Here is a 115,343-nt window from a genome sequence, read left to right as displayed (position 1 = left end):
CATCGTCGGTGGTCACTCGCATACCAAGCTGGAAAAACCGGTTGTCGTCGACGAGACGATCGTACCGGGTAAAGCAGAACCAACAATCATCGCGCAAGCGTATCAATATGGTGATTTCCTCGGAAATCTGGATTTGACATTTGACTACAAAGGGAAATTGACGGAGTACAACGGTTCGTTGATCGATGTGGCAAAAGCTGCGGAAGATACACGTGCTGCTGAAATCCTGAAGCCATATGCGGATCAAATCACTGAACTCAAAAACGAAGAAGTCGGCGCAAATATCGTCAACGAGCTCGGGAACCCACGTGGCGAAGTCAGTGTCCGAAACAGCGAAACGGCACTCGGGAACCTGATCACGGACGGTATGCTCAAAAAAGCAAAAGAGTATAACGCTGAAACGGTCATCGCGATGCAAAACGGTGGCGGGATCCGGGCTGCCATCAATGCCGGACCACTTACAGTCGGTGAAGTCTTGACGACGCTTCCGTTCGGAAATACGCTTGCGACAGTGAAATTGACAGGTCAGGAAATCAAGGACCTGCTTGAAATCAGCGTTGGTGTGGCACCGATCGAAAACGGCGGATTCCTCCACGTATCGGGCATGAAGTTTGAATATAGCAGTAAACTCGCCAAAGGAAACCGTGTCACGAAAATGGAAGTCAACAACGGCGGCACGTTTGAAACGATCGATCCTGCGAAAACATACGTCATTGCAACGAATGCCTTCACGGCAAAAGGCGGCGATGGTCTGACACCGTTTGAAGTGGCTTACAAAGCGGGCCGCGTGACGGATCTTGGTCTCTCGGACTGGGAAAACCTCCGCGACTTCACGAAGTCGCTTGGCGAAGTCAACTACAACATCGAAGGTCGTATCGTCGATACAAAAGTCGAAGCCAACTAATCAGCAAAAGGACGATTTCCCACTCAGGGAGATCGTCCTTTTTTTATAAAGTCTGTGTTTGATTTTGTTTCAGTAAGACGATGATATCCTCAAGCTCATACTCTTCTGCCATCATCAACGGTGTGTAGCCGTCGGCATTCTTCAGTGCCGGATTCGCCCCACGCTCGAGCAACAGTTTGACGGTTTCCTTGCCTTCGCCTTCGACCGCGTGATGAAGCGGCGTATACTCCTCATCATCCCGTTGGTTGATCGCTTCGCCGCGTTTTAAATACAGCTCAACAAGTTCCTTGTTGTTGCTGTAGACGGCAGTGATGAACGGACGTTCTCCGAACTCATTGACAGCGTCGACGTCACTTCCGGCCGCCAGCAAGTCTTTGAAGACGTCCGCGAGCCCTTCGCTCGACTTCCGGTACCCGAGATAATGCAGGGCTGTATCTCCGTCCGCATCGACGGCCTTCATGTCACTCTCCGGGATCAACTCGTTAATTTCGTCGAGCGTTCCTTTTTGAATCGCAGCCATCAGTTTTGATTCACCTAAATCTTGCTTCGTATCATCTTGCTGCACGACTGATTCCGTCCAGCCCGACCACTCTGGAATCTCAAGCTCCGTCGCGGTGAAGACAAGACCAGCAAGCAACAGACAACTCAGACTGACGAGCAGACCGCTTGTCACACGCGCCAATCGGGGCGCCGTCGTCTTCAGTCCGGCAACTGCCAAGCGCCGGTGAATGGATGGCTGATGACGGAATAATTCACTCATACTCGTCGCGAGTGACGGCGCTTGTTGTTTTTGTTCTATGTAGTGCATGACATCCAGTCGGCGCCATAGCGCCGAACCAACAATCGAGCGGACGAGGGCAGGAATTCGCTCCTCTTCAGTCAGTTGCGCGAGCGCAAACCGATCAGCCGTCTCTTCACAAGCGCGTAAGTAAGCCGCGCGCAAGAATGGGATCCAGCTCCCAAGCAATAACAGTAACCGCTTTTCTTCATGATTTTGTTTTAAGTGGACCAGTTCCCGCAGGATTTCAAACCGTGTCGTCTCATTTAACGGATAATCCGCCGGCAACACCAGCATATACTTTTGGAACAAACCAATCGTCCGTGGTCGTGTCATCTTCGGGTCCTGCGTCAACAGGATCTCTGGTGTTTTCCAAAATCCCATCCGTTCTGCATCACGACGAAGTTCCGCATAAACGAGTGGTTGTTGGGTCTCGCTTAGAAAAACACCTTCCGTCCGAATCGTCATCACCCGGACCCATTGGCGAATCCAAATCGCTCCAAGGAGGAGGATGGTCAGTCCGAGTAAGACGACACCAAGCGTTCCGAGCGCCAGTACTCCGACGATCAGACCACATCCTGTTACGAGTGTGCTCAGCAGGAGCAACCAGAAATAAAGCCGTTCTCGTTTGCCGACACGCAATGGAATCGGTTCTGTCTCATGGGTCATTCTTTCACCTCCATTTCATCGAGTTCTCGCTATCGTTTCATGTCTTATCATACCCGTAATCCCATAATCATTCCAAGGGAATTGTTGTTAAACGGTATGAAGTGTCTTGAAAGATATATCTTTAGTTTATAATCAAGTAACTATTTAAGTATGCCTAAAGACCTATTCTTCTTCAAACAGATTTAACCAAAAATCAAATTTTCCTGAAAAAGTTATAGAATTAGCACGGTTCTTTGTAACATTTGAAACATTAAGTCTATGATTCATCCGAACCATATCCCTTTTAGTAACAGGTGCGACAAAAGTCTTTAATTTAAATTGCCAATCTTTTAGAAATGCCATATACTAACTACTAGAATGAAGAATATGGGAGTGAACATCTTGGGGTTTTTAGGATTGTTTAATAAAGAATACACGGTACAGTATCAAGTAATCGAGCGTGACGAGGTTGTCGATACAGATCGATTGAACATCAAGGCAAGTGATCATACGGCAGCTCGTAAAAAAGCCGATACGATGCTCCGTAAACAATTTGGACGGACACAATACAAAATCGAATGGGTTCAACGTTTTTGATCGTCAAAATACCCGGTCGCCTCAATCCACTTGAGACGACCGGGTATTTTCGTGTTCAGCCCGATTGCTGATATTCTGATTTGACGATGCGATCCGCTTTGAGGAACAAGCGGATTCCGGTATACAGCAAGATGCCGAAGACGGCTCCACTTCCATCAATGATGACATCTCCGACCAGTGGTGTCCGTCCGCCGGTCAGTTGTTGATGAAATTCATCCAAGACACCGACCGTGATAGCCGTCGTCGTGGCAAAAAAAGCGGCTGGCACAGGACGATAACCACGCATGCGTAAGACATGGGCCAGGCTCGTCCCAAGAATGAAGAACAGGCCGGCATGCATCCCTTTCCGGATGAAGAACTCAAGGAACGCCGCTGGACCTAGCGCCGCGACACTGATCGGAACTTCATAATGAAACGAGACGAACGAAAAGGCATAGACCCACCCGAGTGGGATATGATTCGTCAGAAACGGAATCAGCGATTGTTGCTCATAACGCATCGAACTGAAGGCGAACAGTAAAAGTAAGATGGCTCCTGCTATGACGTAAGCAATGGGTAGACGACGCATCATCATCCCTCCTTCAATACTTGCCATCGTACCATGGATCATTCAACGAAACATACGGCAAAAGTCGTAGCCGGTATCAAAAAAGACCTTACTTCCAGGAATAGAAGTAAGGTCTGTGTGCTTAAGAGACGGACGTTTTCGGTTCACGCAGCAAATGCTTGATTTCGCCGAACGTCACAAACGTTTTATTTTTAGCATCATACAGCTTGTAGCGAAGCGACTTCAGACTCGAGAACAAGCCGATCGTCGTTGCTTTTTGAAGCGGTGGTGTCGCCGTATGCGCTTTTTCTAAATTGTAATTCGGAACACGCGGACTTAAGTGGTGCACGTGGTGGAAACCGATGTTTCCCGTCACCCACTGCAAGACTTTCGGCAATTCGTAATACGAGCTGCCTTCGATCGCAGCTTTGACGTAATCCCATTCGCTCTCATCCTCGAAGTACGAGTCCTCAAACGTATGCTGGACGTAGAACAACCAAATTCCGAGGACGCCTGCCGTGAACATCGTCGTTCCTTGAATGATCAGGAATGCCTGCCAACCGATGAAATAAATCATGATGCCGTACAGGACGATCAACGACGCATTGATGACATGCGTATTCATCCGTTCCTTCTTGCGGGCATCTTTCCGGTTGAAGCGGCTGACGACCAAAATCAACAAGAGTGGTCCAAGACCAAACATGACGAGCGGATTCCGGTACAGACGGTACTTCAGACGTGTCCATTTTGACGCTTCGACATATTCTTCAATCGTCATGACCCAGATGTCACCGACACCACGTTTGTCCAAGTTGCCGCTTGAGGCATGGTGGATCGAGTGCTCACGTTTCCACTTCTCATACGGGAACAAGGTCAGGATGCCTGTGATTGTTCCGACGATGGCGTTAGCTTTTTTGTTTTTAAAGAATGACCCGTGTGTACAGTCATGGAAGATGATGAACATCCGAACGACGAAACCGGCTGCGACGATCGCAAGCGGGACAGCGAGCCAAACGGAAATCTGCAAGGCTTGATAAGCCAGGAACCAGGCGACGAGAAACGGCAAGATCGTGTTGATCATCTGCCGGACACTGGATTTGACGTCTGCCTTCTCAAAAGGCGAAACGTGTTTGCGAAGCTGGGCGATTTTTTCTTTACTCATGTGTTGCTTCCTCCTCGAATTCGTACAGCGTTCACGACGCTACTATGAAATGAACTTGATATAAAACCTGTAAACGGCGTCCGTGACGGTGAATTCGTAACATCCACATGAAGATCGACCCGACCGATATAGTTAAACGCTTGAATATTTTTAATACCAGGTAATTATAGCACATCGAAAAAAGAATACAGTATTAAATTCTGATATCAGTAAAAATATTTACGGTCATCTGTTCGTAAAACTATTGAGTATCCAACAAACGAGAGTTTCAAGAGAATTATTCCACAAAAAAATCGCCTCTCGAGATCAGAGACGATCACTGCATCATTTTAGCTTCTTCAACGGCTTCACAGCCGGACCTTCGAGCACATTCCCCTCGTAATCGAAACGCGAGCCGTGACACAGACAATCCCATGACCGTTCTCCGTTGTTCCATTTGACGTCGCACCCCATATGCGTACACGTCGTCTTGACGAGATGGAGTTCACCGGCTGGATCGCGATATCCCCCGACCGTTTTCCCAGAATGACGGACGAGTCCCCCTTCATCGATTCCGAGGTCGTCTGCTGATTGACTGGCGCGGGTCACTTTACCCTTCAGTAACTCGATTGCGACATCCGCATTGTTCTTCGCAAATTGTTTCGCATCCTGTTTATGCAGTTTCGACCGGTTCGGGTCAAACAATCCGCGGAAGCGGTTCGGCGTTCCGGTCAATAAATCGGATAAAAGTAGCCCGGCCGCAATCCCGTTCGTCATCCCCCACTTGGCAAATCCGGTCGCGACTAGAATGTTCGGATCGTCACTCGTCATTTGACCGATGTACGGTACTTTATCCAGTGAAATCAGATCCTGCGCCGACCAGAACTGATCAATCTGCGGAACATCAAACTCACTCTCGGCGAAATGCGCCAACGCTTGATAGTTCGCTTTCGTATCCGTCTGATGACCGGACAGATGGTTCTCTCCACCGAATAGTCCAAGCCGCGTCCCGTCAGCCGTCTGCGTATGCCGGAGCGATCGGCTCGGTTTGTCGGCACTCATGAACATACCGTCTGGGAACTCTTCCAGAACACGTCCCGAAACGATGTAAGAGCGATGGACTTCGAGTTTCGAGAAATAGAGTCCTTTAAAATCGTTAAACGGAAAGTGAGTCGCGACGATGACTTTTTTCGCCTCGATCTGGTGACCGGATTCAAGCAACACGGTTGGTGTCCGTTTTGATTCGACAGACGTCGCCCGCGTCTGTTCGTACAGCTTCCCGCCGTGTTGCGTAAAGTACTCCGCGAGACCAAGTAAGTATTTGACGGGATGAAACTGAGCTTGATTGCGGATGACAAGGGCTTGTTCGACCGGATACGGTAACTTCCCTTTGACCTCATCCGTCGCGTCGCCGCCGTTGATTCCCAGCCGGCTGTAGGCATCTGCTTCTTTGATCAGTTGCTTGTGTTTCGCTCCACTCGACGCAACGTACAAGTACGCATCCTGTTCCTCAAGTTCACAGTCGATTGCAAGGCGTGTCGTCTGATCCCGCAGGAATCGAATCGCCTCTTCATTCGCTTCGTGATAGAGCCGTGCTTTTTCCTCGCCGAACGTCTGGATCAGTTCGTCGTAAATTAAGCCATGCTGCGACGAAACCTTCGCTGTCGTATAACCGGTCGTTCCGCTTGCAATCCGGTCAGCCTCGATCAATGTCACGTCATAACCCCGTTCAATCAGTTGAACCGCCGTAACGAGCCCGGCGATTCCGGCCCCGATGACGACAACGTCACTCGTCAGGTTTGTTTCCAGTTTCGGATAATTCGATGCTTCAATCGAAGTGCGCCAGTACGATGTTGGAAATCCGTCCAATTTCTTCATTTTCCCCGCCTCCGTAAATGTCAGTTTTTGCTTTCTAGCTAACAGTTACAGTTACCCTTGTTCTTTTGAAAACATACATGAATAATACATTTTAGTTGAATTCCAAAAGCCTTAGGCACTTTGTGTTTAATTAATGGAATACGACAATGTCGTGTAAAGATCGTAAGTATGCTCGTCAAACGTCCATTTTTCTTTTCCTTTTTTAACAGCTTTGAATACGGAAGGATACAGATATTTCATCTTTGAAGAACCTGATTGCAACGTCCGGTAACTAAACGGACTGGTATCCGTTCGGTCCGCCCGGACAATCGAAAAAGCATCTCCTACTCTTAACTTCACGTTTCAGGAAGTGGTAAACCGGGCTTTCCCTTTCGTTTGTGATAGCTTCAACCATTTTGTAACAGGACCAGCTAAATCACGATCATCTTGCCCTGTGCCCACCCGATGCTTCCATTTATTTTTTTCGTATCGATATGTGTCATGGACGATGCTTGCCGTCCCTAGATACAACTTTTTATTTTTGATTGTCACATTTCCAGCCGAATAGCTTTTATCAGGTTGCAAAAGTGTCCGAACCTGTTTACCATCCGTAGATCCAATGAGTTCTGGCGTGATGCTTGCACCACTCCCGTAAAACGGTCCGACAACGACTTGTTCTTTTTTAGTATCCACAAGTTTCCCTTACTTTATAGGCTCCTGCTAACCTAATTTTCTTTAAACACCCAAATTGTTTTCACTATCTTTTCAAGACTTCAACATTCGTTTTCTGCGTATCTCCTATTTCATTCTTCGTAATAAACTTAATCTTGCTCGTTCCTTTTTTAATTGGTGTTTTTAATTTAATTTGGAACGAACCGTCGGCTGCTGGTTTTACTACATACGTTATCTCGTTGACAATCCATTGAATAGCATCGCGGGTAGAACTTTTCCCTTGAATCGAGCGATCACCTACGTATATTTTTTTATGCTGTATTGTTGCAAACTCCGTATTCTGTACTTTAAAGGTTATCCATCCTGACGTTTGCTGATTTCGATTTGTCACCCGAACTTTGATTGCTGTAATTTGAGCTGACTGGTAACTGATACGTCCTTTTTTATCATATGGCACATTTAAAGATTTTACTGGACTGATCACCTTTTGTGCCATTAACTCATTCTTTGTATAGTACTGAATTTCAAGTTTAGTCAATCGATCGTCAGTTGTTAAATAAAGTCGTGTATCATAATCTGCAAGAATAGGTGAGCTAAGAGTCACATGAGGTGGTGTTGTATCTTTCAACTGAATACCAAAATAGTCCTGATCATTTTTGTCTTGACTCGTCAAAAAAGCTTCGAGTGTTTCTCCTGTGTAATCAATTCTTTCGATATGCTTGTTTTTTAATGTAGCTCTGAATATCCCTTTCTTATCTGCACGAACTGTTACATTCGAAAGACCTGTATGCAGATTAGATAAATAGAAAACAGGGATTGATAATGATACTTTTGCATTTGGAGTTGTTTCCCCTACAAGTGTCAACGCGTCACTTTGCATGTAATCGACGACAGGACGTTTTAATCCCCGAAATATCCCTTTGAGAACAAGTGGATAAGGATCATTGATTTCTCGGAAAAGTCTCAACGTATAACGATCACCGTCCTGCATTCCCTTCACTGATGTATAGGAACTCGACGTTACTCCATCCTTTCCTGTAAATGCTAAAGATTTTATCATGAATGTTCCGTCTATTTTTTCAATCAACAATTCTCCTTTCAACTGAACATCGCGTAGTGAATTGAAGATAAACCATTCTTTCTCACGTATTTTAAATGTTGGCTGTGGAATCTTACGATCATCCAAGACTTGAATATATTTGATGAACTGATAGCGACCATCTATCCCTTTTACGTATAGTTGATATCCAGATATATATGTCATGGGTAATGTCACATCAAAATGCCCTGCTTCATCTGAAAGAAAATCCATAGACAAGCCATTTCCATCAATTAGGCGAAATTCTCTTTTCCCGAAAGTTTTTCCACTCAATCGTGCATTTGTAGAAGCGAGCGGTTTATCTATGTTCCATAGAAATTCATCATTTTTGAATATGGTCTCTACGATCTCAGACCGAATCAGTTTTCCTGCACGATAAATGTCCAGTACATGCCTCGGATCATTAGTTATTGAAACACCACAACGAATAATGGCTTTATCTTGTACAGATGGACACTCATTTTGATCAAGTCGGACGTCGGCATCCGAATAAGTCTTAATCACAATTTCGTTTTTGAGTACGTCATAAGAAAAATAGCTAGGTACTGATTCATTTGCATTAAATGCTGGGATGCGAAACGTCTTTTGATTAAACAAAGGATCTCCAGATGTAGCCTGTACGGTCCATAACGTTTCCTCGTTTAACTCTTCTTCAGATAGCTGGACTTTCAGTTGAAATACTCCTTCTGCATCTGTATCAGCACTAGCTCGAACGCCTCCTTGTCCATCCAAAAGTTTCATTGTCGTAAATGGCCAGGCAACGCCGGATACAGTAGAACCTGAGAATTCAAATGATGATAGCTGAATTTTTGTACTTTGAGCAGCTTGACGTACAATAACTTTACTATTCAGTCCACCGCTAGATTGGCTAAAAAATTTGATTTCATTCGACTGATTTTTTGGAATCTGTAAAAAACCTGATCCTGAATATTTTTTATCTTCATAAGAAGCAAAAATAGTATTTTGATCCCAAGTTTGTAATATGAAGTGATTATTTTGAATTCCCAAGTATGTTGGAGGAATCACTCCATTACTTGATTTCTCTGAGTCTGATGCATATTGCCGAATTCTATTTTGTTCAAAACCTTTTGAATCTTTAATGAAAAGAACGATTTCCTGATCACCAATTTGTTGATTGAGTTCATAACTGAATTTTCCCGATGCATCACTTTTAATTGCGATGAGACGATGATTCACTTGAAGATTTGCTGTACTATTGGCCTTAATTACACCATGAATAATGTGGTCTTTCTTCTGAAATGGGCTTAATGAAAAAGTGCTAGTGGCTTCACCAACTAAACCGTGCGTCATGCATTGGATACAGATCAGAAACAGTACTAAAAAAGCGATTCGATAATTTTTTTTGATGATTTCCAATTAAGTTTCCTCCAGTACTTTTAGAATGTACATATTGTAAATGTAAGGTGGTTCTCGGATCTCAAATCATTGATATTTTTTTGAGACAGATACTAAATTTAATACATATAAAAAGATGATTTAGATGCACTGATCCAAATCATCTTTTTATTCATGCTTCATTTCACGGTAATGTTAACTTTCACATTCGCACTGTTCCCTGCTTTGTCTTTTACAGTGTATGTCAGTGTATAAACACCTTTACGTTTTGTATTGACGCTGCCAGTAACTTTGATTGATTTCGTCAATGAACCGTCGACATTATCTTTTGCGGTGACGCCTGTCATCGGATTGAAGGACGACTTATATTTAATCGTTTTCGACTTCGCTCCTGTAATGACCGGTTTGACGTTATCTTTAACCGTGATTTTACGAATCAAGGTCGTCGTGTTACCTGAACGGTCCGCGACTTTGTAAGTCAACGTGTACGTGCCGATTTTCTTCAGATTGACACTGCCCGACACTTGAATAGTCTTCGTTACGTCCCCGTCGATGTTATCTTTTGCCGTAATGCCTTTTTTCGGATCAAACGTACTGTTCAGATTGATCGACTGGTTATTCACACCTACCAGGACCGGTTTGATCGTATCTTTAACGGTTACACGGCGAATCATCTTCGCTTCGTTACCTGCCCGGTCTTTTACGCTGTACGTCAGACTGTAAAGACCTGGTTTCTTGCTGTCAACTGCCCCGGCAATCAGGATCGACTTTGTGAGGTCCCCGTCCGTCTCATCCGTTGCCGTAACATTGCGTTTTGTATCGAAGAGTGTTCCTGCCTCGATCGTGACATCCGTCGCACCTTGAAGAACAGGCAACGTCGCATCGGTCACTTTCATTTTCAGGACATCACTTTTATTTCCCGGGCTATCTGATGCTGTAAAGCTAAACTCTTCATTGGTTTTCGGTGCTGTAATCGTAAAGCTGAACTTACCGGTTGCATCTGCTGTTGCTTCCATTGTTTTAGTAGCATACGTCAGTTGCACTTTCGCTTTCGACTCAGTGATTCCTGTGATGAGAACCGAACGATTGGTGATCTGATTAACCTGAAGGGTCGGTGCCGTTTTATCGGCTACAAGCATCGAGACAGCTGGACTGATATTTCCTGCCACATCCGTACTGATGATGGTCAGCAGTGTTCCTGCTTGTTGCTTCGGAATAACAAGTGTAAATGCGTCGTCTTCATCCGCAGTTCCTTTCGCCAGTTCCGTGGTCCCTACTTTTACTGTAACCACAGATCTTCCTTCAGCAAATCCTTTAATAAGAGTCGACTGATCCGTTACTTCTTCTACGATTGGAGCAACAGGAGCTTTCCGGTCGAGCACTTTCGTCTCGACTTCCTGACTAATATTCCCTGCATGATCCATGCTTGTGACAATCAATACTGTATCTGCTCTTTGTTTACCGATGAAGACGGAATACATACCATCTTCTTCTGCTATCGCTTGTCCCAGTAATACCGATTCGTTTTTAACCGTGACCGTGCTGCCAGCTTCGGCTTTTCCTTGGACGATATCGAGAAGATTCGTCATCGGCTCGATGGTCGGTTGGACAGGCGCCGTTTTATCAATGACGAAAATGCTGAGTGGTGTACTCGTATTACCCGATTCATCCTGAACGATAAGTGAAAGTTCTGTTCCGGCCGTTTGCTTCAATACCGTCAACTTGAATTGACCCGTAGCATCTGCTGTCGTCCGCACCAGTTCTTCTTCATTCTTTCGAAGAATGACCTTCGCGTTTTTCTCAGTCATTCCCGTAACTATTGTCGAACGGTCTGATACTTCATCAACGTCCGGTTGAGCAGGTGCTGTCCGGTCTTTGACTATAACTTCCGTAATAGAACTGATGTTTCCGGACTCGTCCACAGCAGTAAATTCGAGTGTAGTATCCGCGTTTAGTTGCTCGATTTCCACACTAAATCTTCCGCCTTCACCAGTAACCGTGCGCCACTTTTCAGTTCTACCACTCATGATAATGACAGTAACATTCGCCTCAGTCTGACCAGTAATCATAATAGACCCGTCAGATATTTCGTCAACTTGTGGAGCTTCCGGTGCTGTTTTATCAATGACTGTAACTACTTTTCGTTCACTCTCATTATTTGAACCATCGATTGCCGTAAGAGTGAGACGTTCATTTGCGATTTGTTTTGCGATAACGAGATTAAAATTACCTTTCTCATCCGCTTCTCCTCGAGCGATTTCCTCCCCATTCTTCTCGATGAGAAGTGTAACTCCCGCTTCCGTTATTCCAGAAACAGTAGTCGATTGATCAGATACTTCGTTGACTGCTGTAATGACTGGGACAGTTCGATCAAGAACTTCAATCTTTACTATCTCGCTTACGTTTCCTGCCGCGTCAGTAGAAGATAAATTTAAGATAATACCCACTCTAGGTTTATCAAACAGCAGAGTAAAGTTACCTGAACGATCAGCGTAGCCCTCAGCAATGATTTGATTTGTATTATCTGTTAACTTAACAAAACTGTTTGGCTCTGTACGACCAGCCATATGAGTCGAATGGTCACTAATTTCTGTGAGGTCACCTAGAAAAGGAGCCGTTCGATCCAAAACTTCAATAAGTCTGCGCTCACTGCGGTTGTTCGAGTCATCTAGAGCCGTTAAATACAATAGTGTTCCCTTTACTTGTTGACTAATCGGGATAATAAATTTTCCAGACTCATTAACTCTTGTTTTGCCAATTAAAGAATTTGACGAGTTATACAACTCAATCGTCGCTCCAATCTCTGCATCTCCTCTAACTTCCATTGAATAGTCTCCTACTTCTTCAACGTTTGTAATAGTTGGTGCGGTTCGATCAAATACAACGGTCGCTACTTTATCTCCAATATTACCAGCTTGATCAGTAGCACGTAAGTAAACGAGCTGATTGGTTTTCAGACGGTTAATTGGAATACTGAAGTATCCATTTATGCCAGACTGACGTTTACCAAGAAGCATACCCGCAGCGTCAAAAATTTCGACGTTAATATACGGTTCTGTATATCCAGAGGCTTCAGTTGATTGATCGGTTATCTCGTTAATGCTTGAAATAACAGGTTTAATTGTATCTTTAACTGTAATACGGCGAAGCAGTTTGCTCTCATTTCCAGAACGATCTTTTACACTGTATATCAGACTGTAAACTCCAACTTTATTAGTGTTTACTGCTCCTGTAATTGCAATGGAATTTGTGACATCTCCATCTACCTTGTCCATTGCTGTAACATTCCGCTTCGGATCAAACGATTGTCCCGCTTCAATGGTGGTATCCGTAACCCCACTTAATACCGGTGCAGTAACGTCCTTCACTGTCACATAAGTACTTTCACTGCTGTTAGACCAATCATCTGCAGCCACCACCGAAATCACACTATTAGGGGCTAAAGGATTTATTGGGAATTTAAAATTGCCGTAGTCATCTGCTGTTATCTTTCCTAAACTATAATTTTGATTGTTTAATTGTAAAAAGAAACTAACAGTAGAACGTTCTTCCGCTGTACCGGTTATAAATGAACTCTTTTCCGTAATCTCATTCACTCTTGGCTTTTCAGGTGCTGTAACATCGATCGTCGGTGTATTAGAATCTGGTTCTGATAAATAAGGCTTAAATTCTATTACTGAACTCGCTCTCAAATCATCGTTTTTATCTAATATCATTTGTCCGATCGATGCCTCATCTACTGTTCCCCAGTAGTTATTAACAGCAGTCATTTTTGCATTGCTATATCCATTAGGCAATACTAATTTCTTTCCAAATCCTAAAAAAGAATTATATTCCACAATCGTTTCGGACGAATTGTAACTCGCCCAATTCTCTATTGCATGATCCAAAGAGTTATAAAAAACATTGTTTCGAATATAAACTTTTGTATTGCCAGACGTACCGACACTAATTTTACGAGAATTAATAAACACGTTTCGTTCGATATATACATTGCTTGTGGGATACCAAATGTACATATATCCTGATAAATTGATTACTCTAGAATCTTTTAAAATCAAGCTTCCATAACCCGCGCTAGCATCAGGTCCATACAAAGCTCCTGAAACGATATCTGTATATTCAAGATGAATTAAACATTTCTTAGAGTAATCCTGGTTAGCCGGCACGATATGCGTGTTGTTAATCTTTATTCTAGAATTTGAATCTCCTACTGCTTCTAAAATTCCTAAGTCATAGATTTTTCTATTGTTCCCATTAATCACTGTCCCGGGTTCAATCTTTAGAGTTATTCCATTTGCAATTTGAATATCCCCTACAAGGTTATAGGGTGCATTTTCTTTGGTCCAGACGGTATCTTCCCGAATAATTCCTGATACGTCTGTACTTGCTGAAGCGACAACACTCTTACCATCAAAATCTCCAACAAATAGATATAATACAAATAGTAAAAATAATATTTTTTTCATATTTCCCTCCTATTTTCTACAAATAATTATCTAGTATTTAAATTAATCCAATTAGATTCTAGGTGAACGACTCAATAAAGTTATTTTTAAGTTAGTTTCTCCTTTTCTTGAATGCATACTGATTTATTTTAAGGTATCTTTTATCTCATTTACCTATTTTAGTAAAAAAATATTATTTGTAAACTAAATACAAACAATATTGAATTGAAGAAAAAATACTCGCTTTCTACTTTATCGAAAATATGCATTTTTTATTTGTTTCGAACCTTTTTTGGGATACAAGAATCGCTTCACTACTAGGTCACTCCTGCTTATTTTCCCTAGGAAGTAATTTTGAGCGAACAAACGCTTTTTCTTTCCCACTTTCAGGCATAAACCAATCATAGGTATTTGAAAGAAGAGGATTTTTGGGGGTGAGAAAAAAGAGACCATCATATTGGAACAATTGGTCCCAGAAAATCATCTCGTTCGAAAAGTGGATTAGGTAATGAGTTTTGAATTCATCTATCCCTTTATTAGAGAAACTGTATTGTGAAAATAACCGAAGACCCAGAATCGATCCTATTTTATTAAGCAAGAGGGCACTTCTCCAATACTTATTCGGTATTCCATCGATGCGCCAAACTATCAAGGAGATTGAAACCTGCGTGGAAGCTCCTCAGCTTCCCATCAAGTCATATCTTGGTAAGTTGCTCTATTAGCTCCGAAACACGAAAGAATCTTACCTCTTTCCTTTACAGAAAGCTTCCCGTCTTAGACGATCCCATCCAAGCGTTACAAAAAGAAGATGCAGGTCCAGCCTGCATCTTCTTCTAGTTAAATTCGGTTATAGTTCACATATTCATTTTTTACCGTTGTACCGTTGTACTAATAGTTTGTGATTTATTACCGGCAGCATCTTTTGCATAAATCTCTACTTTTTCTTTATATCTCCATGATTGGATTTTTAGACGATAAACTCCTTTTGAATCAGCAATCGTTGTATAGACTTTTTTCTTATACGTTATTGAAACACGTGCATTTTTTTCCGTTTTACCCGTCACGTATTTAGAAGATGTAGTAACCTTTGAAACTGTTGGTACGTTTGGTGCAACATCATCTTTAATTTTTACTTGTGTAATGATTTTTTGACCAAATGGATTTTTCGAAACCATTGTAAGGAGTTGTCCGATACGTAAAGGACGGTTGGATTTTACTTTGAACTTTGGATTTTCATACAATATCACGCTGGTGAGATTCATTTTATCTTGATCTATGAATTCAATCTCGTGATAGGGTTGAGCGACACCTTGAATCATTCGATCTTTCGTAGCAGTAATGACGTTAGACACTTTCTTATTTTGGTAGACTGTCTTTATTGTTTTTTTGTAGTAAGACTTTGTCGTCTTATTAGAATTCTTTAACGTCAGTTCGACAGTAACCGGCATTTTTAATGCTTTAGGAAGTTTTAAAACAGAACGTGGATTTGAGCTAGTGGTCTGCAACTCTACTTTTTGACCATTGATTTTTAATTCATAGTTCTTAATTTTTAAACGCTTATCTTTGGTCACAAACCACATTTTATCTTTAGTCTCGTTTATTTGAATATCTTCAACGGGATATCCAATCGGTCGTTTATATATATACCCTTCATTTCCAGCCTCGCTCCTGACAATAAACATCACTTGATTGTCTCGAACTGTAATCGGATACTTTAATTTGATGATCGCTTTGCCTTTTGCGTCAGCCTTAGCAGTACTTGTTTCCTTATCAGATTTCATTTGGACAATGGTATTTGGATTAGTTGTCACCTCAACCGTTCGATCACCATAATATATTTCATTAGATGTTAGCGTAGGGATTTTGGTACTTAGTACTTTTACTTCCTTCCAATCAGATACTAATCCTGATGAATTAGTTGCACGAACTAAAATATGAGTAATTCCATCCTTTATGAACATTCTTTCTCCGCCATTCCCCGGCTCATCGTAAGAAATCGTTACATAGGCTGCCCCATAAGCTTCTTTTTCAGAAGTATTTACCAATGTCTGATTTTTATAATACTCAATCTCTATTTTTTGTAGACTATCGTTTGCTTTCATCCCAACATAATAATCCGTATTCTTTATGGGGCTCACAGTAAGATCTGCTGGTGATTCGTCGATGAACATCTGATTATAGCTATTTCTATCTAACGAATTTTTTCTAGAAATGGTTATTCTAACAGGAATAGACATGTCTATAATAGTGCCATCAGTTAGACCGGTACTTTTTAAGACTACTTTGCCTTCTGAGTTAGCTACGCCTTTGAAAGATAATTGATTTTTCCAACCACGACCGATGACCCATGCTTCCAATTCAACGGTACTATTAGGTTCTACTGTTCCAGTTAAAACTTTATCAGTTGACTCAAACGAATCAATTATTGCTTTTTTTACTGGATGAAGAAGTCCTTCAATTTTTACTTCTCTGTCATCTGTATTTGTAAAAATCCTTAGACTATAACGATCACCCTCTTGAATATTTTTAACAATCGCTGTAGAAGTTTCAGTGAATGAATAGGTATTATCAAATGTTATCTTTTCAATATCGATTTCACCGTTTGCATGTTCTAGCACAATTTCACCGTATAGTTTTGAAAAACCAGGCATATGATTTGTTAAAACAAGATCTTCGTTAATGATTTTCATATCCGGTTTAAGTAGTGGACGTGCATCTTCAATCATCCATGTCTTTAAGAAAACTAGCTTTTTGTTTGACGAAACAATCGATAGAGAGAGATTCCCTCTATATTTCCGCGGAAGATTAACAAAAAACTTTCCGTTTTCATTTGATTTGATTTCTAAGCCACCCCATCCGTACTCTAATTTAAATGTTCGATTCGGGAGCGTAGTTCCGGAGAACACTGGATGTTCTGATGTCACTGGTTGATCCAATTTAAGAGGAAATTCTTCTAAGCGTGCTTCCGATTCAACAAACGTAGAACCAACCACTTCTCCATTTAACCGAAAGGAAACATCCCGAACCGGTTCATTTTTCTCAGGAAGAGTACATGCAAAATACCCGGCGTTATCACTTATTGTGCATGTCACTCCATCAATTTGAACTTGCACATTCGGGAACGTAACTCCCACTAATGACCTATCTACATCCATAAACATATAAAACGGAGTTGCTTTAGAAGGCGTAAATGGCTCAATCGATTTCTGGCTGTTGATGGAAACTGGTAAACCTAAGCCTTCAACTGAAATTGTATTTTCTTGCTGAATCACTTCCACGGATGGTGACCAAGAAAATTCGAAGTTTCCATTCTGATCGGCCTCGATTGAAGTCATGTATTCCGCTCCATTACGAAACTCAAGAACAGCATATGGCCATGCATGACCTTTTAATAAATTTGTATGGTAATCATACGTCTCTATTTTAATTTCTGCGTTTGAGGTAGTAAGTAACGTTACAGTTTCTCCTTTTACTCCATCTTGACCTTTTGCATAAGCCTTGATTTGAGTTGTGTTTCCTCTAGGAATGAATATTTTATCTTGACCCGAATATACCTTCCCCTCATATGTTGCATAAATTACCGTACCAGGAGTAGTTGTTAGATAGAACTCATTATTCGCAGTCAGTCCAATAAATGTAACGGTATTTTTTGTCCGTACTTCTGGAGGTGCAGTCAGATCAATTGCTTGATACATGACTTCTTGACTGTCATATCCCCACTTATCTTTAAGATATAAAATAACGTTCGATTCACCAACTTTTTCAGACAGTTCTAATTTAAATTTCCCTTGATTATCTACCTTAATCAGATGAAATTCACCTTTAGCATACACATACAACTGTTCACCCGCTCTGGCATTCCCCTCAATTATTTTAGACTCCATTTTGAACGGAAGAATGGATGGGTGTTCTTCAGCATAACCAGTAGTCACATGAAGACACGTAGCAATGATCGTCAGTAAAAAAATAGCTAAAATTCTTTTCATTTAGTTGTTTTTCTCCTTTAATTTCAAATAAAAATCGGCTCATATTTACTATATGTGATTTTAATTATATTTCCTATATTTTTATAATAAATACCATTTCAAAATTTATGTATCTAATAAAAGTAATTTTTAAACATTTAATTGTTTTCATATTTTTAACTCGCTCTAATTCATCATGAATCCAACGCGACTATCTATCGTTTTTTTTATATGACCATAGACACGTAATACACTTTGCGCAATACTTGTTTCTTTTTAGAAAGATGCAAACAAATCGATTTCAAGTTCGATAATTTTTCGTATCGTATGAGAATCCATATTTATTAATCCCCTATCGCTTTTTACTAACAGAATACTAATTTTGAATACAAAAAAATTCTCTTCGGAAGTAAACAGCTGAAAAAACTGTTTACTTCCGAAGAGAATTTACCATTGCTATGCAGTTCACTATTCAATCAAGTGGAAATACGGTCTTCGCTTGTTCTACGAGACGCGTGATCTTCGGTTTATTCCGATCCAGAATCGCTTGTAATTCCACGTCCGGTTCGAGCAGTTTCAATTGATCGTTCACCATCAATTCATATCCGGTTTGCTTTTCTTGGATTCGTACACCGTATTCGTCATCTCCGAACAAGGTCGGCCAAATGATAAGCCAAATACCTGCTTCATCGTCCGAAACTGCTAAGTTTCCGACATACGATAAGTAATCAGGTGTTTTGACATTATACGATAGACCATCCTTCGTCATGGCATGAACACCTGTAACGTGTTCCGGAACTGCTGCTAAAAACGGTTTGTACTGAACCGTCGTCACCCCGTACCAGACAAGATTCAGCAGCAGGAAGCCGGCCACTAAACCGAGCGCAATGCGCCAACCTTTTTTCTTTCGATTCATACGAGTTCCACCAACCTGTTCCCCTGTTTTTTGATTGCTTCATCGTGCGTGACGAGAATGACGGTCTTGCCGCTTGCATTCAACTCCTGCAAAATCGTCATGACCCGTTCAGCGTTCGCTTGATCGAGTGAGCCGGTTGGTTCATCAGCGAGAATGATGTCACATTTCTTCAGCATCAGTCGGGCCAGTGCGACCCGCTGTTGTTCGCCCCCGGACAGCATGTAGACTTTTTTATCGATCTTCTCTTCAAGACCGACAGCTGACAAGACCTCTTCAATCGTTCGGCCAGCGCGGTAGCGTTTTTGGACGATCTCCAAATTTTGTCGGACTGTCTTATGGTCGACCAAGGCAAAGTTTTGAAACAGAAAGCCAATCTTCGTCCGGAAGTAGTCCAGTTGATTCCGTTTTTTCGTGATGTCCTGTCCATCGACAAGAATCTGCCCCGCATCAAGCGGTTCCAAGGCTCCCACCATGTTTAACAACGTCGTTTTCCCGCATCCGCTCGGTCCGGAAAAGATGACGAAATCGCCGGCCTCAATCTGTAACGACAAATTTTCAAACAAGCTTTTGCCTTCAAATGTTTTGGACACGCCTTGAATCTGAATCATACATTTCCCCCCTTTAGGATCCGTTGGATGTTTGCCCGTTCGATCTTACGAATCAGTCCGACTAACACTATGCCTTCGAGTACGACCAACAGACCACCTCCGCTCAGCAACCACAAGGGATGACCGATTGCAAAGACGTACGCTACAAGCGTCACGGTCACCGTGCTGAACGACGTGATGCCAAGTGTATAGAGGACCAAACGTCGATTTTTTTGCCAGATGCTGTAGCCGATGACTTTTTTGACGGATAACTCGAGCGCATTGACTTGGTACTCGAGTTTCAAGACAGTCACGATGATCAACAGTTCCAGACTGATGATCAGTGCGGCAAAAACCAAATTCATGTTCATTAACCGTTTGGCCGCTTCCCAGACACCGATGTACTTATCCCAAACATTCGTCCGGATGACCAGTTCATCCGTCATCGCCTGTTCCTCAACGAAACGATCAAACGTCGGTGAATCGACGTCGTACATGATGTCACTCAACAAAACAGAGGACATTTGGTTCAGTTTCATCCGGGTCTTCGCATCATCATTCAAGACGATCAGCATCGGTTCGTCGACGAGCAGGCTGCCGTTCACGAGGTTTTGATCAATCGCCGTCAGTTCGAGTGGTGTCGTATAGCGGATCGTCTCATACTGCTGTTCGATGAATGGGCTTAATCCAAACGACTGCAGGGTATGGTCGAGCTCTTCTTTACTTGGTGGTGTCGCTTGCTCCGGTGCAATGATCGTCAGCTTATTTGCGAAAACGTCTGTTGCTTCCGGAAGTTGCTCTGCAATCTCTTCGAACGCTTGCCGGTTCAAAACCAAGGCTGTCTGATCACGCGTCGAAAAGTTCGCCAGTGGTGTCACGAGTGTCCCTGAGAAATCAGTTTGATAGCGTCGGTACAGTTCGGTCTGAATCTGTTCCGACAGTGCGGGACTCTTCTCTTCCGAATACTTTGGAGAGGTGACCTTGTGACCGATATACGTATAGTCATAGGTCTGTTTCGTTTCAAAAAAGTCCCGTTGCTGATAAAGCGCGACGGCTTCCGTAATCACTGTGATACTGCTCGATAACATCAAGATCGTCAGCAACGCCGTGATGAACTTCAATCCATAGGTCATCGACAGAAGTGTCCGCGAACGATAACTGTTGGCAAACGCTTCTTTAATCTGCAAGCGACCGATCAGCAGATAGACGAGTCCATTACAGACCAGTAAGACAAGCACTAACAGCAACAGGAACGGCAAATAAGGGTCAAGCGGCGTGACCTGACGCAACAGACCGAAGCTGAGAGCGAAAACGCCAAGCACAATTACGGAATCGAAGGCGATCGACTTCCCAATCATCAACGACAACCGTTCTCCCATGGATAAACGAACCAACAGCTCCTTACGGTTCATCGATAGTTCATAAAATGTCATCAAGACGGTGATGATGACGACGAGCGACCAGATGCCGAGGATACGATTCCGCTCGGCCTGTTCGTTATAACCCAGTTGCGGGTGATTCCCCGCATATGTATCAATCAAGTCCATCTTAAATGCTTTTACGGCATCGGAAGATCCGATCCCGTAAAAGTTTGGTGTATAGGCAAGACGCGGATGCTCGCGTAAAGGTTTGAACGTGAAGGTGATGTCACCAAGGAAAACACTGTCGTATGTACCGCTTCGAATCTGCTGATTCGCAAGGCGTTTCTCGACACCTGCCGTGCCGTAGATCGTCTTTGTGTTCGAGAAACTGCCATTCGGCGTCTCTTCATAGGTAAAGACCTCCACCTGATTTCGCTCGGCTGCGGCATAGATATCAGCAATCATCTGTTTTTCCGACTTTTTCGGATTCTGGTACAGGGTCGTCGTATCAAACGGCTCAGCGAATCCTTCCAGTGTCAGCATCCGGCTTTCACCGATGATGAACAGACTCGTCGCGAGAATCAACGTCACCATCAACACTTTTAATTGCTTCACGTTCATTCCCCCACTTTTTCACTTACTTGATGTAATAATAAATCGTACTTCCTTTATGTGTTACTTCAATGCCAGCCCAATTGCCAGCTTTGTCGCTGTCTGAATGTGTGCCGTTCCCATTCACAACTTGTGCCGTATGCACACGTGTCATGTGCTTAGTGTGAGTGTAGTCTTCATTGATGAACAAGTCGTTGAAACCGTAGTTGATTGCCCAGTTTGTACCTGTTGAACTTTTTTCCCATGACTTTGTAAACGTTTGACCAGAACTTGAATAAGCGAATGCCGTTGAGTTAGAGGCGAGAAGACCTAGCGCAAGGGCTCCTGCTGCGATTGTTTTAAACTTGAACATGTTGAATGACCACCTTTTAATTAGAGTAGGTCATCGGCCGATCACCGGTGTGTTGTTAACACCCTTATAATAACGTAATATTTTGCCAATTCAATTTATCTGAATATTCACTCAAATAAAAAGTGGATTTTTATTGAAAAAGACCAATTCATTTTTAAAAAATCATGCAGTTTAATTACTTTCTTTATTATAGAATTTATTTTCGAATTCAAATCGGGTAGAAAGAGATAAATATTTAGAACGATTTCCCCTACGAATGACCTATTCCTAAAACAAAAAAATAATTTTCTTTCGAACACCGACTCGGATAAGTAGAGTTATCCTGAATTGAGTAGCGGAAACAGGCGGTTTTTCAAGTGATTTTTCGTGTTCAGTCGAAGAAATGACGGCAGTCGGCAATTGGAAAGTTTAGAAAACCGTTGGCATGATTCAAAAAAGATGATTTGAAGACGGAGGATAACTCTACTTATACTGAAACTACCGCGGAATACATAGATATGCATATCTCAGATTGGATTACTCATTAATGAATGAATCGTTAAAACAATGGATGCCTCTCGTCAACTCTCTTCTCTCCCGTCTCTCGATTCACCCGAATGAACAGGATGAATGCCGCCAAGCCGCACTACTCCGACTCTGGAAGTCAATCGAAGAAGGCAAGGTCATGACGGTCACCTTCGCCCGGATTCGTGCGAAAGGGGCGATGCTTGATTACTTGGCGACCCGCAACCGGACAATGGCCGGTGAAGTCGCCGTCGAAACGTTACCGGAACTCCCCCGCCAGCAGCAAGTTTCGTTCACCTACTTACTTGATCAACTGAAACAGGAACTATCGCGGAAAGAATTCGCTATCCTGCAAGCTCTTCTTCATGGCAATGAGGACACCCTCGGCTACTCTCCCGCCCGGCTCCGTTCCCTCAAATCAGAACTCAAACGAAAGGTTCAGGACATTCTCCTATGATGACGTTTTACTTGGAACGGTTACTGACAATCATCGAACAATCTCCGAGTTACAGTCCTCTGACGAAAAAAGCCTATCGCGCCGACGTCCGCCACTTCTGTACCAACGCCGAAACGATCGACATCCCTTCCATGCGTCGCTACATCACGTTGTTAAAACAAACCTACGCCCCGACAACTGTCTCCCGGCGAATCAACGCGCTTGCGACACTCTTCGACACACTCGTCACTGAACGGTCACTCGTCAAAAATCCCTTATCCCAGATCAAAAAGCCCCCCCGTCCAATCCCGAAACACCGGACCATTTTCAGCTACACCGATGCCCGACGTGTCATCGAATTGATAAAAGACGAAACGATCTATGCCTTCTACTTCCTGCTCTTACATACGGGTTTACGGTTTAATGAAGCCCGACAATTACGCCGGATTGATCTTGATCTGACCGAAGGCCAACTGTTTGTCCGTCACGGCAAAGGACAGAAAACACGCTATGTCCCACTCCATGATGAGCTGATTATGGTCCTAACACGCTACCTTGACGTTCAGCCAAACGACGAACTCTTATTTCAAAACGACACCGGACGTTTGCTGGATCCGAATCAAACCCGGAAACAACTTCGGCTCGCCAGTCAACAAATCCTCAAACGGATACTCCGCCCCCACGATTTACGAGTGACGTTCGCAACGACACTGTACCGGGAACATCGAGCGGATTTACTAACCGTCATGCGTCTACTTGGTCATAGTGACGCCAAGACGACGCAACAGTATATCCTGCCGTCGTCAGAAGTCGCCCGCTCTTCAATCAACCGCCTCACGCCGACAACGCATTGATGATGTGCTGAAGCTTCGTTTCTTGACTGAGGATGTAACCTTCTGTCGTTCGGGAGCTGCTGTGACCAAGTAACCGTTGAATCTCAAGTAGTTTGCAATTGCCGCTCTGATAGAGATACGTTGCAAACGACACACGTAAGTCATGCGGATGCAACGATCTTCCTAGTGCAGCGAGTGACTGTTTGCGTAACGTATCGCGAGCCTGCTGCTCATTAATTGCTTGACCACGAATGGAACGAAAAACAAGTCCTGTCGTCCGTCCCTCTAAAAATACTTGTAGCTTATGAGCGAGTCTTTCCCCAAGCGGAACAGTCCGTAAGCGTCGCCCTTTCCCGTGTCGTACAAGTAACGTTAATCCGTCAAACTGAATATCCTCGATCGACAACAAACGGGCCTCCATGAAGCGGAGGCCCGTTTGACTGATGAGTTCAAAGAAGAGACGATATGTTGGATGAGTGATTTGACGGATTGTTTGAATCGTTTCTTCAAGTGGATGATACTCACGTTGCTGGACGTGCTGGTGAACAATTGGACGGACTTGCTTCATGGGATTGGCTTTGAGACGTTTCGCCCGAACCAGTTCATTTCCGAGTGCCATCAACGCATGATATCGCCGCATCGCGGTTGCTGGTTTATACTGTTGAATCAACGAATCAAAATATGTTTGAAGCGACTTGACCGACCATTCCACACTAAACTTTTTCATTTGTCGGAGATCACTGCGATAAGCTTTAATAGTCTGTTTGCTGTAAATAAAATGCGTAAGAAGATAGCGCTCTAAATAGTCATAGTGAGTCATGAGAAGAGCCTCCTTATTAGAAATTATTAAAATTTTCCCGTTTCGAACTCTTCTTAACCGCAGAAAAATAATCTATAGAACTTAGGCCAACTTATTCCTACAGTAGATATTAAAAAAACAGTACCCTAAAAAATAATGATTTAGGGTACTGTTCTAAAAATCAGACATTGATTTCATCAATAGATAAAACTAGTTCTCTTTTTAATATTTCTACAATTTTTTGAGCTGAAGTTCCATCTCCGTAAGGGTTATTTGCCAAGGACATTTTTTGATGCTCCAAAGAATCAGATAACAACAAATCAGTTGCATCAAAAATATGTTCTTCACTAGTACCTACCAACTTCAAAGTACCAGCTTCGACTCCTTCCGGTCTTTCTGTAGTATCTCTTAGTACAAGAACCGGAACTCCTAAAGACGGAGCTTCTTCTTGCACACCACCAGAATCAGTTAAGATTAGGTATGATTTTGAGGCAAAGTTATGAAAATCAAATACCTCTAAAGGATCAATCAAATGAACTCTATTCAATCCAGACAACTCACTTTGGGCTAACTCTTGTACAATAGGATTCATATGTACAGGATAAACAAACTCTATATCTTCGTACTTTTCGTGTAATCTTTTTACTGCTCTGAAAATATTTCTCATAGGCTCGCCTAAATTCTCTCTCCGATGTGCAGTAAGAAGAATCAATCGATTTTCACGTCGAACTATAGAGCTCAATAAAGGATTATTATAGTCTTCAGAAACTGTTGATTTTAGAGCATCAATAGCAGTATTTCCGGTAATATAGACTGTTGATTTATCTTTACCTTCTTGAATTAAATAGTTTGCAGAAGTTTCGGTAGGAGCAAAGTGGAAATCAGTCATCACACCTGTTAATTGTCGATTCATCTCTTCTGGATACGGCGAATATTTATCATATGTTCTAAGACCAGCTTCTACATGCCCCACCTTAACCTGATTGTAAAAGGCTGCTAAAGAAGAAGCAAACGTTGTAGTAGTATCTCCGTGAACTAATACAATATCCGGTTTTACAGAAGAAATAACTTCATTCATCTTCTCTAAAACTAATGCCGTAATGCTTACAAGTGTTTGATTCTTAGTCATTATATCTAAATCAAAGTCAGGAATGATCTCAAAGTGATCTAGAACTTGGTCTAGCATTTGTCGATGTTGTGCTGTGACAACCACAATTGATTCAATTTCTTTATGTTTTTTTAGTTCTAAAACTAGTGGAGCCATTTTTATTGCCTCCGGTCTAGTTCCGAAAACGGTCATAATTTTAATCAAAAAATTTCCTCCTTATTGTTTACTAAGCTCTATACCAATCTATTAGTATTACTTAATTAGATGCAATTTTTTTAGAGATATTAAATAATTCATTTTCAAATACGTTTCCATAGTTATATAAAACACCTTCATCGCCATCATATTTTTCAGTAACGTTCACAGTATCAAAGATTTGTGGTGTTCTCATTAAGTTAAACAATTTTTCAAACTCTAGAACTTTAAACTCATTATGATTTGTTAATATTAAAATTAAATCAGAATCTTCGACAGAATCATAAATATCTAAAGTATTTGTTTCAAGTTTTTCTAAAGAAACGTGAGGGTCATGAATTGAGACATCAAACCCTTCGTCTTTTAGAAGATCAATTATTTCAAAAGCTGGACTTTCTCTTGTATCATCGACGTTGCCTTTATATGTGACTCCAAAAACAGTAATTTTCGGATCCTCGAGTCCTCTAATTATTTTTTTGACATTGTCAACTACATATTGAGGCATAGAATTGTTTATTTTACGAGCATTACTTATCAAAGAAGTGTTTTGAGGAGACTTTGCAATAATGAAATAAGGATCAACAGCTAAACAATGACCACCGACACCCGGACCAGGTGTATGAATATTAACACGAGGGTGCTTGTTAGCCATATTTATTACGTCTAGCACATTAATATTTAGATCATTACATACTTTAGATAATTCATTAGATAAAGCAATGTTTACATCTCTAAATGTATTTTCCATTAACTTAGACATTTCTGCAGTTTTTGAATCTGTCAAAATAATTTCGCCTTCTACAAATGTTTCATATAACTCCTTTGCTTTGAGCGAACACTTATCAGTAACGCCACCAAGAATTCTGTTATTTGTAACTAACTCTTTAAGTATCTGCCCTGGTAAAACCCTTTCTGGACAGTGAACGATATATATATCTTCCCCTACTTTATAACCTTCGTTTTCTAAAAGTGGTGTTATATAATCTTCCATCGTTCTCGGTTCAATAGTCGACTCTACGATTAATAGGTTTCCTTTTTGTAGATAAGGAATAACTTTTTTTGTTGCTTCTATAACATGTGTCAGATCACACGATTTGTGAATATCGTTATTATTTGGTGTTGGAACAGCTATTATAAAAGCATCTGCCTCTTCGGGTACTAGAGATGCTTTAAACCTTTTTTCTTGAACAACTTGTATAATCAATTCATTTAACCCTGGTTCTTCAATGTGTATATTTCCTTTATTAAGTTCGTTTACAATATCTAAGTTTATATCCACTCCAACCACGTCAAAGCCACTTTTAGCAAAAATCGCTGCTGTTGGTAGACCAATGTAGCCTAAGCCTATTACATTTACTTTTTTCTTCACAATTTTACCCCTTCTCTTTTCACAATTTTTAACATAAAGAATAATAATATTAGATAATTGATCATTGCTATTAAAGAGATAACCAACAATGCACTATCTACAGTTAGACTATGATTCCAAATATATAAGTAAGCCAAAGATTGAATTAATATGGAACATAGTTGGATGAAAAATTCTACTTTTTGTTGGCCTACAATTATGAATGACGTTGTTAATGAATCAACTATCAATTTCATAGAATACATAGGAATCATTAATTGAACAAATACTCCAGCTCTATACCAAGCAGTTCCAAATCCATAAGAAAAAAGTAAAGGACTTAGTAAGAAAATAACTGTCATTAAAGGAACAGTTATTAAGAACAAAAACAAGAGTGTTTTCAAAAAAATTTTTTTAAATTCTTTCGTTTTTTTATATTGATCTGACGCTTTTTCAAAATAAATTTTCGCTATATTTGCACTAATTAATGTAAATGGTAAACCTAGCATTCTGTTAGATAATCCATACCAACCTACAGTACTCGAATCGTACATAAAACCTAAAAATATAACTATACTTGCTTGCGATAACGTACTAAACAATGCTGACGGTGCATTATAAAACAGTTGTTCTTTTCCAAAAATAAAGTACTTATAAATTATTTTATTAGTAATTTTTATTTTATTAAGTCCATTTTGAAAATAAATTTTAGTTAGCTTCCTCAATCCTGCTAAAGAACTTATAACTTGAGAAAAAACAAAAGAAATTACTCCAATTTGTAAAACACCAAAGATAATTAAAGTAACATTTTGGAAAAGTGATTTGGTAATAGTAACGTTAGAAATCATACTGTATTTTTTATATTTGTTATTTAAAGAAGTGAAGATATTATTCAAACCATATAATATTAACAAAATAAATATACTTATTTGTAATAAAAACGTACTATTTAAAAAATTTGTTTGATCTATTTTTATGAAAAAAAGTGGGTATAAAATACCGATTATTAGACTTAGAATTAAAGTAAAAATAACTGAAATAATTATATTGGATTTTAACTCAATCGAATCTTTTGATGTAATTATTGACATTTCATATTTTCCACAAATAATTGGTCCAAAAATAGAAATTGCAGTTATGACAGATATATAGAATCCGAATTGATTCGGATTAAATAGTCTTGTGATAACTGGTGAAGTTATTACCATAATAATTTGTGCTATTATCGAACCAGTCATTAAAGAAGACATAGACCTAAGCGTATTAGATTTCAAAAAAAATATTTTGGTTTTTTTTACTAAATCATACATATTTTCTAACTTCATTCGCAAGATACTCGTTGTTTATAATCGGTGAAAAAGAACTCTTTTTTAAATAAACATTTTTTTGAAACTTTGAATATTCTTTAAAAATCAAATCAATACTTTCGTTGAAATTATTATTAGCAACTCCAACCTCATGTATTTCGCAAAATTCTTTAAGAGGAATATTTTCAGTGGTAATAATAGGCTTCCCCTCTTCTAAATACTCGTATATTTTCCCAGATGCACAGTATAAATTATTTAAGTCTTTCTGATGGTAATTAACTATTCCAACATCGCTTTTTTTTATCAAGAACCTTAATTCATCCATGGAAACTTTATCGATTAAATGGATATCCATACTTTTTTGTCCTTCATTTATTATTTTTTTTAACTTATTAATATCATCTTTTGGCCCACCTCCAACCAAAATTAACTTAACTGGTATTTTGACTTTATCAAAATCAATTATTAATTTATCCACCATACGTTGAAAAGAAGCTCCTCCAGTACTAATCACTGTTCTACTGTTCGCTTTAAAAATATCAAAATATTTTTTTTCATAATAATCAAATTTTTTCTCGTTTTTTGGTAAGTATCTTATATTCTCATAAGTAAATAAATTTACTTTCCCCTCAAAAAAATCATCCAATATTTTTTCTCTAAAATTATTTGCAACGATAACTAAATTTGCTTTTTTAGATATTTTTTCCTCTAAATAACACATAATCTTTCCGGCTTTATTTTTCACTTCTTTGGAAAAATAAAGTTCTCTTCTATCTTGAATAACCACTTTAGGTCGAAAAATCATAATTAAAATCATTGCTGGAATCGAACTTAAAAAATTATCTACAAATAAAACATCAATCTCCTTTCTATACTTAAAATAAATATATATAGAAAAAAATGTGAATTTAATATAGTTTATAGGTGATAAATACTTTTTATCACCTATAAATAAATATTTACTATTTTTATCATGATTCACTTTTTTTTCATCTCTAGTAATTCCAATTTCTATAGTCTTTCCTACCTTATTTAACGAATCTATTAATTCAATAGATCTTCCATCATTTTCGATAATACCAAAAGAAAGAAATAAAAATACATTCATTCTATTTTCATCCATTTTATTTCAACCCTTTCTTTTTACTGACAATACCTGTGAAGTAATTAAAACTAAACCAACAGTCGCCAAAGTCATAGTTATAAAACTTATTAATGGAATCGAACTTACAAACAGATTGGTAGACATCCGAATTAAAATATATCCAAGTAAATAAATCGACTCAAATGATTCTGATTTATAAAGATTTTTTTCTATAAATAAAGAAAACCAAACATTTATGATTGTAAATAATGGAGCAAATACAAATCCAAAATAAATCAAAGAGTATCCAATACTAGATATCACCTGCCCACTTGCCCTACTCTCTCCATAAATAAATGTATTGAAAATTTCAGAAGTTAAAGTGTATTCAGAAGATTTCAATAAAAAACTGATACCAAATGTAGACCTTCCAATATCAAAAATAAGATTATCAAAAGAAATTTGAACATTTCGTTTTAAGTCTAGTATTGCTGCTATATTTTCAGGACCAAAAAAATATATTTGTAATAATTTAGATATCTCATTAACACTATAATTTGAATTGTTTATGGCTTCTCCATAACTACCATAAATGAAAGCATATGAGAATTTATATATACTCATAAAAATTAATATAGTACCTCCAAAAAGAGATATGTATGTTATTATTTTTCTTCTTAATGTGGGGTAACTCAACACTAATATTAATGCACATAAAAATGACATATATACTTGATTTGACCTTCTTTCTCCAATAATAATTGCAATGTTTAAAAATGCAAAAAATACTGGAATGAGAAAGTTTATCTTTCTTATATCTTTCTTATATCTTTCTTTAAAGTAAGAAACAGATAGTAAAAAAGTTAAAAACAAACCAATTTGTATAAACTGTCTTATTAAAATAAAATTAGTATTTTCTTCATCACCATTTCTTACTCCAACTTGATCGATTTTAATATATAAAATATTTACCAAGTTTTGTGGAATTCCTACTGTTACTAAAAGTACAAAAGCAACCATAGAAATAAGTAAATAAATTAATCTATTTCCTTTAAGGGTTAATCTATTTAACTTTAAGCTATCGAAAGAATATTTTTTATAACTGGTTTTTTCAGTAATAAAAAATAAAAATATCGAAATTATTATTAATTCATAGCTCATTAAAATAATACTTATATTAATGTTAGCAGGCTCAGGATTTATATAAAGCATACCCGGGTCTGATTCAGAAAAACTAATAAACAATGGTAAAATAACACACCTTAAATACTCTGTTAAGATAACCCCAAATGTAGTAACTGGGTATTTTACTTTTTTTAGCATCGGATAATAAATGAATATACTTACCAACGAATAAAAAAGAGGTAAGATCCAAAGATTTTCATATCCAAAATATAATTTATTAGAACGCATCACTATTGTGAGAAAAGTCACTATAGGAAAAGAATAAAAAATTAGTTTGATCATTCGTTTAAGCACTTTTTCCCTCCACTTTTCAATTTATTTCTTTAAGAAATAATTCTAATTTATTCTCGAATTCTTCATTTTCCTTTTTTATAATCTCGAGGGATTTTTTACAATTTAAAGACATCTGTTTATGGTTCAACTCTATATACCACTTATAAAATTTATTCGGTAAATCAAAATTAATTTCGTTTACTATATATCCATTACCCATTTTTTCACTTTCATTCGCTATAAAAGTATTTGGGTAAACTAAAATAGGCAAACTTAAATGCAATGCATAATAAAACTTTATTGATATCGCTGTATCTAATGCAATATTATTATAACCATATAAATTATTGATAACATCAGCTTTGTTTAACAGCTCTCTAGTTTTCTTATGATCAAACCTTCCAATAAACTCAACATTTTTAATATTATGAAGAATTGCGTAGTCCTCTAATACTTCAGAGTTTTGACCAAAAAATTGAAGTATAAAACGTTGATCATTCTTAAAAGCCTCTAAAAGTTTTTTATCATTTTCAAAAAATCTGACATTACCTATAAAGCAAATTCTAATAGGTTTACTAGGTGTTCTTTTCTTGGTCGTCACCAAATCTCTACTCAATATATCCTCATTAAAGCTATGCATCATGACATATTTTTTACTTTTCGGCAGAAAACTTAAGAATCCTCGTGATGATATTGTAGTGAAAATAGAATTAGAAACTAACTTAGACATAAGAAAATAAATTATTTTGTTTTTTTCAAAGGCATAATCTCTTATATTCAATATATATTTTTTTCTCATTCTATTAAGTAATAAAGGAAACAATATTACGGCAGTAAAAGAATTCCATATCACTAAATAGTCATATTCATTTTCTTTTATTATTCTTTTTGAAAATCCATAAAAACCAATATATTTTTTTAATTTTTTATAAAAACTCCATTCTCTATCAATATAAATTTTATATTTATATTGATTAGTCTGACCTATATCTTCCTCTTCATCATATTTATCGATATTTATCAAATCAAAATTTATAGAGTTTTTTTGAAACAAACTAGTATATTTAGATATTAGTGTCATGTGTTTTACGTTAACAGTACTAACTACAGCAATTTTCATTAATATTTTCTCCAAATCTCTCTATTAATTATAGAAGTATAACTTTGAATTATTTTTACAACTTTAATTGAAACGTTACTATCTTGATAATTTAAAGGAATTAACTCAAGATCGATGTCCTTACTTGCCAACCGAGAGATTTTTATACTACTTTCTATAGTATTTTTTTCAAGTCCACTTATGACGATTGTTCCTTTATCTAAGACCTCGGGTCTTTCAGTAGATGTACGTATTAACACTCCTGGAAAATTTAAAATTGATGATTCTTCAGATAGAGTTCCACTATCCGAAAGGACACAATAAGAGTTTTTTTGCAATGCATTATAATCATTAAATCCAAATGGTTTCAATTTCATTATATTTTTGTGCAATTGTACGTTTTTTTCTTCAATTTTATTCCATGTTCTTGGATGAGCAGAGAATACTATTTTTTTGTTCAGTCTATCTGCAATATAGTTAATCGACTCAATTAATTCACTAAAATTCTTTTCTATGTCTATATTTTCTTCTCTATGAGCAGATAAAACGATATAATTATCTTTTTCTAATTTTAACTCACTCAAAATATTACTATTTTTAATCTTGTCTTTTTGAGCTTTTAGTACTTCATTCATAGGCGATCCTGTTACCATAATGTGATCTTTCCTAATACCTTCACTAATTAAGTTTCTTCTACTATGTTCTGTATAAGTCAAATTGATATCTGATGTATGATCTACAATCTTTCTGTTGATTTCTTCTGGAACATTTTGATCGTAACAACGATTACCAGCTTCCATATGAAATACAGGAATCTTTAAACGCTTAGCAGAAATTGCCGATAAGCAGCTGTTTGTATCACCTAAAATAAGAAGAGCATCTGGCTGCTCCTTAAGTAAAATTTCATATGATTTTTCAATGATGTTCCCCATTGTTTCACCTAAGTGGCTTCCTACAACATTCAAGAAATGGTCTGGTTGTCTCAATTCTAAATCTTCAAAGAAAACTTGGTTCAACGTGTAATCCCAATTCTGACCTGTATGTACTAGAATCTGTTCAAAAAATTCATCACATCTTTTAATTGTTGCAGATAAGCGAATAATCTCTGGACGTGTTCCAACAATAGTCATGACTTTTAATTTTTTCATTTTAAGACCTCACTCATATAAGTATCTGGTTTATGTGTATCAAACTGTTCATTTACCCAAAACAGTGTAATCATTTCACTCGTACCAATGTTTTCAATCGAGTGTGTATAACCAGGTGGTATATCCACAACTCGTGCTTCATTGCCTTCAATTTTATATTCGATTACTTCAGATTTCTCAATATGTCTAAATCGAATCATGGCCTCACCACTAATGACGATAAACTTTTCTACCTTCGTATGATGATAATGATTTCCTCGTGTAATACCTGGCTTTGTCTTTGAAACAAACATTTGTCCCATATAATCCGATTTAATCAACTCACTTAACCAGCCTCGATTATCTTCGTGTTTTGTTAAATCATATGAGAATGCATCCTCTTTTAAATAAGATAAATACGTCGTATATAGTTTTTTAACGAATAAATCTTGATAATTAGGCAACAGTAAAGATTCACGCATGCTTTTAAAACTTTGGATCAACGTTACTATTTCTCCGAGTGTTTTTTTATAGGTAACTGGTACTGTAGCATACGTGTTATTTCCACCGTTGTTATCAGATAATAAGTTAGTAACTATACTATCAACTACATCATCAATATAAGCTAAGTTCAGCTTAATGGAAGGGTCAGTAACGGTAATTTCTAAATCATTCGCAACATTGTAGCAAAATGTAGCAATTGCTGAGTTGTAATTAGGACGACTCCATTTACCGAAAAGGTTAGGTAAACGATAAATTGTAATACGTGATCCTGTCTGATCATGATATTTGAGTACTTCTTGCTCCGCTCCTAGTTTACTCTCTCCATAAGGATTGTTTAGCTCAGCCTGAGAAGAAGAAGATAGAAAAATATGCGGATGTTTATTCGACTGACTAGCAAAATGTATAAGTTTTGCCGTCAAATCTTGATTCCCACTTTTAAATTCATTTTCTGTTTTCGGACGATTTACTCCAGCTAAATGAACAATTTTATCTGCTTGTTTTACTAATACTTCTAATTCATTTTCTGAATTACTTCGTGAGTATTCTAATATTTCAAATCGTGAATCTTCTCTTAAATGTGCAATCAAGTTTCTCCCGACAAAACCTTTTGACCCTGTTACCAAAACTTTCATCGTACTTCCTCCTTACATCAATTCAATGATGCTATCTGATTCGACTTTTTCGCCTTTCCATTGAGCCAACTCATATTGAATATAAGGAAGGTCTAATAACATTTCTTTTACCTGCTCCACGTTTACCCGATTTGTATTATCAGAGTTATACTCCAAATGGTCACGAACTAATTCGTTACCTTCTGTAAAGAATTTTTCATAATTTAAATCACGTGTATCAGCCGGTATGCGATAATACTCACCATGATCTTCTGCCTTAACAAATTCTTCTTTAGTAAGTAACGTCTCATATGATTTTTCACCATGCCGTGGTCCGATGATTTTGAAATCACTTTTTGCATTGAACAGTTCTTTTAATGCAGTTGCTAATTCAAAGATTGTACATGCAGGAGCTTTTTGTACAAAAATATCTCCCTGCTTAGCGTTATTAAATGCGTATAATACTAAATCAACCGATTCTTCCAGCGACATCATATAACGTGTCATACTCGGATCTGTAATTGTTAAGTCTTTTCCTTCCTTCATCAAATTGACGAATAAAGGAATAACTGATCCGCGTGAAGCCATGACGTTTCCATAACGCGTTGAACAGAAAACTGTTTCATTTTCAGAAACATTTCGCGAAGCTGCAATCATGCACTTCTCAGCCATTGCTTTTGAAATCCCCATAGCATTAACTGGATATACTGCTTTGTCTGTACTCAACAAAACGACACGTTCAACATTGTGGTACTTTGCAGCACGAAATACATTGTCCGATCCCTGAACATTTGTTTTAATTGCTTCCATCGGATAAAACTCACATGAAGGAACCTGCTTTAATGCAGCCGCATGAAACACGTAGTTTACATCCTTCATTGCGTCAGCAATGCTGTTGTAGTCTCTAACATCACCAATGTAATATTTAACTTTGTCATTTTGAATCAAGTTACGCATATCATCTTGCTTTTTCTCATCTCGACTAAAAATGCGAATTTCTTTGATATCTGTGTCTATAAATCGTTTTAACACCTGATGTCCGAAAGAACCTGTTCCTCCGGTGATTAACAATATTTTATCTGAAAACATATTAACTCCTCCGATAATTTACTTTAGTAGATGATAAAACTCATCAGTAACTTTTTGACGTTCGTATCTTTCCAGAAAAACTTTTTTAACCTTATCTTCTATTGCCTTTAACTTAATGGTGTCTAAAGAGATGTCTTTTATAAATTCAATCACCTTACCAACTTCCATACTATCAGCTCTTATTCCAAGATTTTCATTTTCTACTAAATCACCAATTTCAGTTCCCTTTTCCATAATTGCAATGATAGGCTTACCCGCGGCCAAATATGAATAGGTTTTTGAAGGAACACCTAAGCCCTTTATTCTAGGTGACAAAGTTGATATGAACAAATCAGCTCCCGATAAAACATCTAAATAAGAGTCATCATATTGATAGTCTGAAATTATAATATTACTGGTACCGTTTTTAATAGCTTGTTCTAATTCCGGACGTTTGAACCCGTCACCCACAAAAATAAATCTAACGTTAGGTAAATCCTTCATAGATACTTTTGCAATTTCAACTATTGTTTCAATATCGTGAAATCTTCCAATGTTTCCTGTGTAGACAATATTTAAAGTGCTAATCAATTCTCTTTCTTTGTAAAATGCGTTATCTGTTTTCTCAAGGCTAAGTTCATACTTCTTAGACCAATTTGTGATAATTTTTATGCTCTGTTCCTCTACTCCTTTTTTCAAGAAGATATCTTTCATATCTTTACCTAAGACAATGAGCTTTTCCGTATTTTTGATTGCGAGTTGATTGATATTGTTCATCAATTTGTAAGGCATACTATCTTTTTTGATTGCCCCCACTTCAACAGCAATGTCAGGATAAACATCATGTACTAGATAATAATAAGGCTTATTTTTTATCAACTTATTGAGATATGCGATAAATGGAATTAATGGTGGATTTGAGACGACTAAAATAGAGTCATACTTATTAGAAAAAAGAAGTTTCACAAATAAATTAGCGGTAAAACTCATGTAGTTAATTATCCTACCTAGCTTACTATCTCTACTAAAGTTGCTAGAGTTAATGCGACTAATTTTAATTCCGTTAACTGTTTCTTTTTTAGATAATTTTAGACTTCCTTTATACGAATGATTCGAACAAATTACTTCAACCTCTAATCCATTATTAACAAGATCTTCTGCCAACTCAGTTAAAACTTTTGGCGTAGAACTTTTATCTGGATAAAAAAATTCAGATAGTATTAAGATTTTTTTCATTTTTTAGGCTCGTTTCCTATATACTCGTTTTTAAAGTTTATGTTTCTAAAGAAAGTTATTTTACTCGGTAAGTACTTTAGATTTTCTTCATATTCATAAGTATTAGATTGAATTAATGTATTCAATTGTCGATTAATTTTTAAGCTAAACGTCTTGTTCACTATATTTATTATTTTTAAAATCACCCTTAATGGAGTGACAGGTAATTTGACTATTATCATTCTTTTATTACTTTTTTTGAATTGTTGTGCAATTTCATTCATTGAAATTGTCTCTGCTCCAATGGTAAGAACTTCTTTTGTTGAGCTAATTGGTTCTTGCATAATATTTACTAACGATTCTGCAAAATCCTCATAATATATGACCGATTTTAAATTTTCTCCTTCTCCAATAATCGGAAAAAAATTAAAGCGAGTCAGCTTATAAAGTCTTCTGAAATTCCCTTTATCTTGTCCCCCGTATAAAGTTACTGGCCGAATAATTTGAATAGACATATTGGAACTTTTTTTAAAATCAATCAAAAATCTTTCGGCTTTAATCTTACTTGAAGCATAAGCATATTCAATTTTGCCTTCTTTTTCTGTAGTAAGATCGTCTACAGCGACAGAACTGATAAATATTCCTTTTTTAACTCCATATTTTTCTGCTTTTTCAAAAATTTTTTTCGTAGATTCGAAATTAATAGCATAAAAAGCTGTTGCTTCTTTTTCACTTTTACTATAAGTGTGCACTTTTGCAGCTAAATGAATCAAAGTGTCTACTCCATTTAATCCATGCTTCCACTCTTCAACTTTTTCTAGGTCGCCTTCGATGAATTGCAAATTATTGTGTTTTTCCTCGAGCATAAAAGATTCAGCATTTTTTTTTCTAATTAAAGCTGTTATGTTAAATTGTTTTGCGAGAAGTTTTTCAAGAAGTTTTTTACCTATCCAACCATTTGCTCCAGTTATGAAAACATTTTCTCTCATTGATTTTCCTCTTTAGTCACAGCAACTTCTTTTAAGTTCATATTTCCTGTGCCACCTTCAACAACTCCATCACTTTTCAAAACACTAAAAATTGTTGCAACGAAACATCGTGTATCCATTAAAATTCCCATTCGTTGAATATATTCTCCGTCAAGTTTCGCCTTGATCTCAATCGGTAATTCATCACGGCCATTGATTTGTGCCCAACCTGTTAAACCGGGTAATGTGTTATTGGCTTGATACTTATCACGTTCATCGATTAAATCGTATTGATTCCATAAAGCCGGACGTGGTCCCACAAATGCCATCTCACCTTTCAAAATGTTAAACAGTTGTGGTAATTCATCGAGGCTAGTTTTTCGCAAAATCTTTCCAACACGCGTAATGTATACATCTGGATCTGCTAACAAATGTGTTGGAGTATCATTTGGCGTTTCAATGTACATCGTTCGGAATTTTAAAATGTTAAAATGATTTTTATTTAGACCAATTCGTTTTTGCTTAAAAAATACTGGACCTCGTGATTCGATCTTAATTGCAGCCATGATCAAGATAAAAACAGGAATTAAAACTAAACAAGCAACAAGGGCAATCGAAAATCCGAGGGGACGTTTGATTTTTAAGTAATTCAAATTTCATTCCTCCTTTTTATATACGGTTTATCAAACTAAATTTTCTTCTCGCACAACCACATCGTTTGCAATATCGAGTAAGACCGCTCTTAATTGCAGCGGTGCATTCTTATGTCGATCAACTAAATTTAAAATGTTCATGACCGGTTCTTTTTGTCGCGTTCGACCAACAAAGATTTTGGGATAAATTGCTTCTGAATCCACTTCACCGTCTTTGAGTAATTCTTCATACATTTTTTCACCTGGGCGAATCCCCGAGAACACAATTGGCATTTCGTCTTCTGTAAACCCACTCAGTTCAATCATATTTTTTGCAAGATCTACGATTTTAACCGGTTCTCCCATATCAAGAACAAACACTTCTCCACCATCCGCTAAGATGCCGGCTTGAATGACTAAGCGACTTGCTTCTGGAATCGTCATAAAGAAACGTGTCATCTCTGGATGCGTCACAGTGACCGGTCCACCAGCTAAAATTTGTGATTTGAACAGTGGAATCACTGATCCACGACTACCCAGTACATTTCCGAAACGAACGACAGCAAACTTTGTTTTACTGCGACGCCCCAGTTCCTGAACGACCATTTCAGCAATTCGTTTTGTGGATCCCATGACGTTCGTTGGATTTACGGCTTTATCGGTTGAGATCATGACAAATCGTTCTGCTTGGAATAAATCAGCAACTTCAGCAACATTTTTTGTTCCGTAGACATTGTTTTTAACTGATTCGTATGGGTTTGCTTCCATTAAAGGTACGTGTTTATGTGCAGCTGCATGGAAAACAACTTGTGGTTTATGTGTTGCAAACACTTCTTCCAGTCGCGTTCGATCTTGAACGTCGGCAATGATCGGCACTAAATTAATAGGAAACTGAAGTCCACGTAATTCTCGTTCAATCAGGTAAATACTATTTTCACCATGCCCAAGTAACAAAAGGGTTGTTGGATTAAATTGAATAATTTGTCGGCAAATTTCTGATCCGATTGATCCGCCCGCTCCAGTGACAAGGACTGTTCGTCCCTCAATCTCTGATTTGATTCCAGAAATATCAAGTTCAACTGGCTCACGACCAAGCAAATCTTCAATTGAAACATCACGAATCGCACTGACAGAAACCTTACCGGTAATCAATTCTTCAATCATCGGTAACGTTTGGACATTTTTACAAAGCGTTTTCGCTTCCGTGATCAGTTCTACTCGTCGTTGTTGCTTTAATGACGGAATTGCAAGCACAATCGCTTCAATCCGGTGCTTTTCGATGACCGATTTTAAGTTCTCTGTTGTCCCAACCACTTCAATCCCTTGAATCATAAAATGCATATTTTTTGGATCATCGTCCAAAAAAGCAACAGGCTTTAACTCATGGAACGGAGATACATATAATTGACGGACTAAAGATCTTCCAGCTCGACCTGCTCCAATCACAAGAGTTCTTTTACGCGACTTGACCAATTTTCTTGGTAACGCGTATTTTCGCCAATGTTGTCCGATTCCAAGAAGGCGAAGGGCAACACGAATCGCTCCAAGTAGCAATAACGAAATACAAAAACTAAGAATCGTGATTCGTTCAAGCACTTGTCCGAACACAAATTTTTGATACACCATCAGTCCAAGCGAACTGACACCGAGTGATAAGGACAAGGTCAGGGCCTCCTGAATACTTGCGTACTTCCAATTGACACGGTACAGCTTCATTAAGAAAGCCAATGTGACGAACAACAAAGCAAAAACAGCAGCTGATTGCAGTAACAACTGACTATCAATTAGTTCAAACAATTCTTTGGGATATAAGAAAAAATAAGTAAATCCCATCGCAACACCTAAAGCTACAGCATCAATACAAGCTAACGTCAGGGTTCGATAATAATAGTAGAATTTCAAAAAGCAGTCTCCTTTCTGTTTATGATTGGTGAAAAGTATTTAGATAAGTGAAGATGCTTTTGCTCGTTCTGCCAGTAGTTCTTCCATCATCTTGGCTACATCGTCTCCAAGATCATCCCGTTTCAACGCAAACTCAAGTGTTGTTTGAATAAAACCTAATTTTTCACCGACATCATATCGCTTGCCTTTAAACTCATAAGCAAAGACTCGTTGCATTTCATTGAGTCGTGTAATCGCATCGGTCAATTGAATCTCACCGCCAGATCCGACTTCTTGTGTTTCTAAGTATTTAAAAATTTCTGGTGTCAATAAATAGCGACCTAAAATCGCCAAATTTGATGGCGCCGTTCCTGGTGCTGGTTTTTCAACAAATGATTTTACCTTATGTAAATTCTCTGAGATGCTTGTGCTTGGATCAACAATTCCGTAACGATGTGTATCTTTATCCGCAACCGGTTGTACACCGATAATCGAACTTTTCGTAATCTCATACTGTTCAATTAATTGCCGCGTACACGGCACTTCCGCTTGCACAATATCATCACCAAGCATAACGACAAACGGTTCGTTGCCGATAAAGGCTTTTGCTTGTAGAATTGCATCTCCAAGACCTTTCGGCTTTGATTGACGAATGAAATGGATGTTGATATTTGTCGTTGCTTCTACTAAATGCAACAGCTCGGATTTATTTTTTGCAATCAAGTTTGCTTCCAGTTCCGGTACGGAATCAAAATGATCCTCAATCGCGCGTTTTCCTTTGCCCGTTATAATTAAAATGTCTTCAATACCTGATTCAATGGCTTCTTCGATGATATATTGAATCGTCGGTTTGTCGACGATTGGTAACATTTCCTTTGGCATCGCTTTTGTTGCCGGTAAAAAACGTGTACCGAGACCTGCCGCTGGAATAACCGCCTTCTTTATACGAACCATGAAATCGACTCCCAGTTCTAAATTCAGATTTCCATAATATAATCAACTTGTCATTCTTTATGTAAATTACGATAACACACCCTATGGAACTTATTCCATAAAGTTTTCCATATTTTAATAATGTAAGCGTTAACATAGAAAAAAGAGAGTCGGAATTCACTCTCTTTACCTTTCCTTTACATTAAAAGCATTAGACCCATTGCCCTTTCCAGTTCTTTTCAACTGGATTCGGTGGATTAATCGCTACCAATTGATTCAGTAACACTGCTTCGTTATTTTCATAAATTTCATCGTATAACCAACCTTCGAGTTCCTGCTCCAGGAACTTCCGACATTCACTCCAGTAAAACGGACGTTTCTCCAAGTGATGCGCATCTGAAGCTACCAAATGCGCAAGACCATTTTCGAGTAAGGCCACAGCAAACCGTTGAACATCTTTACCGTACTTGCCGATTAAACTAGCACAAGTCACTTGACTGATTGCGCCATTCGAAATCAGATCAAACAGCAACGTTGGATTTTGAATGATGGCTTTGTTTTTTTCCGGATGGGCAATAACAGGGATGTAGCCGTCGGAAATCAATTCAGCAAATACTTGTCGTGCATAAGAAGGAATTCCGGTCGACGGGAATTCTACTAGCAGATAGCGTGAGTCAGCGAGTGACAAGGCAACACCCGTCTTCACCTCTTCAATCAACTCGCCCGTCAACCGAACTTCATGTCCCGGATAAACTGTGATTGGAATGTTACGTTGTTTTAGTAACACGTTTAACTCCGCAACAGTCAGTCGGACATCGACGTCTGTCGTTTCAAATTGTGGATGAAACAAATGCGGTGTCGCAATAATGCGTGTGAGCCCTTCATTTGCAGCCTGTTCTGCTAAGCGTAATGCCTGCTCAACACTTGCTGGACCATCGTCAACAAGTGGTAGTAAATGACAATGTAGATCAACCATGATGGCATCCCTCACTCATAGGAATAGTAGTATTGATACGCGGAATCATCTGTCAGTTCGCGACGGTTTAAGACGACACCAAGAATTTTCGCTTCAGCAAGTTCCAATTGTTCTTTTGCTTTCAGGACACGCTGGCGATCTGATGTTGTACAACCGACGACTAAAACGACACCATCTGTCAATTTCGAAGTAATCCGGCTGTCAGCAACTTGAAGTAACGGAGGAGCATCCAACACGATTACATCGTACTCGTCACGTAAGTGCAAAATCAATTTTGCCATTGCGTTTGACGACAACAGCTCCGCTGGGTTTGGTGGAATTGGACCGGCTGTCAAGATCGATAAGTTATCGACCTTCGTTGGCAAAATCGCTTTTTCAAGCTCGGCTTGACGTGTCAAAAGACTTGATAACCCAAGACCATTCGCGACTCGGAACGTATAGTGGACCGTCGGACGACGCATATCGGTATCGATGATTAAGACTTTTTTACCTTGCTGGGCATAAGCGACAGCTAAGTTCGAAGAAGTCGTTGATTTTCCTTCCCCTTGTGTTGCTGATGTCACGAGGATGACTTGAATTTCTTGGTCAACCGCCATGAATTCAATGTTCGTCCGAATTGTCCGGTATTGCTCCGCAACCGGCGATTTGGGTTGTGTGACGGTAATCAAGTTCCGTGCATCTTTGTTCATTTTGCTTTTCTTAGCCATACTGTTTAACCGCCTCTCGTTTTGACGCCTTTTTTGATGCATTAAAGACTTTACTGTCGATATCTGGGATACTGCCTAAAACCGGTAGATCTAAAATTTGTTGGACTTGTTCTTCTGTTCGAATCCGGCGATCAAGGACTTCACGTAAGAAGGACAGACCGACACCAAGTAAAAAGCCGACGACAGCTGCAATCGCTGTATTAAGTACAATATTTGGACTGACTGGTGCTGTTGGAATACCGGAAACTGATAAAACTTTGACGTTATCGACATTCATAAGCTCTGTGATATCTTCACTGAATACTTTAGCGACAGAGTTCGCGACGTTTGAAGCGAGCGCGGCATCCGTATTTTGGACCGAGACATTGATGACCTGTGAATTTTGTTCACTTTCAACTGTAATCATGTTGTTTAAGGCACTGATGCTGTCTGGTGCATTTTCAACTTCAGCTTGGACTTTTTCTAAAATGGCTGGACTTTTGATAATGACACGGTATGTATTGACAAGGGTGACGGACGATTGAACTTGTGCGGCATCAATCACATCGTTTTCCTGTTTCTTCGGTGTGACGAGAATTTGTGTGCCGGCCTGATAGGTCGGTTTAATTAAAAACGTACTGACAGCAAATGAGATGAGGGCTGCGACGATTGTCAGTGCGAGAATCCGCCAAAGCGATTTTCTCAAAATTGAAAATAATTCTTGTAAACTAATCGTTTCATTCATGGTTTAATTATTCTCCTTTATCTGTCTAATTCGATGAAATCTTCATCAACTAGACCTCAGTATAACAAAAAATTGGGAAATGGTTGATTAAATTTCAGGAAATAACATACGTTTTTTGAAATTTGTTGCGTATAATAAAGAATGACATGTTTCTTTTTACATGGATTTCCGGATATCGACATAGGAGGAAGATCTTCATGCATCGCTCGTTACAAGCACTCCAATACTATACATCGCACTCAGAAGAAGACATCCAACGACTCCACGAACGGATTCGTTCCAGTCTCGCTTCAACCGAATCTTTGACAGATACAATGATTCGCCTGACCGGACAAGAACCACTCGTTCCGTTCAAACAAGATACCGTCACGGCTGAGGAATGGACCGCCTTTTTAGCCGGTAAACATCATTCCCAACTCGCTGACTTTTACGGGACGCTCGTCGCCCGACCGATTCTAAAAGAAGACGGTCCGATTGTACAACGAGAAGAGGAAGAAATCGTGCCATCCTTATCGCGCACACATCGTGAGACGGAACCCCGTCGGCAAAAAGTCAAAGTCCGGACCGAACCTCGCGTCAAACGAAAGATTCCTTGGGGTTGGCTGGCATTACTGCTCCTCTGTTTCTTGTTGGGTGCCGCCGGTACTTACGTCTACTCCAACTATTTAGCACGTCCTGCTACAACGGAACCAAAATCAACAGTCGAGCAACCTGTGACAGTTGAAAAGTCGGAAGAGAAAACAAAAGAACCGGAAACAGATGCTAAAGCCGAAGCTAACGTGCTTTACGTCAAAACACGTAACACAAACATCTACAGTGACTCCGGTTTAACCGATACCCTATATGAAGCTGACTTCGGTGACGGATACCGGATTCTAGAAACAACCGATACTGTCAGTAAAATCGAATTGACAGACGAACTGACCGGCTACATCAAAACAGTGGATACGACAAAATCACTGAAAGAAGATGCAATCGCCGACGAATCGTTATTGACATGGGTCGGTGATAATCTCGATACGAGCTTCGTTACCGAGACGCTCATTGACCTTATCGGCAAATCTGCCGAAGATTTGAATAGTGCTTATGGTCCACCGGAACGGACGTTTTCCGACGAAGTAAACACCTATCTGTTTTACGGTAATCATTTCTTTACGCTCCAAAATGATAAAGTCATCGCGATCGACTGGTCGGAAACGGCGATCACGAATGCTGAACTAGCCACCCTTGCACCGCTTCAACTCGAAACGGACACAACGGGACTGGTTACAAGTAACTCTTACCGCCTGCAACGATTTGAAAAAGCCGGGACAAGTTTCAGCCGGGTGCGTTTGGCTGAGCAAAATTTATAACCTGATAAAACGCAAAGGGACAATCCGAAAAATGGATTGTCCCTTTTTGATTACTCGAGGCCTAACGAGTAACGTAATGCAGTTTTTGTTTGTGCCAGTGAATCTTCTGTCGGATTCCAGTAATAAATGCCATCCGCTTCTTTTCCACCTGTTCCTTCAAGCTTTAAATTCTTTTGATTTTGGAAAGCATCCATGTAGTCAAAGGCAAGTGTCCGCATCGGTTTAAACGATACATTGGTCTGTGCATTTTTACCGACGACATCCATGATTGCATTGAATTTACTGACCGAGACATCTGATGATAATTTGGCGACGACTTGTTCGATGACTTGGCGTTGGCGCATTTGACGACCAAAGTCACCGCGTGGATCTTCATAACGCATCCGGGTATATGCTAAGGCTTCGTCCCCGTTTAAGTTGATTTTTCCGACGGTGAACTGCTTTTCACCAACTTTAAAATCTAAATCGTTGTTGACGGTGACACCACCTACTGCATCGACGAGTGAGGTGAATCCTTCCATGTTGATTTCCGCATAGTAGTTGATTGGAATGTCGAGGAACTTCTCGACTGTTTTGATGGCCATCTCCGGTCCACCAAAAGAATAGGCATGGTTGATTTTATCATTTGTCCCGCGACCGACGATTTCGACTTTCGTATCTCGTGGAATGCTGATCAGACGACTTTCATTTTGCGTCGGGTTGAGTGTCATGATCATGATCGAGTCACTGCGTCCCCGCTCGCCCGGACGTTGATCGACTCCGAGTAACAAAACAGAGACTGGCTTTTGTTTTTCGACGACTGTGTCGCCCGTATTTTTGACCGGCGATTGAATTTTTTTAACGGTCTGGTCGACCTGATAATACGTATAGCCGATGAATCCACCGACTCCGATCACCAACACTAAAGCAATCGACAGTAAAATCTTTAACGGCGTCCACCGCTTTTTGACTTTCCTTCTTTTTTTGACACGTTCCACGTTTTCACGTTCCCTTCTATTAAACGTTGCTTATTTCCTATGTAACTTCATTAGTTCTCGTTACTATCGGTCGAATAAAAACGATCTTACAGTCGAGTATACTGAAAATCGACCGTGAATTGTCAAAAACGGGAAAAGATGAAAAAAAGAGTCTACCGGCTGGTAAACTCTTTTGCATCAAAATGAGTGTAGATAGTGTGTGTTTCGTTGAATTAAAGTAACGACTCCGTTGTCGAGACTTTTTCGTACATAAAGACTTCGTAGATTTTTTTCTTGAAGTTATAGTCCATGCTGACGAACATCCGTTTTTTCGGATCCGTCGTCTGGAAGACATATGACTTCATCATGATGGGATCAGCAAGACCGAGCTTGATGTCTGCTTTTGAAGCGACCGTTGAATAATCAGAATACCCCCAGTCCATCCATTCGCCAAGTCCCTTACCCGTCAAAACGGCATCGAGCTGTTTTTCTGTCATGCCTTCTGTCAACTTGGCACCTTTCGTCAGCTGCATCTTACTTTCCCGGACGCCGATTTTCGTCTTCGCCGTGATGCTGATCATTTTTGAAGTCAGACGGTAGACCGAATCCTTACTTTTTGTCGCGAATGACAGTTCCGTATAGGTCGGAGGAACTTTCGCTTTCGTGTCATAGAAGTCGTACGCCGCAAACTTTTGACCGTCTTCTTTATCCGCGAACTCTGGTTTTTTCTTCAACATCGTCGACCCGTCTTTTTTCGTTAACTGTGTTTTATAGCTTTTACCGTAGAGCACTTTGGCGACTTGCTCCATTGTCATCCCTGTTTTCAAGGCTTCGAATTGTGTCGTTGCTTGGATTTCTTCTTTGGTTGCCGCTTGTGCTGTTCCTGCGATTAATGTTGAACCGGCAAGAATTGCCGCAATTGTCAATTTACCAAATGTTGTTGTCATGTGTTTTCGCTCTTTTCTAAAAGGTATTGGTTGATTCGAAGTATCTGTTTAACGTAATAGTTGGACGGCACGATCAGCATCAAGTCGACCGTATCCGTACGACGTGTCATATCCCTTTTTCCCAAGGTCTTGTGCTGATTTCTTGAGAATGCTTTCGACCTCTGATGCTTTAATCGCCGGTTTTAAGCTATAGAGAAGACTCGCAACCCCAGCTACGTGCGGTGCTGCCATCGACGTCCCGCTCCAGAAAGCCGACTCACCGTCACTGAGATAACTTGGAATGTCTTGTCCTGGCGCAATCAGATCGAGTCCTTCGCCGTAGTTCGAGAAAGCCGATCGTTTGTCGAACCGGTTGGAGGAGCCGACCGATAAGGCATACTGCGATCGTGCCGGATACGACAATTTATTTGTCCCGTCGTTTCCGGATGCGACGACGACAAGAACACCTTGTTTTTTCGCATATGCGAGCGCGTCTTCAATCGCCCGTGACGAGAAGCCGCCGCCGATGCTCATGTTGATGACTTTGGCTTTGTTTTTCACCGCATGCATGATGCCTTTGGCGATGTTCGAGTTGGAACCGTAGTTGTCTTCGCTCAACACTTTGATCGGAATGATTGATGCTTTTGCATTGATCCCGGACATGCCGTACGTATTGTTGCTGTTCGCTGCAATGACACCAGCGACGTGCGAACCGTGTCCGTGATCATCGATCGCGAGTCGTTGCCGGTTGACGAAATCATAGCCAAGGTCCATCCGGACGCGTCCGGAAAAATCAGCATATGTCGAATTGATGCCGGTATCGATGACTGCGACAAGAACCGTCGATTGTTTTTTCGAAGCAATCCGCTTCTTCATCGCATCAAAGTTAATGTCGGCCCCTTTGACACCACCACGTTGGCCGGTATTATTCAGTGACCACTGGTACGACTTGAACACATCGCCACCGAGTCCCCGCATTTGACTGTCGAATTCGACATAGGCGACACCACGTGTTTGTTCAAGTTGGCGTTTGGCAGCAAGTGCCTGTATGACCGTCCGGTACGTGAATTTCTCAAGCTTCAGTCCGGCGTCAATCGTCTCCCGTTTGACGGCGTCCGTTTTCTCAGACAGCTGCATCGTCTGACTCGTCGTTCCCGTTACTTTGACGACAAGACTGCTTGCCTTCGCCGACGTGCTGGCTTTTGTCAGTTGTTCACGCATCGGCTCAAACCGTTCGAGTTTAAATGGAACGACAAATGCCGTATTTTTCTTCCCTTCGATTTCTATGTACTGACGCCCGCTCCAACTGAGTGGGAAGATCAACGATTGATCACTGACTTCCGCGTAACGTTCGTAGACCAGTTGTTTTTGATAGTCCGTTTGTGACTCATAGACTGTGACGGCTTCCGTCGCGTCCGCCGCAAACTTCAAGTGTGTCCCGCCCGTCAGATACGTTTTCGTATCAAAGTAGAACAATGCTTTCCCTTTACTGTCGAACGTCCCTTTGATGTATGCTTTTTTTGTTTTTGTATCCAGTACCGGCAACTTCTTGGCTCCCGTTCCTGCTGCTTCCGTCTGAACCGGGACCGTCGTTCCGAGCAAACCGAAAACCGTCAAACCGACTAACCACTTTTTCATTTCCCCACTCCTTTATCCGCCTTTTGTCCTATCCATCCAGTATACTGGAAAAAATTATGACAAACACCTATTTTTCGTCTTTTTATCGGTTTTTTTCCTCTGTTTTTGAAGCACTCCATTAAAAAAGGTGAATCCCATATTGATTGGATTCACCGTATCGCTTCACTTAATATAACTCGTTGCTCGATCGGCATTCAGTCGACCGTAACCGTACGTCGTATCATACCCTTTCGTCCCGAGATCCTTGGCGGATTTCTTAAGAAAACTTTCGACGTCCGACGCTTTAATCGTCGGTTTGAGACTGTACAGGACACTGGCGACAGCTGCAACATGCGGTGCTGCCATCGAAGTCCCGCTCGCGAAGGCAATTTCTCCGTCCGCCAAATAACTTGGAATCTCGACACCCGGTGCGACGAGATCGAGTCCCGTCCCGTAGTTCGAGAACGAAGCCCGTTTATCGGTCCGACCGGTCGCACCGACCGAGAAGACATACTTCGAACGTGCCGGATAAGCGACCGTCTTTTTGCCGGCATTACCGGACGCGGCGACAATCAAGACGTTTTTACTTTTCGCATAGGAAAGGGCTGACTCAACCGATTTCGATGACGTGTCGCCACCGAGACTAAGGTTGATGACCTTTGCGCCTTTTTTGACCGCATGATTGATCCCGCTGACGAGATCTGATGTATAACCGGCCCCACTTTCATCCAGGATCTTGATCGGGATGATGGATGCTTTCGCATTGATGCCCGTCATCCCATACGTGTTGTCACTGCCGGCTGCGATGACACCGGCGACATGTGAACCGTGACCATGATCATCCCAAGCTGTCTTCGAACGATTGACGAAATCATAACCGAGATCCATCCGGACCTTCCCGGCAAAGTCGGCGTAACTCGGATTAACACCGGAATCAATCACGGCAACGAGTGTCGTTGCTTGTTTCTTTTTCGCGATCCGTTTTTGCATCGCCGTCAGACTGATGTCAGCTCCTTTGACACCTTTTTTCTGACCCGTGTTGAGGAGCGACCATTGATGTTTCTTAAACGCATCGGCACCAAACGCTTTGATTGGTGTATCGTATTCAACATACGCCGTCGCACGTGATTGTTCGAGTTTTCGTTTTGCTTGTGCCGCTTCCGCCACCGATTGGTAGGTCAATTTTTCGAGGCGGAGTTCCGGTGCCAACGCTTGAACGCTCGTCGCCCCGAGACTGCTGCCCCGCACCATGCCAGCTTTCGTTTGAACGATCAGTGCCGTCATCGTTTTGGCTTGGACAGACGCACTGCGCGTCAGATCAATCGGTTCGTAGCGTGAAACGCTGAACGGAACGGAGTACGTATCCCCCGGATACCCTTCTAAAATCAGATACTGCCGTCCGCTCCAACTGAGCGGGAAATACATCGTTTCGTCATTGCGCTGAAAATAGCGGTTGTAGACACGTCCGACATCGGCATCGGCCTTACTCGTAAACATCGTCCCGTAGATATCCCAATCGAGATCAAACTCGAGATGCGTCCCGTCCGCGACAAAGTCTTTCGCATCCAGATACCAGATATCCAGTCCGTCCTCATCAAAACGTCCTTTCAGTGGTGCACCGACATAACTGCCATGGAACATCGGGAATGCTTTCGCTTGATTGACTTGCTGACGACTGACCGTTTTTTGCTGATCGACTGCTTCTCCGTTTAATCCAAATCCCATCAACACGCTCAGTGCCAGACCACCTGAAATGATTCGTTTCATCCCGCCACTCCTTTATTCTTCTTAGGTATATACTCCTATGTACCCGATAATATTGGAATAATGTGGAATATTGAAAATCATTTACCTGATTCGTTTATTTTAAAGCAAAACATCCATCACCAAAGCGGTGATGGATGTGAAGCTTACTTGACGATGACTTTAAAGGTTTTGACAACCTTGTAGTTTCCGACCGTCGTATACGTGACGCGAATGGATGTTGTTCCTTTGTTAATGGCTTTGACTTGACCTTTTGTCGAAACCGTCGCGACCTTTTTGTTGAGTGACGCGTAGCTGACAGACTTGATTTTATCTGTCGCGGCCGCGTAACCGATTGTCGTGACTTGACCCGGCTTCAATGTTTTTTGGGTTGCTTTGAGCGTGACGCTGTTGACTTTTGTTTCGATCGGCAATGTCGTCGTTAAGACGAAACCGTCTTTTAATGTGACCGTTGCGGTGACGGTTGTCTTCCCAGCCGCTTTACCAACAAGGCGTCCCGTTGTATCGACTGTTGCTTTTGATGAATCGGCTACTTGATAACGAATCGACGAGACAGCTGATGCGCTATTCGCGACTTTCGTTTTCAGGTTGATGCCTTTTCCTTGGTAGACACTTGCTTTTTCAATCGTTGCAGTTGGTGCTTTTGTTGTTTGTGGAACGAAGACACCAAGGTATCCGTTCACTTCTGCCGTTCTCATTCCTTTGACTGGAACTGTCAAGATACCGTTTTTATCAGTGACGAGTTTCGTCTTGCTGATGCCGCTTGCATCGACGAAAACTTGGTTCGTATGAAGTTTACCCATATCGACTTTGATTGTCGTGTTGAGTGCTGATTTTTTCCCGATGACTGTCGCTACACCCGTGTTGCGGTTTTTACCGAGACGAACGCTTGAGATCAAGTGATCTCCAGCAACTTTTGACGTGTTCGCTGTGTGAGACACGACTTTTTGAGCACCGTATGCGTACTGCTTGCGGACTTTCAACAAGTTCGTGATTTCCTCATAATATGGTGTTTGTTTCGCCATATACGAAGCATCGGTCTGATACAAGTCACCATAATAGACAGTCGGGACTGTGTCTTTGTTCGTCAGCAAGTAAGCATACTGCGAAACGACGTTATCGACCGAGTATTTTTTCTTCGTGCTTGCGAGTTCTGCATTGTAGATTTTAAGTGCTTGCTTCTCTGTTTCTTTATCGTACATTTTTTCGAACGATTTTGGTTCTTCGCCTGCTGCGTACTGGACGCCTGTTTTGATACCGTAAAGATCGAGCATGATTTGGTTGACGCGGTTTTTCTCTTGGTCATGGTTGTTGACGAATGACCAGTTCGCAGATACATCCGTCGAACCTGCTCCTGCACGGTTAACGGTTGAACCACTTGCGATGGCACTTAACGGACGTTTTGATGCTTCGTTTCCGAGTGCATTCCGCATCGTGAAGTAGAGCGGCGAATCCATGATGAGCTGCTCATCATTGTTTGCCTTCATGTATGATTTTTGCTCTGATTTGTAGCTCTCGATGTAGCTCAAGTGCTCTTTTTTACCAAAGTGCTCTTTAGCAACTTCTGCTTCAGCTTTTAAAATCGCTACATCGTAGTGTGACGCCGCATCGATCCGGAAACCGTCAAACTTGTATGTCTCAAGCATCCACTTCATCCAGTTCTTTTGCTCTTTGATGACTTCTGTGTTCGAGTTAGCCAAGTCTACGCCAAGCAAGAACTCATCATTGTTCGTCATCGTCTTGTTATAGGCTTGCAGTGGGTAACCCGTCTCGTCGACGAACAGGAACTGATCTTCGATGTCGATGCCTGAATTGTCATTTTGGTACGAACGCTCTTCCGATCCGTATCCGTAGACCGCTTGTGTCTTCATGTAGTCTTCCGTCAACTTGGCAATCGTTGTGTTATCTGCTGATGCAAGGAGTGCTTCTTTTGTCTCAAAACCGTTTTCTTTCATATAAGCGAGGTATCCCGGATCTTTCGCATATTGCGACAACATCGGTTTCCAGTTTTGCGGCGAGACTTCATACCAGCCGTCAGCTGCAAGGTACGTATCGACGACGTTCAAGCTTTGTGTTTTCGACGCTTCGATCAACCATTCCGGAAGGTAGTTTTTCTCATCGTTTGGTCCAAAGTAACGGTACGGTTTACCGTCTTTGTCCGTCATGACACGTCCTGTACCTTGACCTTGTAGTGACGTTCCGTTTAAGAAGGTTTTGTTCCACTCTTTGAGGTAACCGTATTTCGCTTGCCCCATTCCGCCACCTTTTGTATAGGCGAGGTAAGGTGTCGCGATTGTTTTCGTTGTTTGTCCACCTGTGTACGGATTTGCGAACGGCTCACCTGAGCTTGTCGCACGACGAACGAAGACGGCTTCACGCTGGTTTAAACCAAGCATTTGGTTCGGTACCAAATCCATCTGAACCTTGATGTTGTCGTCATGTAGCATGTCGACCATCATTTCGAGGTGACTGGCTTTTCCGTATTTCGTCGCCGTTGCTCCGCCTGGTCCTTGCGGGAACTCACCGAAATCATAACGATCAGCGATTGCATATCCTTCCATGTAACGTGCCATGTCAAACGAACGGTAAGCTGGTGGCATCCAGACGTCTGTCACACCCCATGAGTTCAACAAGTCCCCTTTTTTAGCGAGTGTCCGGTACATATTGCTGTCGTACGGTTGGTAGAGGCTGAAGCTTTGGAAGATAACGTGGTTATCCAGCTTTTCACCTGATGTATAGGCTGCTGCTTGTTTTGGTGCGACGCCAAGACTACTTGCTGCTACGAGAGTAGCCAGTAATCCCGCTGATACTTTTTTCGTGTTCTTCATTGGTATTATTCTCCTTTATTATCTGTATGTATTTGATTGTTTTTTCCTTTAATTACTAATCAATATCACATAATTTACCACCTTTCTTTTGTCATGACACCTGTAAATTTTTAAAAAAAGTCAATAGATTTGCTAAAATGCAATCGATTGCGCTAATCACAACAAAAAAACACCTTCCATCCATTTCTGGACAGAAGATGTTCGTAATGCTTAGTTCAATCCGAGAAGAACTGCTTTCTCGTAGCCGCCAGTCAAGACAGAGTTGTCATACGACTGAAGCTCTTTGTTAACCGTGATGACATTCGACAATGTTTTGAGCGTACCTGCTGGAACTTTGATCTTGACGATATCAAGTCCGTTCGAGAGGTTATCATCTGAGTCAGCAAGCGAGATGCTTGTGCCGACCGGCAAGTTTTTCCCGTTTAATGTGTACTGAGCTGTACTTGTTGCATCGTACATACCTGAGTACTGAACACCTTCCGAGAACTTGACGCGGATGACGTCTTTTTCGTCTTTTGCGTTAGCAGACACTTTTTCGATTTCGAACGGTGAAACAACTGGTTTAACAGGCGTTTTCATGATTTTGAAGTCATGTGTCGCTGTAGCAACCGTGTTACCGACATCATCTGAAAGTGATTTGACGACGACTTTCCACTCTTCGCCGTATCCTGCGTTGTCGACGAGGTTTTGCAGGCTTTGGTTGGCTGCGACACGGAAGTTCATGTCTGAACTGTTTGTGTAGCCAACAACTGAACCATCGATTGTGACGATTTTGCCGTCTTTGTCTTTACCGATGAACTCAACTGTTGTTTTCGGCGGCAAGACTGTACCGTCCGCGTTGATGAGTGGTGTATCCGCTTGATCAAGACCACGTAATTTAACCGGCTCGCTCATCATGACGTTGAAGTCGTTTGAGAGGAGGATACGGTCGATGGCATTGATTTCCGCACTCTTCAGATCTGGTGTGTTAAGCGGTGAACCAGAGTAATTGAGGTCGAGTGACAAGGCATCGTTTTTCTCGCCGTTCGCTTCTGCTTTGACAGAATCTTTCGCGAGCGTGATTTTGAACTTATCGTTGTAGTAGTTTTCTTTCGTGTTGACGGTATCGTAGATTTCCGTCCAGTCTTTCTTGAGCTCAACGAGAACTTCGCCTGTTTCTTCGTTGTAGTATGTGATTTCAGCGTACTGGCTGAAGTCTTCATACAACTTCGTGCCTGAGTTGTAACGCTCCAGTTTCATTTTCGAACCAAGGAGTGCTTGAACATCAGCAAGGCTGAGGTTTTTGAGTTGTTTGCTGAACATCACACGGAATTGTTCAGGCGACTCGACGACGACACCAGCTGTCGGTTTGACTGTATCTGCTGCAACTGTGAAGTCGAGGTTTTGTGTCGTTCCGATGTTCGACTCATCTGAAAGGGCCGCGAAGTCCATTGCATCCCAGATCTGAAGTGAGTGTTTACCTGGCGTGAAGTACCCTTTTTTCGGTCCTGGGTAAGCTTCTTCTGCTTTGACAGCTGCCATCATCTGTTCATCGTTCAATGTGATGATGACTGTATCGCGGCGGTCGACGCCCTCTTTGTTATCGAAGCCGAGATATTTCACGTCGAAGTATTTCTCGCCGAACTGACCGTCGATTTTGAATTTCGCATCAGCGATTGCTTCTGAGAACTTCACTTCGAGTTGGTTCAAGCCGACTGCTTTAACAGACGTGACTTCCGGTTGACGTGCATCCGTCAATTTGAAGCTCGCTTTTGATTTGACTTCTGTATCCGTGCTGCTTGTGATTTTCGCAAGGACTTTGACCGTCGCGTTGTCTTGGAGCGGTGTTTCTTTATCCAAGATGACTTCGAAGGCTTTTGGATTCGAAGGAACTGACTTGATGCCGATGACGCGTTTCATCCCGTCGAATTGCTCGATTTGGATGTTGTCATTTGCCAAGTAATCTTCTTCGTGAAGACTTGGTCTCATTTTATCAAGTCCGAATGACTTGAGTAACAACTCACGTGAAACGGCTTTGTCGAGGAAGATCGTCACACGATCCGCTTGGTTTGATTCAGCTGCAAGGACATTGATCATCTCAACCGGAGCCGGCGTGACCATGACTGTGCTGAACTTCACTTTTGCTTGTCCATCGATTTTACCGATCAAGTCTTTGTACTCACCGTTGACTGTCTCGATGATTTGCGCATCGATTGTCGCTTCGAGATCCGTGTTGCTGAACTCAGAAGTGAGGAGGACTGTCGCTTTACCGTCTTGGATTGTGACGCGTTCTTTCGCAAGCGAACCGAATGATGTCGATAATTTCAAGACGATATCGTCTGCTTTCATATCCACTTCACCAGTTGCTTTGTTTTTCAATTGGAATGTCACTTCCGTGTTGTCTGATCCGTTTGCAAGGATCGAAGACGCTTTTGGTGTGACTTCGAGCATCCAGATGTTTTCGACGCTTTGCGTCATGAAGCTGAGTGAACCGAGGTCTTTCGCGACGCCACCGATGAGGATGCCTTTCGCGTCGACCGTGTAATCTTTACCATACTCTAAGCCTTCGACTTCGAGGACAGCCGATTTCTTGTCAGCGCTGAGTGTTGCTGATTTGACTGTACCGCCTGCGATTTTGAAGTTGTCTGCAGTAACAGAATCAACGGCACGTGAGAACGATACTTCGACTTTGTCTTTGCCGAGTGCTTTTGCTGAAGCGAGAACTGTGTTTGCAACCGTGAAGTCCATCGCAGCTGATTTCACATCGCCGACTTTGACGACATAGCTGTGTGTGCCTTCCGGAATGCCACCTTGTGACGCCATGAATTTCCCTTTAGAAAGAGATCCTTTGACGACGATCGGTGCTTTCGTCATATCTTTACCTGGGTAGATCAAGAGTTCAGCCATCGCACCCACAGCTGGGTACATGACGTCTGCTTTAACAGAAAGTGTCTGATCATCGACGCTTCCCATGACGTTTGAGATCATTGCTGCTTTCACTTCATAGTTGATTGAACCTGTCACGACAGAGTTCGCACCTTTGTACGTGTAAGCAATTTTATATTTACCGGCTTTTGATGTGCTCGGTGTTTTGATGTTGAATTTGCTGATCGGGCGTTTCACGATGATGCCTGATTTGTAACGGATGCTGATCGTACTTGGAAGAACGACTTTGCCTCCGACTGGAACTGGTTCGAGGACTGGTTCGAGGATATCAACGACATAGTTCTGAAGTTCTACTTTGAGGACTGCTTTTTTCGAAGTGCCGGCAACTGTACCGTAAAGGACTTGGTACTTGTTGATGTACTTCGTTTCAAACTTCACGGAGCCGCTCCATTTAACAGAACGCATTTCGTATTTGCCGTTTGAAAGTTTGACTTTGACCTTTGTCGGCAATGTCAATTTCTTAACCGCATACTTTGAACCACCTGCGTGTTTCATCAAGATTGGTTCGATGTATTTAACAGAGACCTTTGCTGCCGCGTCAGCAGCAACCGGTGCGACGACAGATGCAGTAACTGCGAGTGCAGCTGCAGCAGCGTACAATTTGTTGGTTTTTTTCGAGTAAGCCATGTTTACAATTCCTCCTCTTGTCTTTCAAAACTAAAAGCAACAATCCCAACCAGATAACCTACACTTAAAGTAAAATATTTGTAAATATTTACTTTAACCCATGCAACAATCCTTCTGTCTTCTTCGGAGGAATACGTTCTGTTTCACGCGCCGATCCATCGCCTATTCAGTAGACGATCGTCAGTGATCCATTATGTATCCAGTTTGGGATGAACAGAAAGATGTTGTCGAAACCCTTGAATATGAAAGATTTCAGTATGTGGTAGGTTTGTACCAAATCACACTTCTAAAAAAGTGAATGACTCAGCTACAGGTTCAATATACAAAACCCGGAAACTAACGACAATAGGTTTTTTGTAAAAAATAGGTGAATAGTAGTAACTAGTAAAATATATTTACAGGCTGTATATGGAAATTAAAAATCTAACTGTCCTTTTTTAAGAAAACGCTTACATTTATATAGAATTTCAGATAAGTCAATATTTTTGTGAAATAAAATAAAGATAGACACTTGAACAAAAGTGACTGTCTTTTTGACTCATAACACCTTTTGATTGGCTTGTTCGATTGCTTCCAAAAAAGCATCCCGACGAAATCGATGGTCGGTGTCCGCTGTCACTTCAATCACTTCATCCAGTCGACGCAATTGGATCGGTAAGCCACGTCCAATCCATTCCAACTGTTGTTGTAAATGGTGTCTCGCCTGATCCAGCGTATGTCGTTCTGCTGCGACGAATTGCCGTAAGTACTGCAAGACATAACCGAGTCCGAATTCGATCGGAATCCGTAATTCGGCTCCTTTGTCCTTGATGCGAATCAGACCGGCGCCGTAATGAATCGCACGTTCCCATTCTTCACTCACCCGTCGATACCAGTTGCCGTTCGTCAAACAATGAATTTCCAGTGCGCCTTTTGGACCACTCGGCATGACGCTGAAATAATCGATTTTCATTTTGGGTCTCCTTTTCACCATTAAAAATAGGATGAATCCGTAGCGGACTCACCCTATATGACAGGTCAGAAGGTTTGATTGTTCGAAAATGTTTTATTCGGACGTCCAATCCCTTCGTATTGGACGTTTCCTGGCTCATTGACGTAAGCCCAACAGTTCCTGCCGTCGACCAGACGCGCCGACTTCATTTGTTTGACTAAAAGTTCTGGCGTGATCTGTTTGATTTCATCCCACTCCGTCATGATGACAGCAAGATCTGCTCCTGCAACTGCTTCTTCAATGGATTCCTTTTGATCAAGCAGTGTTTTTGCTGCCGGGTCGTATCCTGTAACGGTGACACCCATCTTCGTTAATCGCTCGGCGAGACGTAGTGCCGGCGCATCCCGTAAATCGTCTGTTCCCGGCTTGAACGCTAATCCCAACAAAGCAACATGAAGACCAGGACTTGGATTGATTTTGTCGAGGACATATTCCAGTTGTGCTTCGTTTGTCCGGTCAGCTGCTTCAATGACATGAAGATGTTCGCCTTGTTGTTGTGCCAGCGTCGTCAAGGCAGCGATATCTTTCGGGAAACAAGAGCCCCCATAACCTGCGCCCGCCTTCAAGAAGGCAGGACCGATCCGCGGATCAAGACCGATTCCGTGCGCTACATCTTCGACATCTGCTCCGACAATATCGGCTAATCGGGCAATCTCATTGATGAAACTGATTTTGACCGCCAAAAAGCTGTTGGCTGCATATTTTATCAGTTCTGCCGTCGTCGGATCCACATGAACGATTGGTGCATTCGTTTTGAACAAATCCGTCAACGTCTCGGCCAACTGTTGATCATGCGCCCCAATGATAACGCGATGGGGATTACGCATATCACGAATCGCTGTGCCTTCCCGTAAAAACTCCGGAACCATCGCAAAACGTAACGATGGATAGACCGTCTGTAACTTTTCCGTCGTTCCCGGTGGTACTGTCGATTTCATGACGACAGCAGCGTCCGGTTGAATCGAATGAATTAACTTGACCACTGCTTCGACGGCCGATAAATCACAACTCCCATCCGCCCGTTCTGGTGTTCCGACAGCTATCAGATAAAGATCAGATACCGGATACTCTGTCGTGAAGGTCAGACGACTTTGATTTTGTTGTAATGCTTCTTCGATTCCTTCTTCCGTAATTGGAGCAATTCCGTTCGACAGACGCTCCATTCGTTCTTTATTTAAGTCCACACAGATTACATCATGTTTCGCGTCGGCTAGTCCAATCGCGGTCACGAGTCCGACATAACCGGTTCCAATTACCGTCACTTGCATCTCATCACGTCCTTCGTCAGTTTCCCTGTCTTCACTATACGGGAGCGAAAGCGATTTGTGCATCGAAAAAGCTTTTCGAATACGCTATACTGGATACGGGAATGGGAGGAATGCTCGTGGCGATTATCATCTTTTGCCTCGTATGTCTCTTCGCATATCGTATCCGGAAGCTGCCTGAAGCGATTCGGACGATCTTACTTATCCTTGGGTTACTCAGTGGATGGTTCGCGCTGTTTGAGATCATCAGTTATTTAGAGGCCAACCCCTACCTGGCTGCCATCCCGATTACACTTGGACTTGGCTACTGGTATTGGTGGCGTAAGAAAAAACGGACGACCGATTCCACCTCATCCTAAGGTTGAGCGGTGTCCGCCTATCAATGAAACAAAACCAGTCCACTTGTGGAACTGGTTTTTTTGTCGTCACAAGACAGCCGGTGGTCCGAACTTGCCGTCGTGGTAATCCCGGTACGCCTGACGGATCTCGTCTTCCGTGTTCATGACAAACGGTCCGTAGGCAATCGTCTCTTCCCGGATCGGCTGTCCGGAATAGATCAAGATCTTCGTCCTGCTGACAGCCATCAGTTCCAGTCCACTGTCACCCGACGCCTGTTCGTCAAACGTCAGTGTCGCGGCCATCGTCTTCGCAAGCCGTGTCTTGTTTGCTCCGGCTTCGATCTCTCCCGCCAAGACATACATAAACGCATTATGGTTCGTCGGGAGGACGTGTGTATACGTCGCACCCGGTGCGAGTGCAATCTCACTCATCGTGATCGGAACCAGACTGTCGAGTGGTCCGGTCACCCCGGCAATATCACCGGAATAGACCCGGACCTGTCCCCCGTCGAACGGTACGACCGGCGCTTCTTCGAGCAGGACGTTTTGATACGACGTCGTCGTCTCCTTCAGACGTTTCGGGAGATTCAGCCACAGTTGCAGCGTATGGATCAGATCGTCATCAACCGCTTCTTCCGCGTGACGCGCCGCCCAACCGGCGTTCATGTACTGAACATCCCCTGCGTCGAGGATTGAATGTCCGCCGTGATTATCGATATGCTCCAGCCGTCCGTCAATCACGTAGGTAATCGTCTGGAAACCGCGGTGCGGATGATCGGAAAAGGTTCCGCGTTTGAACCAATCTTCCGCCATCAGAATGAACGGATCAAACTCGTCTTTTCGCTCCGGCGGCAGGACCCAGCCTTGCTGGACATGGGGGTAACCGTTTTGCTGATACGTCACTTGCCAGTGTTGTGCAACATCGCGTTGGAACATCTCTTCGACTCCTCTGCTTAATAAGATATCTTCATTGTCGCACAGTCCGTTTCGGAAGCAGAACTGGTTTGCTTGTTCAGGTTTTCTAAGGCAACTTTCTCTTCCCTGTCAAAAAAAACGACCCCGTACTATCTCGGGATCGTTCGTTTGGTACCGTCTGATTTAAAAACGGTTCGCTTTTTGTTCGAGAATGGCAATCTTTTCTTCGATCTCGAGCAACTTCAGTTCATGTTCGAGTTCAAGACGACGTTTTTTCCGCTTCAGCTGGCTCAGTTCTTCCGCAACCGATTCCGGTGATGCTTCCGGACGAGGTGGGGCCGTCTGATCCATCGACTGGCGGAGCGGATCAAACAAGTTCGACTTCGCGAACTTCGCTGCTTCCGGTCCAAACAAATCATTGATGATCGGCAACACTTTGTTCATCGCGTTCCCTGGAATCTGCGACTTTTCGTCGACGAGACGTTTTAACGCCAGTTCATCGACCAAGTACCCTTTACCATCCTGTTCGGCATGCAGTTCGCCTGTCCGAATCCAACGACGGACCGTTTCTTCCGAGACACGTAACAATTCACTGATCTGTTTTGTTGTTAACATCGTCATCCCTCTTTCCATTCATTTGATACCCTTACTATACACACGTGTGTGCGTGTGTGTCAATCGAGACACACATCAAAAAGCCCTCTGAACCGATTCGGTCCAAAGGGCTTCCCTGTTATCCAGCGCGTCGTAACAATAACCAAAGTCCGACTACAGCAAGACCTGCTCCAGTTGCTGCATATGGGAACGGTTTGTCTTCACCCGCTTGCGGGAGACGTTCGTTTGACGTCGTGTTCGTTGTTTGTTGATCCGCTACGTTCGTCGCCGGTGCTTCGACCGTCTTGACCGGTGTTTTCGTCGGTGTCGGTGTTGGCTTCGGTGCTACGACTGGTTTTGCTTTTGCGATTTCCGCGACGAGGAAATACCCCATCGTGTCTTCCGTCAATGTGATCGAATCCGTCGTTGCTTTGCGTTCGAACAGTTTCAAGAACTCATCGTACTCCGGGAATTCTTCTTCCTCTTCATCCGCCATGCCGACCGCCAATGCTTTGACACTGGCTTTCGTCATTTCAAATTCAAACGAATCCATCAAGTCGTCCAGTGAGATGTGGTGCATCGCTTCCACCGTGTATCCGGAAGCGACTTCTGTTTTGACTGTGTACGTACCAGGTGTTAATTCAATCATCAATGCGTCGTCTTTTCCGACTTTCTCCGTATAAACGTCGCTGCCTGTGATCGCATCCGTCACCGTATACGTCGCAGGAAGTGTTTGCTCCGAGTAACCTGGAATCTTGTCGGCGTTCGCATCAAAGAAGTTCGTGACGAGCAATAAGTTTGAAAAATCCAACTCTGCTTCTTCATCATAACCGTATAAACCGGCATCGATTTGTACATTCTCACCGGCTGTCAGTTTAACTTTCGCCATATCATCCTCATCAAGGTCAGAATCGATTGTCGGATCCGTTCCCTCGTGTTGCGGTGAAGTGGAGTAGTAGCCGATGTCCATGCCGTAGACGTCGATGTAGTATGTGCCCGGCTTCAGGTCCTTAAACGAATAAAGACCGTCTTTTGTATAGGCTTCGTCGACAACGTCATAGTCCGCGTTCAAGAGGTAGACCGGCACATCACTGATACGCGTTTCTTTCTCTTGACGGATTCCATCTTCGTTTTCATCATACCAGATCGTTCCGCTGATCGTTCCTGTCGTCGCGATCGGTTGTTCCGTCTCCGGTTTTGGTTCTTCTTTAACAGGTTCTTCTTTGACCGGCTCTTCTTCAACTGGTTCCTCAACAGGAGGATCTTCCTTGATTGGTTCTTCTGCTGGTGGTTCTTCCGTCACCGGCTCTTCTGGTGTCGGTTCTTCTTTGACTTCACGACCAAACTCAATCAAGACCGTTTTCGTTTGATCGGCCGAGACGATCTTGACGACTGGTGCCGTCTCTGCCGTGAACGTCACGATCGGTGTTTTCGCGATGTCGATCTCTTGTCCTGTCACGCCCTCTTCAAAAACCAATGCGGTTTCCGATTCGAGGTTGACGACTCCTTCACCCGTAAAGGTTAGTGTGTAAGGATTCGTTCCCGTTCCTTTGACGTCCCACGTCAGTGCTGTTTCCGCTTGTGCCGGTGTGATGACACCAAAAACAAGCAAACAAGCTAGTATGTACATTCCAATTTTTCGCATTATGTTTATTTTCGCCCCATTCTTTAAATATGTTCTACCTAAATTCTAAACAATACAGTAAAAATAAACCAGTCCTTTTTTCAAAGATCATTCGGAATCAGCCGACTTAAAATAAAAAAGAAGCATACGATAACCGGGAACGATTGGTTATCGTATGCTTCCTTTGCTTTTATCGCACGACTTCGAGCGGAATCTCAATGCCGCGTCCTGCACCCGCATCGATGATCAAGACCGGTAAGCGGTTTTCATCAAATACTTCTTTTTCGATGGTCGTATCGGACGTATACGTTCTGACTTCACCCATTTTTTTTGCTTCGAATGAAACAAATGGGAACGGAATCGACTGATTGGCGACATCCAGTCGGATATCGACTTGCTGGTCGTCGAGTCGGATATCGTTTGCCGTGCGAATCGTCAAACGCATTCGATCATTTTCCGTTGCTGAAATCTGAGCCGAGATGTTTTCTGTTTGTCCAGCACGTTTGACAGGATCGATGATGACCGTCGGGGAAGCGGTCTCCACCTCGTCAGCACGTTGACAACCAGGAACGACAAGCAGCGAAATCGCCAGTGGAATCAGCCAGCGCTTCATCACATCTTCACTTGATCGCGAAAGTGAGTTCAGCGGTACAGGCGACTTCCCCATCGACCGTTGCTGTGGCACGCCCTTTACCAATCGGTCCACGCAGTTTCGTCAGTTCGACTTCCAGCCGGAGCTGGTCACCGGGGACGACTTGACGCTTAAACCGGCAGTTTTCAATACCCGCGAAGAAAGCGAGTTTTCCTTGATTCTGTTCCATCTTAAGGACAGCAAAGGCACCGACTTGCGCTAATGCTTCGACGATCAAGACGCCGGGCATGACGTTGTAGTCTGGAAAATGACCATTGAAGAATTCTTCATTGGCCGTGACATTTTTGATTCCGACCGCCCGTTTACCTTCTTCGACTTCTAAAATCCGGTCGACGAGTAAAAAGGGATAACGGTGGGGAATCACTTCCTTGATTTGTTCAATCGTATACATATAAACAGCTCCAATCACTGGTTAGTTTAAGATTTCGTCCAAAAATCGGTGATGCGGGTCCATGTGTCGAGCTTAAGGACATCCATCGCTTCGCCACCACCAAGTGTCGCATACCCAACCATCGCACCGATGACTAACGCAACGACGACTAACAGAAGAACGATCAGTAAGCGAACGATAATCGGAACACGACGTGAGGAATACTCACGCATCTTTTGACGCTGTTTCGGTTCCTTGTCTTGTTGTCCCTGATTGTCTGCTTGTTGATGACGTTTGAGACGTTCACGTGTCGGTTGGTCTGTTCCTGCTTGATTTTGTACCATCTTGATCACCTTTCGTTGAGTCAGTCTAAGAACATCATAGCATATTAGTACCTGGTATTAAATAGTTTCGATTTAGCTACAAAACCGTTCTTTTTTTAAGTGTAACATGCACAAACGAGGAACTTGTAAAAAAAGTTCTGCATTTTATATATAAGGAAGAGAAGTGAATCCACCTGCTTTTTCAAAAAAACTTTTATCATTTTCCAATCCAAATAAAATCGAGGTGCGTATGCTGTTCAGAACGGTAAAACAAAAACTACCAAACACGTTTTAAATACCACCCAAATTTGAGAGGATGAGACAAAATGAAAAACACGAAAAAATTCGCAGCAACCGCAATGGCAGCAGCACTCGTATTACCAGGAACAGCAGCATTCGCTTCTGGTGGCGGAGATGAGATGAAACATGAGGACGGCGCGAAAAACGTCACGGTCAAAACAAAAGCCGCTGACCTTCGTGCAACACTTGATCAACTACTCTCTGAGCACTTCGTGCTTGCCGTCATGGACATGAAAAAACAATATGACGGATCAAAAGACGCAGAATATTACGAAGCGGCTCTCAAACAGAACGCACTTGACATGACACCAGCGATCGCATCGGTCTACGGTGAAGAAGGCGCGAAACAGTTCGAGAAAATCTTCGTCGACCATAACAAATACACAACAGATCTCGTCAAAGCCGTCAAAGCCGACGACCAAGACGGCATCAACGCTTCAAAAGCGGAAACGGAAGAGTTCGTCCAAGACCTCTCGAGCTTCCTTGATACAGCAACAGAAGGTAAACTGCCGAAGGCAGCAGCAGAAGAAGTTCTCCGTGCCCATGAAGCGGACGTCTATAAAACATTCCAACAATATGCAGCCGGTGACTACGAAGGATCGTACAACACGTTCCGCGAAGGATACAGCCGTATGTATGACATCTCGAAAGCACTCTCAGTCGCGATCACAACACAAATGCCTGAGAAGTTCGACAACACAAAAGCGGATACAAAAGCAGCTGACCTCCGGTCAACACTCAACAGTCTTGCAGCAGAGCACGTCGCACTGGCTAACATCAGCATGACAGCAGGCGTCGATCAAGCGAAAGACTACGATGCAGCAAACTGGGCAGAAGACATGCACACAGCTGACTTCAAAGCGGCAATGAAATCGGTTTACGGTCAAGCGGGCGCGGATCAGTTCGAGCAAGTTTGGACGAAAAACCACATCGAAGCCCAAGCAAACCTTGTCACAGCAGCAATCAATGACGATAAGAAATTGATGGGTGACGCACAAGAGATGCTCAAAATGTTCTCAAATGACTTCGGTGCGTTCCTTGGCGCAGCAACGGAAGAAAACCTTCCGACAAAAGCAGCTCAAGAAGCCGTATCTGGTCACGAGATGTACATTCAAGACACGTTCATGCAGTACACGGAAGGCGACTACAAAGGATCAGTTGATACGTTCCGTGAGTCTTACGCTTACATGTACGGCGTGGGAGCAAACCTTGGTGACGCAATCGTCAAACAATCGCCAGAGAAGTTCATGGACGGTACACCAGGCTCAATGCCAAACACAGGTAACGGCGGCATGAGCGACAACAACACAGCAGCAACGACTGGTGCGATCGCACTCTTCGGTCTCGCACTTGGTGCAGCCGGAATCGTCCTCGCTCGCAAACGTCAAAACGCATAAGAATTCGGGTATACTAAAAAGGATAGCGCCTCGGCACTATCCTTTTTCTGCGCAAGAGACTTTGTCTCGGAAAGGAGTGACGTGTCTTGAAAAAATGGTTATTGCCGGTCAGCATCCTCTTGATGCTCGTTTCAATCGGTACGTTAATTTTTCTATTGATCGGAAACACGAATGAACCACAATCGAACATCACGCAAGGCGACGCCAAAACTGAGTCTGCGGCATCTTCCGAGGCAAAGGAAGATCCACTCAAACCGTCCGAAATCTTCAAAAAAGAATTTAAGAGTCTTTCGACCAATGAAGTTGAACTCCCAAAAACGTTAGCCATCGATGAGCTTGATGTCAAAACGAACGTCGAGCAGGTCGGTTTGGATAAAGAAGGCGCCATGGCCACTCCGAAAAATGAACAGCAAGTCGGTTGGTATAAGTTTGGTCCCCGTCCAGGTGATGTCGGGAATGCCGTCATCGACGGTCATACCGATACAAAGACCGGTCCTGCCGTCTTTAACCGTCTCGATGAACTGAAAAAAGGCGATACGATCAAAATCAAGGACGAGTCCGGCCGGACACTTGTCTTCCGTGTCAAGAAGCTCGTCGAGTACGGGCACCTCGATGCGCCACTCGAAAAAATCTTCGGCGCATCGGATCAACGCAACTTGAACTTGATTACTTGCATCGGTGTCTATGATGAGAACGAAGGCACGTACGACAATCGTCTCGTCGTCTTCACGGAACTGGATGAAAAGGCTTCGGACCCTGTCAAAACACCTCCGAAACCAGCAACGAATGTCCGCGTTTCCGGCGGTTTCGTGAACTGGTACGCCTCAACAGATGAAGAAGTCGTCCAGTACAACATCTACCAAGAACAAAAAGGAAAACGGAAGAAGTTAGGTGCGACGGAATCCATCGAACGGAAAGCCTTCCCATTACCGGAAGACGCCAGCGGCCGCTTCATCATCACGGCTGTCAATAAAGCCGGTATCGAATCGGAAGAAGCGTTCAGTGCCGTTCAAAAATAAGATACAAGAAAAAAGATCTTGTGCCCTCACCGGCGCAAGATCTTTTTAGCTTTCTTGATTCAAGGCAATCCGGAGTTGTTTTTCACCGGACATCGTTTGATAAAACACACTTAACCGTCCATCCGTCACCCGAACTTGCGCCGATGGGATGAAGACGATGCCGATCCGTGATTCGCCCGGTTTGTAGGAACCGTTCAACGAGTTGAACTGATCCGCAATCGTGACGATTTTCCCTTCTGTCTCGTATTCCGCAATCTTCGGTAAAATCTGAATCTCGTCTGCGGATTGATTGGTGATTTTGACCGTGATTGCAAGCAGACGGTTCGGTTCCCCCATGATTTGCAACAGCTTTTCTTTTTGAACATTGATGACGAGCAATGGCGTTTGACGGGTCGTATCGCGATGTGCGACATCCAGCGTCTTCAACTGGAGCCCCGCCATCTCGTACGTCACCCCGATCCGGTCCTCCCGGTCAAATTGTTTCAACTGCCCTTCGTTCAGCCGAATGGTCGTCCGTGCTTTTTCAGGATTGCCTGACGTCTCTTCCTGCTCCCACCAACCGAGGAGCGGTACCATGAACTTCGCGACGATGACGATGACGAGAAGTGTTGCCATGACATAAAACAAAAATGTCTTCACACTCATCCTCTTTTCTAAGCCTCGATCTGTTCCTTCATCCAGCCTGCCGTCAACCCGTTCACTTCGGGTGACGACTTTTGACGCGCGAGGTGGTCACAGTACTGAATGGCAAGATACTCCGCTTGGAATTCCACGTAACGGGTGCCCGGAAGACTGTTCACTTCGTAAATATAGAGGTTACCGTCCGCCCCGATTCCGACATCGATCCCGAGTGCATCGAGCGGATAGGCATAAAACGACTCGAAATAAGCCGGGAATCGACGGGCAAAGTCGACAATTTTCCGCGTTACCTCATGATGCGTCTCCGGGTAGTTCTGTTGCATGAAAATGTCCATTCGGGTCGTCGAGAACGCGCCATGGCTCAAGTGACTGACCGATTCTTGGTTGTTGTTGCTGACAAAGGGAAAAAACTTCACGAGCTTCCATTTTCCGCCTGCTCCCTTGGCGACATGGATCCGCATGCAGTAGGAATGACCATGAATCGTCTGAGAAGCAATGAATGGTTGCACGATCATCGGATTCCGCTTTGTTTCTTCTTCGATACGGACAATCAGTTCTCCTTTTGTATAGTTCATATTCTCAAGTAAATGCAGAAAATCAAAGGAATCGTTTCCCCTTTGCTCCATCGTATAAATTCGTTGCCCCTGTTTGCCGTTTGCCGGTTTGAAGATGACGCGTCCATACCGCTCGAGTAACGGCAGCAAATCGGCACCTTTTCGAACGCGGTGCATCGGAATCAGATTATCCCGAAACGTCCCGTCTTGCGCCAAACGCTTCAGCACGACGTTCTTATTACCAATCCGGTGCGTCGTAAACGGAATCTCTTGCGCCAGCCACTTAAAGATTTGTTTCTGTTCTTCCGTCAGCGGCAGATGGTTGTAGATGACATCCGGAAACTCGACAAAACTTGGCTGCCACGCGTCATCCAAAAAATGTTGCGCCTGAATCATCCGACTGTCAAAATCGACATCTTGCGGGCGAAAGAAAAAGGTCTCGAACCCCATCGAGGCCGCGACGACACACGCAATCTTATCGCGGAACTGCGGTTTCTCATTCAAACGTAATATGCCGATCCGTGTCATGGCGCTTCCTCCTTCACTGGCTCGAGATAAATCAAGTACCGTTCTGTACTGTCGGTTACATTGTAAAAAGGATAACAGGTCGAGATGACAAGTGATTCTTTGCCGGTCGACTGCAAGACACGTGTATCGGTATCATCAACGATTTCACTCGAACGCATCACGTACCGGTACGAACCGTCTGCGAGAAACAGTTCGACTTCGTCACCTTCTTGCAACTGACTAATCTTCGAGAACGTCGTATCGTTGTGACCGGCGATGAATATCCGGTCCGCTTGTCCCGGGAAGGCCGTTTCCGGATGATGACCAACTCCTTTTGCCAGTGTCGCCTCATCCACTCCTTCCAGTAACGGTAGTTCCATCTCGAGTGAACGAATCGACAGAAAGCCGAGTGTCTCTCCGTTTGCAAACGTCATGTCCGGTTCCCGGTCATCTTTTCGAGCAATCGGTTCTTTTTCACCCGATTTGTCAGCTGTTTTCGTGGACTGCCCTTCCGCCTGAACGACAACTTCCTTCGCTTTCTCCAGTTCCACGGATAACGTTTGCTGGACAGTCAGCTTTTGATAGCCGACGTATCCAAGCAAAACGAGTCCGATCAGCAGCAAAATCGTCGATCCCTTTCGTCTCATCGTTGTTCGACCTCCTTCCGGTTGTTCCGCAAGACCTGACAATACCCTGAGAGATTGTGTTCAACATCGTCAATCCGGACCCGGAAGGAATGATGACGGATATAAAAACTTCCAAGTATCCGCTCCGGTCGTTTCATATACATGGCGACTTCCGGATAAAAAAATCCGTTCAACTGATAATGCATCCGCCGTTCGATCGTTTGTTCCAACTGTTCCAGCGGGAAGTTTTCGAGCAATACCTGCCGTCCTTGCGTCTGTATCCGAATAATCATGTCCCGTGCCGCGAGCATCAATTCAAGAAACGTCGGGTACGTCGTCTCCCGGTCATGGATGAACGTCAGTTTCGGTGCGACGTTCTGAAGTCCAAACGTGTAATAGCGGTCGTCCGGTCGGTGCTTCGTCAGTTCATTGACGCTGTAGCTCAACCAATGATCATGATACTTCCAGTACTCACGCTCCAGGAAGTAGTCGAAGGCATCGACGACAGCGGTTAAGAATCGTTCGTCGCGGTCCTGTTCATACAGACGAAGCAGAGCGAACGTTGCCTCCCCTTCGTAATAGACGATACGAAAGGCTTCTTTTAAGGTCATGTCCGGATACGCGAGTACATGATGGAAGTTCCCATCTACTTGTTGCAACTCGAGGATTACTGTGGCGAGTTGGCGGCACACGTCTAAATCATCTGTTACCTGAAACGTCTTCATATACTGGGTCAATGCCAAAATAGCAGCAGCATTCGCGCCCAGCTTCACTTCGCCCGGCTCCCAATCAACGACATAGGCGCGATTCTCTTGTACGACAATCAACTCGTCGATCAAATAGGCTTTCGCCCGTTCAATCGCTTGCCGTAACGCGATGTCCGGCGTCACCTCATAGGCTTCGATCATCGCGTATAGCGTGCTGGCATGACGTAAGCTGTTGTAATAGGCGATTTTTTTATCAAAACACGGAAAGTAACCATATGTGAATCGACCATTCTGTTGAACTTGCTTGGCTAAATACCGGCCAGCCTGTTGAACAACCGATGTGATTTCAAAAGTAAGGTCGTGCTGTTGCTGATAAGTTCTTATTTTTTCTGCTGTCGTGTTCATCTGTAAGACAACGGGACCGTCTTCTTCGAAGACACTGGTCGTCTCAAAGGTGATACAGCGCGTCTCCGGATGAAATGCCATCCGTGGAACCGATCGTTCTTGCAATTCAACGTAACGCGTCATGTTTTTTAAATTGATGCGTAAATCAGGGTGATCCGGATCTGGTGTCAACATCGCATTTCCGTTCAACTCTTCCTCAAGAAAGGCACATTCCATTCGCGTATCGAAGGCGATGCCGGACCGGAAATAGTTTTTACGTGTCTGTTGCAGACGTGCGTTCAATTCGGAAAATGTACAAAATTGAAAGTTTTTCGCGAGATCAACTTTGATCCATTGATAGTCACTTGGTCGTTCGCCTAGCTGAGTCTTGATTTTTTGAAAAATCGTCGATAAACGTTTTCCCCGAAACGTATGCACCTGCGCCCGTCCCGTCGGATTACCGAGTGATACAAAAACCGTTAAGCGTTGGTTCAAGTAATAGATCGCTTGTTCTTGTTCCATCAGTTCAGTCAATCTTTCTTCCAATCCTTCGATTCGTATGAATTGGTTCATTCCGTCTCACTCCTATCAAAAAGATGAACTTGTAGCAAGGACACCACGTCCTTGCTACAAGTTAAATCACTTTTTTGTCGACTCAGTCTTGTGGACGGCGTCGGAATAGTTTGGCGAACAATCCGGTCAACGTCGCAAGCATCCCCATCAATGTAATCAAGAAGAGGTTCTCAGACGTGTTAGGAAGACTTTTCGCCACAGGTTTCGGAAGTGGCTGACTGACCGGTTTTGAATACATTGGTGTGTTTTTAGCAATACCGTTTGTTGCCGGCAAAGTCGGTTTTGTGACGACACCAGAATTTGATGGTAACGTCGGTTTCGTTACAACCCCTCCATTTGTCGGTAAAGTTGGTTTTGTAATGATTGGAATCGGCACAACCACGGCATCATTATCATCTTTCGGATCCATGACCGGATCTGGCTTGTTGTCATTATCACCGTCGTTATCATTGCCATTATCGTTATCGTTATCGTTGTCTTTATCCGCATCGGCATCTGCATCCGCATCGGCGTCAGCATCCGCATCCGCATCGGCGTCAGCATCAGCATCAGCGTCAGCATCAGCATCCGCATCCGCATCCGCGTCAGCATCCGCATCCGCATCCGCGTCCGCATCGGCATCCGCATCCGCATCGGCATCCGCATCGGCATCCGCATCAGCGTCAGCATCCGCATCCGCATCGGCATCAGCGTCGGCGTCCGCATCCGTATCGGCGTCGGCATCGGCATCCGCATCCGCATCTGCATCGGCATCCGCATCGGCATCTGCATCTGCATCTGCATCGGCATCGGCGTCCGCGTCGGCATCCGCATCCGCATCCGCGTCAGCATCCGCATCCGCATCGGCATCAGCGTCAGCATCAGCGTCAGCATCAGCGTCGGCGTCAGCATCCGCATCAGCGTCGGCGTCCGCATCGGCATCCGCATCGGCATCGGCGTCGGCATCCGCATCAGCGTCGGCGTCCGCATCGGCATCGGCATCGGCGTCAGCATCCGCATCCGCATCCGCATCCGCATCCGCATCCGCATCAGCGTCGGCGTCAGCATCAGCGTCGGCGTCAGCATCCGCATCAGCGTCGGCGTCCGCATCGGCATCAGCATCGGCATCCGCATCGGCATCCGCATCCGCATCCGCATCGGCATCTGCATCGGCATCGGCATCAGCATCGGCATCGGCGTCGGCATCCGCATCAGCGTCGGCGTCCGCATCGGCATCGGCGTCCGCATCGGCATCCGCATCAGCATCCGCATCAGCGTCGGCGTCAGCATCAGCGTCGGCGTCAGCATCCGCATCAGCGTCGGCGTCAGCATCGGCATCCGCATCGGCATCCGCATCCGCATCCGCATCGGCGTCGGCGTCAGCATCGGCATCGGCATCGGCGTCAGCATCCGCATCCGCATCAGCATCAGCGTCGGCATCAGCGTCAGCGTCAGCGTCAGCGTCAGCGTCAGCGTCAGCGTCAGCGTCAGCGTCAGCGTCAGCGTCAGCGTCAGCGTCAGCGTCAGCGTCAGCGTCAGCGTCAGCATCGGCGTCCGCGTCGGCATCCGCATCGGCATCCGCATCGGCGTCAGCATCCGCATCCGCATCCGCATCCGCATCCGCATCGGCGTCAGCATCCGCATCGGCGTCGGCATCGGCATCCGCATCGGCATCAGCGTCGGCATCCGCATCAGCGTCGGCATCCGCATCAGCATCCGCATCGGCGTCAGCGTCGGCATCTGCATCAGCATCTGCATCAGCATCCGCATCGGCATCCGCATCAGCGTCAGCGTCGGCGTCCGCATCTGCATCCGCATCGGCGTCAGCATCTGCATCCGCATCGGCATCGGCGTCAGCATCCGCATCGGCATCGGCATCCGCTTCTTCATCAAATATAATCGTTGCTCGTCCATCGAGATCACTCAACAACTCGGCATCGATCACGGTTGTACTGACGGCTGATCCTGTCACGACAACGTCATCTTGCGGCACATCTGCTGGTTTTACGACATCCACATTTAAATTAACGGAGGTCGGTCCGAGGACTTGCACACCTGCTAACTCATTCGAGAGATTCACTGTGTCATTTGTGACCGCAGTCAGCAATGTATTGACACGCGGAAGAAGATCTCGTACTGGTTCAAGGACCGGATCAATTAAATTACCGGCAAGACCTGTCAGTCTTAAGTTTGTAATAGCATCCACTAAATCTTGTAATGCTTCTTGGACAACTTGTTTCACCGCGGTGTCTAAGTGATTGCCTAACCCGTCACTGAAATCGACGACGATTGAACCGTCTGGATTCACGGTAAACGGAATCGAATCTTCATAATCCAATAAATCAGATAAGGCCGTATCCAAATCTTGAAGGTTGTCTAACGCTGTATTTAACTCTGTTAACCCATTTACGCGCAACAAGTCACCTACGACCGGTAAACCTTGTAAACGGTCGATTTCAGTCAAGAGGAACTCTACGACACCTCCCACTTCACTTGTCAACGGATCCAATTGTCTCTCTAACGTCGGTAAATCCTGTAACGTCACCGGAAGGAGTTCAACGCTGACAGCCGCATTGCCGTCAGCCGTCATTTTTCCGGCAAGATCCGGTACATTAAAGACGGCGACGCGTTCCGGATTAAGGACTTGCGCATCCGCGAGACCGACTCCGGTCAGTCCCAGTGCTAAATCATAACGATCCGGCTGTTCTGTCAGAGCAGCGGTCACCTGTACACCGGTCAATAACTGAACATCCGCCAAACTGACCCGATTGGCAGGTGCACCGGACAGCGAATTTTTAATCGAATTCGCAAACTGTTGTTGTTGCGGTTGAAATTTTTTTTCAGATGCTTCGGTTTTTGTATACGTGAAGGAGATTGGTGAGAGGGCGAGTGAGGACGCTGCCAATAGTTTGACGAGCCGTTTGGTGTGGTTTCTATGGTGTTGGTTCATCTTCTTTCGAAAATCAGGTGTCTTCTTGTTCATTGGAACACTCCTTTTCTTGAGAAAAATTACCTTACACCTCATATTATGCGACTTTCTGACTAAAAAATATACATTTTTTTACAATCATAATGATTATATAGTTATTATTAACCAGTATTTGATATACTAAATTCCCATTAAAATATATTTAATAAATATTTTAATTTTCGTGAGTATAAAATATATTGTAATTTTATTTCATTACTTATTCCGCTAATTACTTCCAAAAGCGTCATTTTTCGCTTTATATCGATATAATGAGCAATCCGACAAAAAAACCTCTTGAGCAGGGCTCAAGAGGTCCTCGTGACATTTGTTAATACGTGATGTGTTGTTTACTCCAAACAATTGATTCCTTGAACTGGCGTACGAGTTCTTCGGCAGGTCCAGTCAATGAATAGGCTAATCCCTGTACCTTTTCTGACATCTGTTGCAAAACAAGTCCATCTTCGATCAGCTCTTGCAGTTGTTCGAGAATCTGACCGTGAGATTGATCCAAGCGTTGTTCAATCTCACCAATCGTCAATGCCCCATCCCGCAGGATATAAATGACACTCGACTTAAGACTGTTTTCAAAATTGTGTTGAAACTTCTGGAGTGCTAATAAATCAGCCTGCTCTTCTACATGACGTTGATCCATCTGACGCATTCCCCTTTCGTGACACGATACTCTACCTTCTCAGTATGACCGAAGCAGCAGGAAAATTCAAAACTCAATCCTTTGTCGTCACGATTGTATTAAACGCCTTGTCGTCTTCCGTAATAACCATCTTCTTCTGTGACCGCAAATGATAGAGACGGCGGATATTGAGGATGATGACCTTCATGACGGCATAGAACGGCACACCGAGCAAGACACCGAAGAAACCGGCGATATTCCCCGCAACGAGCAAGACGATGATGATCGTCAGCGGGTGGACATCAAGCGTCTTCCCTTGGACAAGTGGTGACATGATGTGCGAGTCGATTTGCTGGGCGACCGTCATGACGATGACGGCGTAGACGGCAAGAATCGGATCCTGAATGAAGCCGACGATCAGGGCCGGGATTACACCGATGACCGGACCGAGGAACGGAATGATGTTCGTCATCGTCGCAAACAAAGCGAGAAGCAGTGCGTAATCAATCCCGATGATCAAATAGCCGATATAAGCGATGATCCCGACACCGATACTGACAATGACCTGCCCACGAATGTAACTCATGATCGTCACGTGAACATCATGAAGAATTTTTTTGGTTTCCTTATGGTATTCATACGGCATCATCTTGACGAGATTACCTTTTAATTTATCACCATCCAGCAACATGTAGATCAACATGATCGGAATGATGACGATTGTAACGACCGTCGTCGTGATGATGCTGACGAATCCGCCGACACCGGTCCCGATATTTTTCAGGAACGTCGATGCGTACTCGGAAATGTTACCGGAAAACTTGTTGAACAGATCATCCTGTCCTCCGAGGAAACGGGAGAAGAAGGCACTGTTTTGCAATTGATCCCGGACGTCAACGAGTTGACGCTGGAATTGTGAAGCAAGCGTCGGAATTGAATTGACGAATTCCGTGATCTGATCGGACAGCATCGGTCCAAAGATGAATCCAAGTGCTGTCAGGATTCCGCCGAGACCAAGTAATACAACAATCACGGCCGGCCGGCGTTTCATCTTTTTCTCGAGTAACTCAACGATCGGCAACAGGACATAATAAAGAATCCCGGCAATCGCAAGCGGTGGTACGACCATCTGCAGTAAAATCGCGATTGGTCGGAACAAGAACGTCACGTGATTTCCGACCCAGACGATAATCAGCAACGTCATGATCCACCAGGCACCGCGGTACCATTTGTTTTCAAACATCTTTTGCATCTTGTCACTTCCTTATGATTAAAATAATGGCATCACTCAGTAGATTCCCTTTATTCCGGCTCTTCTAATCCTTATTTTCAAAAAATAGTGAAGCGACTACGATTTTTTGATGACTCGAAACGGTTCTGATTTTCCGGTACAACAGAAGAAACCAGTAAATAAAATATCTTTTTTACATCTTTGCGTGTTAAAGTTTGATGAATGCCCATTTGATTAAGTAAGATAGAAATACTGGATTAATTTTTTGAACCGAATAAAACTACACATGGAGGATAAACAAGTGAAATGGATTAATCAAAAAATTGGTCGCCAATTGATGTTCGCGTTTTATATGGTATTTATCGCCCTGAGTCTGACATCAGCCATTGTGTATACGTATACAGAACGAAAAATTGATCAGACGAATGCGACATTCGATGATTTACGGGAACGCCGAACGAACGCCAATGCGTTAGCCAACGAATGGACACTTGTGCAGAGCAATGTGAAATCGTATGTGCTGTTCGGAACACCCGAGATACTGGATACAATCAAAGCCGATCAGCGTGAAATCAATCGTTTGACGACCTGGTTCGAAGAGAACGCCATCTACGAACAAGGGAAAGAATATGCCGTCGCCACACGATCGCTTTACGACGATTATTTCGGGACTGCCCTCCCGCTTCTGACGGAATACGTCGATGGAAAGAGACAGGGATCGATTGACGAAACGTTCCTCGACCCGAAGACACTCGCTTCCTTATCAAACGGGGACGATTTATTTAATGACAACGGGACGTTACGAGGGTCAAACAGTCAATTGACGACGGATACAGATGCTGCCGGAATTGACACGTTGCTCGCCAACTACCTGACGTTGATTCAAGACAAAGAAACCGAAGCGAAAACGAGTTTGCTAAGTGAGATGCGGATTGCCCAGTTCATCTGGTTATCAAATCTCGTGGTGCTGATCATCATCTTATTACTACTTGTTCGTCCGTTCATCAGTCGGGTGACGAAGCAGGTCAATACGCTGTCACGGGACAGTGCCTTACTTGCAACCGGTGAAGATATCATGGCGATTCCCTTACCGAAACGTCACGATGAACTCTACACCTTAACCACATCGTTTAATCAGATGGCAACATCGATTGCTGACAACAAGGTTCACATGCTCGCGAAAAACGAAGAGTTACAAGCGCAGCAAGAAGAACTCGTCGCCCAGCAGGAAGAGTTGCAGGCGCAACAAGAGGAACTCGAAGAGGCACTCGAAATCACGTTGCGCAGCGAACAACATTTAAAATACCGGAACGAATTGACGGAGACCCTCGCATCTCGCGAGACGTTGACCGCTTATCCGGAAATCATCGAGAAACTCGTCTCGATTACCCATTCGGAAATCGGTGCCCTGCTGTTCCTCGATCAGCATGACGTCCGTTCGACGATCGAGTATGGGATGACGGAAGAAATGGTCGGTCAACTCGTCAAAGACGACCAGTCGCTGTTCCACCGGGCACGCGTCTTGAAACGACCGGTCCACTCGTCGAAACAAGTCGCGCACGACAGCCCGTTACCGTATCCCTACTATATGTATGAAGTTGCTGTACCGATCCTCGATCCGAACGAAGAACAAATCATCGCCTGCATCTATCTCGTCCGTTACCGCGATGCCTTCACACCGGAACAGATGGGCGACATCCTGTCGTTCTCGCACCAGTTATCTCTCTCACTGATGCGGATGGGGATCTATGAAAAAATGATCCATGAGAAAAACAAGACGGGACAACTCTTGAACTCGATTCGAGAAGCCGTCGTCTATATCGAACACGAATCCGACGAATTGCTCGTTAACGAACCGTTGATGAAACTGTTCCCGGAAGTCCAGACCGAACATCAAAACGAAAGTAACCTATCGTCGTTCCGCCAAGCGATGTCGGCCCTGTCGTCGATCATCGATGAGCCGGAACCGTTCGAACAATACATCGAACAGATCGTCGAGCAAAACCTGCCGGAAGACAGTCTTGTCGTCTCGATCCGGTCGCAGAACGCCTACATCCAGATTTATGCCGAAAAGATTCAGATCAATCAGGTCTGGGTCGGCACGATGCTCGTCTTGCGTGATGTCACGAAGGAAACGGAGGCGGACCGGATGAAGGAAGAATTCGTCTCGACGGTCTCGCACGAACTGCGGACGCCGTTGTCTTCAATCTTCGGCTTCACGGAACTGATGCTGAACCGGGAAATCGATCCGCCGAAACAACGGAAGTATTTAACGACAATCCACTCGGAAACCGGACGCCTGACGACACTCGTCAATGACTTCCTCGACGTGCAACGGATGGAGTCAAGTGAGCAGCGTTATCAGATGTCGACGTTTGATCTTGTTCAACTCGCGAGTGAACTGATCGACTTCCACGATGCATCGCATACGACGCACCAGTTGATGTTTGAAGCGGAAGGTCCGATCATGATCGATGCCGACACGGAAAAAATCAAGCAGTTGTTAAACAACCTGCTCAGCAATGCGATCAAGTATTCACCGGATGGCGGCGATATCATGATCCAGATTCAAAATCGGAATAATTTCGCCGAAATCACGATTCGTGACCAAGGAATCGGAATTCCCCAAGAATCGATGTCAAAACTCTTCGATAAGTTTTACCGGGTCGATAATTCGGAGACACGGAAAATCGGTGGAACCGGACTCGGTTTATCGATCTGTAAGGAAATCGTCAAACACCATAACGGAACGATTGAAGTCGAGTCGACGGTCGGAACGGGATCAACCTTTACGATCCGCTTTCCGATTGCAGTCATCTCAACGATTCTGACGTATGAAGAATAAGCAAAGCGTGCCTGTTTCAAAGGGCACGCTTTTTTTCATATCTTGTGGTCAGGTTACGGATTCTTACATCACGGGTACTATCAACTGTCAGAAGAAATGAATCAAATGGAAGGAGTCGTTTGAATGTCACTCGGATGGATTGGATTAGGTCATATGGGGGTGCCGATGGCGTTACGTCTCAGACGTGCCGGGCATTCCATCAACGTCTATAATCGGACAGCAGAAAAAACCGCACCACTCGTCACGGAAGGCGCAGTCAAACTCGCTACGCCCCGCGCGGTCGTCGAACAGTCCGATATTATCTTCATCATGTTGGCAGACGGTCCTGCCGTCACAGCAGTTCTTGAGCAGGAGAACGGCTTGCTGTCAGGGACACTGTCGGACAAACTGATCGTCAACTTAAGTACCGTCTCTCCAGAACAATCCCTTGAGTACGCTCAACACGTCGAACAGGCGGGTGGGACCTATCTCGAGGCTCCCGTGTCCGGCTCGGTCGGTGTCGCGGAAGCGGGACAACTCGTCTTACTGCTCGGCGGAGACGAAGAGGCGATTGCCGTCTGTCGCCCGTACTTCGAGGTACTCGGGAAAGAAAGTATTCATTTCGGGGCACACGGAAACGGCAGCTCCGCCAAGCTCGCGATCAACCTGTTGCTGGCGCTTGTCGGTGAAGGCGTTGCCGAGATGCTGTTGCTCGGTGAGCAATCCGGGCTCGACAAGGACAAGCTGTTGCAATTGATTGGTGCCTCCGGCATGAACACGCCGCTCTTTCAGGGAAAACAAGACATGTACCGTCAGGAAAACTTTCCGGCCGCGTTCCCTCTTCGTTTGATGGCAAAGGATCTCGGGCTGATCACGGAAGCCGCAACACGACTGACACTTGATCTTCCGCTTGCGAAGACCGCGCACACCCGCTATCAGCAAGCACTCAAGGATGGGCATGGTGATGCCGATATGGCTGCCATCTATCTTTCGTTAAAACAACCTTAAACCTTAAATAAACAACGGGCTGCGATCCTCAGATCGTAGCCCGTTGTTTATTGCGTCGTTCGTTTCACTTGTTATCTCTTAAAAAACAGCTTTACTTAAGTGACGTCACGATTCCCATCATCTGATCCGATGTCGTCAAGGCTTTGGAATTGAACTGGTAGGCCCGCTGAATCTGCGTCAAGTTCGTCATCTCTGTCCCCATGTCAACGTTTGAAGTCTCGAGTGTGCCGACCGTCAACGGATTTCCTGCTGCGTTCTGGTATTGTCCTGTCGCCGTGAAGAGTCCGGCACCAACATCCGTCAATTCGCCGTGGTTCGGAATATCGGCGACGCCAATCCGGGCGAGGACCCGTCGTTCCCCGTTTAAGACACCCGTGATGTTGCCGTCTTTGTTCAGTTCAATCGATGTCGCCGTATCCGGAAACGTAATCGGTTCGTTCGCCTGATTGATGACAGAACGACCGGCATCATCCGTCAACAGGACTTGTCCGTTCGCTTGCGGTGACAATTCAAAATTGCCGTCCCGCGTAAATTTCGTCACGCCGTCCGCATCAATCACACCAAAGAAATGATGCGGATTGCTGAGCGCAGCATCGAGTTTCCGTCCCGTGTTCTGGAACGTCCCTGTCGTAAACCGTGTCGCTTCATTGGCGACATATCCACCGACACCGAGCCGTAGTCCTGCTGGTGTCGTCAATGGTCCAGTGACAAGACCGCCCGGCTGATTGTCGAGATTGCGGACCAGCAGTTCATTGAACTGAGAGTCCCGGCGTTTGTAGCCGTTCGTATTGGCATTCGCCAGATTATGTCCGGTCGTATCGAGCTGCTTCTGGAGCTGAGCCATCGTGCTGGCTGATGTATAAAGTGATTGCATGGATTTCCTCCTTGATTAGCGGACGCGTCCGATTTCCGAGACAGCTTTTTCCGCAGTCCGGTCGTACGCTTGGATGACTTTTTGATTGGCTTCAAACTGTCGCAGACCGGCGTTCATCTGTGTCATCGTCTGTTCGACTTCGACGTTCCCGAGTTCAAGGACACCTTGATCGACTTTAACGGCACCGGCGTTCAAGGCGTCAGGTGACCGGAACAGACCGTTACCCGTGCGTTCCAACGTCTCCGGCTGATTCGTCACGACAAGACCCAGATTCCCGATTGCTTGACCATTGCCGTCCGTGACAGCACCATCTGCGCTGACAACGAAGTCTTCATTGACGACGTTCAACGGTTGACCGTCTGCACCGAGTACAAGATCGTTTTCCGTTGTCCGCAAGAGACCGTCTTGTCCCACAGCGAACTGACCATTGGTCGTATACAGGGTTTCTTCTTCCCCGGTCGTCGGATCCGTATGCCGGACCGTAAAGAGGGCCGCTCCTTCAAGGGAACTGATTTGGATATCCGTCGCATTTCCCGTCTCCGTAATCGAACCGAGTGCGAAGTTCGGTGTCGCCGCCTGCATGAAGACGCCGGTCGCCAGTGTCCCGACCGTTCCGCGTGACCGGATGCCTGTTCGTTCATTGACGCCCGCCTGCTGGATCATCATCTCCGGGAACGTCCGAAGTGAAGCTTGATCGGCACGGAAACCGGGTGTCCGGGCGTTCGCCAGGTTGTTACTTAACATCTCTTGTTGCCGTTGTAATGACTGCATGGCGTTTGATGCCGTATACATTCCTCGTAACATATCTATTGGCTCCTCATTGACTTATTGTTCAATTCTATTCCTTCTAGTATATCGGTCTATTTTCTAGACATTTGATGTTTTTTCGAAAATAAGGAAATGAGAAAAATAGATGAATCGAAAGACCTACACCTGTTGTTCAAAAACATTTGCTTATTTTTTAAGGGACTGGATATGACTAAATCCCATAAATTGTTATAATTAACCTATGACGACATTAAGCGAGGTGAGATTATGCCCTTCTTCAAAAAGAAGAACACCGAATCCTTCATCAACGGTTCTCTCGATTTCAAACAGCTAATCGATGCAACTCATTTTTTAGAGAATCATCCTGATGCCGTTTATACGCTCAATCTGGACGGACATATCGTCTCCTTTAATCAAAAACTTTCGCTTCTGCTAGGATATGGTGGAAAACAACTTCAGCATCAACATTTCAGTGATTTCATCACACCGACGGAAGCTGCTCGAATTGCCCCCTTCAAACAACGTGCCTTAAACGGAGAGACCGTTCATTTCACAGCAGAAGTGTCCCACCGTGAAGGACATCTCTTGACGATGAACGTTACGAACATTCCGATTTATCAAAACCATGTCATCATCGGCATTTACGGGATTGCACGTGACATCTCGCAACATATTCAGCTGCGTCTCCAACATACACGATTGACCGTAAAAGAAAAATTGACGGAATCGATTCCGGGGATTGCGTTTCTCGATTATCATCCGACGACTGACCGGCTGTCTTTTTCGACTTACTTTGCCTCATTGCTCGACCTGTCGCAACACCGCTTAGCCTCAATCGATTACGAAGATTTCTTACTCGAAATCCATCCGGACGATCGCCCTCTCTTCGAAGAACTGTTCACGCGTCTGCGAACAAACGGTGATAACACGGTGTCCTGTCACCTGCGTCTCAATCGAAAACAGCAGTATAGGAAACACATCCAGTGTCAGGGTCTTCGCATTCAGGACGAGCATCAGGAACTGTTCAGTTTTTTGTTCCAAGAAATGAATCCGCTCTCAAACGAACACGAACAACATTCTGAGCCCACATCCATTCATCACTTCTTCTCCAGTGTCGAAACCGTCATCTACCAAAAAGAATATGCTTCCGGTGCTGTTCACTTCTTCGCGAATGGTTTTTTGGATGCTTACCCTTCCTGGTTAGAGCGGTTTGCAAGTCACCCCTCAGCGACACGTGAGTTATTGCACCCGGACGACTTAGGCGAGGTACTGCAAACCGACGAACGGATTCTGCAAGGAGAGACGGTTCGCCTGACATACCGCCTAAAACTTAATAACGAATGGACGTGGTTGGAAGAAATCCGGATTCCGCTACAAGATACGATCCAGCACATCACGGGGCATCAAGGGATTGTCTCTGACATTACTGTTCTGAAACAGCAACAGGAGGAGATTCGAAAACTCTCAATGTATGATCAATTGACCGGTCTCCCGAACCGGACACTGTTCCTCGAAGAAATGGATCACCTCATACGAAGAAAACATCCATTTACCGTCCTCTCGATTGACTTTAATCAGTTAAATCGCATCAATGAACGGATTGGTTATGATACCGGTGATCAATGGCTCATCAAAACGAGCCAGCTTCTGACTCACTACTTACCGGATGTTTATGCTTCACGCATCGCAGGAGATCATTATGCTGTCTTGTTGACTGAGCCGTTTGATGAAGGACATCTTAAAAAGATTTGCCTCGACCTTCTCGAGCTCAATACGAGACGCCTGCCAATTGACGGCTATGAACTGACCGCAGAACTCGCGATTGGCGTGAGTCATTTTCAGGACGAACAGACGACAGCCACTGAACTGTTACATGCTGCGAACCGGGCACTGACGCGGGCTAAATTGAAAAAGCAATTCGCCTACGAATTTTATACATCCCAGCTCGATCTTGAAATCTATCGCCGGCATCAACTGGAACAAAGTTTACGTGATGCGATTGATCAAGACGAATTGTTTCTCGAGTATCAGCCGAAAGTCGATATTTGGAGTGGACAGATCCTTGCGTTTGAGGCTTTGATTCGTTGGGATCACCCAGAATGGGGACGTATTCCGCCGCAGGACTTCATTCCGTTATCCGAAGAAGGACAGTGTTATCTTCCGATCGGTGAGTGGGTCCTTGAGACTGTCTGCCAGACGCTCCAAACCTTGTTAAAAAAAGCATTACCGGTCGTCCCGATTTCCATCAATCTGTCCTCCAAACAACTGTTACACGGCGATTTTGTCCAGAGCGTCAGAACCTGTCTGCACCGGTATCAGGTTCCGGCCCGGTACTTGCAACTGGAACTTCAAGAAACGGCGTTACTTCATGAAAGTGAGTTCGTGAAAGAAACGTTACAGCAACTGCATCAGCTTGGCATCCATTTGATACTCGACGGATACGGCAGCGGCGTGTCATCCTTGACCAGCCTGTCCACGTATCCCATCAGCATCCTAAAGCTTGATCGTTCCTTCTCGAGCCATCCGGAAGAAGACAGCCGTACGACCTCGCTGATCAAAAGCATCGTCTATTTTGCCAAGGAGTTTCAGTTAACCGTCGTCGCAGAAGGAGTTGAAACACTCGATCAACTCGATACATTCCGTGAGTTAGAATGCGATGCTGTCCAAGGCTACTTATTCAGCCGTCCTGTTAGTTCTGAGCGATTGGCGGCTCTCTTAACACAATCCGTCCTGCAACCAATCGAATCGCTGAAACAATCACCAAAAAAACCGTTGCCTTCTCTTCATGGACAGATTTCCATCACCCGGCTGAACGGAAAGGAAGTTAATGTCGGAGCGTCACCGATTTTGATCACCCGCAGTACGAATCGTTCCGTTCATTTTTATGCTTCGATTCGTCTGCCCGTCGACCATCAAATCGAACTGTCGCTTCAATTAACGGATGTCATCCATCCGAAAACATTGATTGAACCGCTCGCCTTGACGGAACTGGATAACGGTCTATTCCACTATTCGGCGGATTACAAGGTCCGTGCCCAGTCGGGTCAAATCATGAAAGCTCTCGAAAATTCTCAACAATTGAAACTTGATGAATTCTTCATGTTGTCTTGATGAAATCCAAAAATGCTGTGTCGCCTAATTCGCGACACAGCATTTCCTTGATCATGAATGTTTTTTACTGAGTACCGCTGTTTGCGTCCGTTCCAGCACGGCGTTCGTGATGACGATCAAACCGGTGAACAGGAACAACGCTTCAAAACCAAAGTGACCGGCAATTTGACCGCCTGCCAGTGGTCCGAGGAAGTTCCCCATGAACTGGGCCGATTGGTTATAACCAAAAATCCGACCTGAAGCGTTCGCCGGTGTATGTTGTCGAAGCAATGTCTGTACCGAAGGCATCAAGGCAGCTGTCGCAAATCCAATCCCCATCCGCAAGACGATCAGTTGACTCGTATCGGTCACGAAAGCTTGTGGAATCAAAAATGCGGCAAAGATGAGCAATGCGAAGAATAAGACACGTTCCGCTCCGATTTTATCGGACAACCGACCAAGCCGTTGCGCGGCAATCAAGGCGGCAATCCCGGGTGCCGAGGCGACGATTCCCGATAACAGTGCCAACCGTTCCGTTCCGGGACTGAGTTCCCGCACGTAAAGCGACAAGATCGGACTGATTGATTGAGCGGCGAACTGAATCAAAAATGTCGTCAAGAACAGGCTTAAGATCAATTCCGGATGGCGGAGTGACTGGATGACTTCCTTCGCAGAAGCCATTTTTTTGACTTGCAACGGCACGAACTCTTCTTTGACGAAGAAATAGGTGACGAGGAAAGTCAGGAAGAGCGGTATGCTCGTAAAGAGAAAAACGGGTCGAAGCCCAATCATATCGGCAAGGAATCCTCCGATTAGAGGTCCTAATAAGCCACCGGCAATCCCACCGGTCGACAATGTACCGAGCGCCCAGCCACTTTTCTCTTTTGGGGTTTGTGAGGCAATCAAGGTGATCCCGGCGGAAATGAATCCGGAGACGGCACCCATGACAAGACGTAAGAAGACGAGCTGGTAGACGTCTTGGACGAAGCTGATCAAGAACATGACAATCGACATCCCGAGACTGGCTCGAAGCAACATCAATTTCCGACCTTTTTTATCAGCCAATCGGCCCCAAATCGGTGAAACGATGGCTGCGACAAGGAAGGTCGCCCCAAAGGCGATTCCCGACCAGGTCGTGATTTCTTGGCGTCCATCGACACCAAGTTCTTCAATGAATAAGGGCAAAAACGGTAGAACTAAACTGAGTGCGGCAGCGGTCAAAAAACTACCAATCCAAACGACAACTAAATTTCGTTTCCACAATGGCATTGTGGCATCACTTCCTTTTTAATGGAAAATCCGTTTCAATTCAACAACTTTTAATATACACTTCACAAAGTGAAATGTCTAGGATTTGAACTGATTCTGACGACTCCCGGACTATTGCCTCATATCCAAGTCGTCCCGAACGACCGATAATAAGATAACGAAATAAGAGGAGTGATTGAGTATGAAACGCTTCATCGTCAGTCTCATCTGCGCCGCCGTGGTCAGTTCGCTTCTGCCTGTTCCAAGTGAAGCAGCGACCACCGTCACTCGTCATACCGTCATCTGGTCGATTCCTGAGGCCAAACAACTTTCAACGAAGATCAATCAGCTGGCTAACAGACAGATGAAACGTGTCTATCTGCATGTCGCTGTTGAGGGTGACCGTACCCTCTACCGTTCTTTCGTTGAAAAAGCCCATCTGGCGGGTATCGAAGTCTACTTTTTATTCGGACAACCGCGCTGGATCACGAACGAAGGAACCGCCAACCGTCCGAACGTCGAAGACCCGTTAGCTTGGATTGATGTCTACCTGCAGGAAACGATGGAACGACCGGACGGAATCAGCGTCGATCTGGAACCCTATGCCTTACCGGAGTGGGAAACCGATCAATCTGCCGTCGTCGCTTCTTATCAACGGATCTTAACGGCATTTCAAGATGTCAGTGACACCGCAGGTCTTCCCCTGCAACTGTTTTTACCGTTCTGGTTCCATACCGTTTCCGATGCCTCCGGTCGTCCCCTCAGTGAATGGGCAATGGAGTTAGCCGATGAAGTGACGTTGATGAGTTACCGGACGGTCTACGGCGGCGGGAATGGTCTTGCTGCCATCACGATGACAGATGCCTTGTATGCTGCGAGTCATCAGTACCGTTTGTCGTACGCCATCGAATTTACAGCGCTTCCGGAAACACCGAGCATCACCTTTTACGGAAAAACACGGACCACGCTCAATCAACTGGTGAATCAGACCATGAACAGTTCCTTGCCGCCAAGCGCCATCGTCTATCATGATTTTGACGCCTATCAGGAGTTCATGCGCAGTACGCAGTAATCCGGCATGTTTGATGCCAGCAACATCGGTTCATCTTACGTCTCCATCAAACAAGGGTCATTCCGCAATTGGAATGACCCTTGTTGGTGTATCTTATTTTCCTAAATTATCGAGCATGATCCCTGTTCCCCGCGCGACACATAACATTGGGTCTTCTGCGATCAAGACCGGCAGTCCCAGTTCTTTTGCGAGCAACTGATCGATGCCGTCAAGCAATGCTCCGCCACCTGTCAGGATGATGCCGCGATCGATGATGTCCGCTGCAAGCTCCGGTGGTGTTTTCTCCAACACACGTTTTGTCGCTTCGACGATTTCCATCGCTGCTTCTGCCAACGCTTCATGCATCTCCTGCGAAGAAATCGTAATGTTGTCCGGCAGACCCGTCACGAGATTCCGACCCCGGATGTCCATCTCTTCTTGACGTCCTTCGTCTGAAACGGTCGCGACCGTCATCTTGACGTTTTGTGCCGTCCGTTCGCCGATGATCAGTTTATGGTTATCCTTGATCGCACGGATGATGTCGTGATCAAACCGGTCCCCTGCGACTTTAATCGTTTCCCCGCAGACGATGTCTCCCATCGAGAGTACAGCGACGTCCGTCGTTCCGCCACCGATATCAATCACCATGTGACCGGCCGGCATCCAAATGTCCATCCCTGCGCCGACTGCTGCGACTTTTGGTTCCACTTCGAGGAACACGGTTTTCGCACCTGATTTTTCGCCTGCTTGACGGATCGCTTTCGCTTCAACCGTCGTGATGCTCGCCGGTGTACAAATCAGCATCCGGACGCCGCCGAACATACTCCGGACTTCGATTTTGTCGATGAAATGACGTAACATCGCTTCCGTCATCTCGAAGTCGGCAATGACGCCGTCCCGAAGTGGACGAATCGCTACGATGTTGCCGGGTGTCCGTCCAACCATCTGGTGGGCTTCCGTTCCAACGGCATGAATTTTTCCTGTTGCTTTATCGATCGCGACGACTGATGGCTCGTCGAGCACGATTCCCTTACCTTTTACGTGAATGACGACATTGGCCGTCCCTAGGTCAATTCCGATATCTTTTGAAAACATCTCGCGTGATCTCCTTTATCCACTGGCTATTATTCCAAAATTTAGAACGTCGTTTGGACGTCTAACCCATTTATGTATACATACCTTTCAATTCTAGCACAGCGTAACAAAAAGAGACGACTTTCTTTTTGAGAAAGTCGTCAAGAATAAATAAGAATGAAATGAGAGCTTAAAGCTTCGTTGCGGCTGTTTCTTCAATCGCAACGGTTTCTTCTGTAACGCGCTCAACATCTGCACCAAGTGCTTGTAATTTAAGATGGAAATCAACATATCCGCGATCGATATGGTGAAGGGCGCCAACACGTGTTTCACCTTCAGCAATCAATCCTGCTGTGACAAGTGCCGCACCTGAACGGAGATCCGTTGAAAGCACTTCTGCTCCTTGAAGCTGGATGCCGCCTGTGATGATCGATGAACGACCTTCGATTTTGATATCAGCGTTCATACGACGGAATTCTTCGACGTGCATGAAGCGGTTTTCGAAGACCGTTTCCGTAATGACTGACGTACCTTCTGCTTTTAAGACCAATGCCATCATTTGTGCTTGGACATCTGTCGGGAAACCAGGGTGTGGCATCGTCTTGACGTCAATCGCAACCAATTTCTTCGGTCCGACGACACGAAGGCCTTCTTCTGTATCCGAGATTTTGACACCCATCTCTTCCATTTTCGAGATCAACGGACGAAGGTGTTCGCGTTCTGCGCCGATGACTTCGACATCACCTTCTGTGATCGCTGCTGCAATCATGAACGTACCCGCTTCAATCCGGTCTGGAATCACGTAGTGGTTGCCGCCGTGGAGTTTTTCAACACCTTCGATGCGGATTGTTTCTGTTCCGGCACCGCGGACTTTTGCACCCATTGCGTTGAGGAAGTTCGCGAGATCGACGATTTCAGGCTCTTTGGCAACGTTCTCGATGACAGTTGTTCCTTCAGCAAGTGTTGCTGCCATCATGATGTTTTCAGTTGCACCGACAGATGGGAAATCGAGGTAGATTTTTGCCCCTTGTAAGCGACCGTCGACTTGCGCTTCGACAAACCCGTTACCGATGATTGTTTTTGCGCCCATTGCTTCGAACCCTTTTAAATGAAGATCGATTGGACGGGAGCCGATTGCACAGCCGCCCGGCATTGCGACACGTGCGCGCCCAAGACGAGCAAGGAGTGGTCCCATGACGAGAATTGACGCACGCATCTTCCGAACGTATTCAAGTGGTGCTTCATCTTTTAATTGCGCTTCTGCATTAACCGTCACCGTGTTTGCTTCTGCATCGAATGTGACTTCTGCATTTAAGTTCCGTAAGACGTTATTAATCGTATAGACGTCTGCAAGACGCGGGACATTTTGAAGGACTGATGTGCCTTCTGAAGCAAGCAACGTTGCGACCAATGTTTTTAAGACTGCGTTTTTTGCACCTTCTACTTTTACCGTTCCAGCTAATTTACGTCCGCCACGGACAACAATTTTTTCCATTACTCATGCTCCTCTGCTTTCGTTTCTATTCTATTCGTTCAATTCGCGATTGGTGTAGATCATAGTTGTAGACCAACGCATGATAGAAGAGAAACACCCTGTAGTTTATCTCTCATTCCAAATCCAACACGACTTTTCATCTCGACAATGGTTGTGTTACTTCATTATAAGAATACTATCCTGTTCCATACTAAATCATCTTACCAATTCAAGGTTTACAATGAAGTTACAAGTTCATCCGACTAAAAATTGGAGACGCTGCGCGAATCCCGAATAATCCAGTAAAAATCCGGCGACAAGTGAACCGAGCGCAATGGCAAGCAACACTCGTAAGGCGACAGCCTGCGGACCTTTAGGATGTTGGAGGAACTTCTCCCATTTGACAGGAAGGAGTGCCCACCAGGCAAGCATGATGGCTGTTAAATAAACGAGCATACTGACTAACGCACTTAAACCGATTGACGTCACTGTTCCTGCACCTCTTCTTGTTTTGTTTTTCCCAACCTTACCATGATTTCATACAATGAATGATTGCGCAAACAAAAAAGCACAAGATAATTTATTTTAGCGTATAAAATATATTATGAAAAGATGAATCTGGAAAAAACAACATAATAAGATTGAGAAATGTGTGAAGAGGACACATATAATGTACTTTTACTTTTTTGACCGTTGTTAAACCTGAATCCCTTTAATCCCATGCGAAAACGGTTGTCCTGAGCCGAATCATTGACCGTTCATGAAAAAAGACCCGGTTTCCATGACGGAAACCGGGTCTTTTTTACTTGGATCAATCGCGACCGTACTCTTTTAGGTTGAGACGGTTGATTGCGCGTTTCAATGAAAGCTCAGCGCGTTTGAACTCAAGATCTGATAATTTCGTGTCCTGGAGACGACGTTCTGCCCGGACTTTCGCAGCAGAGGCACGGTCATAATCGACCTTCTCCGCAGCTTCAGCCGTTTCAGCAAGAATCGTTACTGTATCCTGGCGCACTTCCATAAAGCCACCGCTGATAGCGATCAACGTGCGTCCGCCATCTTCGTGGCGCAACTTCAAGATGCTGATGTCGAGTGGTGTCACGAGCGGTACGTGGTGCGGGAGAACCCCGATCTCACCAGATATCGTTTTCGCGACGACCATACGAACATTCCCATCATACACTTCGCCATCCGGGGTGACGATATTGACATGAAGTGTGTTCATCTCAAGTCCCCCTTATGCTTTGTCACTTAGACAAGCGTCTTCGCTTTTTCAATCGCATCTTCGATTGGACCGACAAGACGGAACGCTTCTTCCGTCAAATCATCGTGTTTTCCACCGAGGATTTCTTTGAAGCCGCGGATCGTGTCCTTAACTGGGACGTACGATCCTTTTTGTCCTGTGAACTGCTCAGCTACGTGGAAGTTCTGCGACAAGAAGAACTGGATACGACGCGCACGGTGTACAGTCAATTTGTCTTCTTCAGACAACTCGTCCATACCGAGGATCGCGATGATATCTTGAAGTTCTTTGTAACGCTGAAGTGTTTCCTGAACTTGACGAGCTACACTGTAATGCTCTTCGCCGACGATTTCCGGTGAAAGGGCACGTGAAGTCGAAGCAAGTGGATCCACGGCAGGATAGATACCCATCTCAGAGAGACGGCGCTCAAGGTTCGTCGTTGCATCCAAGTGGGCAAACGTCGTTGCAGGAGCCGGGTCAGTATAGTCATCGGCTGGTACATAAACCGCTTGGATCGATGTAACCGAACCTTTGTTTGTTGACGTGATACGCTCTTGAAGCATACCCATCTCTGTAGCAAGTGTCGGCTGGTAACCAACGGCAGATGGCATACGACCGAGAAGGGCCGATACCTCTGAACCTGCTTGTGTATAACGGAAGATGTTATCGACGAAGAGAAGAACGTCTTGTCCTTGCTCATCACGGAAGTATTCCGCCATTGTCAAACCAGTCAAGGCAACACGAAGACGTGCGCCCGGCGGCTCGTTCATCTGACCGAAGACCATCGCCGTTTGTTTGATAACGCCTGAATCCGTCATCTCATGGTACAAGTCATTACCTTCACGCGTCCGCTCACCAACACCTGCGAATACCGAGATACCGCTGTGCTCTTGGGCGATGTTGTTGATCAATTCCTGGATGAGGACGGTCTTACCTACACCGGCACCACCGAAGAGACCGATCTTACCACCCTTGATGTAAGGAGCGAGTAAGTCAACGACTTTAATTCCTGTTTCGAGGATTTCAACTTTTGTTGAAAGATTATCAAACGTCGGTGCTTTTTTGTGGATCGGAAGACGTTCCACTGTAGCATCGAGTTCTTTTTCATCAATTGGGTTACCGAGTACGTTGAAGACGCGACCAAGCGTTGCTTCTCCGACAGGTACCGAGATTGGAGCACCAGTGTCCAGTACTTCCACTCCGCGGCGTACACCATCCGTAGAATCCATCGCAATGGTACGGACGACGTCGTCACCAAGATGCAAGGCGACCTCAAGCGTTAAATCGATGGCTACTTCTTCTACTGTTTGCGGCGTATATTGAATACGAAGCGCGTTGTAGATGTTCGGCAAGTGTCCGTCGAACTTAACGTCGATGACAGGTCCCATGACCGCGACGACGCGGCCTTTTAAACCGAGTTCGTTCATCGTGTTTCCTCCTAGCTATCATTACGCCGAGTGGTTTACTGCTGAGCAGCGGCTCCACTGACGATCTCTGTGATTTCTTGCGTGATTGCAGCTTGTCGAGCCCGGTTGTAGACGAGAGTCAATCGACCGATCAAGTCATCTGCGTTATCTGTCGCACTTTGCATTGCTGTCATACGTGACGCATGTTCTGCTACTTTCGCGTCAAGAAGCGCACCGAAAATCAAGCTCTCCGCATAACGCGGAAGGAGTTCAGAAAGGATTTGTTCCTCACTTGGCTCGTACTCATAAGTCGTCGAAGACGAAGCTTCGATTTCTCCGAGCGGGAGAAGGGTTTCGACTTTCACTTCCTGGCTGATGACAGACAAGAAATGGTTGTAGCACAGCTTGAGTTCGTCGATTTCGCCGAGCGTGAACGCACTCACTGTACGCTTCACGATTTCTGCGACATCGACATACGAAGGAGAATCGTTTAGTCCTGTGATCGCGTCCGTGACCGTAATTCCGCGTGAACGGAAGAACTGGACACCGACTTTACCGACCACGAACAAGACGTAACTGTCCGTAGTATGCTTTTCATTGATTTCCCGGTAGACTTCACGCAGCACGTTGGCGTTATATGCACCAGCTAAGCCGCGATCCGATGTGATGACGATATAGCCTGTCTTTTTGACAGGACGTTTTTCGAGCATCGGATGGCTAGCACCTGTCGTGCCATTCGCAATGGTTCCGAGCACTTCCTGCATTTTCAGCATGTAAGGCTGGAACTTCGCGCTATGTGCTTGAGCGCGGTTCAGTTTCGACGCCGAAACCATGTTCATCGCTTTCGTGATCTGTTTCGTACTTTTCGTCGAGTTGATCCGCATTTGTATCTCGCGCAACGATGCCATTTCGATTCACCACCTTGTTAGTATCAAGAGCGTCCGGCCGAGTCTAAGAGAGATCTCTTAGACAGTCGGTTGGAACGTTTTCTTAAATTCTGAGATTGCAGTAACGATTTCTTCGTCAGCTGGAAGGTTACCTGTTTTACGGATCTCATCGCAAAGTTGTTTGCGGTTTTGATCGAGCCAAAGGTTGAGTTCCTTTTCAAAACGACGAATATCTGAAACAGCAACATCATCAAGGTGACCACGAGTCAAGGCATAGATGATGATGACTTGCTTATCGACAGTCAACGGTTGGTTGAGATCCTGTTTCAGAACCTCTACTGTCCGCTCACCACGGTTAAGCTTCGATTGTGTCGCTTTATCAAGGTCAGATCCGAACTGTGAAAAGGCTTCTAACTCACGGTAAGAAGCGAGGTCAAGACGGAGCGTACCCGCTACCTTCTTCATCGCTTTTACTTGAGCCGAACCACCTACACGCGATACCGAGAGACCCGGGTTGATCGCTGGACGGACACCTGAGAAGAAGAGATCCGATTGAAGGAAGATTTGACCATCCGTGATCGAGATAACGTTTGTCGGGATGTAAGCCGAGATATCCGACGCTTGTGTCTCGATGAACGGAAGTGCTGTTAAGCTACCTGCGCCAAGTCCGTCGTTCAATTTCGCCGCACGCTCAAGGAGACGTGAGTGAAGGTAGAAGACATCACCTGGGTAGGCTTCGCGGCCTGGTGGACGCTTCAGAAGAAGCGAAAGCTCACGGTATGCCGCTGCTTGTTTCGAAAGATCATCATAGATGACAAGAACGTGCTTGCCGAGATCCATGAAGTGTTCACCCATCGCTACACCAGCGAATGGTGCGAGGTAAAGAAGTGGCGCCGGCTGTGAAGCTGCTGCCGAAACGACGATCGTGTAATCAAGTGCACCGTTTTTACGGAGTGTCTCAACAACACCACGGACTGTTGATTCTTTTTGTCCGATTGCGACGTAGATACAGATCATGTTTTCTTCTTTTTGGTTGATGATCGTATCGATGGCGATCGACGTTTTACCCGTCTGACGGTCACCGATGATCAACTCACGTTGTCCACGACCGATTGGAACGAGGGCATCGATTGCCTTGATTCCCGTCTGAAGTGGTTCGTGAACCGATTTACGTGCCATAACACCAGAAGCTTTACGCTCGATTGGGTTATAGTGTTCTGTTTCGATTGGACCAAGACCATCGATTGGCATACCGAGTGGGTTGACGACACGTCCGAGGAGTGCGTCTCCTGTTGGTACTTCCATGATGCGGCCCGTACGGCGAACAGAGTCGCCTTCTTTGATTTCAAGGTAGTCACCAAGAATGATGATACCGACGTTGCCTTCTTCTAAGTTTTGCGCCAAGCCCATTGTGCCGTTAGCGAATTCTACGAGCTCTCCCGACATGACGTTGTCGAGTCCGTGTGCACGAGCGATACCATCACCGATTTGGATGACTGTACCTGTCTCGTTCACTTCCATCGTAGAACCGTACTGCGCGATACGCGCTTTAAGCAGGGCGCTGATTTCTTCAGCTCTAATGCTCATGCGTTTCACCCCTATTTTCTTACGCTTTTAACAGCTCACGCTCAAGTCGCGTTAGTTTCGTTTCGATCGTGCCATCATATGTCGTGTAACCGATTTGAACACGAAGTCCGCCGATTACATTCGTATCAACAACATTTTCTACTTCAAGCGTTTTACCTGATTTTTGGCCAAACGTTTCTTTCACGTTCGTGATTTCTTCGTCTGACAGTTTGTATGCACTTGTCACGATTGCTGTCGCAACGTTACGGTGCTCGTTCAACAACGCGATGAAATGCTCCGGCAATGATAATACTTCCGCCGCACGGTCGTTTTCGACCATGACGAGGATGGTATTCAAGACAATGGTATTGAAGCCTGTGAAGCTCGTATGAAGTACTTGCTTCAGCTCTTCTGCAGAAATCGATGGGTTGTCTAACACCGATGCGAGCTCTGGTGTTGCGTGGAGCACTTCGCCGAGCGTTCGCACATCAGCTTCTGCTTGTTCGAGCACATGATGCTCAAGTGCAAGATCGAAGAGCGCTTTTGCGTAGCGTCCCGCTACGTGGTCACGCATTAGTTCGTGCCCTTAGTGTCAGCAAGGAATTGATCGACGAGTGCTTTTTGAGCCGCTTCGTCTGTCGCAAGCTGTGTTTTCATGACGTGGCGTGCTGCAGCGATTGCTTGAAGAGCAACATCGTTCTTCAAAGCAGCTTGTGCTTCAGCGCGTTCACGTTCGATCGCACGGCGGGCTTCTTCCTTACTCATTTCTGTTTCAAGACGTGCCTGCTCCATCGCACGTGCTTGTTCTGCCTCAGCTTGACGGCGTGATGCTTCTAACAGGTCACGTGCTTCCGTACGTGCCTTGTTGAGTTCTGCTTGTTGTTGTTCTACGTAGACTTCAGCGTCTTTCCGGCTTTTCTCAGCCGAATTGATCTCGCTCGCCACATGCTCTTCACGCGCTTTCATCATGTTGATGAGCGGGCCCCATGCGAATTTCTTCAAGAGGATGAGGAGCAAGAGGAAAACGACGATCGTGACGATCATATTGGCAAGTAAGAGTTGGTTGCCTTCGCCGCCCGCCTCTGCCGCAAGATACGTGAGATTCATTCGATTACACTCCCCTCGTGGTTGGTCCTACTTCTAATATCTACATAAGGGAGCCGTGGCCCCCATGACGGTTCACTCTAGTGGAACGAATAACGCCCTATGTAGCTCAGTTCTTGATGCGTAAAATACGGATTAAGAGTTGAGGAGAAGGAAACCGACCGCTACACCGATGATTGGAAGTGCCTCAACGAGACCGATACCGATGAACATTGTTTGACGAAGTTCGTTTTTGAGTTCTGGCTGACGTGCTTGTCCTAATACTGTACCGTTTACGATAAGACCGTTACCGATACCTGCGCCGAGTGCGCCGAGTCCGATGATGATCGCTGTTGCAATAAGTTCCATTATGAATTGCCTCCCTAGATTGTGTTCGAAATTTGGTCGTGCGGTTATCGGAAAAGCAGATGCTTTACCTTCGAATTAATGGTCGTGCGCTGCCTTATGTCCGATGTAAACCATCGTTAAGATAAGGAAGATATACGCTTGGATTGCCCCGATGAAGAGAGAGAATCCTTGCCAGATAATCATTGGAATCGCTGACAGGATGACACCGACTGGTCCGAGGAATTGGAAATCGTTCGTTCCAGAGATGATACCGATCGAGAGAATGATACCAATCATGATCTCACCCGCGAAGATGTTACCGTAAAGACGAAGACCAAGCGTCAACGTGTTTGCGAACTCCTCGATGATGGTAATAATAAACATCGGCGTCATAAACGTTTTCGCATAAGCGCCGAAGCCGCGCATTTTCACACCATAATAATGGCTCATGACCACTACCATAGATGAAAGTGCAAGTGTCACGTACGGATCCGCAGTTGGTGAGTTGAACCAAATGTAGTGACCCGTCACAACGTTAAAGGGAAGACCCATTAAGTTGGACACGATGATGAATAGGAACAGTGTCATTCCGAAAGTTAGGAAGCGACCCCCTGTTTTCCAGTCCATCGTACTGCTGATGATTCCGCGAACGAATTCGAGGAATAACTCCAGCGTGTTTTGAAAACCGGTTGGCTTCATCGCTAGACGTCGCGTACCGGCCACGGCAATCAGGAAAACGAGAGCAGCTGCAATCAGCACTGTGATCAAGTTTGTCCAGCTACCGTACAGAACGAAGTCGCCCCAGAGTGGGATTTCGTAAAGTGGCATTTCGTGGTTCATTTGACTATTCACCTCTTTTCCCGCTTAAGTTCGTGAGTCAAAAACTCACAAAATTGTATGACGTGGCCGGCGAGAAGGCCTATTACCACCGCAGTTAATGACAATTCGGTTTCGTACTTCAAACCGATCATCACACAAAGTACCGCGACCGCCATGCGTGATACGGTCCCTCGAGACATCGGCTTACGCCCACGCTCGATTACACGATACATTCGATCGACGCTGAGTCGTTGCAGCGTCAGAATCATGAAGCTACCTGCCCCACCTAATGCCAGCCCATAAATCACTGGATCACTCGGATAACCGACAAGTAACAGGACAGCAAGGATTCCATAATAGAGTCCGAACCATCTTAAGTACGCACGATACAACGCATCTTGAAGGATGATGTTCATGTCTTGTCTCCTAACAAGTGCCTGATCATTGCGATCATGCAGAGAATGCCGATGAAAATCCCGATGAACACTGAAAACGTCGCCCCCATATTTTGCCACCAGTTCTGCTGTTCCCCATAGTTCCCAACAAGAAAGCCGATGACGATCGGTGCGGCAAGTGCCGTCGAAATTTGCGAGGCCATAATCATACTCGTCGCGAGCCCGTTTTGGCGCACTAGAGACGACCCCCTTTTCCCAGTTGTGGGCTCTTTTTCTTTCCCACAATTTGCGGATTTTCATACTAGTCAAGAATACAATGAGAACCATTTCATAGTCAAATGAATTCACAATTAAAATGGACCGTCGAAACCATTGTATATCAACAATTGATAAGGTTTTCACAGAGGTATCCCGTGCCACGCTTTTCACGAAGATGTGAAGAAAATATGTAGTACTATCAACGTTTAGCGAGATGGTTCACTAGGTGAACAAAACCATTGAACAGTAACGTTATATCGTGTTCCGGAATGAGAAACAAGTCATCTAAATTTGATTTGTGTCGATTTTGTGAAAAAACAATTTTTATTCACAATTGTAAACGCTTCCGTTTTGGGACAGGAAAACCCCTCTGACATCTGTTTGTAACAAAGACGGCAGACGATTTCCAATTCGTCTCGTGTGTCCCTTGTCACAGCTCAAAATGTCAGATCTGATTTCATCATTTTGAGGTCATCCGGCAGTTGATTTTTTAACAAAAACTATATCTTTTGTGTGTTTAGTTCGATACGTATGCCCCTGCTTTCTGCTCTCGCTTTCCTCGGGCGGAAGCGTTCCGCTTCCTTTTTCCCGAAGGAGTCGAGCGCAGCCGCATCAGTCAACATCAGACTGCTTTCATTTTCGAATCAAGATAAGAACACGAATCGATTTTCCACGAAAACCCACTCGTGTCACAAATTAGTTTACCCGAAACGGTTCAAACGTCGCTTGGTGATTAAAATGTTCTAAAATCGCCGCCGCAATCCGTTCTGAGGCGTGACCGTCGCCGTATGGATTTGAAGCGTGCGCCATCTCTGTATATGCGACTTTATCGTCCAGCAACTCGCTGGCAAGACGGTAAATCGTGTCTTCGTCCGTTCCGGCAAGCTTCAGCGTTCCAGCCTTCACCCCTTCCGGACGTTCTGTCGTATCGCGTAAGACGAGGACCGGAACACCAAGCGACGGCGCTTCTTCCTGGACGCCGCCGGAATCGGTCAGAATCAGATGCGCCCGACTGGCGAAGTTGTGGAAGTCGAAGACATCAAGCGGTGGAATCAAGGTTATCCGATCGTGCCCTTTGAACACATCCTTGGCTGCTTCTTGGACAACCGGATTTAAATGGACGGGATAGACGATATGGATATCCGGGTAATCATCTGCCAAACGGCGGATCGCGCGGAACATCTGATGCATCTTCGCACCTTGATTTTCCCGGCGATGAGCTGTCATCAAGACGAGTTTCCGTTCACCGACTGTTTCCAGCACAGGATGGACGTAATCGGGTTGGACCGTCGTCTGTAAGGCATCAATCGCCGTATTGCCCGTCACGTAGACACCTGTCAGGCGATTTTCTGACGCGAGGTTCGTTGCCGCCTGATCGGTCGGTGCGAAATGCAGGTCAGCCAAGGTCGACGTCAACTGCCGGTTCACCTCTTCCGGGAACGGTGAATACTTATCGTATGTACGGAGTCCGGCTTCGACATGACCGACGGCGATTTGGTTGTAATAAGCCGCAAGACTCCCGACGAACGTCGTCGTCGTGTCGCCGTGGACTAACACGAGATCGGGCTGGACTTCTTTCATGACTGCATCCAATCCTTCCAGACCGCGTGTCGTGATATCGACTAACGTTTGGCGGGGCTTCATGATATTCAAATCGTGATCGGGTGTAATCTCAAACAGCTCTAGTACTTGATCGAGCATTTCCCGGTGTTGCGCCGTGATCGTGACATGAACATCGAACGCAGGATTTTGTTTTAAGACGTTGACGAGTGGTGCCATCTTGATCGCTTCCGGTCGTGTGCCGAAAATTGGCATGACTTTGATTGGCATACAAACTTCCTCCTGATTTTTTCTATTTTTATTTTACCAATCTTGGATCCAGTGTTTATTTACTTACGACTGTTCCGAGTGATCTCTTCAGCTAAGGAACTTTCTCTAATTAACTTTTCTTTAGTATCATTAATTAAAAATCGGTTCGAAACATCTTTATATAATGTTGCTTTTTCTGTTACAACTACTAATCCGTGAAAATTATTAAAAATATTTATATAGCAGCTAATTCTATCTCTATTTTTTATTAACACAGCAATGTGCGAATCAGAATCGGCAAGACTCGTCAATACATCTCTTTTATCACCTACCAATTCAACTTTTTCAATCAATCCGTCTACCTCTAGCTCCTTTGATAATATGTATTCTCTTATTTTGATTGCCATTTCATCATTGAGATAATCTTTCCCAAGCCAATAGTAAGTCATTTCATAAATAATTTTGATTATTGCTTTTCGATAACTATGCATATCTATTACCATTTCAATATCCATTCGAGGATTTTCTGTTTTTTCGTAATGTGCCTTTGAAAATATCTCCTCTTTTGTCATAGACTCCAATCCGTTTCTTATTAATATCTTATTTACGGTTTCAACAAGTCTATCGGGTTCGCTCGCATCTACCATTACTCTATACTTTCCATCATCAAATATTACGTTCGGAATAACATAAAGAGCCCCTGGCGTACCATCACTCGTATGTTTGTACCGTAAAGTCATATCAGGATCGTCTGTACTCTTTCCAACACTTAAAGGATTAGGAATAGTTCCCTTTTTACCTTTTAATCCTTTAGTAAATCTAGCTAATTGCATTAATCCATGATCGACTAAGTGGTAATCAACTTTTTCACCTAATTTATCATTACAATCCTTACATACATCGTATATTATCAACAAACCACCTAAAGAATCGGGAAAAACATGTTCTTTTGATGATACTTTTTCTTCTAAACAAAAAATGCATTGAATAGTACTCATTTTTACCTCCAGTAAAAAATATTTTTTACAAAAACTAAAAAGTACTTTCTTATGGCACTAATTTTTACTAAATTAAAAGTCATTATCAACAGTATACAAATTGATTATGATTTTCTCCTTAAAAATCATGAATAATTACTTTCGCACAGCTTGAAAAAAAGCCGCAGACAAATAAATGTCCACGGCTTTTTCATTCAAACGTTTTTCTTACTTCGTACCAAACAGACGGTCACCCGCATCCCCGAGTCCAGGGACGATGTAACCATGGTCATTTAATTTCTCATCGAGTGCCGCAAGATAAATATCGACATCCGGATGTTCTTCCTGAACGCGTTTGACGCCTTCAGGTGCTGCACAGAGACACGCCAGCTTAATGCTTTGTGCGCCTTGTTTCTTTAAAGAGGAGATTGCGTCAGAGGCAGAACCGCCTGTCGCAAGCATCGGATCAACGACGACGAAGTCACGTTCCGCAACGTCTGTCGGTAATTTGAGATAGTATTCTGTCGGCTCAAGTGTCTCCGGATCACGGTAAAGACCGATGTGACCCACTTTGACGTTCGGCATCATTCGAAGCATGCCGTCGACCATTCCAAGACCGGCACGAAGAATCGGAACGATTCCCAGTTTCTTGCCTTCAATCATCTTCTGCGTCGTTTTCGTGACCGGTGTCTCGATTTCAACGTCTGTGAGTGGAAGGTCACGCGTGAGTTCATATGCCATCAATGAAGCCACTTCGTCGACAAGCTCCCGGAATTGTTTCGTTCCTGTTTCGACTTTACGCATGATCGTCATCTTGTGCTGAATCAATGGGTGATCAAATACATGTACTTTACTCATTGTTTTGCATCTCCTCTCCATTCTCTTTTCGCATTGTACTCTAAAAAGCGACTGCTTGGGAACTGTTTTCTCAGAAGTCCTGGTCGTTTAAGACCCGTTTTCCCGCCAAGACATCCCGTGCCGCCGTCGATGCCGGACTTTTTGGCAACTTCGCAAGTTTTTTCAACGTTTCTTGATAAACCGGCTGACCAAGCGCCTGTTCGCGGAAAGCCTTCATCCAGAGAACGGATGGAACGTGTACGGATTTAGGATAGGTAGTAAGATACGCCGAATAGTTTTTAGGAATCGACTTGTAGACCCGGTGTTTCGCCTTTAACTGATAGAACGACGCCGTCGCGGCGGTCTTCGGATCCTCAACCACCTCTTTCGTCAGGATACGGTCGACTTCCGTATACGCTTTGGCATCGAGTGCTGCCTTCGCTTCTTTCAGTTGATAGGTGTGAACCGCGGTTTCTTTTTCTTGAGCCACTTGCTGTTCCTGCTTTTTCACTTTGTCCGCCAACTGTTCTTTGGTTTCGGTCAGGGTCTCAACTTCTTTCGTCAACGCTACGACCTGTTGTTCACTTTTTTTCTGTGTCGCCGTTTCTGCCGAATCGTCCGAAAAATCGAGCTGGAATAAACCGATCAGCAGGATACCCGCCGCAACGAAACCGGACATCATCCATGGATTAACGCGGACAAGCTTGCGCCATGGCTTCATGTAGTTGTGATTTTTTGCCATATCCGGCAACAGCATGAACCGTTTTTTAGCGAGCGTCTTGCCGCCTGCCCGTGCTGCAATCGCCATCCGGTAGCGGTACATCTCGATTGGGACCGGAATGTTTTTCCATTGTGTAAACCGTTCATCGGCTTGTTCGTAAAAGCCCGCCTGTTGCATGATGACGATTGCTTGAAAGTCCTCCACTAATTTTTTATAGTTCCGTTTCGAAAGACTTTGTTTCGCTAACCAGCCGGATAACTGATCTATATCAACACGGTCAATTTCTTCTTGTGCAAATTCCTCGAGTTTCATGAATACGTTCCACCTTCAATCAATAATTTAATTTATTATAACAAAAAAAGTAAAAATGAATACAAAATATTCAACAAGAAACTTATATTGTCAGATTAATTTAATTAAATTAACTAAAAAAAAGAGCAGGGACGTCCTCAAAAAGGTTCGCCCCTGCTCCCGATGTATCATGTTTCTTTTAAACTGCCGTCTTCCATCCGCAAGACACGGTCACAGTACGACAGCATCCGGTCATCATGCGTGATGACGATAACGGTCTTCCCGTACTCATGCGCCTGCTTCCGTAACAATTCCATCACCTGTTGCGCGTTCGAATAATCGAGGCTCGCCGTCGGTTCATCCGCCAAGACGAGACGCGGGTCATTGACGAGCGCCCGGGCGATCGCGACCCGTTGCCGTTCCCCGCCGGATAAGGCGTGCGGCAAATGATTGCATCGGTCACCTAACCCGAACACTTCGAGCTGCGCCGCCGCATCGATCGTGCGTCCGGCTTCTTCTGCGACGAGCTCCAGTTGTTCCGCTGCCGTCAGAAACGGAACGAGGTGCGACTCCTGAAAGATGAAGCCGATTTCCTCAAGCCGCATTTGCCGCCGTCCTTCGTCCGACGTATCACCGAGCGGACTGCCGTCAAATTGAATCATGCCGGATGAAGGTGTCTGCAACAGACCAAGCAATTGTAATAACGTACTTTTACCGCTGCCGCTCGGTCCGACGAGGGCAATCAGTTCACCTGTCCCGGCTTCGAACGAAACGTCGTGCAGGACTTTCATCTCTCCATACGTTTGTTCGACCTGTGTCATCTTAATCATCCTGTCATTCCTCCCATCGCATCCGCCGGCTCCAGTTTTTTCAAGGCACGTAACGGTATCAGACCACCAAGCATCGCTGTCAGTACAATTAATCCGCCGTAGCCGAAACTCGTTGTCCATTCAAATCGGAACGGCAGGTCACCTGGTAAGAGCTGACCGATTGTCCAGGTCAGCAGCAGGCTGATCGCAAACGAAACGGTCGTCAACAGAAAGACCTGTAAGACCAATCCTTGACCAATCGTTCGTGTCCGAATCCCGATGGCTTTTAAGATGCCGAGTTGCTTCATCTTCTGTATCGTCAAGATGTAGAAAAAGGCGGTCAAAATCAAGGAACCGATCAAAACGAGGGCAATCCGCATCATTTGGAAGGAATTTTGTTCCGCCGCATAACCGGGTACTTGTTCGACAATCTGTTGTTGGGTATAGGTCGCAAGATCCGTCTTGATGGGATCCTGACTGATGAAGGCCGACACATAATTCGTCTTCATCTTATCTTGCCACGCCTTCCACGTCTCAAGTGTCGTCCAGAGCACCGGTGCATGGCTGTACCGCCCATCGCTGACCGTCCCGACGATTTCAAACGTCGTTTTCGTCCGGAAATCCGTGATCGTATCCCCGACGGCTGTCCCGCTTTGCTTGGCATACTGCGTATCAACCAGGACTTGTCCCGGCTTCAATGTCGCCAGTTCCTTCGGTCCATAAACCGTATCCGCTGGAGACGCAAACACTGTCACATCATCTTTTGTCCCATTCTGTTTCTCAAGGACCATACTTTGGACACCCAACGCTTCCGTTCCCGCCGGCTGGTCCGTTTGTTCCAAAAATGAGCGTGTCAGTTGTCCTTCCGCATCTTGGCTCAGCGCCACGTGCTCGACCGGTAAGTTCCGGACGACGGCTCCGTTATCGTAGGCCAGTCCGTCCGCGAGACCGGAAATCATTAAAATCAATAAGACGATCAAGGTCGTCACGATCGCCATCAAGGTGAATCGTTGTTTCATCCGAATTAATTCACGCCACCCCATCTTCATGCTCTATCCCTCCTGCTTCTTTCGTTACAGGTTTATCTTAAAGTCTGAAGATGAACGGAACATGAACAAGTTAATCGGCTTGGGGAAAAGTCAAAACAAACGTCGTGCCCACACCGAGTCGTGACTCGATCCGAACCGTTCCACCGAGTTGATGAATCGTCTCCTGAACGATGGCAAGACCAAGCCCTGTCCCGGTTGCACCACGCGAGGCATCGCCTTGATAAAACCGTTCAAAAGCATGTTCGATCATGTCCGGCGTCATGCCCGGTCCTTCATCACTGATCCGGACCTTCACCATACTTCCTGCGGTCTCGGCTTGAATCGAAATCAGTTGTCCGTCGGTCGAGACATGCAGTGCATTGCGGATGATGTTATGGAAAATCTGCTCGAGCGCCATCTCGTTTGCGAGAATGACCGTGTCGTCCGGTACGGTCAGAGCGACCGCGATGCCTTGCTCATCCAGTTGATAGCTGAGTGTCTGTAACGTCGCCTGAATCGCTTGTCCCAACGGCACCGGATGCCGCGCCACTTGCCGTCCTTCGTCCAGTCGGGCGAGTACAAGCAGTTGCCGTGTCAATTCCGCCATCCGTGCCGCCTCTTGTCCGATCGTCACCAGTTTCGCCCGGTCGTCCGGCCCGGCTGTCTGTTCAAGCTGTCCGGCATACCCTTTGATCGTCGTTAAGGGCGATTGGAATTCGTGGGAGACGTTCGCGACAAACGTTTTTCGTTCGGCGTCTGATTTGGCGACAGCTTGCGCCATCTCGTCAAACCGGCGCGACAGTTCCCCGATTTCATCCTGACCGGTCGTCGCGACCGTGACGGAATAATCTCCAGCTGTCATCTGTTCGGTTGCTTTCGTCAATCTTTTGATTGGCCGGACGAGGTAACGGATCGAAAAGACAAGCAACAGGAAGCTGATTAAGACGAGTAGTGCCAAGAAGGCACCCACGAACAGGTGCAGTTCGCGAATCTGTCGGCTTAGATCCGGTCGGATGAAAACAGCGTCTGTACCTGTCTCCGTCTCTAGCGACGCGCCATACGTATTGATGACTTCGTTATCAAACAGTCCAAGTAAAAACAGGTGAAACGGATACTCCCGCATCCCCTGGTAGACCTGCCCGTCCCGCACCGATTGAATGACGTCGGGTGCCAATGTTTCGTCACGGAACGGATTGCCGTACCGTTTCACCTGACCCGATTCCGAGACGACGTACAATTGAAAACCGGTCGCACTGAGCATTTCGTAGAAGGAGTCGACCTGCTGGTCCCCGTGCTGTTCGTAATAAGCAAACGACGTCTGAACCGCCTCTTCGACCTTTTGACTGTAAGACGCTTGTAAGACGGTGTAGTACAACACATTACTGATCAATAAGGCGATCAAAGCTGAACCGAGCAAGACGAGGCAGACGAGACCCACAATTTTCGTATATAACGATTTCATGAGCGGACCTCCAATCGGTAGCCGAGTCCTCGGACGGTCTGGATCTCGATTGCGTTCGTCTCCTGCAGACGGTTGCGGAGTCGCTTGATATGAACGTCGATCGTCCGGTCGTCCCCCATGAAGTCGAGTCCCCAGACGTGTTCGATTAATTCCTCGCGACTGAAGACCCGTCCCGGGAAACTGGCCAGCTGGTGCAACAGCTCAAACTCACGTCTTGGAATCGTCAAGCGGGTCGTCCCGATCATCAGCTGTTGGCTCCGTTTATCAATCGTGACGTCCCCGAACCGCATGACCGGGATGGCGGCTTTTTGATAACGCCGCGCGACGGCATGCAGACGAAACAGCAATTCCTCCGGATCAAACGGTTTTGTGATGTAATCGTCCGCTCCGGCTGTAAAGCCCTCACGTTTATCCGTCAGCTCGCCGAGTGCCGTCAGCATCAAAATCGGAATTTCCTGACTTGCCCGTAATCGAGCGCATAACTCAAAGCCGCTTCGTCCCGGGACCATCACATCGAGCACCGCGGCTTCAAATACCTGCCCGTCGATCCAGTGTGCCGCTTCGTTCCCGTCTGCAGTCGCCCGGACCCGGTGTCCGTCTGCTTCCAGTGTCTCGCGGACAAGTCGCTGGATATTCAAGTCGTCTTCTACCACTAAAATCTCCACGGTCGTCACTCCTTTCCTGTCTGGTTCATGCCATCAGAAAAACCACCCCGCACTTCTCATCGTTCGAAAAGGTCGAGGTGGTCTTGAGGCTTCCGAAACTTAACCGCGTTCCGGGTAAAGCGGGAAACGACCTGTCAAAGCCAAGACTTGCTTGTGGGCACTTGTCAGTGTTTCGTTGTCTTCTGGATTTTTCAGAACAAGCTCGATCAGTTCTGCGATTTGTTTCATCTCGGCTTCTTTGAAACCACGTGATGTCATCGCCGCCGTTCCAATCCGGATTCCGCTTGTGACGAACGGACTTGCCGGGTCAAACGGAATCGTATTTTTATTGACCGTGATGCCGGCTTCGTCCAGCGCATGCTCCGCTAACTTCCCTGTGATACCAAGCGGTTGCAGGTCAACGAGCAGCAAGTGGTTATCCGTGCCGCCGGAGACGATCCGCAGACCACGTGCCGTCAACTCTTCGCCGAGCACTTTTGCATTCGCGACGACTTGATTGATGTAGTCCTTGAAGTCCGGTGCCAAGGCTTCTGCAAAGGCAACGGCTTTTGCTGCGATGACGTGCATGAGCGGACCACCCTGGATGCCAGGGAAAATCGCTTTATCGATCGCTTTCGCGTGTTCTTCCTTACACAAGATCATTCCGCCGCGTGGACCACGCAGTGTCTTATGCGTCGTCGTCGTGACGAAGTGGGCGTGTTCGACCGGATTCGGGTGAACGCCTGCTGCGACGAGTCCCGCGATGTGAGCCATGTCGACCATCAAGTAGGCACCGACACTGTCCGCGATTTCACGGAACCGTTTGAAGTCGATGACGCGCGGATAAGCCGATGCTCCCGCAACAATCAGTTTTGGTTTGTGTTCTTCTGCCAGCTTCGCGACGACATCGTAATCGATCATCTCTGTTTGTGGATCGACACCATATTCGACGAAGTTGTATTGAACACCGGAGAAATTCACAGGACTGCCGTGCGTCAAGTGACCACCATGCGAGAGGTTCATCCCGAGGACCGTGTCGCCCTGATCGAGAATCGTGAAGTAAACCGCCATGTTGGCTTGCGCCCCAGAGTGCGGTTGCACGTTGGCATGTTCAGCACCAAAGATGGCTTTCGCCCGATCACGCGCCAAGTTCTCCGCTAAATCAACGAACTCACAACCTCCGTAATAACGACGTCCCGGGTAACCTTCTGCGTATTTGTTCGTCAGCACGCTGCCTTGAGCTTCCATGACAGCTTGTGAGACAAAGTTTTCTGAAGCGATCAATTCGATATTATCGCGTTGACGTCCCAGTTCCTTGCGCATGGCCGAAAAGAGTTCCTCGTCTTGCTGTTTCAGATACGTAAGCGGTGTTTGTTCCATCTGAATTCCCCCATTCATTTCGATAGCACTATCTTAACACGAATAATCAATAACGGGCACCCTCTAAAAACACATTAAAAAAGCAAGGGGAATGCAACCCCTTGCACAAATCATTCGTATTTAGCGCGAGCGCCACCAATCAATTTTGGTCGTGTGACGGCAGCCGTCACGTGTGCTTCTCCGATTTCCTTGTGCGGCAGGCGCACAGGAATCGCCACTTGTTTTAAATGCATCCCGATGAACGTATCGCCGATATCGATCCCGGCATCCGCCTGAATCGCCTCGACGACGACCGGTGCTGAGAAACGTTGGTAAGCGACGCTTGCCATCGAACCACCCGCTTCCGGAACCGGAACGACCGTGACGGCTTCAAGACCAAGGCGTTCGACGATTTGCCGCTCGAGCGTCAAGGCACGGTTGATGTGCTCACAACCTTGAAACGCAAGATCGACCTGATGCGAGCGACGAAACGCGTCGAAGACGTCAAACAACGCTTCTGCGACTTCGGGTGAACCGGCTTTACCGATTTGTTTCCCGATGACTTCGCTCGTCGAACAACCGATGACGAGCAACTTCCCTTTTAACGGGTAGCGCTCATTCAATTCGGTCAGTGACGCTTCGAGATCCTGTTTAATTTGTTCCAAATCCATTTACTTCACCTCATAATCTGAGATTTTGCAGACACGGGTTTCGTGGCGTCCGCCTTCGAACTCGGTCTCAAGCCAGATCTGAGCGATATCGCGGGCAAGACCCGGTCCGATGACACGTTCTCCCATCGTCAAGATATTCGAGTTGTTGTGCTGACGTGTCGCTTTCGCGCTGAACGTATCATGGACAAGTGCCGCCCGAATGCCTTTGACTTTATTCGCAGCGATGCCGATCCCGATTCCAGTACCGCAAATCAGAATACCGCGGTCAAACTCACCGTTTGCGACAGCTTCCGCGACAGGAATCGCGACGTCCGGATAATCAATCGAATCGGATGAATAGGTGCCGAAGTCCGTATAATCAATCCCAAGCTCCTGTAAAAGTTCAGTCAGTTCTGCTTTCAGCTTAAAACCACCGTGATCTGCTCCAATTGCTACTTTCATCGTTACTATTCCCCCGTTTGTTTAGGTTGTTTTTTCGGAAGTTTCCGGTTGTCCGGTGCTTTTCTTCCGTTTCCGTTCTGCGTCAATTTTAACACAAGACGGTTGACGAGGGGTTCGAGTTCATTTCGGACCTGCCGGTAAACGTTCATCGATCCACCATACGGATCGTTGATGTCCCGTTCAAGACCCGTCACGTACTCATACAGCGTGAATGTCCGATCTTTGAGTTCCGGGTACCGTTCGCCGACTTCTTGTTTATGACTCCGTGTCATCGTCAAGATGATATCCGACCAACGCCCGAGGACGTCGTCGAAGACTTGCGTATAATGTTCAAGCTCGATTCCACGTTCACGTAAGACTTGCAACGCATTTTCAGAAGCATCAAAGCCTTGCATAGAACGCAGACCGGCTGAACGGACATCGAATTCTTGATCCGCTACTTTTGAGCGCAATAATGCCATCGCCATCGGGCTTCGGCATGTGTTTCCTGTACAGATAAACAATACACGACGTGTGCTCATCTCAGTATCCTCCTTCTTTACGGGCGAATGATCCGACCACCTGCTGCCTTGTGGAGCCGATTTCGGACTGCTAGCCCAACCCCTTCTTCTGATAGGTCCCGTACAAAAATCTGATCCACCGTCGTCTGATCAAATCGCCGTAAACAATCGTAAAGACGTTGCGCTGCCGTTTCCATCGTCGTTCCGAGGAAACAGCGGACATCAGCTTCGATGTCCTCTCCGTCAAAGAGAATGACGCCTGTCTTTTGTCCGGTTTGGCGTGCTTCATCGATGAGTTGTTGTAAGAACGAGAGGTCGCCCGCCACAACGGATAGTGTCGCTTCCGGTGCGTAGTGCGTGTACTTCATTCCTGGTGCCTTCGGTGTCTGATCCTTCATCGATAAGGCAGGATCGAGTGCCACCGTGCCGATCACCGATTCGATCTGTTCCCGCGTTACGCCACCCGGTCGTAAAATCACCGGTGGGTTTGAGGTACAGTCGATGACCGTCGATTCTACACCAATTCCGGTTTCCCCGCCGTCGACGATTGCGGCGATACGGCCCGAGAGGTCATGTGCGACGTGCGCAGATGACGTCGGTGAAGGTTTTCCGGATCGGTTGGCACTCGGTGCGGCAAGACCCAGCCCGGTCGCTTCAATCAATTGAAGCGCGAGCGGATGGTCCGGCATCCGTAATCCAATCGTATCAAGTCCTGCGGTGACGAGTGAGGATGCACTTCCGTTTGACTCAAGAATGATCGTCAAGGCACCCGGCCAAAACGTATCCATCAAGCGGGTCGCGACATCCGGAATATGAGTGACGAACTGCTTTGCCTGTTCGACGGACGCGACATGGACAATCAATGGATTGTCGGAAGGTCGGCCCTTCGCGGCGAAAATTCGCCGAACGGCCGCTTCATTCGTCGCATCTCCCGCAAGACCATATACGGTCTCCGTCGGAATCGCGACGACTTCCCCTTCTATTAACAGTCGTACCGCTTCATTTAATGTCTGATGTTGAATCATTTCCGTCTTCACTCCGTACAATCCTTTCGTTCCGCATACACGATACGGTCTTTACCGTTTATATCTTTTAAAATACCCGTTTCTACAGTTGGATAACGTTTTTTTAACATCATTTGCACTTCTTGTCCTTGATTGTGTCCAATCTCAAACGCAATCAAACGGAAATCATCCCGTAAGACACGTGTACTGTCTTCAATCAGTCGCCGATAAAACACGAGTCCGTCTTTCCCGCCGAATAGGGCGAGGTGCGGTTCATGATCAAACACGACATCGCTGAGCAATTCATCTTCTTCAATATAAGGAGGATTTGAGACGAGAACGCGGACCGATTGATCGGCGAGCGGCGCGAGCAGATCACCTTCTAAAAATGTGACATCGCCGCCAAGCGTCTGCTGATTTTCTTTTGCGACCGCAATGGCATCCGCCGAAATATCGACCGTCGTGACCGGCTGACCAAGCTCCAGTGCAAGCGTCAGACAGATCGCCCCGCTGCCCGTCCCGATATCCACGATTTCGCCGGGGTGGAACGCTTCTCCTTGCAGGCGTTCCGTCACGAATTCAATCAACTCTTCCGTCTCCGGCCGCGGAATCAAGACCGCGGGCGAGACACGGAAGTCACGTCCGTAAAAAGGCTGGTAACCGATCAAATGTTGGACCGGGACACCATTTAAATGCGCCAATAAATATTCACTGAACAACAAATCCTGTTCCGGTTCGAGTTCGTCCGATAAGCGGACCAACAGCCCCGTCCGGTCGACCTGCAATACGTGCATAAGTAACCATTCGGCACTCGAGGCTTCACGACCTGCCGTCACGAGCATCGTTTGTGCCTGATTTAGACGTTTTGCGATCCGCATCAGTTTGCCGCCTCCGATGCCCGGGCCTGGTACTCCATGACGAGTGTATCGATGACTTCATCCATCTCCCCTTGGAGAATCCGATCAAGCTTTTGGATCGTCAAACCGATCCGGTGATCCGTCACGCGGTTCTGCGCAAAATTATACGTCCGGATCCGCTCGGAACGGTCGCCCGTCCCGACCGCTGATTTTCGTTTTTCATCGTACTCGGCCTGTTGCTCGCGCTGAATCTTATCGTAGACACGGGCCCGTAAGACCTTCATCGCTTTTTCTTTATTTTTGATTTGCGACTTCTCATCCTGACAACTCGCGACGATTCCCGTCGGCACGTGCGTCACACGGACAGCCGACTGGGTCGTATTGACCGACTGACCGCCCGGTCCGCTTGAGGTGAACGTATCGACCCGGACGTCCTTATCGTGAATCTCGACTTCGACATCTTCTGCTTCCGGTAGGACGGCAACGGTCGCTGTCGAGGTATGGATCCGTCCGCCGGATTCCGTCGACGGTACCCGTTGGACACGGTGGGCGCCATTTTCATATTTCAGTTTCGAATAGGCACCGCTTCCTTTGACGATGAAGATAATTTCTTTATAGCCGCCGAGTTCCGTATAACTGGCATCGATGATTTCAATCTTCCAGTTTTGTTTTTCCGCGAATTTCGAATACATCTTGAACAAGTCGCCGGCAAACAACGCCGCTTCGTCGCCGCCTGCTGCGCCACGGATTTCGACGATGACGTTTTTATCATCGTTCGGATCTTTTGGTAAGAGCAGTGCTTTCAGCTTCGTCTCGAGTTCCTTGATTTCCGGCTCGAGGACAGCAACCTCTTCTTTCGCGAGATCGCGCATCTCCGGGTCTGTCAGCATGTGACGCGCCTCTTGGTACGCCTCCATCTTGTCACGGTAGACACGGTAGACTTCAACCGTCGGTGCGAGTTGTGACTGCTCCTTCGACACCTCACGCAATTGATTTGTATCTTTAATGATGGCTGGGTCTGCCAACAGGTCGTTCAACTTTTCATATCGGTCCTCTAACGCACTCAATCGATCTAACATTCTCGGTCATCCTTCCTGATGATTCTTCTGTCGTCAGTATAGCAAATATTTAAAGTCACGTTGCGCAGAAGAGACATTTCTTCCTTTTAGAAATGTTTTCTCGTACTCGCTTTTTTCACCTGTTGACGTATTGGATGAATTTTCCTATAATTAGTGTACTAATTGAATTAATACACTTAGGGAGGTAAGGGAATGTTTACGGTCGATCCAAAAAGTTCATTGCCGATTTATGAGCAGCTGGTCGCCCAAATCATCCGTGCGATTGCCCGTGGTTTGCTCCGGTCCGGCGAACAGATGCCGTCCGTCCGGGAGCTCGCGGGCAACCTGCTCGTCAATCCGAATACGGTCTCACGCGCCTATCAGGAGCTCGAAAGCCGTAATTTCATTGTCACGATGCGCGGGAAGGGCTCGTTCATTTCTGATTTACCGCTGGAACAGGTCAAACAGGCCGCGATCCAGAATCATATTCAGACACTTTGCATCATTGCCGATGAATTATCGATATCCAACGAAGATCTTTACAGACTACTTATCCAAACAAGGGAGGATTCATCATGTTGACCGTGTCTCACCTGACCAAACAGATTGATTCCAAGATGATTTATGAAAATGCCTCATTCACATTACCCGCCGGGACGATTACGGCGTTAATCGGACGAAATGGTGCCGGGAAGACGACCTTGCTGAAAACATTGGTCGGAGCGCTCGAGCCGTCACGCGGGAAGGTCGAGTGGAACCAAGAGTCCATTCATCATGTTCCAAGCGCCCGGCAACACCTGTTTTTAGTGCCGGATTCGATCGGTGTCTACCGTCAGATGACACTCGGTGAATTGATGGAATTTTACCAAGCCTTTTATCCGAATTTCGAGCGAACGTACATTGAAAACTATTGCCGGTCATCAAACCTCGACCGTGGGCGTCGCGTGACGTCACTCTCAAAAGGACAGGCCCAACTGTTTTTGCTTCAACTCGCCTTCGCAACGAACGCGCCTGTCTTATTGCTGGACGAACCGACGGACGGGCTCGATCGGATCAACAAACGGGATTACTTAAAACAATTGGTCACGTTGCTAGCGGAACGCCAAACAGCCGTCTTGATCGCTTCGCATCAACTCGAGGAACTGGATTCACTGGCTGACCGGGTGATGACAATCGAGCAACACCTCGTCAAAGAACCGAAAACACTTGAAGATGCAAAATCGAGTATGCAAAAATGGCAGCTGGCCTACGAAGCGGTCCCGGATTTCCAACATCATGATGTCCATGTCTTGTCACAGACGGGTCGGGTCGTGACGCTAATTGTCCGGTCGGAAGCTGGAGCTATATATGTCGATCAGACCAATCCGTTACTGAAAGACGCGTTACCGGTTCAACTCGAAGATTACTTTTTAGGAACGTTTGGAGGCGATCATCATGTATAAACAACTGATTCGGTATCATATCAAACAAGGCATCTGGCCACTCGCCTCGTTTTTCCTGCTTGCGGTCTTCAGTTACGCATTCGGCAGTTATACGGTCATCGATAACTTCGATACATATGATGGTGCAGAGGCAGACATCATTCAATCCGTCCTCGTCAGTCCGAGTTTTGCCGGATTCGGTGCGATCTTGATTGCCGTCTTCGCGATTTTAATGCTCGGAAAAGAACGCGGAAGCGGTCGGAGCTTGATGCTCCATGCCTTGCCTGTTAAGAAAAAAACGCTTTACTGGATCAAATGGGGCATCGGTGTCGCTGTCCTGCTGATTTTGCCAATCATTGGTTTCTTCGTCAGTTGGCTTCTCTTACAAGGACTTGGCGGCATCAATCCGTTTGACTACGTTTCGCCCTCTGATTTGGCGCTCGACTTCGTATACTACTTCTTGTTCGATGCCGTCATCTTCAGCATCTTTTTGCTGGCGGGAACGATCGCCGGCGATGTCATTGGACAATTGTTGCTCGGGATGTTCCTGCTGTTTTTGAACTACCTGACCTTCTTTGCAATCATCGCCATCACGACGCTTGGGCTCGGTCTGACGGATGAGGATGGGACGGTCTTCGAATTCTTGATGACGACCACTTCTCCGTTCACCTTATTGTTCCAGGGCGACAATCTGACGAGTGCTCTCTTGTACAATCTGGTGTTGCTTGTGATCTTAGTCAGTGCCGGCAGTCTGCTCTATGTCAAAAGCGAAAACGAACGGCTCGGCCGTTTCACGGTCTTTCCAAAGATCCATCCGTTTTTGATCATCGTCTTCTCTGTCTATACGACGATTTTACTTGCTGCCATCATCGGTATCATCTCGTCTGAAAATCAATTTTTATACTGGCTTGCCGTCGCGATTCTCGCTTGGCCGGCATTCAGTTCCTACCGGCGGATGATTGGGTGGAAGCGTTGATTCCGTGCTACACTAGTCGCAAACCTTGGAACAAAGGACGGAATGCATGATGCCAAAATATCTTCAGATTTATCAACAGTTGGTCGATCGGATTCAGAACGGGACGTTACCGGCAGAAACGAAACTCCCTTCTGAGACCGAGTTGATGTACGAATTCGACGCAAGTCGCGGGACAGTCCGTAAAGCGATCGATGCCCTGCAGGACAAAGGATTTGTCCGCAAGCATCAAGGCAAAGGAGTGTTTGTTCTCAGTCAAGACGCGATTGCCTTTCAGTTCAACGGCATCGTCAGTTTTTCCGAAGCTCACCGTCAGATGGGACAGCATGACGTGACGACAGACGTCCTTTCCTGTGAAGTCATCGAGGCAACGACTGAACTGGCGCACTTGTTTCATGTCACGCCCGGGACCCCGATTACACAGGTCAAACGGGTCCGGACGATTGACGGGGAACGGGTCATTTTCGACATCAACCTGTTCGTGAGTTCACTCGTCCCCGGTCTGACAAAAGAGATCGCTGCGGAATCGATTTATCAATACATCGAACAGACGCTTGGCCGACAGATCAGTTACGCCAAACGAAAAATCGAAGCACAACCGGCGACCGCGGATGACCGGAAATATCTTGATTTAGAAGGTACGTCACACGTCATCGTCATCACGAACGATACGTATTATTACGAAGGACAACACTTTGAACGGACCGAGTCCCGTCATCGACTCGATAAGTTTCAATTCACGGACATTGCCCGGCGTTAAGGATTCTATCATTTGATAGAGTCCTTTTTTTGTTTTTTCTTCAGAAACGTTCATTCTTCCATTTGAATGTTATATTATAAAAATGTGAACCAAATTTTAGGTTGTCTTTCATATTTTTTTACTGGAGGTTTTGCCGTTGCCATTGAAGAGAGGACTACAGGCATTGCTTAATCGTGGTCAGGATGTCTCCGTCATTGACGAGCATTTCATGGAAAATCATCCGGATGCGATTTTTACACTCGACTTATTAGGACGTGTCACACGTCTGAACGATAAAACGTCCCGCTTGCTCGGGTATACGAGACACGATTTAATGAACCACTTCAAACACTTTGTTCATCCGGACGATCAAGACCAGGCGCTGTTTCATTTCCAACAGGTCATGCAAGGAAACAGTGAAACGTATACAGTGCGTGTTCGGCATTCGAAGGGGCATTATCTCGAGATGAAGATCGTCAACATCCCGATTTTTAAGCAGGAACGTATTGTTGGTGCCTATGGTATTGTCCGCGATTTGACGACGAGCCAGTTGATGAAACAACAGATGGATTCGATTCAATTTGACCATCAGTTAGTAGAAACACTGCCCGGAATCTCGCTCGCCGCCTTTAATGAGCATGGTTATTTGTTACGTTCATCACCATCATTTTCCGAACTGCTCGGTCTCAGTCCCGTTAATACACGTACTCTGTCCAAGCAGGATATTTTTGAACGCATTCATCCCGCTGATCAACAAGAATTTCAAGAGTACATCGATTTGTTGAAAACCAATCGTCTTTTATCTTCACTCGATATTAAAATCCGTGTTCTTCATCCACAAAACGGTTATCAAGATGTGTTTTGCCGGTGTGCCTTCCGTCAGAGCGAACAACACGTGATGGAACTGACATGCGCGCTCTATAACTTATCTGAATACAAAGGACCTGTCTCTGCTGAAGAATCACCTTTTTTGTCGTTCCAGCATGTGTCGAAAAGTGCAATTTACCGTTACGACATCCGACAGGAAAAAATTGATTTTCATACCCGTGGATTCGAAACGGTATTTGACGGATTGTTACATCGTTATAAAGAGATTCAAGGCGGATGGATCGAACATCTGATCCTTGCGGAAGACCATCATAAAGTGGAATCGAGTTATCAACGTGTCCTTGCCCATCACGAAACCGAAGTTTCTTACCGGATTCGTCATCAAGATACCGTACACTGGGTCCTTGAAAACCGAACTCCCATCACGGGACCGGATGGTGATGTGTTGTTTTATCAAAGCGTCATTCAAGACATCACGCAGTTAAAACAACAGGAAGAAAAAATTTTTCAGCTTGCGATGCACGATCGAGTCACCGGATTACCGAACCGGACTCTT

General features: G+C 44.9%; 102 protein-coding genes (2 of these 102 only partly in view). 18 read left to right on the top strand and 84 right to left on the bottom strand.

Annotated elements, in window-relative coordinates; all coding sequences use genetic code 11:
• Nucleotides 1-904 carry the end of a 5'-nucleotidase C-terminal domain-containing protein gene (locus KNP87_RS11600; protein WP_214721764.1) on the top strand. Its footprint begins 1,193 nt before the window's first position, so 904 of the gene's 2,097 nt are visible here — the last part of the coding sequence; its start codon lies off the left edge, out of view; its stop codon occupies nt 902-904.
• A gap of 43 nt (nt 905-947) precedes the next feature.
• On the opposite strand, the gene KNP87_RS11595 is transcribed toward KNP87_RS11600, so the two are convergent.
• Nucleotides 948-2,351, bottom strand: coding sequence for an ankyrin repeat domain-containing protein (locus KNP87_RS11595; protein ID WP_214721763.1), 1,404 nt, complete (start codon nt 2,349-2,351; stop codon nt 948-950).
• A 162-nt stretch (nt 2,352-2,513) separates the two neighbouring features.
• Nucleotides 2,514-2,693 carry a hypothetical protein gene (locus KNP87_RS11590; RefSeq protein WP_214721762.1) on the bottom strand — a complete coding sequence of 60 codons (180 nt, stop codon included), beginning with the start codon at nt 2,691-2,693 and terminating at the stop codon, nt 2,514-2,516.
• 15 nt (nt 2,694-2,708) lie between these two features.
• On the opposite strand from KNP87_RS11590, the gene KNP87_RS11585 reads away from it, so the two are divergent.
• Nucleotides 2,709-2,927 (top strand): hypothetical protein, encoded by a 219-nt coding sequence (locus KNP87_RS11585; protein WP_214721761.1) that lies wholly within the window; start codon nt 2,709-2,711, stop codon nt 2,925-2,927.
• A gap of 55 nt (nt 2,928-2,982) precedes the next feature.
• Here KNP87_RS11585 and KNP87_RS11580 read toward each other — a convergent pair whose 3' ends face one another.
• From KNP87_RS11580 to KNP87_RS11550, 7 genes are all read right to left on the bottom strand, one after another.
• Nucleotides 2,983-3,495, bottom strand: coding sequence for a VanZ family protein (locus KNP87_RS11580; RefSeq protein WP_214721760.1), 513 nt, complete (start codon nt 3,493-3,495; stop codon nt 2,983-2,985).
• 121 nt (nt 3,496-3,616) lie between these two features.
• A complete protein-coding gene (gene desA, locus KNP87_RS11575; RefSeq protein WP_028105638.1) occupies nt 3,617-4,636 on the bottom strand; it encodes a Delta(5) desaturase DesA in 1,020 nt (339 codons plus the stop codon).
• A gap of 324 nt (nt 4,637-4,960) precedes the next feature.
• A complete protein-coding gene (locus KNP87_RS11570) occupies nt 4,961-6,493 on the bottom strand; it encodes an FAD-dependent oxidoreductase (protein ID WP_214721759.1) in 1,533 nt (510 codons plus the stop codon).
• Between the two features lie 126 nt (nt 6,494-6,619).
• Nucleotides 6,620-6,832, bottom strand: coding sequence for a hypothetical protein (locus tag KNP87_RS11565; protein ID WP_214721758.1), 213 nt, complete (start codon nt 6,830-6,832; stop codon nt 6,620-6,622).
• Between the two features lie 3 nt (nt 6,833-6,835).
• Nucleotides 6,836-7,165 carry a hypothetical protein gene (locus KNP87_RS11560; RefSeq protein WP_214721757.1) on the bottom strand — a complete coding sequence of 110 codons (330 nt, stop codon included), beginning with the start codon at nt 7,163-7,165 and terminating at the stop codon, nt 6,836-6,838.
• A gap of 64 nt (nt 7,166-7,229) precedes the next feature.
• On the bottom strand, nt 7,230-9,620 hold the full coding sequence (locus KNP87_RS11555) for a hypothetical protein (protein WP_214721756.1): 2,391 nt from the start codon (nt 9,618-9,620) through the stop codon (nt 7,230-7,232).
• 158 nt (nt 9,621-9,778) lie between these two features.
• Nucleotides 9,779-14,068 (bottom strand): Ig-like domain-containing protein, encoded by a 4,290-nt coding sequence (locus KNP87_RS11550; RefSeq protein ID WP_214721755.1) that lies wholly within the window; start codon nt 14,066-14,068, stop codon nt 9,779-9,781.
• Nucleotides 14,069-14,562: 494 nt separating this feature from the next.
• Between KNP87_RS11550 and KNP87_RS17380 the strand changes: the two genes are divergently transcribed.
• Complete coding sequence (locus KNP87_RS17380) at nt 14,563-14,769, top strand: transposase (RefSeq protein ID WP_214721754.1); 207 nt, start codon at nt 14,563-14,565, stop codon at nt 14,767-14,769.
• Between the two features lie 147 nt (nt 14,770-14,916).
• On the opposite strand, the gene KNP87_RS11540 is transcribed toward KNP87_RS17380, so the two are convergent.
• The 5 genes from KNP87_RS11540 to KNP87_RS11520 all read right to left on the bottom strand — a co-directional run bounded on the left by KNP87_RS11540 (nt 14,917) and on the right by KNP87_RS11520 (nt 21,840).
• The gene (locus KNP87_RS11540; RefSeq protein WP_214721753.1) at nt 14,917-18,033 is read right to left on the bottom strand and encodes an Ig-like domain-containing protein; all 3,117 of its coding nucleotides are present in this window, start codon (nt 18,031-18,033) and stop codon (nt 14,917-14,919) included.
• Between the two features lie 451 nt (nt 18,034-18,484).
• Nucleotides 18,485-18,928, bottom strand: a complete 444-nt coding sequence (locus KNP87_RS11535; protein WP_214721752.1) for a hypothetical protein — start codon at nt 18,926-18,928, stop codon at nt 18,485-18,487.
• Entirely contained in the window at nt 18,925-19,536 is a 612-nt protein-coding gene (locus KNP87_RS11530; RefSeq protein ID WP_214721751.1) for an ABC transporter ATP-binding protein, read from the bottom strand. The genes KNP87_RS11535 and KNP87_RS11530 overlap by 4 nt, the downstream gene beginning before the upstream one ends.
• Nucleotides 19,533-21,491 (bottom strand): hypothetical protein, encoded by a 1,959-nt coding sequence (locus KNP87_RS11525; protein ID WP_214721750.1) that lies wholly within the window; start codon nt 21,489-21,491, stop codon nt 19,533-19,535. The genes KNP87_RS11530 and KNP87_RS11525 overlap by 4 nt, the downstream gene beginning before the upstream one ends.
• A 22-nt stretch (nt 21,492-21,513) precedes the next feature.
• Nucleotides 21,514-21,840: a mediterrocin family bacteriocin gene (locus KNP87_RS11520; RefSeq protein WP_214721749.1), complete on the bottom strand. Its 327-nt coding sequence runs from the start codon at nt 21,838-21,840 to the stop codon at nt 21,514-21,516.
• 526 nt (nt 21,841-22,366) lie between these two features.
• Between KNP87_RS11520 and KNP87_RS11515 the strand changes: the two genes are divergently transcribed.
• Complete coding sequence (locus KNP87_RS11515) at nt 22,367-22,801, top strand: sigma factor (RefSeq protein ID WP_214721748.1); 435 nt, start codon at nt 22,367-22,369, stop codon at nt 22,799-22,801.
• On the top strand, nt 22,798-23,634 hold the full coding sequence (locus tag KNP87_RS11510; protein WP_214721747.1) for a tyrosine-type recombinase/integrase: 837 nt from the start codon (nt 22,798-22,800) through the stop codon (nt 23,632-23,634). Before KNP87_RS11515 ends, KNP87_RS11510 begins: the two co-directional genes overlap by 4 nt.
• Here the strand turns inward: KNP87_RS11510 and KNP87_RS11505 are convergent.
• From KNP87_RS11505 to KNP87_RS11420, 18 genes are all read right to left on the bottom strand, one after another.
• Nucleotides 23,615-24,340 carry a tyrosine-type recombinase/integrase gene (locus KNP87_RS11505; RefSeq protein ID WP_251135562.1) on the bottom strand — a complete coding sequence of 242 codons (726 nt, stop codon included), beginning with the start codon at nt 24,338-24,340 and terminating at the stop codon, nt 23,615-23,617. The two genes, KNP87_RS11510 and KNP87_RS11505, sit on opposite strands and share 20 nt — an antisense overlap.
• Before the next feature lie 253 nt (nt 24,341-24,593).
• Nucleotides 24,594-25,712, bottom strand: a complete 1,119-nt coding sequence (wecB, locus tag KNP87_RS11500) for a non-hydrolyzing UDP-N-acetylglucosamine 2-epimerase (protein WP_214721790.1) — start codon at nt 25,710-25,712, stop codon at nt 24,594-24,596.
• 64 nt (nt 25,713-25,776) lie between these two features.
• Nucleotides 25,777-27,084: a nucleotide sugar dehydrogenase gene (locus KNP87_RS11495; RefSeq protein ID WP_214721745.1), complete on the bottom strand. Its 1,308-nt coding sequence runs from the start codon at nt 27,082-27,084 to the stop codon at nt 25,777-25,779.
• On the bottom strand, nt 27,081-28,388 hold the full coding sequence (locus tag KNP87_RS11490) for a lipopolysaccharide biosynthesis protein (protein ID WP_214721744.1): 1,308 nt from the start codon (nt 28,386-28,388) through the stop codon (nt 27,081-27,083). Before KNP87_RS11490 ends, KNP87_RS11495 begins: the two co-directional genes overlap by 4 nt.
• Nucleotides 28,366-29,493: a glycosyltransferase family protein gene (locus KNP87_RS11485; protein ID WP_214721743.1), complete on the bottom strand. Its 1,128-nt coding sequence runs from the start codon at nt 29,491-29,493 to the stop codon at nt 28,366-28,368. Before KNP87_RS11485 ends, KNP87_RS11490 begins: the two co-directional genes overlap by 23 nt.
• A 6-nt stretch (nt 29,494-29,499) precedes the next feature.
• Nucleotides 29,500-30,777 carry a hypothetical protein gene (locus KNP87_RS11480; RefSeq protein WP_214721742.1) on the bottom strand — a complete coding sequence of 426 codons (1,278 nt, stop codon included), beginning with the start codon at nt 30,775-30,777 and terminating at the stop codon, nt 29,500-29,502.
• A 172-nt stretch (nt 30,778-30,949) separates the two neighbouring features.
• Complete coding sequence (locus KNP87_RS11475; RefSeq protein ID WP_214721741.1) at nt 30,950-32,032, bottom strand: glycosyltransferase family protein; 1,083 nt, start codon at nt 32,030-32,032, stop codon at nt 30,950-30,952.
• Nucleotides 32,032-33,159 (bottom strand): non-hydrolyzing UDP-N-acetylglucosamine 2-epimerase, encoded by a 1,128-nt coding sequence (gene wecB / locus KNP87_RS11470; RefSeq protein WP_214721740.1) that lies wholly within the window; start codon nt 33,157-33,159, stop codon nt 32,032-32,034. Before wecB (KNP87_RS11470) ends, KNP87_RS11475 begins: the two co-directional genes overlap by 1 nt.
• Entirely contained in the window at nt 33,156-34,274 is a 1,119-nt protein-coding gene (locus KNP87_RS11465; protein ID WP_214721739.1) for a polysaccharide biosynthesis C-terminal domain-containing protein, read from the bottom strand. The genes wecB (KNP87_RS11470) and KNP87_RS11465 overlap by 4 nt, the downstream gene beginning before the upstream one ends.
• 12 nt (nt 34,275-34,286) lie before the next feature.
• Nucleotides 34,287-35,342, bottom strand: a complete 1,056-nt coding sequence (locus tag KNP87_RS11460; protein WP_214721738.1) for a polysaccharide biosynthesis protein — start codon at nt 35,340-35,342, stop codon at nt 34,287-34,289.
• Nucleotides 35,343-35,360: 18 nt separating this feature from the next.
• A complete protein-coding gene (locus KNP87_RS11455) occupies nt 35,361-36,557 on the bottom strand; it encodes a glycosyltransferase family 4 protein (protein ID WP_214721737.1) in 1,197 nt (398 codons plus the stop codon).
• A complete protein-coding gene (locus tag KNP87_RS11450) occupies nt 36,554-37,525 on the bottom strand; it encodes an NAD-dependent epimerase/dehydratase family protein (RefSeq protein ID WP_214721736.1) in 972 nt (323 codons plus the stop codon). Before KNP87_RS11450 ends, KNP87_RS11455 begins: the two co-directional genes overlap by 4 nt.
• Nucleotides 37,522-38,157, bottom strand: coding sequence for a sugar transferase (locus KNP87_RS11445; protein ID WP_214721735.1), 636 nt, complete (start codon nt 38,155-38,157; stop codon nt 37,522-37,524). The genes KNP87_RS11450 and KNP87_RS11445 overlap by 4 nt, the downstream gene beginning before the upstream one ends.
• Nucleotides 38,158-38,187: 30 nt before the next feature.
• Complete coding sequence (locus tag KNP87_RS11440) at nt 38,188-40,038, bottom strand: polysaccharide biosynthesis protein (RefSeq protein WP_214721734.1); 1,851 nt, start codon at nt 40,036-40,038, stop codon at nt 38,188-38,190.
• A gap of 39 nt (nt 40,039-40,077) precedes the next feature.
• Nucleotides 40,078-40,971 (bottom strand): UTP--glucose-1-phosphate uridylyltransferase GalU, encoded by an 894-nt coding sequence (gene galU, locus KNP87_RS11435; protein WP_214721733.1) that lies wholly within the window; start codon nt 40,969-40,971, stop codon nt 40,078-40,080.
• Nucleotides 40,972-41,161: 190 nt separating this feature from the next.
• Nucleotides 41,162-41,926, bottom strand: a complete 765-nt coding sequence (locus KNP87_RS11430) for a tyrosine-protein phosphatase (RefSeq protein WP_214721732.1) — start codon at nt 41,924-41,926, stop codon at nt 41,162-41,164.
• An 11-nt stretch (nt 41,927-41,937) separates the two neighbouring features.
• The gene (locus tag KNP87_RS11425) at nt 41,938-42,633 is read right to left on the bottom strand and encodes a CpsD/CapB family tyrosine-protein kinase (protein ID WP_028105609.1); all 696 of its coding nucleotides are present in this window, start codon (nt 42,631-42,633) and stop codon (nt 41,938-41,940) included.
• Nucleotides 42,626-43,357 carry a YveK family protein gene (locus tag KNP87_RS11420; RefSeq protein ID WP_214721731.1) on the bottom strand — a complete coding sequence of 244 codons (732 nt, stop codon included), beginning with the start codon at nt 43,355-43,357 and terminating at the stop codon, nt 42,626-42,628. Before KNP87_RS11420 ends, KNP87_RS11425 begins: the two co-directional genes overlap by 8 nt.
• Nucleotides 43,358-43,554: 197 nt before the next feature.
• Between KNP87_RS11420 and KNP87_RS11415 the strand changes: the two genes are divergently transcribed.
• The gene (locus tag KNP87_RS11415; RefSeq protein ID WP_214721730.1) at nt 43,555-44,709 is read left to right on the top strand and encodes a hypothetical protein; all 1,155 of its coding nucleotides are present in this window, start codon (nt 43,555-43,557) and stop codon (nt 44,707-44,709) included.
• Nucleotides 44,710-44,759: 50 nt separating this feature from the next.
• Here KNP87_RS11415 and KNP87_RS11410 read toward each other — a convergent pair whose 3' ends face one another.
• From KNP87_RS11410 to KNP87_RS11375, 8 genes are all read right to left on the bottom strand, one after another.
• Nucleotides 44,760-45,686, bottom strand: a complete 927-nt coding sequence (locus KNP87_RS11410) for an LCP family glycopolymer transferase (protein WP_214721729.1) — start codon at nt 45,684-45,686, stop codon at nt 44,760-44,762.
• 212 nt (nt 45,687-45,898) lie between these two features.
• A complete protein-coding gene (locus KNP87_RS11405; protein WP_214721728.1) occupies nt 45,899-46,612 on the bottom strand; it encodes a hypothetical protein in 714 nt (237 codons plus the stop codon).
• A 48-nt stretch (nt 46,613-46,660) separates the two neighbouring features.
• Nucleotides 46,661-48,229, bottom strand: a complete 1,569-nt coding sequence (locus KNP87_RS11400) for a S8 family peptidase (protein ID WP_214721727.1) — start codon at nt 48,227-48,229, stop codon at nt 46,661-46,663.
• Between the two features lie 162 nt (nt 48,230-48,391).
• Entirely contained in the window at nt 48,392-49,975 is a 1,584-nt protein-coding gene (locus tag KNP87_RS11395) for a S8 family peptidase (protein ID WP_251135561.1), read from the bottom strand.
• A gap of 143 nt (nt 49,976-50,118) precedes the next feature.
• Nucleotides 50,119-52,800 (bottom strand): glycoside hydrolase family 70 protein, encoded by a 2,682-nt coding sequence (locus KNP87_RS11390; RefSeq protein ID WP_214721726.1) that lies wholly within the window; start codon nt 52,798-52,800, stop codon nt 50,119-50,121.
• 210 nt (nt 52,801-53,010) lie between these two features.
• The gene (locus KNP87_RS11385) at nt 53,011-56,352 is read right to left on the bottom strand and encodes a hypothetical protein (protein ID WP_214721725.1); all 3,342 of its coding nucleotides are present in this window, start codon (nt 56,350-56,352) and stop codon (nt 53,011-53,013) included.
• Between the two features lie 538 nt (nt 56,353-56,890).
• A complete protein-coding gene (locus KNP87_RS11380) occupies nt 56,891-57,304 on the bottom strand; it encodes a hypothetical protein (protein WP_214721724.1) in 414 nt (137 codons plus the stop codon).
• A 65-nt stretch (nt 57,305-57,369) separates the two neighbouring features.
• The gene (locus KNP87_RS11375) at nt 57,370-58,611 is read right to left on the bottom strand and encodes a UDP-glucose dehydrogenase family protein (protein ID WP_214721723.1); all 1,242 of its coding nucleotides are present in this window, start codon (nt 58,609-58,611) and stop codon (nt 57,370-57,372) included.
• A gap of 110 nt (nt 58,612-58,721) precedes the next feature.
• On the opposite strand from KNP87_RS11375, the gene KNP87_RS11370 reads away from it, so the two are divergent.
• On the top strand, nt 58,722-58,967 hold the full coding sequence (locus KNP87_RS11370; RefSeq protein WP_233550726.1) for a hypothetical protein: 246 nt from the start codon (nt 58,722-58,724) through the stop codon (nt 58,965-58,967).
• Nucleotides 58,968-59,033: 66 nt separating this feature from the next.
• On the opposite strand, the gene KNP87_RS11365 is transcribed toward KNP87_RS11370, so the two are convergent.
• The 6 genes from KNP87_RS11365 to KNP87_RS11340 all read right to left on the bottom strand — a co-directional run bounded on the left by KNP87_RS11365 (nt 59,034) and on the right by KNP87_RS11340 (nt 63,445).
• The gene (locus KNP87_RS11365; RefSeq protein ID WP_214721722.1) at nt 59,034-59,882 is read right to left on the bottom strand and encodes a pirin family protein; all 849 of its coding nucleotides are present in this window, start codon (nt 59,880-59,882) and stop codon (nt 59,034-59,036) included.
• Between the two features lie 162 nt (nt 59,883-60,044).
• Nucleotides 60,045-60,476 carry a helix-turn-helix domain-containing protein gene (locus tag KNP87_RS11360; protein WP_214721721.1) on the bottom strand — a complete coding sequence of 144 codons (432 nt, stop codon included), beginning with the start codon at nt 60,474-60,476 and terminating at the stop codon, nt 60,045-60,047.
• Nucleotides 60,477-60,594: 118 nt separating this feature from the next.
• Nucleotides 60,595-62,100 (bottom strand): SdrD B-like domain-containing protein, encoded by a 1,506-nt coding sequence (locus tag KNP87_RS11355; RefSeq protein ID WP_214721720.1) that lies wholly within the window; start codon nt 62,098-62,100, stop codon nt 60,595-60,597.
• 169 nt (nt 62,101-62,269) lie between these two features.
• Nucleotides 62,270-62,764, bottom strand: a complete 495-nt coding sequence (locus KNP87_RS11350) for a hypothetical protein (RefSeq protein ID WP_353049369.1) — start codon at nt 62,762-62,764, stop codon at nt 62,270-62,272.
• The gene (gene fabZ, locus KNP87_RS11345) at nt 62,700-63,122 is read right to left on the bottom strand and encodes a 3-hydroxyacyl-ACP dehydratase FabZ (RefSeq protein ID WP_012371522.1); all 423 of its coding nucleotides are present in this window, start codon (nt 63,120-63,122) and stop codon (nt 62,700-62,702) included. The genes KNP87_RS11350 and fabZ overlap by 65 nt, the downstream gene beginning before the upstream one ends.
• Before the next feature lie 26 nt (nt 63,123-63,148).
• On the bottom strand, nt 63,149-63,445 hold the full coding sequence (locus KNP87_RS11340) for a DNA-directed RNA polymerase subunit beta (protein WP_026831949.1): 297 nt from the start codon (nt 63,443-63,445) through the stop codon (nt 63,149-63,151).
• A gap of 305 nt (nt 63,446-63,750) precedes the next feature.
• Between KNP87_RS11340 and KNP87_RS11335 the strand changes: the two genes are divergently transcribed.
• Together KNP87_RS11335 and KNP87_RS11330 are read left to right on the top strand one after the other, a co-directional pair.
• Nucleotides 63,751-65,121 (top strand): copper amine oxidase, encoded by a 1,371-nt coding sequence (locus KNP87_RS11335; protein ID WP_028105594.1) that lies wholly within the window; start codon nt 63,751-63,753, stop codon nt 65,119-65,121.
• A gap of 86 nt (nt 65,122-65,207) precedes the next feature.
• Entirely contained in the window at nt 65,208-66,140 is a 933-nt protein-coding gene (locus KNP87_RS11330) for a class F sortase (RefSeq protein ID WP_214721719.1), read from the top strand.
• A gap of 45 nt (nt 66,141-66,185) precedes the next feature.
• Here KNP87_RS11330 and KNP87_RS11325 read toward each other — a convergent pair whose 3' ends face one another.
• The 7 genes from KNP87_RS11325 to KNP87_RS11295 all read right to left on the bottom strand — a co-directional run bounded on the left by KNP87_RS11325 (nt 66,186) and on the right by KNP87_RS11295 (nt 74,963).
• A complete protein-coding gene (locus tag KNP87_RS11325) occupies nt 66,186-66,779 on the bottom strand; it encodes a hypothetical protein (protein ID WP_214721718.1) in 594 nt (197 codons plus the stop codon).
• A gap of 14 nt (nt 66,780-66,793) precedes the next feature.
• A complete protein-coding gene (locus KNP87_RS11320) occupies nt 66,794-67,861 on the bottom strand; it encodes a YheC/YheD family protein (protein ID WP_214721717.1) in 1,068 nt (355 codons plus the stop codon).
• Nucleotides 67,858-68,487, bottom strand: coding sequence for a class D sortase (locus tag KNP87_RS11315; RefSeq protein ID WP_214721716.1), 630 nt, complete (start codon nt 68,485-68,487; stop codon nt 67,858-67,860). The genes KNP87_RS11320 and KNP87_RS11315 overlap by 4 nt, the downstream gene beginning before the upstream one ends.
• Nucleotides 68,484-70,130 carry a glycoside hydrolase family protein gene (locus tag KNP87_RS11310; protein ID WP_214721715.1) on the bottom strand — a complete coding sequence of 549 codons (1,647 nt, stop codon included), beginning with the start codon at nt 70,128-70,130 and terminating at the stop codon, nt 68,484-68,486. Before KNP87_RS11310 ends, KNP87_RS11315 begins: the two co-directional genes overlap by 4 nt.
• Nucleotides 70,131-70,212: 82 nt before the next feature.
• The gene (locus KNP87_RS11305; RefSeq protein ID WP_214721714.1) at nt 70,213-73,092 is read right to left on the bottom strand and encodes an adhesive domain-containing protein; all 2,880 of its coding nucleotides are present in this window, start codon (nt 73,090-73,092) and stop codon (nt 70,213-70,215) included.
• A gap of 316 nt (nt 73,093-73,408) precedes the next feature.
• Nucleotides 73,409-73,732 carry a winged helix-turn-helix transcriptional regulator gene (locus tag KNP87_RS11300; protein WP_026831942.1) on the bottom strand — a complete coding sequence of 108 codons (324 nt, stop codon included), beginning with the start codon at nt 73,730-73,732 and terminating at the stop codon, nt 73,409-73,411.
• Nucleotides 73,733-73,805: 73 nt separating this feature from the next.
• Complete coding sequence (locus tag KNP87_RS11295) at nt 73,806-74,963, bottom strand: AI-2E family transporter (RefSeq protein ID WP_214721713.1); 1,158 nt, start codon at nt 74,961-74,963, stop codon at nt 73,806-73,808.
• Between the two features lie 280 nt (nt 74,964-75,243).
• Between KNP87_RS11295 and KNP87_RS11290 the strand changes: the two genes are divergently transcribed.
• Both KNP87_RS11290 and KNP87_RS11285 read left to right on the top strand, forming a co-directional pair.
• Nucleotides 75,244-77,787, top strand: a complete 2,544-nt coding sequence (locus KNP87_RS11290) for a HAMP domain-containing sensor histidine kinase (protein WP_214721712.1) — start codon at nt 75,244-75,246, stop codon at nt 77,785-77,787.
• 123 nt (nt 77,788-77,910) lie between these two features.
• Nucleotides 77,911-78,774 (top strand): NAD(P)-dependent oxidoreductase, encoded by an 864-nt coding sequence (locus KNP87_RS11285; protein WP_214721711.1) that lies wholly within the window; start codon nt 77,911-77,913, stop codon nt 78,772-78,774.
• Between the two features lie 91 nt (nt 78,775-78,865).
• Here the strand turns inward: KNP87_RS11285 and KNP87_RS11280 are convergent, their stop codons facing one another.
• A complete protein-coding gene (locus tag KNP87_RS11280) occupies nt 78,866-79,648 on the bottom strand; it encodes a flagellar hook-basal body protein (protein ID WP_214721710.1) in 783 nt (260 codons plus the stop codon).
• A 15-nt stretch (nt 79,649-79,663) separates the two neighbouring features.
• A complete protein-coding gene (locus KNP87_RS11275; RefSeq protein WP_214721709.1) occupies nt 79,664-80,452 on the bottom strand; it encodes a flagellar hook-basal body protein in 789 nt (262 codons plus the stop codon).
• A gap of 231 nt (nt 80,453-80,683) precedes the next feature.
• Between KNP87_RS11275 and KNP87_RS17280 the strand changes: the two genes are divergently transcribed.
• Nucleotides 80,684-83,527 carry a sensor domain-containing protein gene (locus KNP87_RS17280; protein ID WP_251135560.1) on the top strand — a complete coding sequence of 948 codons (2,844 nt, stop codon included), beginning with the start codon at nt 80,684-80,686 and terminating at the stop codon, nt 83,525-83,527.
• 51 nt (nt 83,528-83,578) lie between these two features.
• On the opposite strand, the gene KNP87_RS11260 is transcribed toward KNP87_RS17280, so the two are convergent.
• Nucleotides 83,579-84,775, bottom strand: coding sequence for a multidrug efflux MFS transporter (locus tag KNP87_RS11260; RefSeq protein ID WP_214721708.1), 1,197 nt, complete (start codon nt 84,773-84,775; stop codon nt 83,579-83,581).
• A 181-nt stretch (nt 84,776-84,956) separates the two neighbouring features.
• Here KNP87_RS11260 and KNP87_RS11255 point away from each other — a divergent pair, with 181 nt between their 5' ends.
• On the top strand, nt 84,957-85,826 hold the full coding sequence (locus tag KNP87_RS11255; protein WP_214721707.1) for a hypothetical protein: 870 nt from the start codon (nt 84,957-84,959) through the stop codon (nt 85,824-85,826).
• 93 nt (nt 85,827-85,919) lie between these two features.
• On the opposite strand, the gene mreB is transcribed toward KNP87_RS11255, so the two are convergent.
• The 28 genes from mreB to prfA all read right to left on the bottom strand — a co-directional run bounded on the left by mreB (nt 85,920) and on the right by prfA (nt 110,847).
• On the bottom strand, nt 85,920-86,900 hold the full coding sequence (gene mreB, locus KNP87_RS11250; RefSeq protein WP_028105581.1) for a rod shape-determining protein MreB: 981 nt from the start codon (nt 86,898-86,900) through the stop codon (nt 85,920-85,922).
• A gap of 169 nt (nt 86,901-87,069) precedes the next feature.
• Nucleotides 87,070-88,374 carry a UDP-N-acetylglucosamine 1-carboxyvinyltransferase gene (gene murA / locus KNP87_RS11245; protein ID WP_026831933.1) on the bottom strand — a complete coding sequence of 435 codons (1,305 nt, stop codon included), beginning with the start codon at nt 88,372-88,374 and terminating at the stop codon, nt 87,070-87,072.
• Nucleotides 88,375-88,608: 234 nt separating this feature from the next.
• Nucleotides 88,609-88,842 carry a DUF1146 family protein gene (locus tag KNP87_RS11240; protein ID WP_026831932.1) on the bottom strand — a complete coding sequence of 78 codons (234 nt, stop codon included), beginning with the start codon at nt 88,840-88,842 and terminating at the stop codon, nt 88,609-88,611.
• A gap of 322 nt (nt 88,843-89,164) precedes the next feature.
• The gene (locus KNP87_RS11235) at nt 89,165-89,578 is read right to left on the bottom strand and encodes a F0F1 ATP synthase subunit epsilon (protein WP_026831931.1); all 414 of its coding nucleotides are present in this window, start codon (nt 89,576-89,578) and stop codon (nt 89,165-89,167) included.
• Nucleotides 89,579-89,604: 26 nt separating this feature from the next.
• A complete protein-coding gene (gene atpD / locus KNP87_RS11230) occupies nt 89,605-91,023 on the bottom strand; it encodes a F0F1 ATP synthase subunit beta (protein ID WP_026831930.1) in 1,419 nt (472 codons plus the stop codon).
• A 35-nt stretch (nt 91,024-91,058) separates the two neighbouring features.
• Entirely contained in the window at nt 91,059-91,910 is an 852-nt protein-coding gene (gene atpG / locus KNP87_RS11225; RefSeq protein ID WP_026831929.1) for an ATP synthase F1 subunit gamma, read from the bottom strand.
• A gap of 57 nt (nt 91,911-91,967) precedes the next feature.
• Nucleotides 91,968-93,476, bottom strand: a complete 1,509-nt coding sequence (gene atpA, locus KNP87_RS11220; protein ID WP_012371542.1) for a F0F1 ATP synthase subunit alpha — start codon at nt 93,474-93,476, stop codon at nt 91,968-91,970.
• A gap of 19 nt (nt 93,477-93,495) precedes the next feature.
• On the bottom strand, nt 93,496-94,029 hold the full coding sequence (locus KNP87_RS11215) for a F0F1 ATP synthase subunit delta (protein WP_026831928.1): 534 nt from the start codon (nt 94,027-94,029) through the stop codon (nt 93,496-93,498).
• Nucleotides 94,029-94,562, bottom strand: a complete 534-nt coding sequence (gene atpF / locus KNP87_RS11210; RefSeq protein WP_026831927.1) for a F0F1 ATP synthase subunit B — start codon at nt 94,560-94,562, stop codon at nt 94,029-94,031. The genes KNP87_RS11215 and atpF overlap by 1 nt, the downstream gene beginning before the upstream one ends.
• Nucleotides 94,563-94,694: 132 nt before the next feature.
• Complete coding sequence (gene atpE, locus KNP87_RS11205) at nt 94,695-94,907, bottom strand: F0F1 ATP synthase subunit C (RefSeq protein ID WP_012371545.1); 213 nt, start codon at nt 94,905-94,907, stop codon at nt 94,695-94,697.
• Nucleotides 94,908-94,982: 75 nt separating this feature from the next.
• A complete protein-coding gene (gene atpB, locus KNP87_RS11200) occupies nt 94,983-95,726 on the bottom strand; it encodes a F0F1 ATP synthase subunit A (RefSeq protein ID WP_026831926.1) in 744 nt (247 codons plus the stop codon).
• 8 nt (nt 95,727-95,734) lie between these two features.
• Nucleotides 95,735-96,121: an ATP synthase subunit I gene (locus tag KNP87_RS11195; protein ID WP_026831925.1), complete on the bottom strand. Its 387-nt coding sequence runs from the start codon at nt 96,119-96,121 to the stop codon at nt 95,735-95,737.
• The gene (locus KNP87_RS11190) at nt 96,118-96,336 is read right to left on the bottom strand and encodes an AtpZ/AtpI family protein (RefSeq protein WP_026831924.1); all 219 of its coding nucleotides are present in this window, start codon (nt 96,334-96,336) and stop codon (nt 96,118-96,120) included. The genes KNP87_RS11195 and KNP87_RS11190 overlap by 4 nt, the downstream gene beginning before the upstream one ends.
• Before the next feature lie 718 nt (nt 96,337-97,054).
• Nucleotides 97,055-98,188, bottom strand: coding sequence for a non-hydrolyzing UDP-N-acetylglucosamine 2-epimerase (gene wecB / locus KNP87_RS11185; protein ID WP_214721706.1), 1,134 nt, complete (start codon nt 98,186-98,188; stop codon nt 97,055-97,057).
• Nucleotides 98,189-98,247: 59 nt separating this feature from the next.
• The gene (locus KNP87_RS11180; RefSeq protein WP_214721705.1) at nt 98,248-99,165 is read right to left on the bottom strand and encodes an HNH endonuclease; all 918 of its coding nucleotides are present in this window, start codon (nt 99,163-99,165) and stop codon (nt 98,248-98,250) included.
• A 207-nt stretch (nt 99,166-99,372) separates the two neighbouring features.
• The gene (gene upp / locus KNP87_RS11175) at nt 99,373-100,002 is read right to left on the bottom strand and encodes a uracil phosphoribosyltransferase (protein ID WP_026831921.1); all 630 of its coding nucleotides are present in this window, start codon (nt 100,000-100,002) and stop codon (nt 99,373-99,375) included.
• Between the two features lie 70 nt (nt 100,003-100,072).
• Entirely contained in the window at nt 100,073-101,014 is a 942-nt protein-coding gene (locus KNP87_RS11170) for a hypothetical protein (protein WP_214721704.1), read from the bottom strand.
• Between the two features lie 167 nt (nt 101,015-101,181).
• Nucleotides 101,182-101,823: an ABC transporter ATP-binding protein gene (locus KNP87_RS11165; protein WP_214721703.1), complete on the bottom strand. Its 642-nt coding sequence runs from the start codon at nt 101,821-101,823 to the stop codon at nt 101,182-101,184.
• Nucleotides 101,820-102,851: an ABC transporter permease gene (locus tag KNP87_RS11160; protein ID WP_214721702.1), complete on the bottom strand. Its 1,032-nt coding sequence runs from the start codon at nt 102,849-102,851 to the stop codon at nt 101,820-101,822. The genes KNP87_RS11165 and KNP87_RS11160 overlap by 4 nt, the downstream gene beginning before the upstream one ends.
• Nucleotides 102,852-102,921: 70 nt before the next feature.
• Nucleotides 102,922-104,292 (bottom strand): sensor histidine kinase, encoded by a 1,371-nt coding sequence (locus KNP87_RS11155; protein WP_214721701.1) that lies wholly within the window; start codon nt 104,290-104,292, stop codon nt 102,922-102,924.
• Nucleotides 104,289-104,957: a response regulator transcription factor gene (locus tag KNP87_RS11150; RefSeq protein ID WP_214721700.1), complete on the bottom strand. Its 669-nt coding sequence runs from the start codon at nt 104,955-104,957 to the stop codon at nt 104,289-104,291. The genes KNP87_RS11155 and KNP87_RS11150 overlap by 4 nt, the downstream gene beginning before the upstream one ends.
• Before the next feature lie 99 nt (nt 104,958-105,056).
• Entirely contained in the window at nt 105,057-106,316 is a 1,260-nt protein-coding gene (gene glyA, locus KNP87_RS11145) for a serine hydroxymethyltransferase (protein ID WP_214721699.1), read from the bottom strand.
• A 110-nt stretch (nt 106,317-106,426) separates the two neighbouring features.
• Nucleotides 106,427-106,966, bottom strand: coding sequence for a TIGR01440 family protein (locus tag KNP87_RS11140; RefSeq protein WP_214721698.1), 540 nt, complete (start codon nt 106,964-106,966; stop codon nt 106,427-106,429).
• The gene (rpiB, locus tag KNP87_RS11135; RefSeq protein WP_214721697.1) at nt 106,967-107,407 is read right to left on the bottom strand and encodes a ribose 5-phosphate isomerase B; all 441 of its coding nucleotides are present in this window, start codon (nt 107,405-107,407) and stop codon (nt 106,967-106,969) included.
• 5 nt (nt 107,408-107,412) lie between these two features.
• Nucleotides 107,413-107,928, bottom strand: coding sequence for a low molecular weight protein arginine phosphatase (locus KNP87_RS11130; protein WP_012371560.1), 516 nt, complete (start codon nt 107,926-107,928; stop codon nt 107,413-107,415).
• Between the two features lie 17 nt (nt 107,929-107,945).
• On the bottom strand, nt 107,946-108,944 hold the full coding sequence (locus tag KNP87_RS11125) for an L-threonylcarbamoyladenylate synthase (RefSeq protein WP_028105571.1): 999 nt from the start codon (nt 108,942-108,944) through the stop codon (nt 107,946-107,948).
• Complete coding sequence (gene prmC, locus KNP87_RS11120; RefSeq protein WP_214721696.1) at nt 108,941-109,789, bottom strand: peptide chain release factor N(5)-glutamine methyltransferase; 849 nt, start codon at nt 109,787-109,789, stop codon at nt 108,941-108,943. The genes KNP87_RS11125 and prmC overlap by 4 nt, the downstream gene beginning before the upstream one ends.
• Nucleotides 109,789-110,847, bottom strand: coding sequence for a peptide chain release factor 1 (prfA, locus tag KNP87_RS11115; RefSeq protein WP_026831910.1), 1,059 nt, complete (start codon nt 110,845-110,847; stop codon nt 109,789-109,791). The genes prmC and prfA overlap by 1 nt, the downstream gene beginning before the upstream one ends.
• 192 nt (nt 110,848-111,039) lie before the next feature.
• Here prfA and KNP87_RS11110 point away from each other — a divergent pair, with 192 nt between their 5' ends.
• The 5 genes from KNP87_RS11110 to KNP87_RS11090 form a co-directional block, all read left to right on the top strand.
• Nucleotides 111,040-111,408, top strand: a complete 369-nt coding sequence (locus KNP87_RS11110; protein ID WP_214721695.1) for a GntR family transcriptional regulator — start codon at nt 111,040-111,042, stop codon at nt 111,406-111,408.
• Entirely contained in the window at nt 111,402-112,268 is an 867-nt protein-coding gene (locus KNP87_RS11105) for an ATP-binding cassette domain-containing protein (RefSeq protein ID WP_214721694.1), read from the top strand. The genes KNP87_RS11110 and KNP87_RS11105 overlap by 7 nt, the downstream gene beginning before the upstream one ends.
• Entirely contained in the window at nt 112,261-113,223 is a 963-nt protein-coding gene (locus tag KNP87_RS11100; RefSeq protein WP_214721693.1) for a hypothetical protein, read from the top strand. The genes KNP87_RS11105 and KNP87_RS11100 overlap by 8 nt, the downstream gene beginning before the upstream one ends.
• A 46-nt stretch (nt 113,224-113,269) precedes the next feature.
• Nucleotides 113,270-113,980 carry a trehalose operon repressor gene (gene treR, locus KNP87_RS11095; RefSeq protein WP_214721692.1) on the top strand — a complete coding sequence of 237 codons (711 nt, stop codon included), beginning with the start codon at nt 113,270-113,272 and terminating at the stop codon, nt 113,978-113,980.
• A gap of 136 nt (nt 113,981-114,116) precedes the next feature.
• A protein-coding gene (locus KNP87_RS11090) for an EAL domain-containing protein (RefSeq protein ID WP_214721691.1) crosses the window boundary here: on the top strand, nt 114,117-115,343 show its start. It continues 1,548 nt past the right edge of the window; 1,227 of the gene's 2,775 nt are visible here — the first part of the coding sequence; it begins with the start codon at nt 114,117-114,119; its stop codon lies off the right edge, out of view.

This window comes from Exiguobacterium sp. s192 (genome assembly GCF_018618795.1).
Lineage (GTDB): Bacteria > Bacillota > Bacilli > Exiguobacteriales > Exiguobacteriaceae > Exiguobacterium_A > Exiguobacterium_A undae.
This window is presented reverse-complemented; position numbering and strand designations above follow the sequence as displayed.

What these genes read in the sequence shown, in the direction of transcription:
- KNP87_RS11390 (WP_214721726.1), bottom strand. Translation starts at nt 52,800, where the DNA reads ATGAAGAACACGAAAAAAGTATCAGCGGGATTACTGGCTACTCTCGTA.
- KNP87_RS11295 (WP_214721713.1), bottom strand. Translation starts at nt 74,963, where the DNA reads ATGCAAAAGATGTTTGAAAACAAATGGTACCGCGGTGCCTGGTGGATC.
- KNP87_RS11520 (WP_214721749.1), bottom strand. Translation starts at nt 21,840, where the DNA reads ATGTTCAAGTTTAAAACAATCGCAGCAGGAGCCCTTGCGCTAGGTCTT.
- KNP87_RS11370 (WP_233550726.1), top strand. Translation starts at nt 58,722, where the DNA reads ATGCTCGTGGCGATTATCATCTTTTGCCTCGTATGTCTCTTCGCATAT.
- KNP87_RS11515 (WP_214721748.1), top strand. Translation starts at nt 22,367, where the DNA reads ATGAATGAATCGTTAAAACAATGGATGCCTCTCGTCAACTCTCTTCTC.
- KNP87_RS11285 (WP_214721711.1), top strand. Translation starts at nt 77,911, where the DNA reads ATGTCACTCGGATGGATTGGATTAGGTCATATGGGGGTGCCGATGGCG.
- wecB (WP_214721706.1), bottom strand. Translation starts at nt 98,188, where the DNA reads ATGCCAATCAAAGTCATGCCAATTTTCGGCACACGACCGGAAGCGATC.
- KNP87_RS11465 (WP_214721739.1), bottom strand. Translation starts at nt 34,274, where the DNA reads ATGAAAGTTTTGGTAACAGGGTCAAAAGGTTTTGTCGGGAGAAACTTG.
- KNP87_RS11485 (WP_214721743.1), bottom strand. Translation starts at nt 29,493, where the DNA reads ATGGATGAAAATAGAATGAATGTATTTTTATTTCTTTCTTTTGGTATT.
- KNP87_RS11280 (WP_214721710.1), bottom strand. Translation starts at nt 79,648, where the DNA reads ATGCAATCACTTTATACATCAGCCAGCACGATGGCTCAGCTCCAGAAG.
- treR (WP_214721692.1), top strand. Translation starts at nt 113,270, where the DNA reads ATGATGCCAAAATATCTTCAGATTTATCAACAGTTGGTCGATCGGATT.
- KNP87_RS11430 (WP_214721732.1), bottom strand. Translation starts at nt 41,926, where the DNA reads ATGGTTGATCTACATTGTCATTTACTACCACTTGTTGACGATGGTCCA.
- KNP87_RS11300 (WP_026831942.1), bottom strand. Translation starts at nt 73,732, where the DNA reads ATGGATCAACGTCATGTAGAAGAGCAGGCTGATTTATTAGCACTCCAG.
- KNP87_RS11355 (WP_214721720.1), bottom strand. Translation starts at nt 62,100, where the DNA reads ATGCGAAAAATTGGAATGTACATACTAGCTTGTTTGCTTGTTTTTGGT.
- KNP87_RS11105 (WP_214721694.1), top strand. Translation starts at nt 111,402, where the DNA reads ATGTTGACCGTGTCTCACCTGACCAAACAGATTGATTCCAAGATGATT.
- KNP87_RS11160 (WP_214721702.1), bottom strand. Translation starts at nt 102,851, where the DNA reads ATGAAGATGGGGTGGCGTGAATTAATTCGGATGAAACAACGATTCACC.
- KNP87_RS11305 (WP_214721714.1), bottom strand. Translation starts at nt 73,092, where the DNA reads ATGAACAAGAAGACACCTGATTTTCGAAAGAAGATGAACCAACACCAT.
- desA (WP_028105638.1), bottom strand. Translation starts at nt 4,636, where the DNA reads ATGAGTAAAGAAAAAATCGCCCAGCTTCGCAAACACGTTTCGCCTTTT.
- KNP87_RS11255 (WP_214721707.1), top strand. Translation starts at nt 84,957, where the DNA reads ATGAAACGCTTCATCGTCAGTCTCATCTGCGCCGCCGTGGTCAGTTCG.
- KNP87_RS11360 (WP_214721721.1), bottom strand. Translation starts at nt 60,476, where the DNA reads ATGTTAACAACAAAACAGATCAGTGAATTGTTACGTGTCTCGGAAGAA.
- KNP87_RS11195 (WP_026831925.1), bottom strand. Translation starts at nt 96,121, where the DNA reads ATGAACATCATCCTTCAAGATGCGTTGTATCGTGCGTACTTAAGATGG.
- atpD (WP_026831930.1), bottom strand. Translation starts at nt 91,023, where the DNA reads ATGAACGAACTCGGTTTAAAAGGCCGCGTCGTCGCGGTCATGGGACCT.
- KNP87_RS11235 (WP_026831931.1), bottom strand. Translation starts at nt 89,578, where the DNA reads ATGAACACACTTCATGTCAATATCGTCACCCCGGATGGCGAAGTGTAT.
- KNP87_RS11155 (WP_214721701.1), bottom strand. Translation starts at nt 104,292, where the DNA reads ATGAAATCGTTATATACGAAAATTGTGGGTCTCGTCTGCCTCGTCTTG.
- atpG (WP_026831929.1), bottom strand. Translation starts at nt 91,910, where the DNA reads ATGGCATCGTTGCGCGAGATACAAATGCGGATCAACTCGACGAAAAGT.
- wecB (WP_214721740.1), bottom strand. Translation starts at nt 33,159, where the DNA reads ATGAAAAAATTAAAAGTCATGACTATTGTTGGAACACGTCCAGAGATT.
- KNP87_RS11140 (WP_214721698.1), bottom strand. Translation starts at nt 106,966, where the DNA reads ATGGATTTGGAACAAATTAAACAGGATCTCGAAGCGTCACTGACCGAA.
- KNP87_RS11590 (WP_214721762.1), bottom strand. Translation starts at nt 2,693, where the DNA reads ATGGCATTTCTAAAAGATTGGCAATTTAAATTAAAGACTTTTGTCGCA.
- prfA (WP_026831910.1), bottom strand. Translation starts at nt 110,847, where the DNA reads ATGTTAGATCGATTGAGTGCGTTAGAGGACCGATATGAAAAGTTGAAC.
- KNP87_RS11365 (WP_214721722.1), bottom strand. Translation starts at nt 59,882, where the DNA reads ATGTTCCAACGCGATGTTGCACAACACTGGCAAGTGACGTATCAGCAA.
- KNP87_RS11395 (WP_251135561.1), bottom strand. Translation starts at nt 49,975, where the DNA reads ATGAAACGAATCATTTCAGGTGGTCTGGCACTGAGCGTGTTGATGGGA.
- KNP87_RS11480 (WP_214721742.1), bottom strand. Translation starts at nt 30,777, where the DNA reads ATGCTAAAAAAAGTAAAATACCCAGTTACTACATTTGGGGTTATCTTA.
- KNP87_RS11595 (WP_214721763.1), bottom strand. Translation starts at nt 2,351, where the DNA reads ATGACCCATGAGACAGAACCGATTCCATTGCGTGTCGGCAAACGAGAA.
- KNP87_RS11580 (WP_214721760.1), bottom strand. Translation starts at nt 3,495, where the DNA reads ATGCGTCGTCTACCCATTGCTTACGTCATAGCAGGAGCCATCTTACTT.
- atpB (WP_026831926.1), bottom strand. Translation starts at nt 95,726, where the DNA reads ATGAACCACGAAATGCCACTTTACGAAATCCCACTCTGGGGCGACTTC.
- KNP87_RS11335 (WP_028105594.1), top strand. Translation starts at nt 63,751, where the DNA reads ATGAAAAACACGAAAAAATTCGCAGCAACCGCAATGGCAGCAGCACTC.
- KNP87_RS11100 (WP_214721693.1), top strand. Translation starts at nt 112,261, where the DNA reads ATGTATAAACAACTGATTCGGTATCATATCAAACAAGGCATCTGGCCA.
- KNP87_RS11380 (WP_214721724.1), bottom strand. Translation starts at nt 57,304, where the DNA reads ATGAAAATCGATTATTTCAGCGTCATGCCGAGTGGTCCAAAAGGCGCA.
- KNP87_RS11585 (WP_214721761.1), top strand. Translation starts at nt 2,709, where the DNA reads ATGAAGAATATGGGAGTGAACATCTTGGGGTTTTTAGGATTGTTTAAT.
- KNP87_RS11400 (WP_214721727.1), bottom strand. Translation starts at nt 48,229, where the DNA reads ATGAAAAAGTGGTTAGTCGGTTTGACGGTTTTCGGTTTGCTCGGAACG.
- KNP87_RS11490 (WP_214721744.1), bottom strand. Translation starts at nt 28,388, where the DNA reads ATGAAGTTAGAAAATATGTATGATTTAGTAAAAAAAACCAAAATATTT.
- KNP87_RS11110 (WP_214721695.1), top strand. Translation starts at nt 111,040, where the DNA reads ATGTTTACGGTCGATCCAAAAAGTTCATTGCCGATTTATGAGCAGCTG.
- KNP87_RS11385 (WP_214721725.1), bottom strand. Translation starts at nt 56,352, where the DNA reads ATGGCTTACTCGAAAAAAACCAACAAATTGTACGCTGCTGCAGCTGCA.
- KNP87_RS11455 (WP_214721737.1), bottom strand. Translation starts at nt 36,557, where the DNA reads ATGAAAAAAATCTTAATACTATCTGAATTTTTTTATCCAGATAAAAGT.
- fabZ (WP_012371522.1), bottom strand. Translation starts at nt 63,122, where the DNA reads ATGTATACGATTGAACAAATCAAGGAAGTGATTCCCCACCGTTATCCC.
- atpE (WP_012371545.1), bottom strand. Translation starts at nt 94,907, where the DNA reads ATGGAACTTATTGCAACAGCGATCATCATCGGACTCGGCGCACTCGGC.
- KNP87_RS11375 (WP_214721723.1), bottom strand. Translation starts at nt 58,611, where the DNA reads ATGCAAGTGACGGTAATTGGAACCGGTTATGTCGGACTCGTGACCGCG.
- KNP87_RS11165 (WP_214721703.1), bottom strand. Translation starts at nt 101,823, where the DNA reads ATGATTAAGATGACACAGGTCGAACAAACGTATGGAGAGATGAAAGTC.
- KNP87_RS11320 (WP_214721717.1), bottom strand. Translation starts at nt 67,861, where the DNA reads ATGACACGGATCGGCATATTACGTTTGAATGAGAAACCGCAGTTCCGC.
- galU (WP_214721733.1), bottom strand. Translation starts at nt 40,971, where the DNA reads ATGGTTCGTATAAAGAAGGCGGTTATTCCAGCGGCAGGTCTCGGTACA.
- atpF (WP_026831927.1), bottom strand. Translation starts at nt 94,562, where the DNA reads ATGAATCTCACGTATCTTGCGGCAGAGGCGGGCGGCGAAGGCAACCAA.
- atpA (WP_012371542.1), bottom strand. Translation starts at nt 93,476, where the DNA reads ATGAGCATTAGAGCTGAAGAAATCAGCGCCCTGCTTAAAGCGCGTATC.
- KNP87_RS11340 (WP_026831949.1), bottom strand. Translation starts at nt 63,445, where the DNA reads ATGGTACAAAATCAAGCAGGAACAGACCAACCGACACGTGAACGTCTC.
- KNP87_RS11260 (WP_214721708.1), bottom strand. Translation starts at nt 84,775, where the DNA reads ATGCCATTGTGGAAACGAAATTTAGTTGTCGTTTGGATTGGTAGTTTT.
- KNP87_RS11425 (WP_028105609.1), bottom strand. Translation starts at nt 42,633, where the DNA reads ATGGCTAAGAAAAGCAAAATGAACAAAGATGCACGGAACTTGATTACC.
- KNP87_RS11415 (WP_214721730.1), top strand. Translation starts at nt 43,555, where the DNA reads ATGCATCGCTCGTTACAAGCACTCCAATACTATACATCGCACTCAGAA.
- KNP87_RS11310 (WP_214721715.1), bottom strand. Translation starts at nt 70,130, where the DNA reads ATGAACCAATTCATACGAATCGAAGGATTGGAAGAAAGATTGACTGAA.
- KNP87_RS11460 (WP_214721738.1), bottom strand. Translation starts at nt 35,342, where the DNA reads ATGTTTTCAGATAAAATATTGTTAATCACCGGAGGAACAGGTTCTTTC.
- KNP87_RS11215 (WP_026831928.1), bottom strand. Translation starts at nt 94,029, where the DNA reads ATGCGTGACCACGTAGCGGGACGCTACGCAAAAGCGCTCTTCGATCTT.
- KNP87_RS11510 (WP_214721747.1), top strand. Translation starts at nt 22,798, where the DNA reads ATGATGACGTTTTACTTGGAACGGTTACTGACAATCATCGAACAATCT.
- prmC (WP_214721696.1), bottom strand. Translation starts at nt 109,789, where the DNA reads ATGCGGATCGCAAAACGTCTAAATCAGGCACAAACGATGCTCGTGACG.
- KNP87_RS11530 (WP_214721751.1), bottom strand. Translation starts at nt 19,536, where the DNA reads ATGATTCAGATTCAAGGCGTGTCCAAAACATTTGAAGGCAAAAGCTTG.
- KNP87_RS11450 (WP_214721736.1), bottom strand. Translation starts at nt 37,525, where the DNA reads ATGAGAGAAAATGTTTTCATAACTGGAGCAAATGGTTGGATAGGTAAA.
- rpiB (WP_214721697.1), bottom strand. Translation starts at nt 107,407, where the DNA reads ATGAAAGTAGCAATTGGAGCAGATCACGGTGGTTTTAAGCTGAAAGCA.
- KNP87_RS11505 (WP_251135562.1), bottom strand. Translation starts at nt 24,340, where the DNA reads ATGAAAAAGTTTAGTGTGGAATGGTCGGTCAAGTCGCTTCAAACATAT.
- KNP87_RS11275 (WP_214721709.1), bottom strand. Translation starts at nt 80,452, where the DNA reads ATGTTACGAGGAATGTATACGGCATCAAACGCCATGCAGTCATTACAA.
- KNP87_RS17280 (WP_251135560.1), top strand. Translation starts at nt 80,684, where the DNA reads ATGCCCTTCTTCAAAAAGAAGAACACCGAATCCTTCATCAACGGTTCT.
- glyA (WP_214721699.1), bottom strand. Translation starts at nt 106,316, where the DNA reads ATGGAACAAACACCGCTTACGTATCTGAAACAGCAAGACGAGGAACTC.
- KNP87_RS11550 (WP_214721755.1), bottom strand. Translation starts at nt 14,068, where the DNA reads ATGAAAAAAATATTATTTTTACTATTTGTATTATATCTATTTGTTGGA.
- KNP87_RS11535 (WP_214721752.1), bottom strand. Translation starts at nt 18,928, where the DNA reads ATGAATCGAAAGAAAAAAGGTTGGCGCATTGCGCTCGGTTTAGTGGCC.
- KNP87_RS11475 (WP_214721741.1), bottom strand. Translation starts at nt 32,032, where the DNA reads ATGAAAATTGCTGTAGTTAGTACTGTTAACGTAAAACACATGACACTA.
- KNP87_RS11420 (WP_214721731.1), bottom strand. Translation starts at nt 43,357, where the DNA reads ATGAATGAAACGATTAGTTTACAAGAATTATTTTCAATTTTGAGAAAA.
- KNP87_RS11170 (WP_214721704.1), bottom strand. Translation starts at nt 101,014, where the DNA reads ATGAAACTCGAGGAATTTGCACAAGAAGAAATTGACCGTGTTGATATA.
- KNP87_RS11130 (WP_012371560.1), bottom strand. Translation starts at nt 107,928, where the DNA reads ATGAGCACACGTCGTGTATTGTTTATCTGTACAGGAAACACATGCCGA.
- KNP87_RS11570 (WP_214721759.1), bottom strand. Translation starts at nt 6,493, where the DNA reads ATGAAGAAATTGGACGGATTTCCAACATCGTACTGGCGCACTTCGATT.
- wecB (WP_214721790.1), bottom strand. Translation starts at nt 25,712, where the DNA reads ATGACCGTTTTCGGAACTAGACCGGAGGCAATAAAAATGGCTCCACTA.
- KNP87_RS11540 (WP_214721753.1), bottom strand. Translation starts at nt 18,033, where the DNA reads ATGAAAAGAATTTTAGCTATTTTTTTACTGACGATCATTGCTACGTGT.
- KNP87_RS11315 (WP_214721716.1), bottom strand. Translation starts at nt 68,487, where the DNA reads ATGAGACGAAAGGGATCGACGATTTTGCTGCTGATCGGACTCGTTTTG.
- mreB (WP_028105581.1), bottom strand. Translation starts at nt 86,900, where the DNA reads ATGTTTTCAAAAGATATCGGAATTGACCTAGGGACGGCCAATGTCGTC.
- upp (WP_026831921.1), bottom strand. Translation starts at nt 100,002, where the DNA reads ATGAGTAAAGTACATGTATTTGATCACCCATTGATTCAGCACAAGATG.
- KNP87_RS11180 (WP_214721705.1), bottom strand. Translation starts at nt 99,165, where the DNA reads ATGAGTACTATTCAATGCATTTTTTGTTTAGAAGAAAAAGTATCATCA.
- murA (WP_026831933.1), bottom strand. Translation starts at nt 88,374, where the DNA reads ATGGAAAAAATTGTTGTCCGTGGCGGACGTAAATTAGCTGGAACGGTA.
- KNP87_RS11405 (WP_214721728.1), bottom strand. Translation starts at nt 46,612, where the DNA reads ATGACAACAACATTTGGTAAATTGACAATTGCGGCAATTCTTGCCGGT.